This window comes from Streptomyces sp. NEAU-174 (assembly GCF_052665095.1).
This window is the reverse complement of the sequence record NZ_JBQTCE010000001.1, coordinates 113,041-220,579: the sequence shown is the minus strand read 5'-3', so window position 1 is coordinate 220,579 and position 107,539 is coordinate 113,041. Positions and strand designations below refer to the sequence as shown.

The following is a 107,539-nucleotide window of genomic DNA, read 5'->3' as shown; positions in this document are numbered from 1 at the left end:
GGTGGCCGCTTGGGGGGGGGGAGAGGGAGGGGGGGGGGGGGGGGGGGCCGCGGCGCGGCCCACACCCCCACAGCTCTCGCCCTCGGCTACCAGGCGAACGCCTCCGGCGACGGCCCCGGACCCGGGAAGATCTCGTCCAGTTCCGTCAGCACCTCCTCGCCCAGCTTCAGCTCCGACGCCCGCACCGCCGACGCCAGCTGCTCGGCCGTGCGTGGACCCACGATCGGACCGGTGACCCCGGGCCGGGTGAGCAGCCAGGCCAGGGCCGCCTCGCCGGGCTCGATGCCGTGCTTGGCCAGCAGGTCCTCGTACCGCTGGATCTGGTCGCGCACCGTCGGGTTCTTCAGCGCGTCGGCGCTGCGCCCGGACGTGCTGCGCGAACCGCCGCCCTCGCGCTCCTTGCGGAGCGCGCCGCCGAGCAGCCCGCCGTGCAGCGGCGACCAGGGGATGACGCCCACGCCGTAGCCCTGCGCGGCCGGAATGACTTCCATCTCGGCGCGGCGCTCGGCCAGGTTGTACAGGCACTGCTCGCTGACCAGCCCGTAGGAACCACGGCGGGCCGCGGCCTCATTGGCCTGGGCGATATGCCAGCCCGCGTGGTTGGAGGAGCCCGCGTAGACGATCTTGCCCTTCTGTACGAGGACGTCGATGGCCTGCCAGATCTCGTCCCACGGGGTGGAGCGGTCCACGTGGTGGAACTGGTAGAGGTCGATGTAGTCCGTGCCGAGCCGCTTGAGGCTGGCGTCCACGGCCCGGCGGATGTTCACGGCCGAGAGCTTGTCGCTGTTGGGCCAGGGCTCGCCCTCGGCGGCCATGTTTCCGTACACCTTGGTCGCGAGGACCGTCTTCTCGCGCCGCCCGCCGCCCTTGGCGAACCAGCTCCCGATGATTTCCTCGGTGCGGCCCTTGTTCTCGCCCCAGCCGTACACATTGGCGGTGTCGAAGAAGTTGATGCCCGCGTCGAGCGCGGCATCCATGATCGCGTGGCTGTCGGTCTCCTCCGTCTGCGGACCGAAGTTCATGGTGCCGAGGACGATACGGCTGACCTTGAGACCTGTGCGTCCGAGCTGCGTGTACTCCATGGGGATCAGCCAAGCCGTTGGAGTGCGCTCTAATCAAGGGGGGGCGGGCCGAGTGCTCGCCATCGGCGGCGGCAGGGCCCCGGCCGAGAATTCCCCGTGGCGGCCGAGAATTCCCCGTGGAAAACCCGAAAGCCCGCTTTTTGGCCCCCCGTGCGGTCAAAAAGCGGGCGTCTTTGGGGTTTTGCGGCTCCGGTCTGAATTCGATCGAGCAGGCTCGCCGGATATGGCCGCTGTATGGGGCCGCCGAATGCGGCCGGTCTTTGGGGATTACCGGGCGGCGCGGGACTTCATAAAGCCGAGAACGCCGAGGGCGAGGGCCATCAGTGCGCCGACCAGGACCATGTAGAGCCCCGGCCCCGCGGTCATGTCGTACAGCTTCGCGGCCTGCTCCGCCGCCTTCTCCGCGACCTGCTGGGACACCCCCTCCTCGTCCTTCAGCTTCTGGACGACGAGCCGCTCGGGGTCCGCCATGTTGATGACCGCGACAATGGCCATGGCCAGCCCCAGAACGCCGCCGACCAGGTAGAGCGCCGCCTTCTTGGTGGCCATGGCGGCGATGAACAGGATCGCCGCGACCAGGGCGATGATCAGCGTGATGATGCCGTCGCCGTCGATGCCCTTGATGCCCCCGGTGGCGCCCTCGGCGTCGGAGATCACCCAGTTCACCATGGAGCCGACCAGCGCGATGACCGAGCCGACGATCGCGAAGATCGCGATCTTCTTGGACGGCGCGGCCGGTGCCGCGCCATGGTTCGGGGCACCGGCGGAATGGGCGGGCGGTGCGGTTTGCGCATAAGAGGACTGGCTGTATTCGCTCATGAGCTCAGACCGTAAGCGGGGCCTTTCCGCATTGCAATGCCGCCGCCCGCTATGCCGTCAATGACCGATAAATTTCTCGTCCAAATAATCCCCGGATGAGATCAAATAATCTCGGGGTTATTTCGGGGTGGCCGCCCGCACAAATAATTGACAGACGTTATCTGCCCGTGATCGCGGAAGTCATGCGCGATCACGGAAGTCGGCTTCGATCATGGGAGTCGGGGTTTGATCACGGGAGTCGGGCTTTGATCAGGGAGGCGGGCTTCGATCACGGGAGTCGGGCATGGGCGGAGGCCATGCGTGGCCGGAGGGGTCCCTCGGCGTGGTCCCGGCGCCGGACGCCCCCGGCGGGATGGCAGGCTTGGGCCCATGCGTCCGCTTCCGTTCGTACTCGGTGCCGCCGCGCTGCTGACCGTGTCCGCAGCCGCCCCGGCCGCCGCCGGCGACTCGTCGTCGCCGTCCCCCTTCACGATCCAGGATTCACGGATCACCGAGTCCAGCGGCCTCGCCGCGAGCCGTCTCCACCCCGGTGTCTACTGGACGCACAACGACAGCTCGGACGGCCCGTACGTCTACGCCGTGGACGGCAGGACCGGGAAGACGGTCGCGCGCGTCACCCTGCGCGGGATAGGGGATCCCCGCGATGTGGAAGCGATCTCGATAGGGCCGGACGGCAATGTCTACGTCGGCGATATCGGCGACAACCTGGGCGGTCAGTGGTCCCATGTGTGGATCTACCGCTTCCCGGAGCCCAAGCAGCTGAAGGACACCACCGTCACCGCGACCCAGTTCACCGTCAAGTACCAGGGCGGGCCGCGCGACGCCGAGGCACTGATGGTCCATCCCAAGACGGGCCGCGTCTACATCGCCGGCAAGAGCGACGAGGACGCCGGGCTGTACGCCGGACCGACCACGCTGAGCCCCTCCGGGGTGAATGTCTTCCAGCGGGTCTCCGACCTCGACCTGGAGGTCACGGACGGGGCGTTCTCCCCGGACGGCACCCGGCTGGTGCTCCGCGGCTACTTCTCGGCCGCCGAGTACCGCTGGCGGAACGGAAAGCCGACGCGGCTGAAGGAGGAGCCGGGGCTGCCGCTCCAGCGGCAGGGCGAGTCGGTCACCTTCACCCCGGACGGCGGCACGCTGATGTACGGCACCGAGGGCGCGGGCTCCAAGGTGACGCCGGTGGACCTCGGCGGGGAGCTGCTGCCGGACGCCACCGCGAAGGAGCAGAAGAAGACCGGGGAGTACTCCGACCGCGTCGACGGCAAGCTCACCGACGAGGACAAGAACGGCAACCTGGTCAAGGCCGGGCTCACGTTCGTCGGCGCGCTGGTGGTCTTCCTCGGCCTGCGCAAGCTCTTCCGCCGGAGCTGATTCTGGAGCTGAGCGTCGACGTATGCGAAGGGGCCCGCGGCCGGTGATCGGCCGCGGGCCCCTTGCGCTCGGAGTGAGCCCTCAGAGGTGCTCGATGACGTAGTCCACGCACGCCGTCAGCGCCTCGACGTCCGCCGGGTCCACGGCCGGGAACATCGCCACCCGCAGCTGGTTGCGGCCCAGCTTGCGGTACGGCTCGGTGTCCACGATGCCGTTGGCCCGCAGCGCCTTGGCGACCGCCGCGGCGTCGATCTCCTCGTTGAAGTCGATCGTGCCCACGACCTGCGACCGCTTGGCCGGGTCGGTCACGAACGGGGTCGCGAACTTGGACTCCTCGGCCCAGCCGTACAGCGTGCGCGAGGAGGTCGCGGTGCGGCGGACCGCCCAGTCCAGACCACCCTGCCCGTTGATCCACTTCAGCTGGTCGTCGAGCAGGAAGAGCGTCGCCAGCGCCGGGGTGTTGTACGTCTGGTTCTTCAGCGAGTTGTCGATCGCGGTCGGCAGCGAGAAGAACTCGGGTACGTGCCGGCCGGAGGCGTGGATCCGGGCGGCGCGCTCCAGCGCGGCGGGCGAGAAGACGCCGATCCACAGTCCGCCGTCGGCCGCGAAGGACTTCTGCGGCGCGAAGTAGTAGACGTCCGTCTCGGCGATGTCGATCGGCAGACCGCCCGCCCCGGAGGTGGCGTCCACCAGTACCAGCGCGCCCTCATCGGCACCGGCCACCCGCTGGATGGGCATGGCGACACCGGTGGAGGTCTCGTTGTGGGTGAAGGCGTAGACGTCGGTGCCGCTCTCGGCGCGCGGCTCCGGGTGGGTGCCGGGGTCGGAGGTGATCACCGTGGGCTCCTCGAGCCACGGCGCCAGCTTCGCCGCCTTGGCGAACTTCGAGGAGAACTCGCCGAAGGACAGGTGCTGCGACTTGGAGTCGATCAGCCCGTGGGTCGCGATGTCCCAGAAGGCGGTGGAGCCGCCGTTGCCCAGGATGACCTCGTACCCCTCCGGGAGTTGGAAGAGCTCGCGCACCCCTTCGCGTACGGCGCCGACCAGGTTCTTGACCGGGGCCTGGCGGTGGGAGGTGCCCAGCAGGGAGCTTCCGGTCGCGGCCAGGGCGCTCAGCGCCTCGGTGCGCACCTTGGAGGGGCCCGAGCCGAAGCGTCCGTCGGCGGGCTTGATGTCATCGGGAATCCGGATCTCAGCCACGACCCGAAGCCTAATCCGTCGGCCGCCGCGCTCCGACCGCGCGTCCAGCGGCTGAGACGGTATGTCCACATCCGGTTGACGCGCGAGGACGTGCCGGTATAAGGGCCGAACCGGCCGAACGCGGAGCACGGCGGCCGTAAGGCGGCCATGCGGGCCATGCGGGCCACGCGGGCCACGCGGGTCATGCGGCCCATGCATGGCGGCCATGAAGGGGCCATGAATCGGAATTGGACATTCTCAAGGGCCGCCTCGCCATGGACCATGGGGGCATGGCTGATCACCAGGCAGACGAGCTGGAGCAGGCGCTGCGACGAGCCGTTCGCGGGGACGTCTCCTTCGATACGGCGAGCCGGGCCCTGATGACCATGGACGCGTCGAACTACCGGCGGGTCCCCGCCGGGGTGGTCGCGCCCCGCGACGCCGACGATGTGGCGGCGGTGCTGGCCGTGTGCCGGGAACGAGGGGTGCCGGTGGTCGCGCGCGGCGGCGGGACCTCGATCGCGGGCCAGGCCACCGGGCTCGGCGTCGTCCTGGACTTCACCCGCCATATGCGCGGCATCCGCTCGCTCGACCCCGAGCGGCGCACCGCCGTCGTCCAGCCGGGCGTGATCTGCGACGACCTCCGTACGGCGGCCGGCGCCCATGGGCTGACGTTCGGCCCCGACCCGTCCACCCACAGCCGCTGCACCCTCGGCGGCATGATCGGCAACAACTCCTGCGGCTCCCACTCCGTGGCCTGGGGCACCACCGCCGACAACGTCCACGAGCTGGACGTCCTCACCTACGGCGGGGAGCGGGTGCGCGCCGCCCAGGGCCTCCACGACCTGCCCGCCCGGCTCCGCGACGGCATACGGTCCCTGGCCGGCCAGCATCTGGCCCTGCTGCGCACCGGCTTCCCCGAGCTGCCCCGCCGGATCTCCGGCTACGCCCTGGACGAGCTGCTGCCCGAGAAGAACGCCGACCTCGCCCGCGCCCTCACCGGCAGCGAGGGCACCCTCGGCGTGGTGACCGAGGCGACCGTAAGGCTGGTGGAGGCGCCCGGCGCCCGCGCCCTGGCCGTGCTCGGCTACCCCGACGAGAGCGCGGCGGCCGAGGCCGCGCACACCCTGCTGCCGTACGGCCCGCTGACCGTCGAGGGCATGGCCGCCGACCTGGTCGCCGGGGCGACCGGGCTGCCCAAGGGCGGCGCCTGGCTGTTCGTGGAGGTCGGCGGCGCCACCCGCGAGGAGGCGCTCTCCCGCGCGCAGGAGGTGGCCCGCGCCGCCGCCGAGGCCACCACGGACCACACCGTGGTCGCCGACCCGGCCGGGCAGCGGGCCCTGTGGCGGGTGCGCGAGGACGCCTCAGGCACCGCCACCCGGACGCCCGACGGCAGCGAGGCCTGGCCCGGCTGGGAGGACTGCGCGGTGCCGCCGCCCCGGCTCGGCGCGTATCTGCGCGACTTCCGCGCCCTGATGGCCCAGCACGGGCTGCGCGGCACGCCGTACGGGCACTTCGGGGACGGCTGCATCCACGTCCGTATCGACTTCGACCTGCTGACCGAGCCCGGCATCCGGGTCTTCCGCGCCTTCTCCGCCGACCTCGCCGATCTCGTCGTCGCCCACGGCGGCTCGCTCTCCGGCGAACACGGCGACGGCCTGGCCCGCGCCGAGCTGCTGCCGCGCATGTACGGGACGGAGATGGTCGGCCTCTTCTCCCGCTTCAAGGACCTGTGGGACCCGGAGGGCGGCCTCAACCCCGGCGTCCTGGCCCGCCCGCAGCGCCTGGACCAGAACCTGCGCTTCGATCCGCTGCCGAGGCGCCCGGTGGACGTCGAGTTCGGCTATCCGCACGACAAGGGCGACTTCTCGGCGGCGGTCCGGCGCTGTGTGGGCGTCGCCAAGTGCCGTAACGAGTCGGTGTCCGGCGACGGCGTGATGTGCCCGTCGTACCGCGCCACCGGCGAGGAGAAGCACTCCACCCGCGGCCGCGCCCGGCTGCTGCACGAGATGCTCGCGGGCGAGGTCGTCCAGGACGGCTGGCGCTCGGAGGAGGTACGGGACGCGCTCGACCTGTGCCTGTCCTGCAAGGGCTGCCGCAGCGACTGCCCGGTGGAGGTCGACATGGCCACCTACAAGGCGGAGTTCCTGCACCACCACTACGAGGGCCGAATGCGCCCCGCCGCCCACTACTCGATGGGCTGGCTCCCGGTGTGGCTGCGCGCGGCGTCCCTCCTGCGGGCGGCCCCGGCGGCCAACGCGCTGGCCGGGGTGAGCCCACTCGCCGCCCTGGCCAAACGCCTGGGCGGCATCGCCCCCGAACGCGACATCCCGGAACTCGCCCACGAGCCCTTCACCAGGTGGTGGCGGAACCGGGTCCGCGAGGCGGCGCGCGGGACGGGGACCGGACCGGGCCCGGGATCGGCGCGGCCCGACCACGGACGGACCGTCGTCCTCTGGCCGGACACCTTCACCAACCACCTCTCCCCGTCCGTCGGCCGCTCGGCGGTCGCCGTGCTGGAGGCGGCCGGGCTGCGGGTGGTCGTCCCGCCGAAGCCCGTGTGCTGCGGGCTGACCTGGGTCTCCACCGGCCAGCTCGACCGCGCCCGCACGGTCATGCGGCGCACCCTGGACGTCATGGCCCCGGCCCTGGACGCCGGGCTCCCGGTGGTCGGCCTCGAACCCAGCTGCACCGCCGCCCTCCGCACCGACCTCCCCGAACTCCTCACCACCGACCCGCGCGCCACGCGCCTCGCCGAGTCCGTCTCGACGTTCGCCCAGGCGCTGGAGCGCTACGCCCCCGACTGGCGGCCCCCGAGGATCGACCGCCCCGTCGTCGGCCAGACCCACTGCCACCAGCACGCCGTCCTGGGCGACGCCGCCGAACGCCGCCTCCGCGAACGCGCCGGCCTTACGGGCACCTTGAGCGGCGGCTGCTGCGGCCTGGCGGGCAACTTCGGCTTCGAGAACGGCCACTACGAGGTCTCGACGGCCTGCGCCGAGGAGCAACTGCTGCCATCCGTAAGGGCCGCGGAACCCGGCACCGAAGTCCTGGCGGACGGCTACTCCTGCCGCACCCAACTCACCCAGCTGGCGGGCCGGAAGGGCCGCCACCTGGCAGAGGTCCTGGCGGAACGGCTGCCGTAAGACGAGCAGGTCGCGATTGCCGGGGCCGGCCGAGCCACACCTCATCGGGCCGGCCGGCCCCACTGTCGGCGTGCCCTGACGGGCCGTCCCAACCGGCTGAATCATGCAAGCGTGCTTGATTGTTTCTCGTCGCGCTGCCACCCTCGCTCGTCGAGAGCACTCGACGCACTCGACGCACTCGACGAGGGCGGGAGAAGGCCGACACACGACAGACCCGACGACGGGAGCGAGGCGTGTCCGAGACGGAGGCTCTGCTCGGCGATCTGCGGGCGGAGGGGGACGAGTTGGACGGCCTGGTGGCCGGGCTCGGGGGTGCGGAGTGGCGGTTGGCGACGCCCGCGCCCGGGTGGACCATCGCTCACCAGATCGCCCATCTCGCGTGGACCGACGAGCGGGCCGTACAAGCCGCCGAGGACGCCCAGGGGTTCGCGGACGAGGTGCGCCGGGCGTGGGCCGCGCCGGACGCGTTCGTGGACGAGGGCGCCGAGCGCGGCGCGGCCGTGCCGCCCGAGGTGCTGCTGGGCCGCTGGCGGGAGGGGCGGGAGCGGTTGCTCCGGACGCTGGCCGCGCAGCCGCCGCGTGCCCGGCTGCCGTGGTACGGGCCGCCGATGAGCGTGATGTCGATGGCGACCGCCCGGCTGATGGAGACCTGGGCGCACGGCCAGGACGTCGCCGACACCCTGGGCGTGCGCCGGGCCCCCACCGCCCGGCTGCGCCATGTGGCCCGGATCGGGGTCCGGGCGCGGGGCTACGCGTACGCGGCGCGGGGGATGGAGCCGCCGGCCGAGGAGTTCCGGGTCGAACTCACCGCTCCGGACGGTGAGCTGTGGACGTACGGGCCGGAGGACGCCGGGCAGCGGGTCACCGGGCCCGCGCTGGACTTCTGTCTGCTGGTGACCCAGCGGGCCCACCGCGACGATCTGGCCGTACGCGCCGAAGGGCCGGACGCGGACCGCTGGCTGGACATCGCCCAGGCGTTCGCGGGCCCGCCCGGCAAGGGCCGCGCTCCGGGGCAGCGGGCGGAGCACGACGGTGGTGATGCCCCTGGTGACGCCGTAAGCCCCGCCCCGCAGGGCGACGTGCCCGGGCACCGGCCCGGAGGCGCCCCGTGACCCCTCCGCCCCGCCCCCTCCGTATCGGCAACGCCTCCGGCTTCTACGGCGACCGTTTCGACGCGCTGTGCGAGATGCTCACCGGCGGGCCCCTGGACGTGCTGACCGGTGACTACCTCGCCGAGCTGACCATGCTCATCCTGGGCCGGGACCGCGCCAAGGACCCCGCGCGGGGCTATGCCACGACCTTTCTGCGCCAGCTCGAGGACACCCTGGGGCTCGCCATGGAGCGCGGCGTACGGCTCGTCACCAACGCGGGCGGGCTCAACCCGGCCGGGCTGGCGGACGCGATCCGCGAGCTGGCCGAGCGGCTCGGGATTGCGTGCCAGGTGGCCCATGTGGAGGGCGACGACCTCCTGGGGGCCCGCGAGTGGGGGCCGGGCGTCGTCACCGCCAACGCCTATCTCGGCGGGGCCGGGATCACGGCCTGTCTGCGCGGTGGCGCTGATGTGGTGGTCACCGGGCGGGTGACGGACGCCGCGCTGGTGACGGGCCCGGCCGCCGCGCACTTCGGATGGGCCGCCGACGACTGGGACGCGCTCGCCGGAGCCGTGGTCGCCGGGCACATCCTGGAGTGCGGTACCCAGGCGACCGGCGGCAACTACTCCTTCTTCGCCGAGCACGACGTCCGCCGCCCCGGCTTCCCGCTCGCCGAGATCCACCCCGACGGCTCCAGTGTGATCACCAAGCATCCGCACACCGGCGGCGCCGTCACGGTCGGCACCGTCACCGCCCAGCTTCTCTACGAGACGGCGGGCGCCCGCTATCCGGGCCCGGACGTCACCGCCCGGCTGGACTCGGTGCGGCTGGTCCAGGACGGCCCGGACCGGGTGCGCGTCCACGGCGTACGGGGCGAGGCGCCGCCCCGCACCCTCAAGACCGGGCTGACCCGGCTCGGCGGCCACCGCAACGAGGTGGTGTTCGTGCTCACCGGCCTGGACATCGAGGCCAAGGCGGCGCTCGTACGGGACCAGATGGAGGGGGCGATGAGCAAACGCCGCCCCGCCGAGGTCCGCTGGACCCTCTCCCGTACCGACCACCCCGACGCGGCCGTCCAGGAGGAGGCGAGCGCGCTGCTGCGGCTGGTGGTGCGCGACCGGGACCCGGCGGCGGTGGGGCGGGTGATCAGCGGCGCGGCCGTCGAACTGGCCCTCGCCAGCTATCCCGGCTTCCATGTCACCGCCCCGCCCGGAAAGGGCTCGCCTTACGGCGTCTTCGAGGCCGTGGAGACCCCGGCCGACACCGTGCCGCACACCGCCGTACTGCCGGACGGCTCCCGGCTGTCCGTTCCCCCGGCGCCCACCACGCCCGCCGCCGGAGGCCCGGTGGACGAGCCTCCGCCGCCGCCTCCGCTGCCGCCGGGCCCGACCCGCCGTGCCCCGCTCGGCGCCGTCGCCGGGGCCCGCAGCGGCGACAAGGGCGGCAGCGCCAACATCGGCGTCTGGGCGCGCGGTGAGGACGCCTGGCGCTGGCTGGCCCACACCCTCACCACCGACCGGCTGCGGGAGCTGCTCCCGGAGACGGCCGAACTGAACGTCACCCGCCATCCGCTGCCCCGGCTGCGGGCCCTGAACTTCGTCGTGGACGGGCTGCTCGGCGAGGGCGTCGCCGCGCAGGCCCGCTTCGACCCCCAGGCCAAGGCCGTCGGCGAATGGCTGCGCTCCCGCCACCTCGACATACCGGAGGTACTGCTTTGACCCCCCGTTCCGGCCTCTGGGCCGCGGCCGTTGGCGATCTCCGGGCCACGGACGTTGGCGATGGGTCGCTCTCTCGTCGCCTGGACATACCGGAGGTGTCGCTGTGACAGTGCTCGCGTCCGCGCTCGATCCCGCGGGCGCCGACTACACGGCCCACCGCGAGGCGATGCTCGCCAAGCTCGATGAGCTGGCGGCCGAACACGCCAAGGCGCTGGCGGGCGGCGGCGAGAAGTACGTCGAGCGGCACCGCAAGCGCGGGAAGCTGCTCGTCCGGGAGCGGATCGAACTGCTCCTGGACCCCGATACGCCCTTTCTGGAGCTGTCCCCGCTGGCCGCGTGGGGCAGCGACTACCCGGTCGGGGCGTCCGTCGTCACCGGTATCGGGGTGATCTCCGGTGTCGAGTGCCTGATCAGTGCCAACGACCCCACCGTGCGAGGTGGTGCGAGCAATCCGTGGACGCTGAAGAAGTCGCTGCGCGCGCATGAGATCGCCCGGGTGAACCGCCTCCCGGTCGTCAGCCTCGTCGAGTCCGGCGGCGCCGATCTCCCCTCCCAGAAGGAGATCTTCATCCCCGGCGGGGCGATGTTCCGGGATCTCACCCGGCTGTCCGCGGAAGGCATTCCCACGATCGCCGTGGTCTTCGGCAACTCCACCGCCGGAGGCGCGTACATCCCCGGGATGTCCGACCACGTGATCATGGTCAAGGAGCGCTCCAAGGTCTTCCTGGGCGGTCCGCCGCTGGTGAAGATGGCCACCGGCGAGGAGAGCGACGACGAGTCGCTGGGCGGAGCCGAGATGCACGCCCGCACCTCCGGGCTGGCCGACTACTTCGCCACCGACGAGCCGGACGCGCTGCGCCAGGCCCGCCGGGTGGTGGCCCGCCTCAACTGGCGCAAGGCGCACGCCGATCCGGGGCCCGCCGAGCCGCCGAAGTACGACGCCGAGGAGCTGCTCGGGATCGTGCCGAGCGATCTGAAGGTCCCCTTCGACCCGCGCGAGGTGATCGCCCGGATCGTCGACGGCTCGGACTTCGACGAGTTCAAGCCGCTGTACGGGCGCAGCCTGGCCACCGGCTGGGCCGCGCTGCACGGCTATCCGGTCGGGGTCCTGGCCAACGCCCAGGGGGTGCTGTTCAGCGAGGAGTCGCAGAAGGCCGCGCAGTTCATCCAGCTCGCCAACCAGCGCGACATCCCGCTGCTCTTCCTGCACAACACCACGGGTTACATGGTCGGCCGCGACTACGAGCAGGGCGGGATCATCAAGCACGGCGCCATGATGATCAACGCCGTCTCCAACTCCCGCGTACCGCATCTGTCGGTGCTCATCGGCGCCTCGTACGGCGCCGGTCACTACGGGATGTGCGGCCGGGCGTACGACCCCCGCTTCCTCTTCGCCTGGCCCAGCGCCAAGTCCGCCGTGATGGGGCCGCAGCAGCTCGCCGGGGTGATGTCGATCGTCGCCCGGCAGTCCGCCGCCGCCAAGGGGCAGCCGTACGACGACGAGGCCGACGCCGCGCTGCGCACCATGGTGGAGCAGCAGATCGAGTCCGAGTCGCTGCCGCTCTTCCTCTCCGGGCGGCTCTACGACGACGGCGTCATCGACCCGCGCGACACCCGCACCGTGCTCGGCCTGTGTCTGTCCGCCCTGCACACCGCGCCGGTCGAGGGCGCGCGCGGTGGCTTCGGCGTCTTCCGGATGTGAGTGAGGAACCCGTGAGCCGTGCCCGTTTGTCCGCCCGTTCGCTCGCTTCGTCCGCCTCGCACGCCGCGTTGGTGCCGGGCGCGCGTCGTGGTCTCGCTTCGGCGTCTTACGTCATGTGGGTGAGGAATCCGTGATTCGTTCCCTCCTGGTCGCCAACCGCGCCGAGATAGCGCGGCGCATCGTCCGCACCTGCCGTGATCTCGGCATCGCCACCGTCGCGGTGCACTCCGACGCGGACACCGGCGCGCCCCACGCGCGCGAGGCCGACGCCGCCGTAAGGCTGCCGGGCGACGCCCCGGCCGACACCTATCTGCGGGGCGATCTCCTGGTGGAGGCCGCCCTGGCCGCCGGGGCCGACGCCGTCCACCCCGGCTATGGCTTCCTCTCCGAGCACGCCGACTTCGCGCGCGCCGTAAGGGCGGCGGGGCTGGTGTGGGTGGGGCCGCCGCCCGAGGCGATGGAGGCCATGGCCTCCAAGACCCGGGCCAAGGAGATCATGCGCAAGGCGGGCGTGCCGCTGCTCGATCCGCTCGACCCGGCCGAGGTCACCACCGGCGATCTGCCCGTGCTGGTCAAGGCGGCGGCGGGCGGCGGCGGCCGGGGCATGCGGGTGGTGCGCGAACTCGACGCGCTCCCAGCCGCACTCGACTCCGCCCGCGCCGAGGCGGCCTCCGCCTTCGGCGACGGCGAGATCTTCGTGGAGCCCTATATGGAGGGCGCCCGCCATGTCGAGGTCCAGGTGCTCACCGACACCCACGGCACCGTATGGACCCTCGGCACCCGCGACTGCTCCCTCCAACGCCGCCACCAGAAGGTCATCGAGGAGGCCCCGGCCCCCGGTCTTGACGAGGAACTACGGCGCACCCTGGCCGAATCGGCGGCGAACGCGGCGCGCGCGATCGGCTACGAGGGCGCGGGCACGGTGGAGTTCCTGGTCTCGCCCTCGGGGCGGGCGTACTTCCTGGAGATGAACACCCGCCTCCAGGTCGAGCACCCGGTCACCGAGGAGATCCACGGCCTCGACCTGGTGGCGCTCCAGCTGCGGATCGCGGAGGGGGAGCGGCTCGACGCCGAGCCTCCGGCGCCCCGGGGGCACGCGATCGAGGCGCGGCTGTACGCCGAGGACCCGGCGCGCGACTGGCGGCCGCAGACGGGGATCCTGCACCGGCTGGACATCCCCGGGCTGCGGGTGGACTCCGGGCCGGACGGCGGGGACACGATCGGCGTCCACTACGACCCGATGCTGGCCAAGGTCATCGCCGTGGCCCCCACCCGGGCCGAGGCGGTGCGGCGGCTGGCCCACGGGCTGGAGCGGGCCCGGATCCACGGCCCGGTGACCAACCGCGAGCTGCTCGTACGGGTCCTGCGCCACCCGGAGTTCGCGGCGGGCCGTATGGACACCGGGTTCCTCGAACGCCGTCTGCCCGAGCTGACCGCCGCCTCGGACGACGACGAGTCGGGCCCGCTCGCCGCCCTCGCCGCCGCCCTCGCCGACGCGGCGCGGCGGCCGGCGACCGTGGCCGGGCGGTTGGGCGGCTGGCGCAATGTGCCGTCCCAGCCGCAGCTGAGGAGCTACCGCGCGGAACCGGACGGCACCGAGCACGAGGTGCGCTACCGCCTCACCCGCGACGGGCTGCTCGCGGAGGGCTTCTCCGACGTCCGGCTGCTGGGCGTCGAGCCGGGGCGGGGCGACGATGCCGGGCGGGACGCCGAGCGGGGGCGGGGCGCCGAGTCGGGGCGCGAGGCCGAGCCGACGCGGGTCGTCCTGGTCGTGGCCGGGGTCCGGCGGACGTTCGAGGTGACGGCCTATGGGGACCGCCGCTATGTCGACACGCCCCAGGGCGGCCATGCGTTCACCGCGCTGCCCCGCTTCCCCGACCCCACCGCCCGCACCGAGCCCGGCTCGCTGCTGGCGCCCATGCCGGGCACGGTGGTGCGGGTCGCCGAGGTGGCCGTCGGGGACCGGGTCGAGGCCGGACAGCCCCTGCTGTGGCTGGAGGCCATGAAGATGGAGCACCGCGTGACCGCGCCCGCCGCCGGGGTGCTCACCGCCCTGCACGCCGCCCCCGGCCGCCAGGTCGAGGTCGGAGCCCTGCTCGCCGTCGTGGCGGCGGGAGAGTGACCCGGCCCCGCACACGGTGTGGCCCGTACGGCCCACGCGGGCCACACCGTCCGTACGGGCCACATCGTCCGTACGGGCCACATCGTCCGTACGGGCCACATCGTCCGTGCGGGCCACATCGTCCGTACGGGCCACACAGCTCGTACGAGCCGCACAGCCGGACCGCGCAACGCACCGCAAGGGGCCCGCACCGCACAGCGCATGTGGCCCGTACAACGCACGCACGTGGGAGGAGCCGTCCATGACCAGCTCGCACACGCCCGTGGACACCCCGGAGCGCGTGGCGCTCCGCGCCGCGGTGTCGTCCTTCGCCAAGGGACACGCCCCGGGCGGCCCCCAGGAGGGCGACGGGGCCGCCGAACTGTGGGCCGAAGCAGGAAAGCTGGGCTATCTCGGGGTCAACCTCCCCGAGGAGTACGGCGGCGGGGGCGGCGGCATCACCGAGCTGTCCATCGTCCTGGAGGAGCTGGGGGCGGCGGGCTGCCCGCTGCTCATGCTCGTCGTCTCGCCCGCCATCTGCGGCACCGTCATCGCCCGGTTCGGCACCGCCGAGCAGAAGGAGCGCTGGCTGCCGGGCCTGGCCGACGGCAGGATCACCATGGCCTTCGGCATCACCGAGCCCGACGCCGGATCCAACTCGCACCGCATCACCACCACCGCCCGCCGGAACGAGGGCGGCGGCTGGGTACTCAACGGCCGTAAGGTCTTCATCACCGGTGTGGACAACGCCGACGCGGTTCTCATCGTCGGCCGCACCGAGGACGCCAGGACCGGAAAGCTCAAGCCCTGTCTGTTCATCGTCCCGCGCGAGACCCATGGCTTCTCCCACCACCACATCCCCATGGAGCTGGCCGCCGCGGAGAAGCAGTTCGAGCTGGTGCTGGACGACGTGACGCTGCCCGCCGACGCGCTGGTGGGCGACGAGGACGCCGGGCTGCTCCAGCTGTTCGCGGGGCTCAACCCGGAGCGCATCATGACGGCGGCGTTCGCGCTGGGGATGGGCCGCTACGCGCTCGACAAGGCCGTGGACTACGCCCGCACCCGCCAGGTGTGGAAGGAGCCCATAGGCGCCCACCAGGCGATCGCCCACCCCCTCGCCCAGGCCCATATCGAGCTGGAGCTGGCCCGGCTGATGATGGCGAAGGCGGCGTACCTGTACGACGAGGGCGATGACGCGGGCGCGGGCGAGGCCGCCAACATGGCCAAGTACGCGGCCGGGGAGGCCGCGGTGAAGGCGGTGGACCAGGCCGTGCACACTCTCGGCGGCAACGGCCTGACCGCCGAGTACGGGCTGGCGCGGCTGATCACGGCCGCCCGGGTGGCCCGGATCGCCCCCGTCAGCCGCGAGATGATCCTCAACTACGTCTCCCACCAGACCCTGGGCCTGCCCAAGTCGTACTGAGCGGGCTTCAAGCCGTACGCGGGTAGGGCAGAACGGACAGGTAGGTCCATCAGAGCTGAGGGGAGCGGCCATGGTGCTGCGCAGCGAGTATCCCGATGTACCGCCCGTCGATCTGCCCATCCACGACGCCGTACTGGGCCGCGCGGCCGAGGAGTTCGGCGACCTGACCGCGCTGGTGGACGGCGTGACCGGGGCGGCCCTGAGCTATGCCGCGCTGGATCGCGCGTCCCGCCGGATCGGGGCCGCGCTGGCCGAGGCGGGGGTGCGCAAGGGCGATGTGGTGGCCCTGCACAGCCCCAACTCGATCATGTACCCACCGGCGTTCTACGGCGCCACCCGCACCGGGGCCGCGGTCACCACGGTGCATCCACTGGCGACGCCGGAGGAGTTCGCCAAGCAGCTGCGGGACGCTGCCGCGTCGTGGATCATCACCGTCTCGGCGCAGCTGGGCGTGGCGCGGCAGGCCGCCGAACGGGCGGGCGGGATACGGGAGATCTTCGTCTGTGACGAGGCGAGCGGTCATCGTTCACTGCGCTCCATGCTGAGCAGCACCGCGCCCGAACCGGTGGTGGAGATCGACCCGGTCGAGGACATCGCCGTCCTGCCGTACTCCTCCGGCACCACCGGCACCCCCAAGGGCGTGATGCTCACCCACCGCAACGTCGCCACCAACCTCGCGCAGGTGGAGACGCTGGTGCCCAACCGGCCGGGGGAGCGGGTGCTGGCCGTCCTGCCGTTCTTCCACAGCTACGGCCTTACGGCGCTCATGAACGCACCGCTCCGCAACGGCGGCACGGTGATCGTGCTGCCCCGCTTCGAACTCGACACCTTCCTCGCGGCGATCGAGAAGCACCGCGCCCAGGCGCTCTATGTGGCCCCGCCGATCGTGCTCGCGCTCGCCAAGCACCCGGCCGTGGACGGCCATGACCTGTCGTCGGTGCGGTATGTGCTGAGCGCGGCGGCCCCGCTGGACGCCCGGCTCGCCGAGGCGTGCGCCCAGCGGCTCGGCGTACCGCCGCTGCTTCAGGCGTTCGGGATGACGGAGCTGTCCCCGGGCTCCCATCTGGTGCCGCGCGACGCGAAGAACGCCCCGCCCGGGACCGTCGGAAAGCTGCTCCCGAGCACCGAGATGCGCATCGTGGACCCGGACGGCGGCACGGACGTGGCCGTGGGCGAGGACGGCGAGATCGTCATCCGCGGACCGCAGGTGATGAAGGGCTATCTGGGCCGTCCCGAGGACACCGACGCGATGATCGACCCCGAGGGCTGGCTGCACACCGGTGACGTCGGGCATGTGGACGCGGACGGCTGGCTGTATGTGGTGGACCGGGTGAAGGAGCTGATCAAGTACAAGGGCTACCAGGTCGCCCCGGCCGACCTGGAGGCCGTGCTGCTCGCCCATGAGGCCGTCGTCGACGCCGCCGTGATCGGGGTGACGGACGGGGCGGGCAACGAGATCCCCAAGGCGTATGTGGTGCCCAGGCCCGGGACCCGGATCTCGGAGGACGACCTGATGGCGTACGTTGCCGGACAGGTGGCCCCGTACAAGAAGGTGCGGCGTGTGGAGTTCACGGACGCCGTGCCGCGCTCGGCCACCGGCAAGATCCTCAGGCGTGAACTGCGCGCCAGGGAAAGGAGCACGACCGCCCCATGACCGACGGCCCCACGACTGGCCCCACGACCGGCCGCCCGCTGGACGACGGCCTTACGGCCGACGGCTCCACGAGCGACGGCCTTACGGCCGATGCGCCGAAGTCCTTCGTACGGGCCGCCTTCGCGCGCGGGATCACCACCCTCACCCTGGACTCGCCGCACAACCGCAACGCCCTCTCCTCGCGTCTGGTCGCCGAGTTGCGCGAGGCGCTGGCGGCGGCCGGGCGGGATGACCGTGTGCGGGCGGTGCTGCTCACCCACACCGGCACCACCTTCTGCGCGGGCGCGGATCTGAGCGAACCGCCCTCGGCGTCCGGGGCGTCCGGTCTCGTGGACCTGCTGCGGTCGATCGTGGAGCTGCCCAAGCCGGTGGTCGCCCGCGTCACCGGGCACGTACGGGCCGGTGGGCTCGGGCTGCTCGGGGCCTGCGACATCTCGGCGGCCGGGCGCGGCGCCAGCTTCGCCTTCACCGAGGCCCGGCTCGGCCTCGCCCCGGCCGTCATCTCGATGCCGTTGCTGCCCCGGCTGGACCGGCGCGCGGCGGCCCGCTACTACCTCACGGGTGAGCGGTTCGACGCCGCCGAGGCGGCCCGGATCGGGCTGGTCACGCTCGCGGACCCGGAGGGGGACGCGGACGAGGCGCTGGCGCCGGTCCTCGACGGGCTGCGCCGGGGCTCCCCGCAGGGCCTGGCCGAGTCCAAGCGGCTGGTGACCGCCGATGTGCTGCGCGCCTTCGACCGGGACGGCGAGGCGCTGGCCGCGCTGTCGGCCCGCCTCTTCGCCTCCGAGGAGGCGCGCGAGGGCATGACGTCGTTCCTGGAGCGGCGCGATCCGGCGTGGGTGCGGCAGACGGCGTCCGACGCGGAGGCGGTACGGGACACGGAGGCGGCACCGGACACGGAGGCGATACCGGACGCGGGGGACAAGGGGGCCGCAGGGAGCACGGGCCCCGCCGGGGCGCCCCGATGACCCCCCGTACGGCATTGCGCGACCCCAAGCAGGACCGCAGCCGCGCCACCCGCAGGCGGCTGCTGGAGGCCGCCGTGGCCTGCCTCGCCGAGCGCGGCTGGGCCGGTTCCACGGTCGCGGTGGTCGCCGAGCGGGCCGGGGTGTCGAGGGGCGCGGCCCAGCACCACTTCCCGACCCGCGAGGACCTCTTCACGGCCGCCGTCGAGCATGTCGCCGAGGAGCGCTCGGCGGAGCTGCGCGCCCTCCCGGCCCCGCACGGGGAGGGCCGCGTCCCCGCGGTGGTCGAGGCGCTGATCACCCTCTACACCGGCCCGCTCTTCCGGGCCGCCCTCCAGCTGTGGGTGGCGGCCTCGTACGAGGAGCAGCTGGGCGCCCGGGTGAGCGCGCTGGAGGCGAAGATCGGCCGGGAGACGCATCGGATCGCGGTGGAGCTGCTGGGCGCCGACGAGTCGGTGCCGGGCGTCCGGGAGGCCGTCCAGGGCCTGCTCGACATGGGGCGGGGCCTGGGCCTTGCCAACCTGCTGACGGACGACCGGCACCGCCGGGAGCGGGTGGTGGCCCAGTGGTCGCGGATCCTGGAGGGGATCCTGACCTCGAAGGACCCGGACGGCCACCCGGCCCACGACCACCCCGCCCCGGCCGCCTCCTGACCTACCGCGCGCGGCCCTATCGCGCGCGGCCCTACCGCGAGGCGGTGTCCCCGTAGCCGTCGACCTCGTGCGGGCTGCGCGTGCCGGGGCCGACGTACCGCGCCGACGGCCGCACCAGACGGCCGGTCCGCTTCTGCTCCAGGATGTGCGCGCTCCAGCCCGCCGTACGGGCGCAGGTGAACATCGAGGTGAACATGGGCGCCGGGACCTCCGCGAAGTCCAGCACGATGGCCGCCCAGAACTCCACGTTCGTCGCCAGCACCCGGTCCGGCCTGCGGCTGTGCAGCTCGTCCAGGGCGGCACGCTCCAGCGCCTCGGCGACCTCGAAGCGCGGTGCGCCCAGCTCCTTGGCGGTGCGCCGCAGCACCCGCGCCCGCGGGTCCTCGGCGCGGTAGACCCGGTGGCCGAAGCCCATCAGCCGTTCGCCCCGGTCGAGCGCCTGCTTGACGTAGCGGGTGGCGTCCCCGGTGCGCTCGATCTCCTCGATCATGCCGAGCACCCGGGAGGGCGCGCCGCCGTGCAGCGGCCCCGACATGGCGCCCACCGCGCCGGAGAGCGCGGCAGCGACATCGGCGCCGGTGGAGGCGATGACGCGGGCGGTGAAGGTGGAGGCGTTCATGCCGTGCTCGGCCGCCGAGGTCCAGTACGCGTCGACGGCGGCCACGTGCTTGGGGTCCGGCTCACCGCGCCAGCGCCGCATGAAGCGCTCCACGATGGTTCCGGCCTTGTCGATCTCCCGCTGCGGCACCATCGGCTTCCCCTGGCCGCGGGCCGACTGGGCCACGTAGGACAGGGCCATCACCGCCGCGCGCGCCAGGTCCTCACGGGCCTGCTCCTCGTCGATGTCCAGCAGCGGTTTGAGGCCCCAGACGGGCGCGAGCATGGCCAGCGCGGACTGCACATCGACCCGGACGTCCCCGGAGTGGACCGGGATGGGGAACGGCTCGGCGGCCGGCAGCCCCGGGTTGAAGGCGCCGTCGACCAGCAGCCCCCAGACGTTCCCGAAGGAGACATGGCCCACCAGGTCTTCGATGTCCACGCCTCGGTAGCGGAGCGCGCCGCCTTCCTTGTCGGGTTCGGCGATCTCCGTCTCGAACGCGACGACTCCTTCGAGTCCGGGTACGAAGTCGGACATCAGGCGGCTCCTCATGATGCGGGACGACGGTCGGCGGCGGATGGCGCCGGAACGGTTACGCGGCCGCCTGACACGGCTCGCGGTCCGTACCGGTCACTCCGTGATGTGCCCCGTGCGGGTGGTGGTCACCCAACCGTGACGGGGAGTGACCTCCGGGACACGGGGGGTGGTGCCTGTCCAGGCGCCGAACGGGCGGCGCGTGGTCCGCTCAGTCTGGTGCGTGCGCTGCCCATGGGGAAGCGTGAGAAGTGGCACATCCGCTCCGGATCGCGGGAGGGTTACGGGGCCCCGGGGCGGGGGAGGGAGAGCGCTCTTCCGGGGCCGCCCGTGCGACGGACCGATGATGTTGCAAGATATGCCCGTGCCTCACGTTGACTCGGAGCCCTCGGCTTCCTCCGCGCGTACGTACGACCCGGCCGCCATGCGCGAGCACTACCGCGCGGCCGGCTTCGACGAGGCGGATCTGGCGGATGATCCGTTCGGGCAGTTCACCCGGTGGTTCGAGGATGCCGTCGGCAGCGGGCTGTTCGAGCCGAACGCCATGGTCGTCTCGACGGCCGACGCGCAGGGCCGCCCCAGCTCCCGCACGGTCCTGATGAAGAGCTTCGACGAACGCGGCTTCGTCTTCTACACCAACTACGGCTCCCGCAAGGGCCGTGAGCTGGGCGAGAACCCGCATGTCGGCCTGCTCTTCCCCTGGCACCCCATCGCCCGGCAGGTCATCGTGACGGGCACCGCGCGGCGCACCGGGCGCGATGAGACGGCCGCGTACTTCCGCACCCGGCCGCACGGCTCGCAGCTGGGGGCGTGGGCGAGCTCGCAGTCCACGGTGGTGGGCTCGCGGGAGGAGCTGGACCGCTCGTACGAGGAGCTGGCGGACCGCTATCCCCCGGGCGAGCAGGTGCCGGTGCCGCCGGAGTGGGGCGGGTTCCGGGTGGTGCCGGAGACGGTGGAGTTCTGGCAGGGCCGGGAGAACCGGCTGCACGACCGGCTGCGGTATGTCCGGCTGCCCGAGGAGGAGGGCGGCGGCTGGCGGGTCGAGCGGCTGTACCCGTGAACGCACTGGGGCTGTACCCGTAGGACGCACCGAGAACGTAGAACGCGCTGAGGGCGTAGAACGCACTGAGCACGTAGAACGCCCTGAGCACGTAGAGCGCGCTGAGCACGTAGAACGCCCTCAGAACGCGGACAACCCGCGGGTCTTTCCCCTGACGCCCTGAGGCGGAAGGGGGCCGGTCGGACGTACCGGCGACCCGCGGGTCGGGTGACTGCTTGGGATTGGCCGGCCGCGCACCTCTGGTGCGCCAGTCCGGCGAATGCGCTGAGCGCGACGACGGACTGCTAGCCCGCAGTCACCTCACGCGTCCGGATTTCATACATCTGCCGAACCACCTCCCTTCTCGTGTACCGCCACACTAAGAACCCCCTCCTGCCACACACAAGCGAATTTCCGTGAGGCAACGATTTCGACGAATGCGGTGTGGCGCGCGTCACGTTCGAGTTCAATGTCCGACGTGCCCCACCACAGACAGCCACGTCCAGCAAGGGGTGTCAGGTGAGCGCTTCACAACGTTCCGAACCCGCACGTCCAGCGCGTTCCGCCCGGTCCTCGCGGGGGGTCCCGGGACAGCCGGGCGCGGCCCCGTCGGCGTCCGGCCGCCCCGACTGCCCGGACGGCCCCGAGCGGTCCGACTCCGAACTGCTCGCCGCGCTGCTCGACGGGATGGACGCCGCCCTGTGCGCGTTCGACGCCGACGGCACGGTGACCCACTGGAACCACGAGGCCGAGCGCATCCTCGGGTGGACGGCGGCGGAGGCGGTCGGCCGCAAGGGGCTGGGCGGCTGGGCGGCCCGCCCGGGGGACGCCCGAGACGTCGAGGCGCGCCTTACGGAGGCCATGGGCGCCACGGGGCGCCGGGTGCACGAGTTCGCGCTGCTGACCAAGGACGGCGGCCGGGTCCTGGTCCGTACCCAGTCCTCGGGGGTGCCGGGCGCGGACGGCCGCCCGGCCGGGGTGTACTGCGCCTTCAGCGAGGCGCACGCCCAGGTCGACCTGGAGCGGTCGATCGCGCTGAGCGAGGCGCTGCTGGACGACGCGTCGTGGAACGTGGTCCTGGTCGACGCGGATCTGCGGGTGGCCGTCGTCAACGCCAACGCGGCGGGCGCGCTGCGCACCACCCGTAAGGCCGCGCCCGGACGGCCGCTGGGCGACTTCCTGGACCAGGGCGTGGAGGAGGCGGAGGCCGCGCTCCAGCACGTCCTGGCGGAGGGCGCGCCCCCGGCCCCCACCGAGCTGTGGGTGACGCTGCGGGACGCCGACGCCGACGCGGTGGACGGCCTCGAGGGCGCGGAGGGCGTGCGCTACGAACTGCTCGACGACGACGAGGCCGTGCGCGGCGAGGGCACCGACCGCGGCGAGACCGGGGCGGCGGCGCGCCGCCGCTGCTGGCGCAGCGGCTTCCTCCGGCTGGCCTCACCGCTCACCGAGGAGCCGGCGCCGCTCGGGGTGGCCTGGATCTTCCAGGACGTGACGGAGGTGAAGGGCCAGGAGCAGGAGAGCGCCCGGATGCGCTTCCGGGGCAACCAACTGCACCGGGCGGCGCGGGCGGCGGCCGAATGCGAGGACCCGATGGAGGCCGCCTCGGTCCACCTGGACTTCGCGCTGGCGGGCTTCGCCGACCACGCCCTGATCGACCTGGTCCTGGACCCGCCGCCGGGCGCCCCGGCCGACCGGGTCCGGCTGGTCCGGGCGGCGGCCACGCCCACCGGCGCCCCCGGCCCCTGCCCGCCCGTCGTCCCGGGCGGCATCCCGCTGGCCTACCCGGAGGGCCACCCGGCGCTCCAGTCGGTCGAGCGCTGCGGTTCGGTACGGGCGAGCGCGAGGCGCTCGGACGAGTCGGGGGCGGTCCAGTGGGCGGCGACCCGCAAATGGCCGGAGGGCGCGGTGCACGGCCTGTGCGCGGTGCTGCGCAGCCGCGGCCGCACCCTCGGCGTGGTCACCTTCCTGCGCACCTCCAGCCGCCGGGGCTTCGACCGGACGGACGCGACGTACGCGGAGGACGTCGCGGCCCGGGTCGCCGCCTCGGTGGACCTGGCCGTACGCAGGCGCTGACGCGGTGCCGGACGGCGTTGACGCGGTGCCGGGCGGTGCTGATGCCTTGCCGGGCGGCGCTGACGCGGCACCCGGAACCGGCGCGCGCCCGGCGCCCACGGCGGGCACCGGGCGGTGGAGCACCGGCGGCGGACCGTCACCGCCGGTAGAAGATCCGGTCCCCGTATTCGGCCATCACCTTACGGTTCCACTCGTGCCCGCCGTCCACGTTCCCCGACCTCAGCATGGGCGGCTCGATCCCGCGCTCGGCCAGCTCCCCGATCCCGGCCGCCACCATGGACTGCATGATCGCGCTCGTCACGACGGTGGACGCGGGCGCGAAGGGCGCGCCGACGCCGTCCGCCGTGAGCTCCGCGTCCCCGACCGCGATCTTGTTGTCGACGACCAGGTCGCAGTGGTCCTTGAGGAAGCCACCGGAAGGGTTGCGCGAGGTCGTGCCGGTCGCGTAGCCGACCGAGGTCAACCCGATCACCTTGATGCCGCGCTCCCGCGCGCTGATGGCCATCTCCACGGGCAGGGCGTTGCGCCCGGACAGCGAGATCACGATCAGCAGGTCCCCGGCCCGGAGCGGGCTGCTGTCGAGGACGGTCGTGGCGAGCCCGTCGACGCGTTCGAGCGCGCTGCCCAGGGTGGCGGGGACGACGTCCACGCCCACCGCGCCCGGCACCGGCAGCAGGTTCATCAGCGCGAGCCCGCCCGCGCGGTAGACGACGTCCTGCGCGGGCAGGGAGGAGTGGCCGGCGCCGAACGTGAAGAGGCGGCCGCCCGCGGCGACGGTATCGGCGATCAGGGTGCCCGCCGCGGCGATATGCTCGCCCTCCTCGTCCCGCACCTGCCGCAGCAGGCCGATGGCCGCGTCGAAGAATTGCCCGGCCGGTTTGGACTCGCTCATCAACGCGTCGCCTTCCCTGTGGGGGGTTTCGATCATGACGCTGTGAATAGCAGCCCGGTCCCTCGCGGCGGAAGGGGCCGACTCGGCCCCGTTGTCGGTGGGATGCGTCAGAATTGGTTGAGGGCCACCGCACGACACTTCGAGGGGCACGCATGTCCGGACTGATCGACACCACGGAGATGTATCTCCGAACCATCCTCGAGCTCGAGGAGGAGGGCGTGGTCCCCATGCGCGCCCGGATCGCGGAGCGGCTCGAGCAGAGCGGTCCGACGGTCAGCCAGACAGTGGCGCGGATGGAGCGCGATGGGCTGGTCACGGTCGCGGGCGACCGTCATCTGGAGCTGACCGAGGAGGGCCGCCGGCTGGCCACCCGCGTGATGCGCAAGCACCGGCTCGCGGAGTGCCTGCTCGTCGATGTGATCGGGCTGGAGTGGGAGCAGGTCCACGCCGAGGCGTGCCGCTGGGAGCATGTGATGAGCGAGGCGGTGGAGCGGCGGGTGCTGGAGCTGCTCCGCCATCCGACCGAGTCGCCGTACGGAAACCCGATTCCGGGCCTGGAGGAGCTGGGCGAGAAGGCCGAGGCCGATCCGTTCCTGGACGAGTCCATGGTGAGCCTGCGTGAGCTGGAGCCGGGTTCGGAGGGCAAGACGGTGGTGGTGCGCCGCATCGGCGAGCCCATCCAGGCCGACGCCCAGGTGATGTACACCCTGCGGCGGGCCGGGGTGCAGCCGGGCTCCGTGGTGAGCGTCACCGAGTCGGCGGGCGGGGTGCTGGTCGGCAGCAGCGGTGAGGCGGCGGAGCTGGAGGCGGAGATCGCCTCGCATGTCTTCGTGGCCAAGCGCTGACGCTCCCTGACCTCGCTTCCCGGCCTCGCTTCCAGCTTCCCAACACGCGCTGACCTCGCCTCCAGCACCGCGCTGAGCTCGCTTCCAGCAGCGCGCCGACCTCGCCCCCGACACTGCGCGGAGCTCGCTTCCGACACTGCGCTGACCTTCCTCCCCAACGCCGCGCGAACACACCCCCGCACAACCTCCCTCGCCTCGACACGCTGACCGATACACCCGGTTCAAGCCATTCGGCCGTCACGACCTGCGACGACGGATTTTCCCGATACCGGAGTCGACAGAAACCGAGCGGGCCGGGCCGCCGCGTGCGACGCTGTCGCTGACGCTCGGATCGTCAGGGGAGGGGGTCCGGTGGGCCCGATGGGCTGTGCCGCCGCGGGGGTGTTCTCGAGCAAGGGCCCCGGTGCCGTCAGGTGCCGGGGCCCCGCTTCCCCATGTCCCCCCGCTGGGCCCCGGTGCGCACGGACCGCGCGGACGCGGCCCGTGCGACCCGGGGCCCTGGTGACCCGGAGCCCCGAGCTCCCAGGGTCGTCCCCCGCGGACTCCCTTCCCCGAGCAGTCCGCCTCCCGCTAGCTGTCTCCCCAGGGCGCAGACGATCAATCCCCGAGCACGGTCACTCGAACGAGGGGTGTTGAACGGCAATCCCCCGTGTTCGAATATGAGTTCGATACTGTGAGGGTGTTCGAGAGAGGGTTGGAGGTGCCAGACCACATGGTGCGACGTAGCGAGGTGAGCGGGGCCGGCGGCGTGCGGCTCGCCGCCTGGGAGTTCACCGATCCGCCCAAGGGAGGCGCTGGCCGCGAGGGCGCGCGGGGCCCCGGAGTGCTGTTGCTCCATGGGCTGCTGGGCCGCGCCGCCCACTGGGCGGAGACGGCCCGCTGGCTCTCCACCCGCTATCGGGCGGTCGCCCTCGATCAGCGCGGCCACGGCCGCAGCCAGAAGCCGGCCGAGGGGCCGTTCGGCCGCTCCACCTATGTGGACGACGCCGAGGCGGCCGTGGAGCAGCTCGGCCTCGCCCCCGTCACCCTGATCGGCCATGCCATGGGCGCCCTCACCGCCTGGCAGCTCGCCGCCCGCCGCCCCGATCTGGTCCGGGCGCTGGTCATCAGCGATATGCGGGCCTCGGCCCTCGGCGCCGCCTCGCAGCGCGAGTGGGCCGAGTGGTTCCGCTCCTGGCCGGTGCCGTTCGCCACGCTCGCCGATGTGCGCAAGTGGTTCGGTGAGGACGATCCGACGCTGGAGCGCCCGAATCCGCCCCGGGGCGACTTCTTCGCGGAGGTCATGGCCGAGCGTTCGGACGGCTGGCGCCCGGCGTTCTCCTGCCGTCAGATGCTGAAGGTCCGTGACAGCTGGGTCCATGACGCCCATTGGGAGGAGCTCGCGCTGGTCGAGTGCCCCACCCTGGTCGTGCGCGGGCTGGACGGTGAGCTGGGCCGAGCGGAGGCGCAGGAGATGGTCCGGGTGCTGCCCCGGGGGCAGTATGCGGAGGTGGTGGACGCGGGCCATCTCGTCCACTACGACCAGCCGGACGGCTGGCGCCGCGCCGTGGAGCCCTTCCTGGCCTCCGTCCTGCCGGTTTGACGGCCCCAAGCCCGGTGCCGCGGCCGCGCCCGGTTCAGAACGTCCAGACGAACGGCTTGCCGCCGATCTCCGTCCACATGACCTTGACCGACCTCGCCCGCGCGGGGATCAGGAAGGTGTTGCAGAGCAGATAGCTCTGCCCGTTCCTCCAGTTCTTGATCTCATCCGAGTCCGCGCATCCCTTGGGCCGTCCGGCAGTGCCGATGACCTTCGCTCCCCGCCGCCCGTCCGCGTACACCTCCGCGTAGTCCCCGACCCGCGGATACTCCGTCACCGTGGCCCCGCGCACATGGGTGTACTTCACATAGGCCACCGCGGGTACCTTGCCCTCGGCGTCCGCGGGGTTCGACACCAGCGCCTTCGCCTCGGCCGCCGTGCCGATGTCGACCTTCTGGGCCGCGATCCGATAGGTGGGCTCGACCCCGGTGTCCTCCTTGAACGCACGCGTACCGGTCTGGCCCGGCCGGAGCGGCAGCTCACCGTCCGATCGCATACCGACCTTCTGCGCACCGCTCCGGTGACCATCGGTGACACCCGAGCGGGAAGTGTGTCGTGCGTTCTCGGATGTATCGCCCTTTTCGCCGAATGGTCCGCACGCGGTCAGGGCGAGAGCCAGTACGGCAACGGGCGCGCCGGCGCGCAGCGGCCACGTTGTCTTGGTCAACGGCAAGTGGAACTCCAATGCGGGAACGTGGCCTCATCGCGCTCCGGTGTGATCTCTTGAACGCGATCGACGGTTCGTCGATCCTACGAGTCCTCTACTCCCTTACAGCAATGGGAAATTGACCAGTAATGGACAGGCGAAGGGAAGCACATGATCGGTGGCGACAGCACCGAACCGGAACCCGGCAAGGACTGGGCGGCATTTCAGTACGAGATCTATCTGAACGGGATGACCGGCGCCGTTCCCCGGCTTCCCGCCGATCTCACCCGGCTCGAGGAGCTGGCCGAGGCGCGCCTGGGGCCGGGGCCGGTGGGCTATGTGGCGGGCAGCGCGGGCGGCGGCAGCACCGAGCGGGCCAACCGGGCGGCGCTGGACCGGCATCGGATCGTGCCCCGGATGCTCCGTGACGTACGGCGGCGGAATCTCTCGGTCGAGCTGTTCGGCACCCGGCTGCCCGCGCCGCTCGCGCTCGCGCCGATCGGGGTGCTGTCGATCACGCACCCGGACGCCGAGTGCGGGGCGGCGCGTGCCGCCGCGGCGCAGGGCGTGCCGTTCATCCTCTCCTCCGCGTCCAGTACGCCGATGGAGCGGGTGGCGGAGGCGATGGGCGACGGTGAGCGGTGGTTCCAGCTCTACTGGGGCAAGGACCGCGAGGTCACCAAGAGCTTTCTGAGCCGCGCCAAGTCCTGTGGTTTCACGGCCCTGGTGGTCACCCTCGACACTCCGCTGCTGGCCTGGCGGCCGCGCGATCTCGACCAGGCGTATCTGCCGTTCCTGCACGGTGTGGGCACCGCCAACTACTTCACCGATCCGGCGTTCCAGGCCGGGCTCGCCAAGCCGGTCCACGAGGACCGGGACGCCGCGGTGCTGCACTTTGTGCAGCTGTTCGGGGACCCCGGGAAGACCTGGGAGGACCTGGTGTTCCTGCGCGAGCACTGGGACGGCCCGATCGTGCTGAAGGGGGTGCTGCACCCCGACGACGCCCGGCGCGCGGCGGCCGCGGGGATGGACGGCGTCGTCGTGTCCAACCACGGCGGCCGCCAGGTGGGCGGCTCGATCGGGGCGGCCGACGCACTGCCGGGCGTGGTGGAGGCGGTCGGCGACCGGCTGGCGGTGCTCTTCGACAGCGGAGTGCGCACCGGTGACGATGTGTTCAAGGCGCTCGCCCTCGGCGCTCGCGCGGTGCTGCTGGGGCGGCCGTACGCCTATGGGCTCGGGCTGGACGGGCAGCCGGGGGTGGAGCATGTGATCCGAGCGCTGCTGGCCGAGTTCGAGCTGACGCTGGCGCTTTCGGGCCATGCCGATGCCGCGGGGCTGACCCCGGAGGCGCTCGGCTGACAATTCCCTTCGGCCTTCAACTTGTCAGCGGCACCCGGTCTTCAACGTGTCGGCCGCACCGGTCCTTCGGCGACTCGCCGAGCGGCCGTTGGGGTTTTACCGGGTCCTCAGCTTCCGGATTGACGGGTGCTACGCTCCTTGACGCGCAATGAATTTACTGATCATGGGGGGTGGTTGCGTGAAGATCAAACGTAAAGCCTCGATGGTCGTGCTCTCGGCGGCGCTGATGCTGGGCGGTTCCATCGCCCTGGCGCCAACGGCGTCGGCGGTGGGGTCATCGGCGTGCCAGTTCAATTCCCCGGATGTCAATTTCAAGGTCTCGACCAGTGGCGCCAGATTCCGCACCGGTCCGGGAAAGCGGTACCGCGCTATAGGGACGCTTTACCGAGGGGATTCCTTCCGGTACTTCTGCCGCACCCGGGGCTTTGAGAACAGCTGGTCCTACGGAAAGATCCTCAAGCGGACCACGACCGGAATTCATGCCGGGACCAGGGGCTGGGTCTACAGCAAGTACCTCGACTAGCCGGAACGTTACGGCAGTTGGGCACGCGGCGATCGGGCGCGCGGCAGCCGGGCCCGGAGGGTTCGTACGACGGCACGCGGCGGGGCCGGGGACTTGCCCCCGGCCCCGCCGCCCGCGCTCGCGCCCGCGTCGTCACCCCTTGCTGACGGCCGCCAGGATCTCCGGCAGCCGCGCCGCGACCCGTGGCGCCGCCACCCGCAGTCCGGCCTCCGCGATCGCCGCGCCGTACACCGCGCCCAGCGGGAACACCACCCACAGCAATCCGTGCGTCCCGGAGACATGCAGCCAGATCGTCAGGCCCAGCACCGGCGCGCACAGCACGGAACCCGCGATCATCCCGCCGAGGATGCTGAGCCAGGCGATCCCCGCCTGCGCCGGGACGACGTTCTTGTAGCCGCTGTCCTGCGGAATCGAGTACGGGGCCAGCACCGAGGTCAGGGCGCCGGTCGCCAGCATCGAGCCGAGCAGCGCCAGGGCGATCCCGAGCGCCTCGGGGGCGGCCGACCAGTCCTTCAGGACGGCGGCGCAGCCGAGCACCGCCACCGCCACATAGGGCACCGCGACCAGGAGCAGCGCCATCGCACGGCCCCGCAGCTCCAGATAGGCGTCACGGGGTGCGGAGATCGTCTGCGCGACCATCCAGAAGGCGGAGGTGTCCTGGCCGAACTGGTTGTACATCAGCATGCCGAGCATCCCCGACGCCCAGCACGCCCAGTAGATCGAGCCGTTGCCCTGGGCCGCGGTGATGAAGGGCAGCAGCAGGCCGACGCCCAGCGAGGTGACCCACGCCGACTTGGTCTTCGGGTCCCGTACGGCGTAGCGCAGCGTCCGCAGCAGCACCGTGCCGGTGCGGCCGGAGGGCAGCAGCCGGGCGAACGGGCCCGAGGCGTCCGGGGTGTCGGCCGCGCCGGAGGACCGGCGCTCGCGCGGCGCCGCCGCCTGGATCGTGGAGGAGTCCGGCGTGGTCATCAGGTGGGTGAGGGTGGAGCGCCACCACCACATCAGCAGCGCCAACGCGGCGAGGGTGAGCGCGAACTGGGCCGCGGCCACCCCGTAGGCGCCGTCGCTCACGCCCTGGACGGCGTCCACCGCCGCCGCGGGCGGCACCCAGCGCAGCACCGCGGACGCCGGTTCCAGCACGGACAGGCCGTTCTTGCCGCCGAGCTGCTGGGCCCCGAGGTTCACGAACTGCGCGCCGATAGCCACGAACAGACCGCTGAGCACCGCCATATCGCGGCCCTTACGGCTGGTGAGGAGGCGGGTGTTGGCCGTGGCGACGGCGCGGGCCAGCGCCACGCACACCAGCACCGTCAGCACCACGGCCAGGACCGCCGTCACCGCGGCCGCCGCCCCGTGCGCGACGGCGATCGCCGAACCGGCCGCCAGGGTCAGGGTGAACAGCGGGCCGATGCCGATCAGCGAGGAGACCAGCAGCGCGGTGATCAGCGAGCGCGGCCGCAGCGGCAGCATCACCAGCCGGGTCGGGTCGAGGGTCTCGTCGCCGCCGGGGAAGAACAGCGGCATCACCGCCCAGCCGAGCGCGAGCACCGCCGTCAACAGCGTGACCAGCGCGTCGACGTGGTTCGTACCGCGCAGCAGCACCAGGCCGAGCAGCTGCAACACGGCGAACACCATGGCCATCACCAGCGAGGTGAGGTACGCGGCCCGCCGGCCGCTGGACTGGCGCAGCCCGTTGCGCAGCAGCGCCAGCTTCAGGGAGACGAAGACGGGGGTGGGGGAGCCGGTGGGGACGGCGGGCGGCGCGGGCGCCGCGGTGCCGAGCGGGTCCTTGGCGTCGAGCGGGTCGGTGAGCGTCATCGGGCGCCGCCGCCCAGCCAGTCGAGGCTCTGGCCCGCCTGGCGCCGGTTGGCGCCGACCAGTTCCAGGAAGGCGTCCTGGAGGGAGGGCGCGTCGCCCCGCACCTCGGCCAGCGGGCCATGGGCCCGGATCCGCCCGCCCGCGATCACCGCCACCCAGTCGCACAGCGACTCCACCAGCTCCATGACATGGCTGGAGAAGACGACGGTCGCGCCGGAGCGGGTGTAGCGCTCCAGGACGCCGCGGATGGTCTGGGCGGAGACCGGGTCGACGCCCTCGAAGGGCTCGTCGAGGAAGAGGACTTCGGGGTTGTGGAGCAGCGCGGCGGCCAGCCCGATCTTCTTCCGCATACCGGTGGAGTAGTCGATGACCAGCTTGCTCTGGGCGCCCGCGAGATCGAGGACGTCCAGCAGCTGGGTGGCGCGCCGGTCGACCTCCGCACCGGGCAGCCCGCGCAGCCGCCCGGTGTAGGTGAGCAGCTCCCGGCCGGAGAGCCGCTCGAACATCCGCAGTCCCTCGGGCAGCACCCCGATCCGCGCCTTGACCTCGACCGGATCCCGCCAGACGTCATGGCCGCCGATCTCCACGGTCCCCTTGTCGGGGCGCAGCAGCCCGGTGATCATCGAAAGCGTGGTGGTCTTACCGGCGCCATTGGGGCCGACGAGCCCGATGAACTGCCCGGCGGGCAGCTCCAGATCGATCCCGGCGACCGCGATCTGCTCCCCGTAGCTCTTCCACAGGCCGCTCACCCGCACGGCGGCGGCCCGGGACGACTGTGGCTGTGTGCTGTCTGCTGCTTGCTCCTGCGGCACCGGCTCACCCCGTTTTCCCGTGGGACGTGTCCCACTGACGTATCACGCGGGGGCCGGTCATGACGCCCCGCCGTCGCTCCACGATAGGGGCCGTCCCGGGGAGCCCTGCGGAGTGTCAGCGGCGCTCGCGGCCGCAGGCGTAGGCCAGGGCGCTCACCAGCTCTTCCGCGTCGGGCAGCCAGCGGTTGGCGGCGGTGGGCCGCCGGGCCCACTGGATCGGGCCGCGCACGCCCACCCGGGTCGGCGGCGCGACCACGTAGTCGCCCTCGCCGCGGGCGGTCAGGTCGATCGCGTTCGGCGGCCAGCCCAGGTTCCGCACCAGGTCGGGGACCTTGGCGGCGGCGCCCGGCAGGACGAAGAAGAGCATCCGGCGCCCGGGGGTGCAGGTGACCGGGCCCAACTCGACCTGGCGGCGCTCCATACGGGCGAGCGCCAGACAGCCCGCGGACTCCGGGACGTCGAGCGCGTCGAAGGTGCGGCCGGTGGGCAGCAGGATGGCGGCGCGCGGCGTCCTGGCCCACATGCGGCGGACCACGACCGCGCTGCCGGTTGCCTGGTTCACCCAGTCCCGGCCGGTCGGATGGGCGCCGGGGGCCGGGCAGTCGGCGGTTCCGCAGGAGCAGCGCTCCACTCCGTCCACGGCCTCGAGCCAGGCGCCGGAGAGCACGTCCCAGTGCCGCTCCTCGGCGTACCGCACCGCCGCGTCGCGCAGCCGCTCCCCGCGCTGCTGAGGGATCTGCGAGGTTCCCGCGGGGAACCGCGTTGGTCCTGTCACGTCCATGGTCTCTTCCACGCACAGGACAACTTCCGCCGTCAACGAGGGTTACGGCCGGGCCCCCGCACGGGCGGTGCCGTCGGGGGCCCGGGGTGCGCGGTGACGGCACGGCGGGGCGCATGGGTGCACGGGCGGGGGCGCGTATGGGGTTGCGGCTCCGTGAGCGGGTAGCCACCATGCGTGACGGGCGTGCGAGTGTCCGGTGGCCATGCCGCGGCGCCAGGGGGAGGGCGGTCCCGGACTCGGATCGGCGCCGTACGCGAACGGTACGGAGCATGCGGTCAATACGGGCAAGTTCCGCATTCGCCGTATACCTGCGATATCTGCGGGGCATCACTCAGCAACAGGGACGGATACGCCGAGAACGCAAGCAGTCACTGGGGGTAATGTCATGGCCGCTAGGCCGCTTGTGGCGCGGCAGCCGAACGAACGGTTGCAGGCGCTCATCCAGGAAGCCGGCTGCTCCAACGCCGGGTTGGCGCGCAGGGTCAATATGTGCGGCGCCGAGCACGGTCTCGATCTGCGGTACGACAAGACGTCCGTGGCCCGTTGGCTGCGCGGTCAGCAGCCACGGGGCCGGGCGCCGGGCATCATCGCCGAGGCGCTCGGCCGCAAGCTCGGCCGTACGGTCACGATCGACGAGATCGGCATGGCCAACGGCAAGAACCTCGCCTCCGGGGTCGGCCTCCAGTTCTCGCCCACCGTCCTCGGCGCGATAGAGCAGGTCTGCGAGTTGTGGCGCAGCGATGTGGGGCGCCGCGACTTCCTCAGCGGCTCGACGGTCGCCGCCTCCGCGCTGGTCGAGCCCAGCCGCGACTGGCTGATCACCGGTGCCGACGCTCAGGTGGCGCGCACCGCGGGCGCCCGGGTGGGGCGGTCCGATGTCGCGGCGGTGCGGGCCACCACGGACGCGCTCGTCGACCTGGACCACCGCTACGGCAGCGGCCATGTGCGCCCCGTCGTCGTCCACTATCTGAACAGCGTGGTCTCCGGCCTGCTGGCCGGCTCGTACACCGAGGCGGTCGGGCGCGAACTGTTCGCGGCCGTCGCGCGGTTGACGGAGCTGGCGGGCTATATGGCGGTCGACACCGGTCAGTCCGGTCTCGCCCAGCGCTACTACATCCAGGCGCTGCGGCTCGCCCAGGCCGCCGGGGACCGGGGTTACGGCGGCTATGTGCTCGCCGCGAGCATGAGCCATCTCGCCGCCCAGCTGGGCAATCCCCGGGAGATCGCCCAACTGGCGAAGGCCGCGCAGGAGGGCGCGCGGGGCCAGGTGCCGCCGCGTGCCGAATCGATGTTCCTGGCGGCCGAGGCGCGCGGCCACGCCCTGATGGGGGACGCGCGGGCCTGCCAGTCCGCGTCCGGGCGGGCGCTGGACGCCATGGAGCGGGCGGTGGGCAGCGGTTCGGGCTCGGTCACGGGTGACGAACCCGACTGGATCCGCCACTTCGGCCATGCCTATCTCGCCGATGAGCTGGCCCACTGTCACCGCGACCTGGGCCAGGCCGAGCAGGCCAGGCGGCGCGCCGAGGAGGCCCTGGAGGGCCTTCCGGAGGGGCGGGTGCGGCGGCGGGCGATCGGGCTGCTGCTGCTGGCCACCGCGCATGTGCAGCAGCGCGAGGTGGAGCAGGCGTGCCATGTGGGCACCCAGGCGGTGGATCTGCTGGGCGCGCTGCGGTCCAACCGGGGCGCGGAGTATCTGGACGACTTCCAGCAGCGCCTGGAGCCGTACCGGGACGAGCCGGTGGTGCGGGAGTTCGGGGCGCGGCTCCAGGTGCAGGTGGCCTGATGCCCGGGTGTGGCCTGATGCCCGTGTGGTGAGACATGGGTGTTGTGGAGTGTGTTGTGTTGTGTTTACCCCGGGTACGGACGGGGTTCATATCGCCCCCGATCGTGGTGATGTGCCCCATGTCGCGGTGACCAGTCTCTCTCCGTCCCGATGGGCTCATGGGCACCGCGCCCTCTGGGGAACCGGTAGCGTGACCCGACGATTCCGTCGTTCCGTATAACCAAGGAGTCCCGGTGACGCAGAGCGGTCAGGGGAATGAGCCGCGGCTTCCCGCGGTCCCGCCCGCGCAGCCTGTGCGCGAGGGGGTTGTGCTCCCTGCCCAGGGTGACCACAGGCCCTCGGACGCCCCGCAGGGGGCCCCGGCCGGGGGGCAGGCGTGGGGGCAGCCTTGGGGGCCGCAGAGCGCTCCGGAACCGCCGCAGCAGGGCGAGCTGCCGCCGCCGGGTGAGTTCGGCGCGCCGCCGCCGCAGGGGGAGCTGCCCCCGCGGGCCGAGTTCGGCGCCCCGCCGCTGCCCGAGGCGCAGCCGTACGGCCAGCAGCAGGGCTGGACGCCTCCGGAGAGACCGGCCCAGCCGCCGCACGGCGCTCAGCCGCCGCACAACGTCCCGTCGCCGTACCAGCCCCAGCCGCTGCCGTACCAGGACGCCGACGAGACCCAGGTGATGCCGCCGCAGCCCGCCGGGGACGCGGACGCGACCCAGGTCATACCCCCGGTCCCGGGTGAGGCCCCGCCGCCGCTGGACACCCCCACCACCACGCTCGCCCCGGTCAAGAGCGCGCCGCTGCCGCCCGAGAACCGGCCCGAGTCACCGGCCGAGTCCACCACCCAGCTGCGCGCCGTCCGCCCCGGCCGCCGGGGCGCCCACCGCCAGCAGCCCCCCGCGGCAGCGGCCGCGGAGGAGACCGCGGTGCTCCCGCCCACGCCCGCCGCGCCCGCCGCACCCGCGCCGATTCCGCAGCGGCCCGGCAGCGCCCCGTACGCGATCCGTCCCGGCCTTCCCGGGGACCGGCCGCCGCCCTCGGAGTTCGACGGTCTGTTCCGCGACGCCGGCGGCGCCGGTGGTGGCGCCGATGAGACGCAGCAGCTTCCGCAGTTCGGCCCGGACGTTCCGCAACCGCCGTCCGGCGGCCGTGGTGACGGCGGTCATGGCGGTCATGGCGGCGGTGGCCGGCGCCGGATGTCGCGGGGCATGATCATCGGCGTCGTGGTGGTGGCGAGCTGCGCCGTCGCCGGGCTCGCCGCGGGAGCCGTGCTCAGTATGGGCGGTGACGACGACGGTAAGGACAACTCGACGCTGAGCAGCGCCTCACCGAGCGCCGCGGAGTCCTCCAAGGCCCCCGACCCCGTCGAGACGCAGGCGAAGGCGCTGGACGCGCTGCTCGCCGACAGCAACAACAGCCGGTCCTCGGTGATCAAGGCCGTGGACAACATCAAGTCCTGCAAGGACCTGACCACGGCGGCATCCGATCTGCGGACCGCCGCGGGCCAGCGCAATGACCTGGTGACCCGGCTGGGCAAGCTGTCGGTGGACAAGCTGCCCGACCACGCGCGGCTGACCGCGTCGCTCACCAGGGCGTGGAAGTCCTCGGCCAGGGCCGACAACGAGTACGCGGCCTGGGCCGACCAGGTCGGCGGCAAGAAGGGCTGCCCCAAGGGCAAGGCCCGCCGCTCGCCCCGGGTCGGGGCGGCCGAGCGGGCCAGTGGCGAGGCGACCCAGGCCAAGAAGACGGCCTCGGGTCTGTGGAACCCGATCGCCTCCCAGTACGGCCTCACCTCGCGCCAGGCCACCGACCTGTGACCGGGGGGCCGGGGACGGCGCTGCCGTCGTCCCCGGCCCAACCCGTGGCTCGTCCCCGGCCCGGCCCCTGGCTCAGTCCGCCGGGTGGTAGCGCTCCAGGATCTTGGACACGTTGACGAAGCCCTTGCGCACCGCCACCAGCCGGCCGTCGCGCACCATCTGGTAGGTGACGTCCGCGTTGACGATCCGCGAGTAGTTGGGCACGTGCAGCGTGTCGTCGTAGCCCCAGCGCAGCGTGGGCGTCAGCCCGCCGGTGTTGACCGCGTGGCCGTTATCCAGCGCGTTGCGCACGGTGCGGGCGCTGATGTCGTCGGCGTGCAGGGACATCAGCACCGAGCGCAGCACCGTGTAGCCGATCCAGGTGGTCTGCGTCCCGGGGTCGTCCGGGTCGATGCGGTTGTCGTCGAAGGCGTACTTGTTGATGACCTTCTTCATGGGGTTCCAGCGCGGATCGTCCCCGGCCGGGTACCAGCCGGTGGCGTAGGTGCCCTCCAGGGGGCTGGAGGTGCCGCCGGTGGAGTCGATCAGGGACTGCCGGACGCCGCCGAGGATGGAGGCTATCCGCACCTTGGGATGGTTCTCCTGGACCCGGCGGAAGGAGTCGAAGAAGGTGCCGGTGCGGTTGCCGAGCGCCGCGGTGACGCACGAGCTGTCCAGGGCCGCGCCCTGGTCGGCGCCGCCGAGGGAGCTGTCGGCGCCGACGCCCTCCAGGGCCGTGGTGGCCTGCTTGCTGTAGTCGCCCGCGCCCTCGGGGGCGCGGACGTCATGGGCGTCGGCGCGATTGCCCGCCCTGAGGCCGGTGTTGAGGAGCTGGGGGAGTTCGTCGCCCGCGATGGTGTCGGGGCGCACCAGCGCGGTGCGCTCGCAGCGGGAGGCCAGCTGGCGCCCGTTGCCCACCAGCAGGGCCGCCTGGCCGCCGTTGACCGGGTAGGAGTACGGGCTGTCGAACTCCTCCTGCGTCAGCCCGTAGCCGCCTATGTAGGGGATGCCGGCGACCTCCAGCGGGGAGATGAAGGACCGGCCGTACTGGCTGTACGAGCCGACGACCGCGACGGCCTTGTCCTCCTTGGCCCGCTGGGCGCAGCCGGCGGCCTGGACGGCGTCGTTGCGCTCGTTGCAGGTGACGACCTCGAGCTTGCGGCCGTGGATGCCGCCGGAGTCGTTGACCCAGCGGGCAAATGCCTTCGCCATCGCGGGCATTCCCGGCATATTGGTCGCTTTGGTGCCTTCTGGGGCCCAGGTCATGACGGTGATGGGGTCGCTGTCGCCGCTGTTCGACAGCACCGTGCCGCAGCCGGACAGCAGCGACGCGCCGACCGCCGTACACAGTGCCGCGACGGCGGCTCGGAAGGGGCGGGAGGAGGGGCGTCGCCGTCCGGTCATGGCAAGCGAGCTTGGTGCTTCGCGAGGAACGCAGCCGCTATGACAAGACAAGGGATGGTGACGTAGAGGTGAACAGCGGGGGCTGATCCGTCTCTATGTGTGAAGAACGTACGATCAGTGACTGTGCAAGGTTCGGAGAAGTCTTCCCGTCGCGCCCGTCGCTCGACCACCATGGGGGCCATGCCTGCCAACGACATGCCTTGGTGGCGCTGGCGCACCAATGTGCGCTCGGCGCTGCATATGCTCTCGGACCCCGTCTTCCAGCAGGAGTGCTGGCTGGCCGGCCAGCCTGGATACGGGGATGTGACGGACGCCGTCTACCGGCTGGTCGAGGACACCTGGCTGGACAACTGGTCCGCCGAGAAGTACGTCGGCACGATCTTCCGTGACTCGCAGGAGGCGGCGCTTGTCGATGTCGCCGTGCTGCGGGTGCTGAGGATCATGCACCAGGCGGGCGCGGACGCCCCCGTCTCGGCGTACCTCGAGCACCATGGCTGGCCGGAGGCCGTACGGGCGGCCCGCGAGGCCCATGTGCGGCTGGCCACCAACGACGGCGAGGATCCGGACATCCCACCGCGCACCCTCGAAGTACTGGCGATCATGACGCAGGCGGTCTGAACGACGTCGCGGGTGTGGGGCGCTGTCGCGGGTGTGGGACGCTATGGAGTCATGAGCGAGTCGCATCCCGTCCCCGACCAGTACATCCTGACGCTGTCCTGCCCGGACAAGCAGGGGATCGTGCACGCCGTGTCGAGCTATCTGTTCATGACCGGCTGCAACATCGAGGACAGTCAGCAGTTCGGGGACCGTGACACCGGACTCTTCTTCATGCGGGTGGCCTTCCGTGCCGTCTCGCCGGTGAAGGTGGCGGATCTGCGGGCCAGCTTCGCGGCGGTCGGCGAGTCCTTCCGGATGGACTGGGAGATCCATCGCGCCGACGAGAAGATGCGCATCCTGCTCATGGTCAGCAAGTTCGGGCACTGCCTGAACGACCTTCTCTTCCGGTCGCGGATCGGCGCGCTGCCGGTCGAGATCGCCGCGGTGGTCTCCAACCACACCGACTTCCAGGAGCTGGTGGGCTCCTACGGGATTCCGTTCCACCACATCCCTGTGACGAAGGACACCAAGCGGGAGGCCGAGGCCCGGCTGCTGGACCTGGTGCGCGCGGAGCATGTGGAACTGGTGGTGCTGGCCCGCTATATGCAGGTGCTCTCCGACGACCTGTGCAAGGAGCTGTCGGGCCGGATCATCAACATCCACCACAGCTTCCTGCCGAGCTTCAAGGGCGCCAAGCCGTACCACCAGGCGCATGCGCGCGGGGTCAAGCTGATCGGGGCCACCGCCCACTATGTGACCGCCGATCTGGACGAGGGCCCGATCATCGAGCAGGAGGTCGAGCGCGTCGGCCATGGGCTCACCCCGGACCAGCTGGTGGCGGTCGGCCGCGATGTGGAGTGCCAGGCGCTGGCCCGCGCCGTGAAGTGGCACAGCGAGCGCCGGGTGCTGCTCAACGGGCACCGTACGGTCGTCTTCGACTGACTCGGAGCACCTGCTTCAGAGGCGGGACAGGGACGCTGTGGCGAAGAGCACATCCCGGATCGCCTCGGTGTCCCCGGACAGGCCCGCCGCCGCCTCCTGCGGCGGCACATGCCCGGACGCCAGCAGATAGAACGCCTCCTGGTCCAGCGCGATCGTCGCCACCGCCTCCTCCGGCGCGGCCGTCGCCGCCGGGGAGTCCAACGGGATGTACCAGTCGCCGCCGCCCGTGCCCTCCACCTGGAGATGGAGCGTACGGCCCGGGGTGCCCGCCTCGACCAGCCGGCGGGGCGGGGCCGCGAGCCCGGCCCGGCGGCGCTCGGCCAGGGTCCCCGGAAGCAGCCGGGCACACAGGTCGATCATGGCCTTGAGATGGGCCGAGGCCGGTGGTTCATAGGGGTAGTCGATGGCCTCGGCGATGTCCCCGGCGTGCACCCAGCACTCCAGGGCACGGTCGAGGAACGCGTCGCGGATCGGCAGCGCGAAGTCCCCGTACTCCACATCGAGCTCGGCGACCCCGCGCCCGGCGAAGGACGCCGTACGGACCAGGGCATGGCCCTGCTCGCGCCACAACTCCCGTACCGCACCGGGCGGACCGGCCCCGTACGCGGCGCCGGGCTCGTGGTGCCAGTACGCCTCCGTACGGGCCAGGGGCGAGCCGGGGGCGGCGGCGCCCATCGGGTCCGGGAGGCCGAGGGAGGCGGCGACGATGCCGTCCACGACCATCAGATGGCCGATCACCCCGGCGACGGTGGTGTCCCGGCCGGTGAGCCGCCGCCCGTCGAACCACTTGAGGCGCACCGGCGCACGCCACTCGGCCTCGCCCATGTCGCGCAGCAGCGCGTCCAGCCGGGCGGCCTCGGCGTCGTAGGCACCGGCCCAGCCGGGCATGGGTATCCGGGCCGGGCGGCGGCCCAGACAGCCCGCGAGCACCCGGGAGCGCAGCATCGGGTCGAGGTCCAGGCTGTGCTCGGTGTGCAGCAGCCCGACGGCGTCGCGCAGCCGCAGCGCCTCCTCGGCGCAGGAGGGGCAGTGGTTGAGATGCGCCTCGACGGCGGAGGTCTCCTCCTGCGAGCACGCGGTGAGCGCCCAGGCGCCGAGCAGCGAGCGGAGCAGGTCGTGCGAGAGCGGATGGGCCGCGGAGGGCGTGGGCGCCGCCAGGGGCGGGGCCGGTGGGGCGGGCTCGGCCGGTGGCACGGGCGCGGGCAGTGGGTCGGGCGCGACCGCGGGCGCGGGCGGTGCCGCGGAGGCGGGCGGTGTCGCGGAGGCAGGTGGTTCCGGGGCCGGACGCGACTCCGGGTGCGGCTCCGGTTCTGGTTCCGGATTCGCCTCCGGGGCGGGGCCCGGGGTCGGTTCCGGTTCGGGGCCCAGAGCTGGCTCCGGCTCATGGCCCGGGCGCGGCGCTGGTTTCGGTGTCGCTTCCGGTTCGGAGCCCGCGGCGGGTTCCGGGTCGGGGGCCGGTTCGGGCTCCGGCCCCGGTCCCGGTTCGGGCTCCGGTCCGGGCTTCGGTGTCCGTTCCGCCGCTGCCTTGTTCACGCGTGTCTCGTCCGCCCGTGTCTCGTCCGCCGTCGGCGGGCGCGGGGCGGGGATGCCGCCGTCCAGGGCGCCCGGCCAGTGGCCGCTGTCCTCGGCGGCCGACCGCGGCGGCGGTATGCGTGGTGGCCCGGCGGGGTGGGACGGCAGATCCGCGTCGCCGCCCCGTCCGGGCCCGTCTCTTCCGTCCCCGGAGCCGCCGGAGCCCTCGCCGAAGGCGTCGTCGTACGGGTCCGGCCCGCCGCGCCCGGTCACAGCGCCCGCCCGTAGCCGGGAGGCGAGACCGTGCGGGACGGCTGGACATGGGCCGTGGACAGCAGTTGGAGGCCCAGCCGGAGGCGGCGCCTGGCCTCGTCCTCGGTCACCCCGAGGGCGGCCGCGGCCTGCCGGTAGTCGCGGCGGTCGAAGTAGGCGAGCTCCAGGGCGGCGCGCAGCGGGGCGGGCATCGAGGTGACGATGTAGTCGGCGCGGGCGGCCACGGACGCCTCGCGGATCCGCTCCTCCAGGGCCTCGCCCGTGAGGGTGTCCCCGCAGGCCGAGGCGGTCTGCGACGCGCGTAGCCGGTGCACCGCCTGGCGCTGGGTGAGCATGGCGATCCAGGCGCGCAGCGAGCCCTGCTGGGGGTCGTACGCGTCCGGGTTCTCCCAGACGTAGCCGAAGACTTCCCGGGTGACGCGGTCGGCACCGGTGTCGTCCTCGAGGACCCGATGCGCCAAAGTGTGGACAAGTGAGGCGAAACGGTCATAGAGCTCGGCGAGCGCGGCCGCTTCGCCGCGCGCCAGCCGCTGTTGCATCCTGCGGTCCCAGCGGGGCGGTGCGTCGTTCGCCATGCGGCCCCCAATCCCGAGTTGTCCGGCCGGCCCTCCAGGCACTATGCCCACGTTCATATCGAATGTAATGCCGGTGGCTCTCACAACACGCGCCCATCAGGCAAAGTGCGTGAGAACGTGGCTGCGCATGGTATGGGGACGGTCGCTTTGCGCAGGATCGGGGAGACGAAACGCTTCGGCCCGGCATAGGGTCGTCCCTCAAGGCGTATGCCTGGGGGAGTTTCATGCGCCGACGGGCGGGCAGCCGCCCGGGAACAGCAAATTCCGGTTAGCGGCGAGCGAAGGGCTTCGGGCGCGTGACGTTGAAGGTGATGGAGGACCGGCGGGGGGAGTGGGTCGTTCTCCAGGTCTCGGGAGAGATGGACCTGGTGACCTCGCCCGCAGTCCGGCAGCACGTCCACGACGCGGTCGCCGAGGGCCGCCACTGGCTGGTTCTGGATCTCTCGGAGGTCCGGTTCTGCGACTCCAGCGGGGTCGGCGTACTGATCGCGGCGCGTCGGCTGATGCGGTCGTGTTCGGGCCGGCTGCGGCTGATCCTGCCGCCGCAGGACGCCGCGCACGGTTCGCATGTGCACCGGGTGCTGGCGGCCCTGGGAGTGCGGCGGCTGTTCGACGTCTACCCCGATCTTGGGGCGGCCACGGAGCTGGACGAGGACGACGAGGACGCGGTCGACTCCCTGTCGGCCTAGGCGCTCCGCGGGAAGTGCCGCGAAATGCCGTCGTGCGTCTGCGGCCGCGTCGTGGCTGGTCGCGCCCGCGCGGCGGAGTCGCACATCGACACAGCCGCGGCGGAGCCGCATATCGACACAGCCCGGCCCGCGCCCCTTCGGGGCGCCATGCGGTCCGTTCACGCCGCCGGGCCCGTGACGCGCGGGGTCTTGGGGAAGTCGGCCCGTACGACGAAGCCGCCCTCCTCCGTGGGCCCGGCCTCCAGCGTGCCGCCCAGCAGCTGTGCGCGCTCCCGCAGCCCGACCAGACCGTGACCGCCGCCCGGCAGCCCAGGGGCCACGGCGGAGGCGTCGGGCGGGCCGTTGCGCACCTCGACCCGCAGGCCCCGCGTCTCCTCGGCCGCGTGAGCCGTCCCGTCCGCCGCCTCCGGCCCCTCCGCCTGCGCGTCGTTGACCCGTACCGTCACCCGTGCCCCCGGCGCATGCTTGCGGACGTTGGTGAGCGCCTCCTGGACGATGCGGAAGGCGGCGCGTTCCACCGCCTCCGAGTGGCCCGGCCGCTGGGTCGCGCTGTCCGTCTCGAAGCTGACGTCCAGCGCGCTGAGTTCGATCAGCCGGGGCAGGTCGGCCAGCCGGGGCTGCGGGGTCAGCTCCTCGTGGTCGCCGCCCGCCGCGCGCAGGATGCCGACCATATGGCGGAGTTCGTCCAGGGTCCGCACGGACAGCTCGCGGATGGTCCGCGCGCCCTCCCGCGCCTTCGCGTCCTCCGCGCTGATCTGCACCGCACCGGCCTGGAGGCTGATGAGGCTGACCTGATGGGCGACCACGTCGTGCATCTCGCGGGCGAGCCGGGCGCGTTCGGTGGACAGCACCTGCTCGGCGATCAGCTCGTCCGCGCGGCGGCGGCTGCGGGTCAGGTCCTCGATCCGGGCGGCGAGTTCCCCGCGCGTACGCACCAGGAGGCCCAGCGCGATGGGCCCCACCGAGGTCACGCACGCGTCGATCAGCGTGAGGGTGTTCTCCCGGTACGCGGTCGGCTCGAAGTCGGAGACCGGCCAGGGGATGAAGTGCGCGGCGGCCAGCAGCAGCGCGGAGACCCCCAGCAGCCGCCGGTCGGGGCGGAGCCGGGCCACCGTGTAGAGGGCGATCATCGGCGCGAACCAGACGTAGCCGATGAGGATCCCCGGCAGCGTCACCAGGAAGACCAGCGCGGGCAGTTTCCGGCGCACCAGCAGCGCGGCCGCCGCCACCAGCGAGACATTGAGCTCGAGGCCGAAGGTGACGCCGTTGACGAGCAGCGCGTCGGCGACCGCGAGCAGGACGGGGACGATCAGCGAGCCCCAGCGCATGACCCGCTGCGGCGGCCGCCGCCGGAAGACCGGGGCGGACGGCGGCGAGGAGGGGGCGGAGGCGGGCGCGGCCGCGGACGACGCGGCCGGGGACGCGCCGGGCGCGCCGGGCGTACCAGGCGCACCGGGCGCGCCCGGTGTGTCCGGCGTGCCGGGGGACGAACTCCGGGACGGGGGCAGCGGGGAGACGGTCATCGGGGGCCACCTATCGGCGGACGGCTGGTGACGAGCCCGGCGCGGTCGGCGACGATCGCCGCCTGGACGCGGTTGAGCCCGCCCAACTTGCCGAGCACCGCCCGTACATGGTCCTTGACGGTGCTGGGCGCCAGCCCCATCCGCTCGGCGATCTGCGGATTGGCGAGCCCCTCGCCCAGCAGCGTCAGCACCTCGCGCTCGCGCGGGGTGAGCGCCTCGACGGCCTCGGCGGCCGTCGCCTCCGCCTCGGCGGCGAGATAGCCGCCGATCACGGCGCGGGTGACGGCCGGATCGAGCACGCTGCCGCCCTCGGCGAGCGTGCGCACGGCCCGTACCAGCTGCTCCGGATCGGTGTCCTTGAGGAGGAAGCCCGCGGCTCCGGCGCGCAGCGCGGCCGCCAGGTACTCCTGGACGTCGAAGGTCGTCAGCATCGCCACCGCGGGGGAGCGGGGCGCGGCCCGCAACTGTCTGAGGACGCTGAGCCCGTCGGCGTCCGGCATCCGGATGTCGAGCAGCACCACATCGGCCTTGCTGCCCAGCACCGTGTCCACCGCGAAGGCTCCGGAACATTCGGCGACCACCTCGATGTCCGGGGCCGTGCCCAGGATCAGTCGCAGACCGGATCGTACGAGCGCCTCGTCGTCCACCACAGCCACACGGATCACCGGCCGCTCCCTCGCCTCAGCTGTCATGCCCATTGCCCGGACAGCCTGCCTCATCGGAGAGCGAATATGGAGTGGTTGGCTCCGTCAGTGGGCGGGAACACCCCCGCCGGTCGGAGGGGGTGACGACAGACCAATGGTGGATTTCCCCGGCGGCTCCCGGCAGGCAGAGTGGATGTCAAGCCGCATCACCCCGTGGGGTCATCCCGAACCCCAGCCCCGTGACCGCGCCGGAGTGCCTCCCGATGCGCGATCGGCGGACACGGCAGCGGGGCGTTGCCGCGGTCAGGCCGCCGCGACCCCCACACGCGGCGGCCTGTTCGTCTCTCCGACCGCCCGCCGTGCGGTGCGCCCCGACCAGGCGCTCGGCCCGGCGACCCAGGCGCCGGCCGGCCCCCGAGAAGCTACGGGGAGGGGCCGGGCGGGCGGTCGGTGGGGGCGGGAGGGGCCGATGGACGCCTCACATGGGGGGCTCGGCGGGGGCCGGGCCCAGGGTGGTGGTGCCGGGCGCGGCGCGGTGGCCGAGCCCGGTGCGGTAGGCGTCCATCGCGGCCTCCAGACGGCCCTCCCGGCGGAGCAGATCGCCCAGCAGCCGACAGAGGTCGGCCAGATCTCCGGCGGCGCCGGTGCGTTCGAGCAGGGACAGCGCCGCGCAGTAGTGCTCCTCCGCGGCCTCGGCGTCGCCCCGTTCGTCCGCGATCAGGCCAAGCAGCCGGTGGGCGCCGCCCGCGTGGACCGCGCCGCGGTCGGCGGTCAGCCCGGCCTCACCGGGCGCCGCGTCCGGCTCTCCGGCGGTGTTCGCGGCCCCCGCGGCCGGGGTGCGCGCCAGCAGCGGCAGCAGCAGGGCCTCCGCCTCCGCCGTACGGCCGCGACGGCGCAGCACATCCGCCAGCTCGACCTCGACCTGCACGGTGAACAGCGCGGCCCGCTTGGAGGCCAGCATGTCCCGGGCGGTGCGCAGTTCGCGCTCGGCGCGCTCCAGATTGCCGTCCTGGGCGTGCACATAGCCGCGCATCCAGTGGCAGTGCGCCAGGTCGGTGTGGATGCGCAGCTGCTCGTACAGCTCCTGCGCCTTGGCCAGGGAGGCGTCGGCCTCGGCCGTCCGCCCCTCGGCGATCAGGGTGCGGGCCACTCCGCGGTGCATCCGGGCGATGAGCCCCGGGTCGTCCACGCTCGGCGCCAGCGCGAGCGCCAACTCGGCGGCGCGTACGGCACGGGCGTGCGCCCCCATGTCCATATAGGGCGCGATGGCCGCCGTATAGAGCAGCAGCAGCGCGTACGGGTCGTGCAGCCCCGAGGCGTTGAGCTCGTCGATGGAGCTCTCCAGCAGATAGCAGGAGTAGCGCAGTTCGCCCGCGAGGAGATGGGCCACGGCCCGGCCGCGGATCGCCGGGATCCGGCGGGGCAGCGGTTCCCCGGCGAGCAGCCGCTCCACGGCCTCGAAGTGGTCCCGGGCGACGGTGAGGTCGCCGGTCTCCAGCGCGCAGTCGCCGAGCCCCAGCAGGGCCGCCGAGCGCTCCTCGGCGAACCCGAGCCGCTCCGCCTCGTCGCGCACCTCCGCGAAGAGCCCGGCGGCGTCCTCGGCGGCGCCGGTCGCCAGCGCCCGCCGGGCGTCGGTGAGGGCGGCCCGCAGCCGGGTGGCGTCGCGGGGTGAGCGGCCGGTGGTCAGCTCCTCGTAGCTGACCCCGAGCCGGTCCGCGAGATGGCGCAGCGCGGCCTCGGAGGGGCGCACCTTCCCGGCCTCGAGGGTGGAGACATAGGCGGCGGTGTACGCGGGCTCGGCCAGCTGCCGCTGGGTGAAGCCGCGTTCGGTGCGCAGTCTGAGCACCCGGCGCCCTATCTCGGCGGTCGACTCCGCCCCGGCCGCCCCCGTCACCGTTCCCGCCGTCCGCCCGTCACCGGCGCTTCTGTCGGCCACCGTGCCCTCTTCTCCCCGGCGGTAACTTAATCGCCGGGCTAAGTCCATTTAACGTGAGGATTGAAGGATGCAGCAGGCAAGCACAGCGGTACCGGCCGGGCCGGGCGCCGTGACGACCGTCCGTCAGCCGGAACTGCTTCTCGCCGACTATCACTTCGACGTACCGCTCGACCATAAGGCTCCCGAGGGCGAGCTGATCCGGCTTTACGCACGAGAGGTCGTCGCCGCGGGCAAATCCGCCGCCGAGCGCGAGCGGCTCCCCTGGCTGCTCTACCTCCAGGGCGGACCCGGCTGCGGCGCGGACCGTCCGGTGGGCCGCTCCGGCTGGCTGGACCGCGCGCTGGACGAATACCGCGTGCTCCTGCTCGACCAGCGCGGCACCGGCCGCTCCACTCCGGCCAACCGCCAGACGCTGCCGCTGCGCGGCGGCCCCGAGGAGCAGGCCGAGTACCTCTCCCACTTCCGCGCCGACGCGATCGTCCGCGACTGCGAGCTGATCCGGCGCCGGCTCATGGGGGACCGCCCGTGGACCGTGCTCGGCCAGAGCTTCGGCGGCTTCTGCGCGGTGGCCTACCTGTCCCACGCGCCCGAGGGGCTGGACGCGGTGCTGCTGGCCGGCGGGCTGCCCGCGATCGACCCCGGCACTGACGCGGACGCCGTCTACCGGACCGCCTATCCGCGGATGGAGCGCAAGACCCTCGCCCACTACGCCCGCTATCCGCGGGACGCGGACGCCGTCCGGGCCCTGGTGCGGCATCTGACCGACCACGAGGAGGTCCTGACGGACGGGACCCGGCTCACCGTCCCCGCCCTCCAGCAGCTCGGCTTCCTGCTCGGCGCCGGTGACGGCTCGCACCGGCTGCACTACCTCCTGGAGGACGCGTTCGTGCCCACCGCCGACGGGCCGCGGCTGAGCGACGCCTTCCGCGAGCAGGTGGCGGCCGTCCTCTCGCGCGCCGCCACCCCGCTCTTCAGCCTCCTGCTGGAGCCGAGCTACGCCCAGGACGGCCGGGCCACCGACTGGGCCGCGGAGCGGGTCCGCGCCGAATTCCCCGCGTTCGACGCCGGTAAGGCGGTCGCGGAGGACCGTCCCGTGCTCCTTACGGGCGAGACGGTGCACCCCTGGATGCTCGACACCCACGCGGCGCTGCGCCCGCTCGCCCGCACCGCCGAACTGCTCGCCGCGCGCACCGGCTGGGGCCCGCTGTACGACACCGAGCGGCTGGCCCGTAACACCGTGCCGGTGGCCGCCGTGATCTACCACGACGACCTGTACGTGGACACGGAGCACTCCCTGGCCACCGCCCGGGCGATCCGGGGCCTGCGCACCTGGGTGACGGACGAGTTCGAGCACGACGGGATCCGGGCCGGGGGCCGCCGGGTGCTGGACCGGCTGCTGCGGCTGGCGCGTGACGGGAGGGACGGCGCGGGGAGGGGCTGAGCGGCAGGTCGGGAGGGGGTGAGCCGCAGGTCGGGAGGGTCTGACCGGGAGGTGGGGAGGGGGTGAGCGAGGGGCGCGCCGCAGGGTTGTGCGGTGCCCGATTTCCTAGCCACTTCCCTAATTCCCATTGCCCCCGACACCCGGAGCCCTTAGGTTGAGCGGCGAATTAATCCTGCTTAACTGGCCGCTTATCGCGAGGACTTCGGGAGTCACCGTGCGCAGACGCATACGGAGCCGCATACGCAGCCGCATTCCCCTGCGCACCGCGGCCGTCGCCGGAGGCATCGCCCTGGCGGCGGCCGCGGCCATGACCGCCCCGGCCACGGCGTCGCCGGGAGCCTCCGGCTCGTCGGCCGCCGATGCCTCGTCCGCCGCCGACGCCGCCTCGTCGCGGCGCGCCCTGGACGTGGAGTACTTCACCGGCCCGGGCGGCCACCCCCGCCACACCGAGGTCCCGGCGGCCACTCCCGAGCGGCTGGCCCGCGCCGCCCGCTCCCTGTCCGCCAAGGAGGCCGCCGCCGACGGCCAGGTCGGCTCGGTCGTCGACAACGGCACCACGGCCGACAAGCTGGACGTCGTCTTCATCGGCGACGGCTACACCGCGGGCCAGCAGGAGGACTTCCACGCCGACGCGCGCTCCAAGTGGCAGCAGATGTCCGCCGTGCAGCCCTACGCCTCGTACAAGGACCTCTTCAACGTCTGGACCGTGGACGCCGTCTCCAACCAGTCCGGCGTCTCCGGCGACCCGTCCAGGGACGTCGTCAAGGACACCGCCCTCGACTCGTACTTCTGGTGCGACGACATCGAGCGGCTGCTGTGCGTGGACACCGCCAAGGTCGAGTCCTACGCGGCCAAGGCGCCGCAGGCCGATCTGGTGGTCGTGCTGTCCAACTCCACCAAGTACGGCGGCGCGGGCTACACCCTCACCTCGCAGGTCGGCTACGACGGCATCGCCACCGCCGCCTCCGACCACGCCGACTCCGACCAGATCGCGGTCCACGAGACCGGCCACTCGCTCGGCAAGCTGGCCGACGAGTACTTCTACCCGGAGTACGGCACCTACACGGGCGCCGAGCCCGACGAGTCCAACGCCACGAAGCTGAGCGCGGCGCAGCTGACCGCCCAGCAGAAGAAGTGGTACCGCTGGATCGGCCAGACCTCGCCCGACGGCGGCACGGTCGGCGCCTACGAAGGCGGCCGCTACTACCCCAAGGGCATCAACCGCCCCACCGACAACTCGATCATGCGCACCCTGGGGCGGGAGTTCAACCTCCCCGGCCGCGAGGCGATGATCGCGGGCTTCTACCGCCACGCCGGCGCGCTCAGCAGCCGTACGGCCACCGCGACGGCCGTAAAGCGGTCGGCGGCCATCGAGGTGGACGTGCCCAAGGGCGCGTCGCTGAAGTGGTACGTGGACGGTACGGAGGTCACCGCCGCGAACGGTAAGACGAGCGTCACCCCGGCGGGGCTGGGCGTCCCGAGCGACGGTACGACCCACAAGGTCACCGCGAAGGCGACGGACGGCACGAGCGCGGTGAAGGACCCGGCCCTGCGGAAGCTGTTGAGCGGCTCCCGGACGTGGAAGGTCACTGGCTGACCGTTCCTGTCCCTCTCTGACTGGCCGCCCCGTGGACCCCCGCTGCGGGGCGGCCCACTTTTGTACCCGATAAGGGGCGGCTTTGTACCCGATAAGGGGCGGCCGCGGTCCGCCCCTTTAACATCGGCGGGTCCCAGACTTCCGTATGGCGCGCCCGGGCTCAATCGCCCGTGAGGGCGGGTCCGTGGTCCGGTGTTCGAGGGCCTTCGTGGGGTGAGGCAAGATGAGCCCATGGGCAACGGGGGAGAAGGCCGTCTGATCGCCAACCGCTACCGGTTGGCCACGCGGCTCGGACGTGGCGGAATGGGCACGGTCTGGCGGGCCGTCGACGAGTTGCTGGGCCGTGATGTCGCGGTCAAGGAACTCCATGTGGACGAGGGGCTCACCGCCTTCGACTCGCAGTTGCGCGGCGAGCGCACCCTGCGCGAGGCCCGGACCGTCGCACAGATCAAGCATCCGAACGTGATCGTCCTCCACGATGTGATCGAGGAGGACGACTGCGCCTGGATCGTCATGGAGCTGGTCGACGGGCTCTCGCTCGCCGACCGGCTGGGCGCGGACGGCCCCGTCGGGGCGCGTGAGGCGGGGCGGATCGCGGTCGCGCTGCTGGGCGCGTTGCGCGCCGCGCACGCGCGCGGGGTGCTGCACCGGGACATCAAGCCCGCCAATGTGCTCGTGGAGGCGGGCACCGGCCGGGTCGTGCTGACGGACTTCGGGATCGCGCAGGTCACCGGGTCCACCACGATCACCGAGACCGGCTCGTTCGTGGGCTCGCCCGAATACACCGCGCCGGAGCGGATGTCGGGGCGGCGCACCGGGCCGGAGTCGGACCTGTGGTCGCTGGGTGTGCTGCTCTGCACGCTGGTGGGCGGTGAATCCCCGTTCCACCGCGAGTCGCTGGCCGGGGTGCTGCACGCCGTCGTCTTCGACGAGATCCCCGTGCCGGAGGCGGCAGGACCCCTGAAGCCGGTCATCGAGGGGCTGTTGCGGCGGGCTCCGGAGGAGCGGCTGGGCGCCGACGAGGTCGAGCGGATGCTGCTGATGGCGCAGGAGGTGGGCGACACCCCGGAGATCCCCCTGGAGTACACCCCGACCCAGCCCAGCGTGCCGTTCGGCCCGGACGGCCGCGGTTCGTCGGCGTCCGTACCCGTGCCGCCCCCGGTGTCTCCGATGTCCTCGCCCGCGCCGTTCCCCGCCTCCGCGCCCCCGGCCGCCTCCGTTCCCGCTGCCGCCGCTGCCGCTCCTGCCGCGCCCGCCGCCCGGGCCCGTTCCGGCCGTGGCGGGCGCGGCCGTGTCGTCCTTATGGCGGCCGCCGCGGTGGTCGCGCTCGCCGGCGTGGCCGCGGGCGTCGTCGCGCTGCTGGACGACGGGGGCGGTGACGGCGACGCGTCGCTGGGCGGGCGTACGAGCCAGAGTGCGGACAACCAGAGCGCCGACAAGGAGAGTTCGCGGAGCCCGAGCGCCCCCGAGAAGGCGCCGCAGCGGCCCGTGAAGGACTCCGAGCCCACGGCGAGCCCCTCGACCCGGATCCCCGACGGCTATGAGCTGGTCAAGGACCCGGTCGGCTTCTCGCTCGCCGTGCCCGAGGGGTTCGCCCGCGAGTACAAGGCGCCCCGGGTCTACTACAACTCGCCCGGTATGGAGTTCCGGATCGGGATCCACGTCCAGGAGCAGAGCCCCGAGGGCCCGCTCGGGCTCAGCCGTAAGGCGGACGCCAAGGGCCCGCAGGACTATCCGGGCTACCGCAGCGGCCAGGTCATCGAGACGGAGCACAACGGCCGCCCCGCCGCCCTATGGGCGTTCATCTGGAACGGCTCGGCCGACGACGGCGGCTCACGGCAGACATACGACCTGAGCTGGAATGAAAACGGCAAAATGTACGACCTGTGGCTATCCGCCCCCGTAGGCGAGAAATCCCTGGGCAAGCGGCATTTCGACACCGCCGCCGCCACGTTCGCGCGCACCGGCGCGGAGAACTGAGCGACGTCGCAACGGCTTTGTCACGAGCGCCCACGGCGTCTCCACAGCGGTGCCGCCGACTGGGTAATGATGGGCGCATGACGAACGACGGGGGACGGGCGAACGAGCCCACCAGCTACAGCCTGCGGCCACCGCACGCTCCGGCCGCCCCGGTGCCGGCGCCGCAGCCGCCACCCGAGGCGCCCGAGGCCGAGGCGGCGGGGCCGTCTCGGGGCGTGTACGAGCCGACGCGGTTCGCCGATCCGCGCGGCGGCGCCCAGCCGCCCGCCGGACAGCGGCCCGCCGAAGGGGCGCCCGCCGAAGGGGCGCCCGCCGGAGACCGGCCCGCCGCGCAGGACCCGAGCAGCGGGCGGCTCATCGGCGGCCGCTATCAGCTCGTCTCCCGCCTCGGCCACGGCGGTATGGGCACCGTCTGGCGGGCGCACGACCAGATCGTGGACCGCGATGTCGCGGTCAAGGAGCCGCGCGTCCCCGACCATCTCCCCGAGCGCGAGCGGCAGACCGTCTATCAACGGATGGAGCGCGAGGCGCGCGCCGCTGCCCGGATCGACCATCCCTCCGTCGTCACCGTCCACGACGTGGTGGTCGAGAACGGCCGCCCCTGGATCGTGATGGAGCTGGTGCGCGGCCAGTCGCTGGGCGACCGGCTGATGGAGGGCACGCTGGATCCGCGCGAGGCGGCCCGGATCGGCCTCGCCGTGCTCGGCGCGCTGGCGGCGGCCCATGAGGCGGGTGTGCTGCACCGCGATGTGAAGCCGGACAACGTGCTGCTCGGCCGGAGCGACCGGGTGGTGCTCACCGACTTCGGCATCGCGCAGATCGAGGGCGAGCAGCGGCTCACCGAGACGGGCGGCTTCGTCGGCTCGCCCGAGTTCATCGCGCCCGAGCGGGTGCTGGGCCAGCGGCCGGGGCCGGAGTCGGACCTGTGGTCGCTGGGCGTCGTGCTGTACGCGGCCGTCGAGGGCATGTCGCCGTTCCGCCGCTCCCACGCCCCCGCGACCCTCCAGGCCGTGCTCGGATCCGAACCGCAGGTCCCCGCGCGGGCCACCGGTCCGCTCGCCACGCTGATCATGCAACTGCTGCGCAAGGACCCGGCGATGCGCCCCGCGGCGCCGGAGGTGCGGCAGGCCCTGGAGGCGGCGGCGCGGGAGCCGCAGTCGGTGCCCACCATGCTCACCACGGCCGGATACCCGCCGGGCGGCGGGCAGTCCACGGGCAGCCGCTTCGTGCCGCCCATCCTGCACAGGAACCGTAAGGCGCAACTCGCCCTGGGCGGTCTGGTGCTGGCGGTGGCGGCCGCCCTGGTGCTCACGATCATGAAGCCGTTCTCCGGTGAGGGGCTGCCGCCGGGCTGGACGGTCCGGGAGGAGCGCGATGTCGTGGGCGCTTCCCTGGCCGTGCCCGGCGAGTACCGGCGGGTCCAGGACGACAGCGACTCGGACAACCCGGTGGTCACGTACTACGACCCCAGCGGTGTCTTCAGCGTCTCCCTGCGGCGGTCCACCCCCGACGGCGAGAACGACCCCGCGAACCTCGACGCGGCGGCGGACCAGATCGTCGCCTTCTACAAGGACGGCGGCGGGGCGACGGTCGAGGAGGCCAGGAGCGAGAAGGCCGGGTCGAAGCAGCAGGGGAAGGAGGCGCGGGACGTCATCACCTCCTATCTGCCGTACGGCACCAGCAGCAACAAGAACCCCATCCGGTATGTGAAGCGCGATCACCTCTATGTCAACAAGGCCAAGGTCGCCTGGGATCTGACGGTCTCCATGCCCGCCAATGGTGACGCCCACAGGGACGGTGAGGAGCTCTACGAGCGGATCGTGCGGAATCTGAAGATCGACAAGCTCTGAGGGAGTTGGGCGGGTCCGCCCGGGGCCGGCGGCGAAAGTTGTTACCGCCGGGTACCCAAAGCCGCCGGGCGGGCCTACTCTCGCCCCCATGACGGACTCGCACATCACGCAGGGCGGCGCCGGCAACCCGGTCGCCCCCGAAGGCACCCGCACCGCCGCCGACGTCGTCACTCCCGAGCTGATCACCCGGCTCACCCGGGGTGTCGGCGGCAGCGGCACCACCGTCAGCCACACCCCGTTCACCGGGGAAGTCCTCGCCGCCTCCCTGCCCGAGTCCACCCCCGAGGACGTCGCGACCGCCTTCGAGAACGCCCGTGCCGCCCAGCGGGCCTGGGCCGCCACCCCCGTCCGCCGGCGCGCCGCCGTCCTCCTCCGCTTCCACGATCTGCTGCTGCGCCGCCAGCCGGAGATCCTCGACCTGATCCAGCTGGAGACCGGCAAGACCCGGCTGCACGCCCAGGAGGAGGTCCAGGGCGTCGCCATCGTGGCCCGCCATTACGGCCGTAAGGCGCCCGCGTATCTGCGCCCCAAGGGGCATCTGGGCGCGGTGCCCACCCTCACCAAGGTCACCGAACTGCGCCAGCCGCGCGGGGTCGTGGGCCTCATAGCGCCCTGGAACTACCCCCTCCAGCTCTCCGTGGGCGATGCGATCCCCGCCTTCGTGGCGGGCAACGCCGTGGTGATGAAGCCCGACACCGAGACCGCGCTGTCCGCCCTGTGGGCGCGCGAGCTCATGGTGGAGGCCGGCCTTCCGGCCGGGGTGTGGCAGGTCGTGATCGGGGACGGCCCGGTGGTGGGCCCCGCCGTGGTCGAGCGCGCCGACTACGTCGCGTTCACCGGCTCCACCCGCACCGGCCGCGAGGTGGCCCAGGCCGCCGCCGCCCGCCTGGTGGGCTGCTCCCTCGAACTCGGCGGTAAGAACGCCATGCTGGTGCTGCGCGACGCCGACCTCGCCCGCGCGGTCGACGGCGCGGTGCGCGGCAGCTTCGCCTCCGCCGGGCAGCTGTGCATCTCCATGGAGCGGCTGTACGTCCACGAGTCGATCGCGGACGACTTCCTGGAGCGCTTCGCGGCCCGTACGAAGGCCATGCGGCTCGGCACCGCCCTGGCGTACGGGGCGGAGATGGGCTCGCTCGTCTCGGAGCGCCAGCTGGAGACCGTCACCCGCCATGTGGACGAGGCCGTCTCCAAGGGCGCCACGGTGCTCGCCGGCGGCCGCGCCCGCCCCGACATCGGCCCGTACTTCTACGAGCCGACGATCCTGGACGGCGTGGAGTCCCCGATGGCCGTCTGCACCGAGGAGACCTTCGGCCCGGTCGTCTCCGTCTACCGCTTCCGCGACGAGGGCGAGGCCATCGAGCGCGCCAACGCGACGTCCTACGGTCTGAACGCCAGCGTCTGGACCAAGGACGCCCGGCGCGGCCGCGCGATCGCCACCCGGCTCCGCGCGGGCACCGTCAACCTCAACGAGAGCTACGCCGCCGCCTTCGGCAGCGTCGCGTCTCCCATGGGCGGCATGGGCGACTCCGGACTCGGCCGCCGCCATGGCTCCGAGGGCATCCTCCGGTTCACCGAACCGCAGACGGTCGCCCAGCAGCGGCTGATGCCGCTCGGCCCGGCCTTCGGGATGACGGACGAGAAATACGCGGACTTCATGACCCGCAGCCTGCGTGCGCTCAAGGCACTGCGCCTGCGCTGACCAGCACATTTCAATGGAGGTACCAGTGTCAGGGGAGAAGTCTGCCCAAAAGCGGGCACAAGAGCCCGGCCACGACGAGGACTTCGCCGACGACCTCGACGTCCATGCCGGCACCCATGCCGGCACCCATGCCGACACCCATGCCGACACCCATCCCGACGACGGTGACTTCGACTACGACGTGATCGTGATCGGCTCGGGATTCGGCGGATCGGTGTCGGCCCTGCGGCTGACCGAGAAGGGCTATCGGGTCGGCGTCCTCGAGGCGGGCCGCCGGTTCACCCCCGAAACCCTGCCCAAGAACTCCTGGGACCTCCGCAACTACCTCTGGGCCCCGGCCCTCGGCTGCTTCGGCATCCAGCGCATCCATGTGCTGGGCAAGGTCATGGTGCTTGCGGGCGCCGGGGTCGGGGGCGGTTCGCTCAACTACGCCAACACGCTCTACGTACCGCCCGAGCCGTTCTTCCGGGACCGCCAGTGGGGGCACATCACCGACTGGCAGGAGGAGCTGAGCCCGTACTACGACCAGGCGCGGCGGATGCTCGGGGCGCGCCTCAACCACACCCTCACCCCGTCCGATGTCCACCTCAAGGCGGCCGCCGAGAAGATGGGCGTGGGCGACACCTTCCATATGGCGCCCGTGGGGGTCTTCTTCGGGGACGGCCACGACGCAGACGGCACCACCAAGGCCGCGCCGGGCGGGGCCGTGCCCGATCCGTACTTCGGCGGCGCGGGCCCGGCCCGTAAGGCGTGCACGGAGTGCGGTGAGTGCATGACCGGCTGCCGCCACGGCGCCAAGAACACCCTCAACGAGAACTATCTCCACCTCGCCGAGCGGGCCGGAGCCGCCGTCCACCCGATGACGACCGTCGTCGCCCTGTGCGACGACCCGCACGGCGGCTATACGGTCACCACCGTCCCGACCGACAACCGCCGTAAGGGCAAGCCGAAGGCGCTGCGCTCCCGGTACGTCGTCCTCGCCGCCGGTACGTACGGCACCCAGACGCTGCTGCACACGATGCGGGACAAGGGGCTGCTGCCGCGCGTCTCGGAGCGGCTCGGCATCCTCACCCGCACCAACTCCGAGGCCCTGGTGGGCGCGCAGACCACCGACCGCCGCTACCGCCGCGCACGGGGCGGGGAGGGGCGGGCGGACTTCACCCGGGGCGTCGCGATCACCTCGTCGATCCACCCGAACGAGAACACCCATATCGAGCCCGTCCGCTACGGCAAGGGCTCCAACGCGATGGGGATGCTCTCCATCCTCCAGATCCCGCACGGCGGGCGGGTTCCGCGCTGGCTGCGCTTCCTGGGCGCCAACCTCCGGCACCCCACCCTGGCCGTGCGCTCGCTGTCCAACCGCCGCTGGTCGGAGCGGACCATCATCGGCCTGGTCATGCAGACGCACGACAACTCGCTGACCACCTACCGCAAGCCGAAGGGGCCGGGGAAGGGGCTGCTCACCGCCCGCCAGGGCCACGGCGAGCCCAACCCGGACCACATCCCCGAAGGCGCCGAGGCCGCCCGCCACATCGCCGACTCGATCAACGGCTTCGCGGGCAGCAACGTCGGCGAGCTCATGGGCACCCCGCTGACCGCCCACTTCCTCGGCGGCTGCCCGATCGGGGCGTCCCCGGAGGAGGGCGTCATCGACCCGTACCACCGGCTCTACGGCCATCCGGGCATCCATGTGGTCGACGGCGCCGCCGTCTCGGCCAATCTGGGCGTCAATCCGTCCCTGACCATCACGGCCCAGGCCGAGCGGGCGATGTCCCTGTGGCCCAACAAGGGCGAGTCCGACCCGCGCCCGGCCCCGGAGGCGCCGTATGAGCGCCTGCGGCCCGTCCCGCCGCGCAGCCCCGCCGTACCGGCGGACGCCTTCGGGGCGCTGAGGCTCCCGCTGCTGCCGGTGCCGAAGGTCCCGCCGCGCGCCTGAGCGCCGGGCGGCTGCGCGCCGGGCAGTTGAGCGCAGGGGCGCCGTACGGGCCGGGAGACCAGCCCGTACGGCGCCCCTCAGAACCGTCGCGAGGACCGTCAGACCGTGGCGCGACGGCGGCGGACCACGAAGACCGCGCCTCCGCCCGCCGCCATCGCCACACCACCGATCACGGCGATCATCGGCAGCGCGGAGGAGGACCCGGTTTCGGCCAGGCTGCCCTTCGGGCTGATCTCCGTGTCGCCCTCGGGCTTGTGCGGCAGCGGCTTCTTGCCACCCTGCGGCTTCGGGTCGGCCGGCGGCACCTGGCCCGGCTCCGAACCCGCCTTCAACACGTCGAACTCGTAGTACTCACCGGTCGAGTAGACGCAGTTGCCCTCGTCGTCCGCGTACACGCCGACGCTGATGGCGTAACCGAAGCCCTCGGGCGCGCTCTTGGCGACGCTCAGCCGGAGGTCGACCGTAAGGGTCTCGTGCGGGCGCACATCGGTGTAGCCGATGTAGCCGGAGCCCGGGTCGCTCTCGTCGGTGGAGATCGCCTTCCAGGCGCCGGACTCGGGGTCCTTGTACTGGAGGGTCAGGTACTTGCCCGTCCCGTCGGGGGCGGACTCGTGCACCGTGCCCGCGAAGAGCCCGAAGTCGACCCGCTGGTAGCTGCGGTCCGACTCGTTCTTCACCTGGAACGTGAAGCCATGGAAACCGCTGCCCGCCACGACCTTCGACGGCAGGCCGACCAGGGTCGTGCTGAGCTCCGGGTCCTCGTTGTAGTCCCCGTCGTCCGCGCACTCGCCGTCGCCCGGCACCTCGGTCGAGGTCGAGGTCGGGGTCGGCGTCGGGGTGGCGGTCTCGGTCGGGGTACCCGAGGGGGTGCCGGAGGGGTCGCCGGGGGTCGGAGCCTCGGTGGCGGACGTGGACGGCGCCGGGGTGGTCGGCGTGGCCTCGTCGGTCGGGGTCTGCGACGGCGCCGGGTCCTCGGGGGACTGCGTCACGGTCTCGGAGGCGGACGGCGCCGGGCTCTCGCTCGGTGTCTCCGCGAAGGCAGCGGGGGCCGCGAGAAGCGCGGCGGGGGCTATGGCGGCCGTCGCTGCGGCGGCCGCCAGGGCGCGGCGAAGCTTCATGAAGACCTCTCTGGGTCCGTACGCATCGCCGTGGTGGGCGATACGCGTGTGGAAGGCCGTCGCGGTGGGGCGCGGGATGGCCGTGCGTTTGCACGTACATGACCAGGCGAATGGCCGAAAGGTTGCCCTCACGGTTGCTCACAGAATGGTCACAGAATCCGCCAGGGGTGCCTTGCCTCGCACGTCATCACCCGTACGGCGGGTGACCGGCCCGCGCGCGGGCTCGTTGTGCCCGGTGCCGCGCCAGCCAGGAGCGGCCCGGAAAATCCACGCGTGGCTCAGATCCGCCGCAGCGATGAGACGCGGCCCCTGTGGTGATTCAGGCGGCCCGTCGTGGGACCTCGCTTCGGCGAGGTGACCGGTCGGCAGGGGACAGCAGCCCGGTCACCACCTAAGGACGGTCGGCCCCGGGGACGCCTGGGGCCGACCGTATCCGGTCGAAACGGTTGCGCCCGACGCTCGGCATCCACCACGATGCTGAGAGGGAAAACGCCCCCGGTCACACCCCGACATTGGTCCGACCACGCGGGCGTACGCCGTTCAGACACCCCTGACATACGGGCCCCATAAGCCAGCGGCGCAACCCCCCGGCGCCGCCTCTCAGCACCGGCGCTGCCCTGACGCCGGTGCTGACCGCCTAGGGTCCCGGGGGCGCCCGCCCCGTTCGGGCGCTCCCGGGGCCCTTCGCCTGTCCGCTGTCCGCGTCCGCTCTACGCGTCGGCTGTCGTGGCCGCGAAGGCGGAGGGATCAGACCCGGCCCCGGCACAGCTCCAGCAGCGTCATGGCGAGCGTCGTACCGGGCTTGCCCAGCCGCTGCCGGTAGCGGTCGAGGATCTCCATCTCGCGGGAGAGGTGCACCCGCCGCCCGCCCGCCGCGATCCGTGCCTCCTGGACGGTGGCCGAGACGGCCATCCGCTCCCGGACGAGATCGAGGATCTGCCCGTCGAGGGCGTCGATCCGCTCCCGCGCGGTGCCGATCACCTGGGCGGCCTCTGTGGCCGAAACGCCGCTGCTCATATCCGTATCTCCTGGTCCGTGTGGCGGAGCCCTGGAGTCCGGCCAAGACCCGGAAGAAACGACAGAACGCCCCGGGCCTTTGCCGGCCCGGGGCGCCTGGGAAGTCGCTGTCAGTGTTTACGCAGCACGACCATGGCAGCCGGACGGGCCGGTGCCATAGGTAAAGACGAAGGTCATGCGCGTGGACATGGCGTCGATTATGGGCCCGTTAGAATCGAAAGTCCAAACCCTGCGGTCCCGCCCCGAAGCCGTGGCCCCGCCGCAGCCCGTTCCACCGCACGCCACCACCGCCGGAAGGCCGCCGAAGTGCCATCAGCGTCCCCTGCTGCCGCCCCCGACACCGTCCTGGTCGTCGACTTCGGCGCGCAGTACGCCCAGCTCATCGCCCGCAGGGTCCGTGAGGCCCGGGTCTACAGCGAGATCGTTCCGTCCACCATGCCGGTGGCCGAGATGCTCGCCAAGAACCCCAAGGCGATCATCCTCTCCGGCGGCCCCTCGTCGGTCTACGCCGAGGGCGCGCCCACGCTCGACCGCGCGATCTTCGAGGCGGGCGTCCCGGTCTTCGGCATGTGCTACGGCTTCCAGCTGATGGCCACGGCGCTCGGCGGCACGGTGGACAACACCGGGGCGCGGGAGTACGGCCGTACGGCGCTCACCGTCACCAAACAGGGCTCGACGCTCTTCGCGGGCACCCCCGAGGAGCAGCAGGTGTGGATGTCGCACGGCGACGCCTGCTCCGAGGCCCCCGAGGGCTTCACCGTCACCGCGTCCACCGATGTGGTGCCGGTCGCGGCCTTCGAATGCGATGAGCGCAGGCTGTACGGCGTGCAGCACCACCCCGAGGTGATGCACTCCACCCACGGCCAGCAGGTGCTGGAACACTTCCTCTACCGGGGCGCCGGCCTGGAGCCCACCTGGACCACCACCAATGTGGTCGAGGAGTCCGTGGCCGCGATCCGGGAGCAGGTCGGCACCAAGCGCGCGATCTGCGGGCTGTCCGGCGGTGTGGACTCCGCCGTGGCCGCCGCCCTCGTCCAGAAGGCCATCGGCGACCAGCTGACCTGCGTCTACGTGGACCACGGGCTGATGCGCAAGGGCGAGTCCGAGCAGGTCGAGAAGGACTTCGTGGCGGCCACCGGCGTGCAGCTGAAGGTCGTCGAGGCCGAGGAGCGCTTCCTCACCGCGCTCGCCGGGGTCTCCGACCCCGAGGAGAAGCGGAAGATCATCGGCCGGGAGTTCATCCGGGTCTTCGAGCAGGCGCAGGCCGAGCTGGTGGCCGAGGCGGGCGCGGCCGGTGAGGCCGTGGAGTTCCTGGTCCAGGGCACCCTCTACCCCGATGTCGTGGAGTCCGGCGGCGGCACCGGCACGGCCAACATCAAGTCCCACCACAATGTGGGCGGGCTGCCCGACGACATCGAGTTCCGGCTGGTCGAGCCGTTGCGCCGGCTGTTCAAGGACGAGGTGCGGATGGTCGGCCAGGAACTCGGCCTGCCGGACGAGATCGTGCACCGCCAGCCCTTCCCCGGCCCGGGCCTGGGTATCCGGATCGTCGGCGAGGTCAACAAGGAGCGCCTTGACCTGCTGCGCGAGGCCGACGCCATCGCCCGCGAGGAGCTGACCGCCGCCGGTCTGGACCGCGACATCTGGCAGTGCCCGGTGGTCCTGCTCGCCGACGTCCGCTCGGTCGGCGTCCAGGGCGACGGCCGCACCTACGGCCACCCGATCGTGCTGCGCCCGGTCTCCTCGGAGGACGCGATGACGGCGGACTGGTCGCGGCTGCCGTACGACGTGCTGTCGCGGATCTCGACCCGCATCACCAATGAGGTGGACCAGGTGAACCGGGTGGTGCTGGACATCACCAGCAAGCCGCCCGGCACCATCGAGTGGGAGTGACCGCCGCGCTCCCTCCGGGTCGGATGGTCATCTGATCGTCAAACGCCGACGCCGTCGCTCATTCGTTTGAGCGGCGGCGTCGGCGTTCGGGCTGGGTACGCTGGCTCTACGGCCGAGAATCCCGTCCATGGGAGAAACCATGACCGCTGAGCCGCCGCACACCACCTCGTGGCCGATGCCGCCGCTGGATGGCTACACCGTGGACGATTTGTTCAGTCTGCCTGACCTCCCGCCGCACACCGAGTTGATCGACGGGAGCCTGGTTTTCGTGAGTCCGCAGCGGAGTTTCCACGCTCTGGTGATCGAAGTGCTGGTATTCGGCCTGCGAAAGACAGTGCCCGGTGACCGGCGGGTCCGGCGGGAGATGAACGTGGTCATCAACGAGCGCCAGGCGCCCGAACCGGACCTCTTCGTGATCCGGGCCGAGGCCGTGATCGGTCCGGAGGAGTCGCGTTACGAGGTGAAGGACGTCGAGCTGGTGGTGGAGGTGGTCTCCCCGGAGTCGGCGGTGCGGGACCGCAAGCGCAAGCCGCAGCTCTATGCCGAGGCAGGTATCCGACACTTCTGGCGGGTGGAGCACGGCGAGGACGGATATCCGGTCGTCCACGTCTTCGAACTGGACGAGGCCACAAGCACCTACGGCCTTACCGGTATCCACCACAACCGGCTCAAGCTCTCGGTCCCCTTCACCATCGACATCGACCTCACCGAGATCGACCACCTGTAGCGGGCCCTGACTCTGGCCTCCTGCGATACCCAGAGGTAGCTTCCGCTCCAGCACACCTGAGGAGCGGAGCTGCCGATGACGAACCAGCCGCAGACCCCCACCCCGATACCGACCGATCAGCTGCGGTTCACCATGCCCCCGCAGCACACCTCCCACCACGACGAGCGCCGCTACCGCAAGGAGCGGCTGGCGGCGGCGCTGCGCCTGTTCGGGCGGTTCGGGTACGAGGAGGGGGTCGCGGGCCACATCACCGTGCGGGACCCGGAGTTCACCGACTGCTACTGGGTGAATCCGTTCGGCACGCCCTTCGGCCACATCACCGTGAGCGATCTGCTCCTCGTCAATGAGGCGGGCCAGGTGGTCGAGGGACGCGCCCACGTCAACCAGGCGGCCTTCGTCGTTCACTCGTCCGTGCATCAGGCGCGACCGGACGTCGTGGCCGTCGCGCACAGCCGCTCGGTGCACGGCCGGGCGCTGGCCGCGCTCGGCGAGCCGCTGGAGCCGATCACCCAGGAGGTCTGCGCCTTCTTCGAGGACCACGCGGTCTACGGGGGCACCACGGGGGTCGTCGTGGACGAGGACGAGGGGCGCGCGATCGCCGCCGCGCTCGGCGGCCACAAGGCCCTCATCCTGCGCAATCGCGGTCTGCTGACGGTCGGGGACTCGGTCGACGCGGCCGCGTGGTGGTTCATCACGATGGAGCGGGCCGCCCAGGTGCAGCTGACCGCCAAGGCGTCGGGCAAGCCGGTGCCCATCGACTACGCCGACGCGATGCGGACGCGTGAGCAGCTGGGAAACGATCTTGTGGCGTGGATCAACTATCAACCTCTGTATTTGCAGATCACCCGCGATGAGCCGGACCTGCTGAGCTGACACCCTCCGCGGTGCGGCACAATCCCCTCTCAACACATGACAGTTGGGCGGTGCCGTGTGAACCCACGGTCCCGTACGGAACGAGTGAACGACGGAGCGACCCGCGTGGCGGTGGAACAGGCGGAGAACGCCACGACGGCAGAGGGACAGCATCCCCATGGGCACCCGCACGGCCACAAGGGCTGTGAATGCCCTCAGGGGGCCCGTGAGGGCCACCGGAGGGCGGTGGCCACGTTCGTGGCCCTGCGGGAGCGTTTCGCGGCCGGAGAGGGCCTTCCCAAGGCTCTCGCCCACTCGGCCGGGGCGTCCCGGCAGTGGGTCTCGGACGAGCTGGCCCACGCGGCCCGTTCGGTCGCCGACAGCGGCCGCGCCGAGACCTCGGCCTGGCGCCACCGGGTGTGGCTGCGCACGGTGTTCGTGGTGTGGGGCGCGGCCGGGGCGCTGCTGATCGGCCAGTTGGCCACCGCGATCGGCGCGGGCTGGTCGGTCGCGCGGACCGCCGGGCTCACCGCCGCCGTGGTCACCGCCGCGCTGCTGACCCTCACCGCCCGGCTGCACCGCGCGGACGGCGGCCCGCTCGCCCCGCTCGTCGGCGAGGACAACCGCCTCTCCACTTCCCGTACCGTCGCCGCCGCCTGGCTGCTGATCGCGGTCTTCGCGGTGCTGGTGCTCGGCGTCGAACTGGCGGTGGCCCCGGGCGACCGGCAGCGGCTGACCGACGGGCTCGCCCTCGACCACACCGCCGGGCTCCTTACGGTCGCCGCGTTGACATGTGTGGCCGCGGTGCTGGCACGGCTCGTCGTGGCGGCCCGGGTGCGGGCGCAGCGGCTCCAGAAGGTGCGGGCCGTACGCCCGCGCGCCGCCGATCTGCTGACCGACGACGCGGGCCGCGGCAGCTTCGCCGATGTGCAGTACATCGTCGTCCACACCGTGGCCCTCGCGTTCACCGCCGTCCGCCTCGCCCGCGAGCCGTGGCAGCCGCCCGATGTGCCGTGGGGCCTGGCGCTGCTGGCGGCCGTGTCGGTGGTGATGTACCTGACCGGGAAGTACGCGGAGGGCGGCCGCCCGACCGTGCTGTCCGTCGTACGGGCCCTCCCCGAGGAGGGCGCCATCGACCGCGACGCCCCGATCCGCACCGGCGACGACATCGAGATCCGCGGCAGCGGCTTCGTCCCGCCCGGCGCCCAGGACCCGGACCGGCTGGCCAAGCTGGTCGTCCGCATCGGCGCGGTGCATGTCCATGTCCCGCTGGTCCCGGTGGCCGGGGGCTTCAGCAGCCCCACGGACACCGCGCTCACCGTGCCGGTCCCGGTGGACGTGGAGCCGGGCCGGGTGGATGTGCAGGTCGTGACGGCCTCGGGGGCGGAGACCAACCGCTATCCCATCGATGTTATGGACTGAGTCGTTCCGGCAGACCGCTCCGTATGGTTTCGTCGAACACGCAACCAAATGGCGGGGTGAGGGAGAGGCGGGCGGCATGAGACACGCGGATCGTATGGCCGGTTCGGGTACGGCGGGCAGTGGCGGGAGCGTGCACGGTATGGGCGGGATGGGCGGAGTGAGCGGCATAGGCGGGCAGCAGCAGTCCGTGGGGATCAGAGCCACCGCCGGCCGTTACGCGCTGCTGCCGCTGCGGATCTTCCTCGGTGTCACCTTCGTCTACGCCGGTATCGACAAGCTCACCGACTCGGCCTTCCTGTCCGACTCGGGCTCGGGCTCGATCGGCGAGCTGATGCGTCAGGTGCGGGGCAGCTCGGCCGTGCCGTGGCTGGTCGACCAGGCCCTCAAGGACCCCACCGCCTTCGGTTACGCCATGGCCTACGGCGAACTGGCCGTCGGCCTCGGCATCCTGGTGGGCCTCCTCTCCCGCCTGGCCGCCTTCGGCGGCGCGCTGATCTCGCTGAGCCTGTGGCTCACCGTCAGCTGGCAGTCGGACCCGTACTACTACGGCAACGACCTGGCCTATCTGATGGCGTGGCTGCCGCTGGTGCTGGCCGGGGCGCCGTATCTCTCCCTGGACGTCGTCATCTCCCGGCGCCGGCGCCGGCAGGGCTCGCAGCTCTTCGCCTAGCCCGCGGCTCTCACGGGAGGCGCGTCTCCTCGCGGGGGCGCGCCTCTTCGCGCGGGGCTCGCCTCTCACGCGGGGCTTGCCTCTTCGCGCGGGCGCGTGCCCCTGCGCTCTGCCCCGTCACTCACTCCGTCATTTGATGATGCGGAAGCCGTCCCGTACCTCGTCGAAGATCGGCCGGTAGGTGCTCCAGTCCGCGTCCGGGGCGCTCAGGTAGATCGCGTACTCCTTGTCGCCCTCATTGCCGAAGCCGAGGTCGATCGCGCGGAACATCCGGACCTCGCCGCGGAATTTGAACTCCCAGATCGCGGCGGGCATGCCCTGGTACTTCGTCTCCTGGAGCCGCAACCGCTCGTAGATCGGGTACTCCTTCTTGTCCTTGAACGCGACCTCGAGGTCCTCGAAGTGCTGGACCTGGTTGCCGGAGGCGAAGTCCAGGACGTTGATCCGGAAACCGGCCAGCCCGTTGGGGTCGAGGTAGCGGACCTCCTGGGTGCGGTCGACCGTGTTGCCGTCGGGGTCGTTCTGCTCCTGGCGGGACCAGCCGTCGGGGATGGGGAGGGAGAAGCCGAACTTCTTCTCCTTGACGATGTGGTAGCCGGACGGCGGGGTGTACGGCTTGGCCGGGGAGGCCGACGGGTTGCCCGTGGCGGAGGATCCCCCGCCGTTCCCTCCGCCGTTGTCGTGGTCGAGGCCGAAGACATAGACGCCGCCCGCCACGGCCACGACCGCCAGGGAGGTCGCCGCGGCGGTCCACACTGCCTTACGGCTCTTGCGCGCCGGAGCGGGGCCGGGCGGGGGCACCGGCGTCTGGGGGGCGGTCATGGACGGCGTCGACGCGGTGAACGGCGTTGCCGTGGGCGGGGTGTGCGGTGCGCCGGGCGTGTTCCCGGTGCCCGGGGGGTGCGAGGGGATCCGTGGGTCCGACGCGTGCGGTGTGCTCGGAGTGTGCGAAGCGTTCAGCGGGTTGTGCTGAGCGCTCGTCGCGTTGTGCGGAGTGCTCGGTGTGTGGGTCGTGTGTTGATACGGGGTCGATGTCGTGGCCCCGTTCGGCGCGGAGTGCGCGTCCGGGCCCGTGGCCCGGTCCGTGCCCGTACCGGGCTCCCGCCGCGTCGACAGATTCATGGTCGCGTCGATCGGCGGATTCTTGGTGGTCGTGTCGAGCGGCGACGTCTGGAGCGATGTCGTCTCGGGCTCCGAGGCCGGGAGCCGCAGCCCCCGTTCGGTCTCCTCGGCCGTGGGCCGCAGCTCCGGCTCCTTGGCCAGCAGGCGCTCGATCAACGAGGTCAGCGCGCCCGCCCGTTTGGGCGGATCCAGCGGATCGACGGCGATCGCGTAACCCGTCTCGATCGCCGTGGCCTTGCGGAACGGCGGCCGCCCCTCGACCGCCTGATAGAGCGTCGCCCCCAGCGCCCAGAGGTCCGACGCGGGGCCGGGTTTGCGGCCCCTGACCCGCTCGGGCGCGATGTAGTCGATGGAGCCGACGACCTCGCCGGTCTTGGTCAGCGTCGAGGTGCCGGTGGCCATGGCGATGCCGAAGTCCGTGAGCACGACCCGGCCTTCGGGGCCGAGCAGCACATTGCCGGGCTTGACGTCCCGGTGCAGCACCCCGGCCGCGTGCGCGGCGCGCAGCGCGGCGATCATGCCGCGGCCGATGCGGGCGGCCTCGTCGGGCGAGACCCGTCCGCCGTCCTTCAGCAGGTCGGCGAGGGTCGTGGAGGGCACGTACTCCATGACGATGCACGGCAGTCCGTGGTGGTCCACCACGTCATGGACCACGACCACGTTGGGGTGGGTGATGCGCGCCGCGCTGCGCGCCTCGCGGCGGGTGCGTTCGTGCAGGGTCGTCAGCTCGTCCTCGGCCAGGTGGGGAGAGACATAGAGCTGCTTGACCGCGACCTGGCGGCCCAGCAGTTCGTCCTCGGCGCGCCACACCGTGCCCATGCCACCACGGCCGATCTTCTCGACCAGGCGGTAACGTCCGGCTATCAGGTGGCCTTCGTCCGACACCGCTTTCCCCTCCCCGCACACGTTCGATGCGACACGATAGCCGCCGTGACCCCCGGGGAGATCTCAGGGAAGACCTAGGGGCATGCCGGATGTCGCGAGTACGGCCCTGTTGTCACCATGGACGCATGACCGAAGCACCCACCGTGGCGGACGAGGCCGAGGCCGCGTCCGGTTCCCGCCTGTCACAGACGCCCCTTCGGCGCAGTCGTGACCATAAGGTGATCTCGGGGGTCTGCGGAGGGCTCGGCCGCTACTGCGATCTGGACCCGGTGATCTTCCGGGTGGTGCTGTCGGTGCTGGCCGTCGCGGGCGGCCTCGGTCTGATCGTGTACGGGTTCTGCTGGCTGCTGATCCCGTTCCACGGCGAGGACGAGAACGAGGGGCGCAGGCTGCTCTCGGGCCGGGTCGAGGGCCCCGGCCTGACGGCGGTGTTGGTGGCGCTGGTGGGCTGCGGGCTCTTCCTGTCGATGCTCAACAACGGCGGCGTCATGTACTTCTCGTTCATGCTCGCCCTCGCGGCTGCCGGTGCGGGCTATTGGTCGCACCACCGGCGGCAGGCGGAGAGCGTGGGCGCGGTGGACGCGGCCACGGCCCAGGCCGTCGCCGACGCGCCGCCCGAGACCAAGGCGCCGCCCACGCGCGGCGGCCCCGGCCCGTCCTGGTGGCGCGACCCGATCGTCAAGGACGGTACGACCGGGCCGCTCGGCGCCGGGGCCGGGTCGCGGACCGGCTATCTGTGGGGGCCGGACGACGGCCCGTACGACAAGCGGGAGGCGAAGGCGGAGCGGGCCCGCCGGGTGCCGGACCGGGCCTCGATCGGCGGCTGGGCCTTCCTGGTGGCGGTCGCCGCCGCCGTGGTGGGGGCGCGGGCGGGGTGGTCCTCGCAGCCGCTGGGCACCAGCCTCGAGATCGGGTTCGCCTGCGCGCTGGGGGTCTTCGGGCTCGCCCTCGTCATCGGCTCCCGCTGGGGGCGGGCCGGTGGCGGCACGGTCTTCCTCGCGCTGCTGACGAGCGCGCTGCTGGCGGGCGCGGCCGCGCTACCGGACGCCGTCACCCCCGACTGGGCCCGGCGCACCTGGGCCCCGACCTCGGTGGCGTCGCTGCGCGACGGCTATGAGCTGGGCGGCGGTGTCGCCGAGTTGAAGCTGGACCGGCTGCCCCTGGAAGCGGGCAGCTCCGTCTCCAGCCGGGTGGAGATGGGCGCGGGCAAGCTGGCCGTGACGGTCCCGCGCGACGCCCGGGTGAGGCTGGACATCGAGGTCGGGATCGGCGACATCTGGCTGCCGGGCCGGCAGCGGGACAAGCACAACGTCGACATCGGCCCGGACCGGGAGCGCAGGCTCACCCTGGAGCCGGTGGGCGGCGGCAAGGCCGTGGGGACGGTCTCGCTGAAGCTGGAGCTGGGGCTGGGTGCGGTGGAGGTGAAGCGCTCATGAGGCGCCGTTCGTTCGGCCATCGGTTCGATCACTCGCGTGGTCACTTGCGCGGTCACTTGCGCGGTCACTTGCGTGGTCACTCGTTGGGGCAGGTGTCCCCCGACCGGTCCCGCCATCCGTTCGAGCCGGGCAAGCTGGTGGCCGGGCTGGTGATCCTGGGCGTGGCCGCCGCGTACGGGATGGACGCGGCCGGGGAGTGGGACGTCCGGCCGGAAATCGCCCTCCCGGCCCTCCTGTGCGGCCTCTGCGTCGCGGCCCTGATCTCGGCCCTCACGTACGGCCTCCGCCGCCGGTCGGGCAGGGCGACGCCGGACGACTGACGGGGGCGGGGGCTCGGAGCCCCGGGGGTGCGGCGGTCCCGGGGCGCGGCGGTCCCGGGGGTGCGGAGGGCCCCAGCCCCGGGGCCCAGGTCGGGGAACGATCAGGGGCGACCCTGATACCCGTTGTCGGCCGGACGTGTGACGATCGAGCCATGACCGCCGCAGTGCCCCCCACGGCTCCCGAGCCACCCCCGCGCAAGCTCTACCGCAGTGCCGAAGGCCGCCTCCTCGGCGGTGTGGCGCGCGGGCTCGCGGGCCATCTCGGGCTGCCGGTCCTGTGGGTGCGGATCGTCTTCATCGCGCTGTTCATGGCGGAGGGATTCGGCGCGCTCGTCTACGCGCTCTTCTGGTTCATCGTCCCGCTCGGCGTCGGCGGCGTGGAGACGACCGCCGCGCGCCCGCTCACCACCGTGGGCCCCGACGGCCGCCGCCGGATCCTGGCCCGCAGGCCGGAGCGGGGCCAGATCATCGCGCTGGTCGCCCTCTTCGTCGGCATGGGGATCTTCGTCCAGGGGTTCCACCTGGGCCGCGCCAACACCTACATCTGGCCGCTCCTCCTCATCGGCGCGGGCGTCGCCCTCTTCTGGCGTCAGGCGGACAACGCCCGCCGCGCCCAGTGGGTCGAGCTCAGCCGCAGCAAGCGGGTCCTGCCGCTGGCCCGTGGCGCCACGGGGGTCGTACTGGTGGCCGCCGGGGTGTCCGGGATCGTCGTCCTCCAGGGCTCGGCCAAGCACCTGGGGGCCGTGCTCCAGGCCGCCCTGGCCGTCCTTGTCGGCATCGCGCTGCTGGCGGGCCCGTATGTGGTGCGGATGACGCAGGACCTCTCCGAGGAACGGCTGATGCGCATCCGCGCGCAGGAGCGGGCGGAGGTGGCGGCCCACGTCCATGACTCCGTGCTGCACACCCTCACCCTGATCCAGCGCAACGCGGAGGACCCCCGTGAGGTGGCCCGGCTCGCCCGCGCCCAGGAGCGGGAGCTGCGCGCGTGGCTCTACCGGCCGGAGGGCACGGGCAAGGACGAGGCCGAGGAGCCGGACACCCTGGCGGAGGCGGTGAAGAAGACGGCGGCGGAGGTCGAGGACCACCACGGCGTCCCGATCGAGGTGGTGGTGGTCGGCGACTGCCCCCTGGACGAGAAACTGGGCGCACAGATACAGGCGGCGCGCGAGGCGATGGTCAACGCGGCCAAGTACGGTGGCGACGGCGGGGCCGTCCAGGTCTTCGCCGAGGTCGAGGGGGCCACGGTGTTCATCTCTGTGCGCGACCGCGGCCCCGGCTTCGACGTGGACGCGGTGCCGGAGGACCGGATGGGCGTACGCGAATCGATCATCGGCCGGATGCAGCGGAACGGCGGCACGGCGCGGCTGAGATCCGCGCCGGACGGGGGCACGGAAGTGGAGCTGGAGATGGAGAGGGCGGCGACGACATGACCGACGCGACGGGCGGTACGAACGCGGCGAGCGGCCCCGGGGCGCAGGGTGTGCCGGGCGCCGGGGGCGCCGGGGGCTCCGGGGCGGGCGACGCCGAGGCGGCGCGGCGGGTGCGCGTGGTGCTCGTGGACGACCACCGCATGTTCCGCACCGGGGTGCAGGCCGAGATCGGGGAGACGGCCCGGACCGGTGTCGAGGTGGTCGGCGAGGCGGCCGACGTCGACCAGGCCGTGACCGTGATCACCGCGACCCGCCCCGAGGTCGTGCTGCTCGACGTCCACCTCCCCGGCGGGGGCGGCGTCGAGGTGCTGCGCCGCAGCGCCTCGATGATGGCCGACCAGGACCGCCCGGTGCGCTTCCTCGCGCTGTCCGTCTCGGACGCCGCCGAGGACGTCATCGGCGTCATCCGCGGCGGCGCCCGCGGCTATGTGACCAAGACCATCACCGGCACCGACCTCGTGGACGCGATCTTCCGGGTCTCCGAGGGCGACGCGGTCTTCTCCCCGCGCCTCGCCGGTTTCGTGCTCGACGCCTTCGCCTCCACCGACGCCCCGCCCGTGGACGAGGACCTGGACCGGCTCACCCAGCGTGAGCGCGAGGTGCTGCGCCTGATCGCGCGCGGCTACGCCTACAAGGAGATCGCCAAGCAGCTGTTCATCTCGGTGAAGACGGTCGAGAGCCATGTCTCGGCGGTGCTCCGCAAGCTCCAGCTCTCCAACCGGCATGAGCTGACCCGCTGGGCGACGGCCCGCCGCCTGGTCTGAGCCTCGGGCTCGGCCCGCCGCCTGGTCCGAGCCTCGGGCCCGCTCAGCCCGGCACCTCCATCCGCTGCGTGCCGACGACCGACAGCAGCCGCAGCGCCTCCTCGGCCGGTGAGCCGGGCTCGGCGGTGTAGATGATCACCCGCTGGTCCCGGTCGGTGATGTCCAGCACATCGCAGTTGACGGTGATGGGCCCGACGAGCGGATGGTGCAGCGTCTTGCACAGGGTGGGCCGGGCGGACACATCGTGGGAGTCCCACAGCCGGGCGAACTCCTCGCTGCCCGAGCGCAGCTCGGCCACCAGCTCGGTCACCTCGGGGTCGTCGGGGTAGCGGGCGGCCGCGGCGCGCAACCCCTGGGCCGAGGTCCGGGCGAACTCGTCCACGTCCGACACCCCGTACAGCCGCCGCCCGTCCCGGCGCGGCCCGAGGAAGGCGCGGCGGACGAAGTTGCGGTCGCGGCGGGAGAGGGCGGAGAAGTCCTCCATGAGGGCCGCGGCCAGATCGTTCCAGGCGATCACCTCGTACGTCGCGGAGAGCACGATCGCCGCCGCGTTCGGCAGCCGCCGCAGCAGGTTCGCGATGCTCGGCCGCACCTCGCGGGAGGGCCCGGCCGGCGGGCCCGGCGGGGCGCCCGCGAGATGGTGCAGATGTTCGCGCTCGGTGTCGCCCAGCCGCAGGGCGCGGGCCAGCCCGGTCAGCACCTCGCGGGACGGGCGCGGGGCGCGGGCCTGCTCCAGCCGCGTGTAGTACTCGGTCGAGATGAACGCCAGCTGCGCTACCTCCTCGCGCCGCAGCCCCGGCGTCCGGCGCCGCGTCCCGGCGGGCAGCCCCACGTCGGCGGGTGTGATCCGCTCACGTCGGCTGCGCAGGAAGGCCGCCAGCTCTCGTCTGTCCACGCCCTCAGTGTGCGCGGACGGCCGGGGGCTCAGCCAGGTACAGCCGGTGCCTGGCTGGGCCCCGGCACCCGCGCCAGCCTCGGGAGCATGAACACACCGAACACCACCCCCGAAGCCGCGCCCCGCACCCCGGCCACCGGCCTTCTGGCCGGCAAGGTCGCCTTCATCACCGGCGCCGGGCGCGGCATCGGCGCCGCCGCGGCCCGCCTCTTCGCCCGGGAGGGCGCCCGGGTGCTGCTGGCGGCCCGTACGGAGGCCCAGCTCAAGTCGGTCACCGAGGAGGTCAGGGCGGCCGGCGGCACCGCGGATCACGTGGTGTGCGACCTGGCCGACCCGACGAGCGTCCGCGCCGCCGTCGACCGGGCCGTGGAGCTGTACGGCCGTCTCGACGTGGCCTTCAACAACGGCGCGACGATCCAGCAGCCCGGCCCGATGGACCAGCTGCCGCAGGCCGACTTCGACCACGTCTACGCCGTCAACCTGCGCGGCCCCTGGCTGGCCATGAACGCCGAGGTCGCCGCCATCCGCGCCACCGCCGGAACCGGCGCCATCGTCAACAACTCCAGCGTCGGCAGCCTCATGGGCAACCCCGAACTCCCCGCCTACGGCGCCATGAAGCGCGCGGTCAACAGCCTCACCGAGTCCGCCGCCGTCACGTACGGCCCGGAGGGCATCCGCGTCAACGCCATCGCGCCCGGTGCCACCCTTACCGAGATGATCCGCGCATGGGAGGAGGAGTCCCCCGGCGTCGTCGAGCGGATCACCAGCCACACCCCACTCCGCCGCGCCGCCGACCCGGACGAGATCGCCCAGGCCGCGGCCTGGCTCCTCAGCGACCGCGCCTCGTATGTGACCGGCGTGGTCCTCCGGGTGGACGGCGGCACCCGGGCCTGAGGCCGCCCTCGACGCTCTCGACACCCTCGACACCGGGGAACTCGAGGACTACGCGTCCTGATCGCCCGGCCCCGCCCCGGCCTCACGCCGGGGCGAACTCCGGCTCGAGCCCCGTCAGGTCGCGGCTCGCCGACCACAGGTGGGCCGCGACTTCCGCGTCGGCCAGGTGACCTCGGACGGGGCGGCGGCGCGGGGTGCCGCGGAGGGCGAAGTGGCGGGGGACCCACAGTTCGCCGCCGGTGATGGACGGGTCGAGGACCGCTCGTACGGCGGGCCAGGCGGCCGCGTCCTTGCCCTGGACGAGGAGCCCGGCGGGCAGGCCGCGCAGCCGTTCGGCGGGTGTGCGGACGTGCAGGGGCGGGCGGGACGGGGTGAGGGAGTCGAGCGCGCCGCCGGGGTGGGTGACCACGCTCCGCACCGTGCTGCCGGCCGCCCTCAGCCGCCGGTCGAGTTCGAAACCGAAGAGCATCTGGGCCAGTTTCGAGCGCCCATAGGTGCGCTCGGGGTCGTAGTCGCGGGTGCTCTCGAGATCGTCCAGGTCCAGCCGCTCGGATGTGGCCGCGAAGCTGCCCGTGATGACGACGCGGCCCTCGGGGGCGGCCGCGAGCAGTGGGGCCAGCCAGTGGGTCAGCGCGAAGTGCCCGAGGTGGTTGATGCCGAACATCGCCTCATGGCCGTCCCCGGTCTCGCGGCGCGGCGGCTGGTCGAACTTCACCCCGGCGTTGTGGACGACTGCGTCCAGACGGTCCGCCCCCAGCGCTGCCGCGGAGGCTTCGAGCGACGAGAGATCGGCCAGGTCCAGCCGGATATGACGCACCAGGGCGCCGGGGACCCGGGAGCGGATCGACGCCACGGCGGCGTCCGCCCTGCCCGGGTCGCGGCTGCCGAGGACGACGGTGGCTCCCGTACCGGCGAGCTGTTCGGCGACGAAGTACCCGATCCCCGCGTTGCCTCCGGTCACCAGAAGGGTCTTTCCACGGGCCTGTGGAAGGCGGTGGACATCCCACCGCTCGGCGGGGGATCGGGTCGGGGCCGCTGAAGGCATACGGGGCTCCTCGCGTTCGTAAGGGCGGGGCGGGACCCCAATGGGGCGGAGACCCCAATGGGGCGCGCGCTGAACGCGTATCAGCCTTACGGCCGTCACCGACGCCCCGCCGACAGAGGGTCGTCATCCCTCGCGCCCCGCCGACAGAGCCGCCGTCATCCCTCCGCCCCCACCGACAGAGCGCCGTCATCCCGCGCGCCCCGCCGACAGATCGCCGCTCAGGCGAACCCGTGACCCACCGGCCCCGCCACATCCAGCGTGTCCTTCACCATGGCGAGCGCCGCGCCCAGGGGGCTGGAGCGGCCGCCGCTCACCGTGATGTCGCCCGCGTCGGGGCAGCCGTAGACGGCGGCCTTCTCGGGGCCCCGGAGGGCGTACAGCGGGTCGACCGGTTCCGTCTGCTCCAACGCGACGCGGACGACGAGCGGTTCATCGGCGCTCGCGGTCGCGACCGACCGCAGCCGACGGCCCCGCGCGGCAGCCGTACGGGCCGCCTCCGCCGTCCCGGCGTCGATCCCCGGGCCCGCCTCCGTCCTTACGGCCGTCGCGTCCCACCCCCACAGCAGCGCCGCCAACAGCCGCACCTTCACGGCCGCGTCGGCGCCGGAGAGGTCGGCCGTCGGGTCGGCCTCGGCGATACCGCGCCGCTGGGCCTCCGCGACCGCGTCGGGCAGCGCGTCGCCGTCCGCCAGCCGGTCCAGGACGAAGGTGGCGGTCCCGTTCGGGCAGGCGCGCAGCGTGCGGCAGCCGAGGCCGCGTACGCCGATCCGCGCGAGGTCGGCGGTGGGGAGGGCGGCTCCGGTGGCGCCCGAGATCCGGATGCGGCTGCCGCCCTCGGCCGCCGCCCGGCCCAGCTCGCCCCAGTGGCCGAGCAGATGGCTCTTGGTGGCGGTCACCACATGGACCCCGCGCCGCAGGGCCGACAGCGCGTCCGCGGCGGCCTGTTCGCGCACCGCCGGGGACGACGGCACGGCCTGGGCGAGCACCGCCGCCCCCGTACGCTCCAGGGTCTCGGCGAGCGGCGGCAGCGGGCCCCAGCCGGTGCGCGGCTCCGGCGGCAGCCCCTCGGCCGCGCTGGTGCGCACGGCGGCGAGCCGCAGCGGCAGCGCGCCGCCGGTCAGCCGCTCGGCGTAGGCCCGGCCCACCGGGCCGTACCCCGACAGCACGACGGAGGGGCGGGCGCGGACGTCGGCATCGTGTGGCATGCGGCCAGTCTTCCGTGCGGACCCGGCACCGCTACGCCGGGCGGGCCGCCCCCGCGAAGGGCATGTCCGCCACGGAGGCCAACCGGACCGGGGCCCCGGGGTGCGGCGCGTGGATCATGCGGCCGTCGCCGACGTAGAGGCCGACATGGCTGATGCCGGAGTAGAAGAAGACCAGATCGCCGGGGGCCAGTTGATCGCGGGTGACCCGCTGTCCGGCGTTGATCTGGGTGTATGTGGTGCGGGGCAGGGCGACCCCGGCGGCGCGCCAGGCGGCCTGGGTGAGCCCCGAGCAGTCGTAGCCGTGGGGGCCGGTGGCGCCCCACACATACGGCTTGCCGAGGGCCGCGTACGCGTAGGAGACGGCGCGGGCGGCGCGGCCCTCGGCGGGGGCGGGGGCGTCGGCGGCCTTGTCGCCGTCCCGCGCCGCCAGCAGGCGCTGCCGCTGCTCGAGGGTCAGCCGGTCGAGGAGGCGGTCGGCGGCGGCGAGCTTCTCCTGGACGGTCCGCTTGTGGTGGGCGGCGGCCGCCCGGGAGGCGCGCAGAGCGGCGAGGCGGTCGGCCGCCTCGCCGCGGACCTGGCGTAATTTCCGCTCCTGACGGCCGATCGTGGCGATCAGGGCGGCCTGGCGGCTCCCCGCGCGCTCGACGAGCGAGGCGCGCTGAAGGTACTGCTCCGGGGAGGAGGACAGGGCGAGCTGGAGGGCCGGGGCGATCGTCCCCGAGCGGTACTGGGCGGTGGCGAAGGCCCCGAGGGCGTTGCGCGCGGTGTTGAGCCGGGTGGTGCGGCGGGCGGCCTGGTCGCGCAGCGCGTCCAGCGTCCGGCGGGCCTTGTCGGCCTTCTCCCTCGCGCCGTTGTACCGCTCGGTGGCCTCCTCGGCCTCCCGCTGGTACTCGTCGACCTTCGCCTTCACCTGGGCGGGCGTGAGGCGGTTCTCGGCGTGCCCGGTGCCGTCGAGGAGGGTGGCGGACGCGGCGCCGGTGAGGGCGAGGAGCGCGGCCGCGCGGGCGGTGCCGCTGGTGAGCGAGCGCTGCTTGGGCTTCCTGTGCGACGCCACTGCGGCGGTTCACCTGGTCTTTCTTGGGCAATCCAGTTCGGGCAATCCAGGACATTCGGCAGATCCTGGACCCTTGTGGGGCACGGACGGGCAGGTGGCAGTCCGCCATGAGGCGGGGACCCTCGGTTGACGGGAAGCGGACTGCCACCTGGAGGAGGAAGCTAGGCCGGAAAGCGGGTGCCGTGCGGGGGATTGAACGGGAGTGCACGGATTTCGTCGCTCCCGTGACGGCTGCTGATCGCCCGGCGAGTGGGGTGGTCGGAACTGTGAGTCGGCCATGATCGAAGCGGCGATAGGGCCCCACCCGAGTGCCGGGTGATGATATGCGCGCGGCTAGTCTCCGGAGCCATGGACGTACTCATTCACGTGTTCGTCGGCCTCCATATCGTCGGCATCGGCGCGCTGCTCGGCGGCTTCTTCTCGCAGCTCAAGGCCGCGCGGGCGGGCGAGGCCCGGATGATCCCGGCGATGCTGCACGGCGCGCTGACCATGCTGGTGACCGGCGTGGCGCTGGTCGGGCTCAACCAGGCGGACGACAACAGCGTCAACACTGTCAAAATCGGCGTAAAGCTGGCGCTATTGGTCGTTATTCTCGGCCTGGTCTATGTGAAGCGCGACGAGGAGAAGGTAGAGTCGGCCGCCTTCGGCGCGGTGGGTGCCTTGACAACGGCAAACATCTTCATCGCCGTGCTGTGGACCTGACGAACGAATGTTCTGGGGGTAATCCCACGACAACGCGACACGATCCCGAGGCAACCGTTTGCACTCGCGAGCTGTCTTAGTAAAGAGCGAGGCAGTCGAGAGGAGTGGCCAATGGGGGTATTGGGGGCAGTCAGAAGTCATGGGCGGCGCGTGGGCGTCGCGCTGGGGCTGGCGGGGATGGTGGTGCCGCTCGCGGTGGCCGTCGCCGGTCCGGCGCAGGCTCAGGCGCGGCCGCTGGGCCGGTCGGCCGGCACGGTGACACCGGTGAGCATGGCCGCGTCGTCGTGCACGACCACCGCGGGGCCGTATCAGCGGCAGGCCGAGCGCTTCCTGGGCCGTCCGGTGGACGGGCGGCAGTCGCGAGCGGACTGTCTCGCGATCCAGAAGTTCCAGATCGACCACGGCATCAGTCCGACGATCGGCTACGCGGGCCCGATCACCTCGGGTGTGATGAACCTCATCAGCGCCCAGAAGGCCGCCGGGCACAACCCGAACGCGGCGCGGAAGTGCCCGACCAACAAGGGCCGGATCGCCTGCGTCGACCTCACCCGCCAGCTGAGCTGGGTCCAGGACGGCTCCCGGCTGGTCTACGGACCGGTGCCGGTGCGGTCCGGGCGGGACGGCTTCGAGACCCGCACCGGGCTGAAGAGGGTCTACTGGCGGAACATCAACCACTGGTCGACGCTCTACAAGGTCGCCATGCCCTACAGCCAGTTCTTCGACGGCGGCCAGGCGTTTCATTCGATCGACGGCAGCGTATGGTCGCCGCCCGGCTCCCACGGCTGCGTCAACATGCGTAAGGGCGACGCCAAGAAGTACTGGAGCCTGCTGAAGAACGGCGACGACGTGTACGTCTACGGGCGCAAGCCCGGCACCTGAGGCGCTGGCGGCGCCGCTGAAGCGCTGACGGCGCCGCCGAGCCGATGACGATGCCGCTGCCCGGGGTCCCGGCCCCGGGCAGCGGCATCGTCGGGATCAGGGGGCCTACGAGGGCCGTACGCTCCCGTAGATCGGCATCTCCGTGATCGGCGCCTTCTTCACCACATCGCCCGGCTTCGGCGCGTGGATCATCATCCCGTCGCCGATGTAGAGGCCGACATGGCTGATGTCGTCGTAGAAGAAGACGAGATCGCCCGGCTGGAGCTGCGACGTCGAGACCCGCGTACCGGCCTTCACCTGGTCCCAGGTGGTGCGCGGCAGCGAGATCCCGGCCGACTTCCAGGCCGCCTGCGTCAGCCCCGAGCAGTCGAAGGAGCTGGGCCCGGTGGCGCCCCAGACGTACGGCTTGCCGAGCTGCGCCTTGGCGAAGGCAATGGCCTGGGCCGCCTTGGAGCTGCCTGCCGGGGCCGAGGGGGTGGAGGGCGCCGTCGAACCGGAGCCACCCGCGTTCTGCTGCTCCTGCTCCTGCTGCTTCTTGCGCGCGGCCGCCTCCTGCCGCTGCTTCTCGGCCAGCTCGGCGGCCTTACGGCGGGCCTCCTCCGCCTTCTTCTTCTCGATCGCCGCCAGCCGCGCCTTCTCCTTGGCGGTCAGATTCGCCAGCAGCCGCCGCGCCTCGGTCAGCTTGTCCTGGACGGTCTTCTTCTGGACCTTCAGCTGCTTCTGGGACGCGGTCAGCGAGGCGAGGCTCTCGCTGGCCTTGCCGCGCTCCTTGGCGGCCTTCACCCGCTGCTTCTGGAAGTCGTCGACGGCCTGCTTCTGCCGGCCGGTCATCCGGTCCATCAGATGCGACTGGTCGAAGACGTCCTGCGGATCGTTGGAGAACAGCAGGGTCGCGGCGGAGCGGGCCATTCCGCCGTCGCGGTACTGGGCGGCGGCGTAGTTGCCGAGCATGCGCCGCGCCTCGTTGAGCTTCTCGGTGCGCTGGGCGACGGAGTCCAGCAGCTTGTCGACCTTGGCCCGCTGCTGGTCGGTGCGCTCCTTGGCGGCGTTGTAGCGCTGGGTGGCGGTCTCCGCCTGGTGGTACAGGGTGTCGACCTTCTCCTTCACCTGCTCGATCGACTGGGCGGCCGGCTTGGGGTCGGTGGGCGCGGCGTTGGCCGACTGGGAGAGGAGGGTGACGGATGCGAGGGCGGCCGTGGTGAACCCGACGGCCGTACGGCGGCTGTGACCGGTGAGCGGGGCGGGTATTCGGCTCCGCGGCTTGCGGTGCGACGCCAAGGGAGGCGACTCCTTCCGTGGACCGCCTACCGGGTTAGCTGTCGGGTTCGGGCGGTACGGAAGGCTGCCCTACGGCCGTGTCCGGGCGGCACTGTCCGTGCCGCACCGTTTCGGGCCGATTCACCCCGGTGTTGCGTTGTTGGGTCCCCGGCTCCGGGCGCCTCACGGCGTACCGGACTCGGCGGAGGCAGCCCGTGCCGACGTGGTTCGCCGACGGATCTTCCGGGCCGCCTGACGCAGGACGGTAGCCAACACGTGGGGCTCCTGTGAAGACTGGTGACCGTTTTGCCCGAAACCGTTTCGTGATGTTCGGACGTCGGCTGTCAGTGGGGCGGCCTAGACTCGGGGAGCGATGAGCAGCCTCTTTGACGACAGCTTCCTGGCGGACCTCGGGCCTCCTTCGGACGAGGAGCGGCCACCGCCGCCCGAGGAATCGGCACACCCTGGTCACGGCGGTGCCGAGGACGTGCCGCATCACCTCTTCAGCGGCGATTTCGACGCGCCCGTGCCCCGGGAGGCCCACTACCGGGACGGCGCGGCCCGGCCCGTCGTGGACCCGTCCGCCCTGCTCGAGGGGTTGAACGAGCAGCAGCGGGCCGCCGTGGAGCACACCGGCTCGCCGCTGCTGATCGTCGCGGGCGCCGGCTCCGGCAAGACCCGGGTGCTCACCCACCGCATCGCCTATCTGCTCGGCGCCCGCTCCACCCACCCCGGCCAGATCCTCGCCATCACCTTCACCAACAAGGCGGCGGGCGAGATGAAGGAGCGCGTCGAGGAGCTCGTCGGCCCCCGGGCCAACGCCATGTGGGTGTCCACCTTCCACAGCGCCTGTGTCCGCATCCTGCGCCGGGAGTCGAAGAAGCTGGGCTTCACCTCGTCGTTCTCGATCTACGACGCGGCCGACTCCAAGCGACTGATGGCGCTGGTCTGCCGGGATCTGGATCTCGACCCCAAGCGGTTCCCGCCGAAGTCCTTCAGCGCCAAGATCTCCAACCTCAAGAACGAGCTGATCGACGAGGAGACCTTCGCCGGGCAGGCGGCAGACGGTTTTGAGAAGACGCTGGCCGAGGCGTATGTGATGTACCAGGCGCGGCTGCGCGAGGCCAACGCGCTGGACTTCGACGACATCATCATGACCACGGTCAATCTGCTCCAGGCGTTCCCGGACGTCGCCGAGCACTACCGCCGCCGCTTCCGGCACGTCCTGGTGGACGAGTACCAGGACACCAACCACGCGCAGTACACACTCGTGCGCGAGCTGGTGGGCACCGACACCGAGGAGACCACGGCCGCCGAGCTGTGCGTGGTGGGCGACGCCGACCAGTCGATCTACGCCTTCCGGGGCGCCACGATCCGTAACATCCTCCAGTTCGAGGAGGACTACCCCACCGCGCGGACGATCCTCCTCGAGCAGAACTACCGCTCCACCCAGACCATCCTGAGCGCGGCCAACGCGGTCATCGAGCGCAATGAGAACCGCCGCCCGAAGAACCTGTGGACGGACGCCGGCGCCGGGACCGAGATCACCGGCTATGTGGCCGACACCGAGCACGACGAGGCCCAGTTCGTCGCCGACGAGATCGACCGGCTGACCGACGCGGGCGACGCCAAGGCCGGGGACGTGGCGGTCTTCTACCGCACCAACGCCCAGTCCCGTGTCTTCGAAGAGGTCTTCATCCGCGTCGGGCTGCCGTACAAGGTCGTCGGCGGCGTGCGCTTCTACGAGCGCAAGGAGGTCCGGGACGTCCTCGCCTATCTGCGGGTGCTGGCCAACCCCGAGGACTCCGTCCCGCTGCGCCGGATCCTGAACGTGCCCAAGCGCGGCATCGGCGAGCGCGCGGAAGCCATGATCGACGCGCTGTCGCTGCGCGAGAAGATCACCTTCCCGCAGGCGCTGCGCCGGGTCGACGAGGCGTACGGCATGGCGGCCCGCTCGGCCAACGCCGTCAAGCGGTTCAACACGCTCATGGAGGAGCTGCACACCATCGTGGAGTCCGGGGCGGGCCCGGCCACCGTCCTGGAGGCGGTGCTGGAGCGCACCGGCTATCTGGCCGAGCTCCAGGCGTCCACCGATCCGCAGGACGAGACCCGGATCGAGAACCTCCAGGAGCTCGCCGCCGTGGCCCTGGAGTTCGAGCAGGACCGCGGCGAGGAGAACCCCGGCACCCTCGCGGACTTCCTGGAGCAGGTCGCGCTCGTCGCCGACTCCGACCAGATCCCCGACGAGGACACCGAGGGCTCCGGCGTGATCACGCTGATGACCCTGCACACGGCGAAGGGCCTGGAGTTCCCGGTCGTCTTCCTCAGCGGCATGGAGGACGGCGTCTTCCCGCATATGCGGGCGCTCGGCCAGACCAAGGAGCTGGAGGAGGAGCGGCGGCTGGCCTATGTCGGGATCACCCGGGCCCGCGAGCGGCTCTATCTGACCCGCTCGACGATGCGCAGCGCCTGGGGACAGCCCGCGTACAACCCGCCGTCCCGCTTCCTGGAGGAGATCCCGGACCAGTATGTGCGCTGGCGGCGCACCGGCCCCGCCACCCCGTCGGCGTCCATGGGCGGTATCGCCTCGACCCCGCCGTCGGGGCTGTCGTCCGGTCTGTCGACGTCGCGTTCGCGCACCGGGGGCAGCGGGTTCGCCACCCGGCGGGCCCAGGAGCGCCCGGTGGTCGCCCTGGCCATCGGCGACCGGGTCACCCATGACTCGTTCGGGCTCGGCACGGTGGTGGCCGTCAAGGGCAGCGGGGACAACGCGGAGGCGACGATCGACTTCGGCGACGAGAAGCCGAAGCGGCTGCTGCTGCGGTACGCACCGGTGGAAAAGCTGTAGCGACTGGTGGAGAAGCTGTAGCGGGGGCGCAGGCCCGTGCGGGCGTCGCGCGGCGGTTGCGGGCGTCGCGCGGCGGTTGCGGGCGTCGCGCGGCGGTGACGCGGCGCGGCGGTGGTCCCGGATCAGGTCGGGTCGAGGCCCTTGCCGCGCAGCCAGGGCAGCGGGTCGATGGCCGCGCCCCCGCCCGGGTGGACCTCGAAGTGCAGATGCGGACCGGTGGAGTTACCGGAGTTCCCGGAGTACGCGATGGTGTCCCCGGCCTTGACGGTCCCGGAGCGGATCTTGGCGCTGCTGAGGTGGCAGTACCAGGTCTCCGTGCCGTCCGGGCTGGTCAGCACGACCATATTGCCGTAGGCGTCGTTCCACTGCGTCTTTACGGTGCCGTCGGTGGCGGCCATCACGGGCGTCCCGTAGCTCACCGGGAAGTCGATACCGGTGTGCACCGACATCCAGTTGATACCGGCCTGGCCGAACATGGCGCTCAGGCCGTGCTGGGCGACGGGCAGCGCGAACTTCGGGCGCAGCGCCTCCTTGCGCGCCGCCTCGGCCGCCTTGCGCTTCTTCTCGGCGGCCTGGCGCGCCTGGAGGTCGATCCGCTCCTGGGTGCGGCTGGCGCGGTCGCGGAAGTCGTCGGCGCCCTCGCGGACCCCGGCGAGCTGGGAGTCCAGCTTGCTGTTGGCGACGGAGGGCTTCACGGGGGCCGCCGCGGTGTCGGGGGCGGCCTGAGTCGTGGACTCGTCCTTCTTGTCGCTCCCCACGCCGCTGACCGAGGCGGCGGCCACGGCGGTGACGCCCAGGGCGCAGACGGAGGGGACGGCGACGGTGAGCAGCGCGGAGCGCTTGGGGCGGGGCGAGGGGGTACGGCGGCGGCCGCGGCCCACCTCCCGGCGAGGGGAGGGGGCGGATTCCCGCATGACCGCCGCCTCGGGTTCAGGTTCCGCTTCGGGGCCGGGGTCGTCGTACGGCCGGTCGGCCTCGTCGACCGGCTCGAAGACGGCGGTGTGCTCGTACGCGCCGGGCTGCTCGGGGATGACGGCGTGCTCGGGGATGACGGCCTGCTCGGGGATGACGGCCTGCTCGAAAGCGGCCGTCTGCTCGAACGCGGCGTTCTGGTCGTAGGCGTTGGACTCGAAGACGGCCGTCTGGTCGAAGGCGTTGGCCTCGTGCTCGGGCTGATCGAAGCCGGAGTGGTGGTCGAGCCCCTGCTGGTCGAGTCCCGGATGGTTCAGCCCGGAGTGGTCGTACCGCGCCTCGTCCACGGTCCCGTAGCCGGAGGTGTCCCAGACCTGGGTCTGACCGGTGTCCACGCCCGAGGTGTACGCCTCGGCCTCGTACCCCGTCCCGTGGTCCCACTGCTCCGGCAGCTCGGTGTGGCCGGTGGCGCCGGTGTCCCAGGCGCCGATGTCCCACTGGGCGCCGGTCTCGGCGTCCTGCTGGGCGGGGATGCCGGTCGGCAGGTGATAGCCGGCGGCGGCCCACATCGCGGTGGTGTCGTAGGCGCCGGAGTCGTAATGGGCCGTGTCGTAGTGACCGGTGTCGTGGTGACCCGTGTCATGGCCCAGGTCGTAGTGGCCGGTGGCGTACGAACCGGTCTGGTGGTGCTGGTCGGGCGTGGCCCACTGCGAGGCGTCGTACTGACCGCTGTGGGCGCCCTGCCCGCCGTCGTAGGCGCCCGGAAGCGCGCCGAAGAGGGGGTCGCTGTCGCCGTAGAGCGGGTCACCGTCCCCGTAGGCGGTGGCCAGGTGGGCGAAGTTGCCGGTGGAGTACCCGTCGTACCCGGCGTAGCCGTGCGCTGTGTCCTGCCGCTGACCGTAAGCCTCGCCGTACGGATACGAGGCGTCGGGAGCGGGGACGGTCGGAGAGGCCCCCGACGGGTGACGGTCGTTCACCACCAACTTCTCTTTCGCCTCGGCTGCAGGAGAATTAGCGGCGACTGTACCCGGCAGTACGCGGCAGCGACAATCTTCCGTGAGTTTTGAGCATCTCGGCAAAGGGCATTTGGCCGTCTTTCGGCTGACTGTACGTGCTTCCTTGGCCGGATGTTCGATTGACGTTCGGCAATTCCGAGGCCTCTGAACCATCGGGAACCGCGCTAGGAGCGTCCGCCGGGGCCCCGTCGGCGGCGTCCAGAGCCTCGTGGATACGGGCGGCGACGGAGAAATGCACCGCCAGGGTGAGATGTCCGATTCCGTTGACGCGGATGTTCTGGGAGATCACATCCGGATGATCTATCCGGGCCGTCTCCTTCGGGGTCATCAACTGATCCACATCGCTCCGGAAAGCGATGAATCGCGTACGGCAATCGGGGGCAGGCTGCCGCAACTCCGTTATCACCGAGGAGTCCGGGCACATCTGACGCACGAGCGGATGTGCGGACAACAGGGGCGCGATACGTGTGCCGCCGTACGGGGAGGCCCGGCACCGCACGGTGAATGGCGCTGTGACCGCGGGACGCGGGACCGCCCGTCGCACCGCGGCGCCATGCGGCTCGTGACGGCGCTGCGCGGTGCGACGGTCCCCGCTGCGGCTCCCCTGAGGTGGCCGACCCGAGCGTGCGCGGCGTCCGCGCGGCGGATGCGCGAGGCGCGGTGTGCGATGCGCGGCGCGCGCGGATGCGGATGCGGATGCGGCCTTCAGTGAACGTGTCCCACGTGTGATTTCCCCCTCGCCGCGCGCCGCGAAACTGCCGGGTAGGGGATGCTGGGGATAACGTTCGTTCACGTCGATGTGGGCGAGGCCGCGACGGTTTGGAGGCTGCGATGGGTGTGACCGGTCCGATCCGCGTGGTGGTGGCCAAGCCGGGGCTGGACGGCCATGACCGTGGTGCGAAGGTGATCGCGCGGGCACTGCGCGACGCGGGCATGGAGGTCATCTACACCGGGCTCCACCAGACCCCCGAGCAGATCGTCGACACCGCGATCCAGGAGGACGCCGACGCGATCGGGCTGTCCATTCTGTCCGGTGCCCATATGACCCTGTTCACCAAGGTGCTGGAGCTGCTGCGGGAGCGCGACGCGGAGGACATCAAGGTCTTCGGCGGCGGGATCATCCCCGAGGCGGACATCCCCCCGCTCAAGGAACTGGGCGTCGCGGAGATCTTCACCCCGGGCGCGACCACGACAGCCATCGTCGACTGGGTGCGCGAAAACGTCCGCCCGGTAACCGCCTGAGCCGCCGCACCGCTCTCGCCCCGGGGCGTCCGGGTCACGCCGGGTCGAGCTCTGCTCGCATCGCTTCTCTGAGCCGGAGCGTGCCCACCAGGCGTTGGAACGCCTCCGCCCAGTAGCCCCCGGCTCCCGGCGCCGCTCCCTCTCTCTCGTCCGGTATCGCCGTCAGCACTTCGAGGCGGTCCGCCTGGGTCGGGTCAAGGCAGCGCTCGGCCAGGCCCATGATGCCGCTGAAGCTCCAGGGGTAGCTGCCCGCGTCCCGGGCGATGTCCAGGGCGTCGACGACGGCCCGGCCCAGCGGCTCGGCCCAGGGCACCGCGCACACCCCGAGCAGCCGGAAGGCGTCGGACAGGCCATGGGACGCGATGAACTCGGCCACCCACTCCGCCCGTTCCCGGGAGGGCAGCGCGGAGAGCAGCTTCGCCGGGTCGCGCCAGGCGGCGGGGGCCGCCTCCCCGGCGGTGACCGGCGCGACCGCCGGGGTGCCGAGCAGCGCACGGCACCACTCGGCGCTGCGCTGCCGCACGGCGGCCCGGCACCAGGCCGCGTGGAGATCCGCCTGCCAGCCGTCCGCGACGGGCAGCGCCACGATTTCGGCGGGACCGCGTCCGCCGAACCACTCAGTCCAGCGGTCCAGCGGGGTCGCCTCCACCAACTGACCCAGCCACCAGGACCGTTCCCCCCGGCCGGAGGGCGGCTTGGGCACGATGCCGTCGCGCTGCATCCCGCTGTCGCACTCGTCCGGCGGGCGGACGGCTATCCGGGGGGTCTGTTCGGCGGCGGTCTGTTCGGCCGCGGTCGGCCCGGCGGCGGTTGGCCCGTTGTGGGTCGACCCCTCGTCGGTCGATCCCTCGATGGTGGGCGCATCAGCGGTCGGCTCATCCGCGGTCAGTGACACGCAGCTCCGCGACCGCTCGGCCATGCGCGCGGCGAGCGCCGAGCCGGGGAGGGCGGAGAGCAGCTCGGCGGCGGTCGCCCGGACGTTCCGGCTGCGGTCGGACAGCGCCTGTTCGAGGAACGGCTCATCGGACGGGGAGAGATCGTCGCGCAGCGAGTCCAGGAACATCAGCCGGTCCTCGGCCCGCTCGGTCGACCAGGTGCCGCTGAGCAGCGCCAGCCCCGCCGCCGGGTCGCGATGGCGGGCCACCGCCAGCAGCGACACCCGCTCGGCGAACAACCCCTCTTCCCACAGCCGCTGTTCCTCGTCCGGTGCGGCGGCGGCCTCGGACGGCTCCGGGTGCGCCGCGGCCGCCCGGCCCGCCGCGCCTCGCAGCGCGAACTTCCAGTCCGGGTTGAGCCGGGCCAGCCACAGCGCGCGCGGCCCGCCGAGCGTTAGCGCCTCGGCCCGCAGATCGGTGCGGGCCCGGGCCGCATCGAGCAGCGCCGGGAGCAGCGCGTCGGGCACGCGATAGCCGTGGTGATTGGCCAGCGCCAGCCACTGCGGCAGCAGCTCGGCGAGGTCGGGCGCGGAGCGCGAACCGCCGCGCCCCGGCGCCGAACGGTCGGCGAGCAGCAGCGCCAGCCTGCTGCGGGCGGCCGTGGGCAGCGCCGGCCGCGGATCCTCGGGCGCCCGGCCCGGCCCCGGCCGGGCGGGCGCGGGCCGCAGCCCGGCCCGCCGCCGCACCGTGCTGAGCGCGGCCGCGTCCAGCAGGGCGGACGGCGCGTCCTGCCCGGGGCGCGGGGCGACGGGCGGGGTGCGCCGCTCGGTCCCGAGCAGCGCGGCCGCGACAAGATCGTCCCAGGACGCGGTGGGGGCGGTGGGCGCGGCGGACGTGCTGGACGTGACGGGCGTGCTGGACGCAGTGGACGTGCTGGACGTGACGGAACTGCTGGATGCGGTGGACGTGCTGGACGCGATGGGCGTCGTACTGGTCAACGGGTGCCTCCCTGCGCTGCCGTGCCGATGAGCGAGACGGGGGTCGGATCCCAGGTGGTGATGGGGGAGAAGCCACGATGGCCGCACTCACCGAAGACGGTGACCGGGCCACCGCCGGATATCGCCATCAGCTGCCACAGATCGGTGCGCCCCGCGCAGCGCGGATCGACGGGCAGCGCCGAACCGCTCCGCTCATCCGCCAGCTGCCATCCCTCGTCCCCCGGGACCGGCACCACATCGGCGAGCACCACCGGCCAGCCGTCCAGCCACGGATCCTCCCCGAGCGCCGCCCCATAGGCCGCGAGCGCGGTCTCGACATCGCACCCCTCGGGGGCGCGCGGCATATCGCACCCCGCAGCGGCCGGGGGCGCCGTAGGAGGCGGGCCTTCCGCCACCTCCTCCTCATACAGAGTGCCGATCGCCGCCCGCAGCGGCCGGGCCGCCGGGTAATACGCGAGGTCCGCGTCGAGCACCAGGCCGGTGGGCAGCGCGAGCTCGGGGGACTGGCCGGGGGCGCTGAACGAGAGCAGCAGCGCCATACGGTGCGTACGCTCGCCCTGCAGCCAGATCCGGCGCGTGGTCAGCCTGCCGTCCGTGCCGTCCTGGCGGCCCAGGACCAGCCAGCGGTCCCGGATCGCCTCCTCCGTGGCCAGCAGCTCGGCCACCGGTGTCGTGAGCCCCACGCGGGTGCGCGTGGTGGCGGCCAGCTTCTCCGGGAGGCGGTCCAGGTGGAGAAAGCCCTGGTTGAGCAGGTGGGCCAGCGCGCACTCCGCCAGCAGCCGGGCGGGCCACCCCGGACCGGACGACGGAATCGCCGCCAGCTCCCGCACCCGCGCCTCCAGACCCGGAGCCTGGGCGTCGATCATCCGCGCGGCCGTCTCGTCCCACGCCCCGTACCCGGCGCGGTCGGCGGAGGCCAGACCGTCGCGGAGCAGATCGGCGAGCCGCCGCTCCAGCTCCGTGGCACCCGCGGCGATCCGCTGGGCCCGCCGCTCGGCGCGGCGGCGCGCCGCCTCCGGATCGGCCGCGCCTCCGCTCCCCCCTTTCCCCGCGCCGTCCCCCGCCCCGCCGCCGGGGCCCGGGCCCCCATCCCGGGCCCCGGCGGCGAGCTTCTCGGCCCGCTCCCGCCGGTCGCCGAGCCACTGCTCGGCCCACTCCGGCGGCTCCCCGCCCGCGGGCACGCCCCCCTCGCCGGACGCCCACAACAGCAGCAGACCCAGCGCGTGCTTGCACGGGAACTTCCGGCTCGGGCAACTGCACCGATAACCGGGCCCGTTCAGATCGACCACCGTCTGGTACGGCTTGCTGCCGCTGCCCGAGCACAGCCCCCACACCGCTAGCCCGTGCGCGCCCGCGCCCGACCACGTGCCGGCCGCGGCGAGCCTGCCGCCCGCCGTGCGCGACGCGGCGTCAGGAGCCAGGGCCAGCACCTGCTCCGCCGTCCAGCGTTCCCCCTGCGGATTCATGTCTGCGACGGTACGGGCACCCACTGACAATCGCCCTGACCTGGGCGTTCGCTGACGGAGGGCCGGTTGTCAGTGGGGTGGTGCAGTGTGGTTCACGCGTCCGGAAACGGAACGAGGAAACGAGTCGTGGGGGAGCTGTGACCGTCACTGTGCCCGGAACCGAATCCACCGATACGAGCGGGGCGGCCGAGGCCGCCGGAGCCGCGGAAGCGCTGCGTCCACACGCGGAGGTCGCCTTCGCCGCCGAGCTGAGCGCGCTGGCCGCCGCCGACGACCGCCCGCGCCCTGCGCGCTGGCGGCTGTCGCCGTGGGCGGTCGCCACCTACCTGCTCGGTGGCACGCTGCCCGACGGCACCGTGATCACACCCAAGTACGTGGGCCCGCGCCGCATCGTCGAGGTCGCCGTCACCACCCTCGCCACCGACCGCGCCCTGCTGTTGCTGGGCGTGCCCGGCACCGCCAAGACATGGGTCTCGGAGCATCTGGCGGCGGCGGTCAGCGGTGACTCGACCCTGCTGGTCCAGGGCACCGCAGGGACGCCCGAGGAGGCCATCCGGTACGGGTGGAACTACGCCCAGCTCCTCGCCCACGGCCCGAGCCGGGACGCGCTCGTGCCCAGCCCGGTGATGCGCGCGATGGCGGACGGCATGACCGCGCGCGTGGAGGAGCTGACGCGCGTCCCGGCCGATGTGCAGGACACGCTGATCACCATCCTCTCCGAGAAGACGCTGCCGATCCCGGAGCTGGGGGAGGAGGTCCAGGCGGTCCGCGGCTTCAATCTGATCGCGACCGCCAACGACCGCGACCGCGGGGTCAACGAGCTCTCCAGCGCCCTGCGCCGCCGCTTCAACACGGTCGTGCTGCCGCTGCCCGCGACCCCGGAGGACGAGGTCGACATCGTCTCCCGCCGCGTCGCCCAGATCGGCCGCTCGCTGGAGCTCCCGGAGCTCCCGGAGGGCGTCGAGGAGATCCGCCGGGTGGTCACGGTCTTCCGCGAGCTGCGCGACGGAGTGACCGGTGACGGCCGTACGAAGCTGAAGTCGCCCTCGGGCACCCTGTCCACGGCCGAGGCCATCTCCGTGGTCACCGGCGGCCTCGCCCTCGCCGCCCACTTCGGCGACGGCGTGCTCAGGTCGGGCGATGTGGCCGCGGGCATCCTGGGCGCGGTCGTCCGTGACCCGGCGGCCGACCGCGTCATCTGGCAGGAGTACCTGGAGACGGTGGTCCGCGAGCGCGACGGCTGGAAGGACTTCTACCGCGCGTGCCGAGAGGTGACCGCATGACGGGCGCCCCACGGGCGCGGGCCGCGGGCCCGCTGCTGCTGGGCGTCCGGCACCACGGGCCCGGGTCGGCGCGGGCGGTGCGGGCCGCGCTGGACGCGTGCCCACCGCGCGTGGTGCTGATCGAGGGGCCGCCGGAGGCGGACGCGATCGTGGGGCTCGCCGCCGAGAAGGACATGCGTCCGCCGGTGGCGCTGCTCGCCCATGCCGCGGACGACCCGGGGCGCGCCGGGTTCTGGCCGCTGGCCGGGTTCTCCCCGGAGTGGGCGGCCATCCAGTGGGCGCTGGCCCATGAGGTTCCGGTGCGGTTCATCGACCTCCCGGCGGCCAACTCGCTGGCCATGGCGGCGAAGAAGCCCCCGCCGGCCGAGCCCGCCCCGGCCGCTGAGCCCGCCCCGGCCGGTCCGTCCGATCCGGCCGGTACGCCTGCCACCGAGACCGGGACCGAGGCCGAGACCGAGGTCGAGGCCGACCAGGCCGCGCCGGCCGGCGCCTCCGCCGAGCGGATGCGCGTCGATCCGCTGGCCGTCCTCTCCGAGGCGGCCGGATACGACGACCCGGAGCGCTGGTGGGAGGACGTCATCGAGCACCGCGGCACCGGCGGCGCCGAGGCGTTCGCGGCCGTGGCGGAGGCCATGGAGGCGCTGCGCGCCGAGTACGGGCACGGCGGGCACGAGGACGACGCCGTGCGCGAGGCCCATATGCGGCTGCGGCTGCGCGAGGCGCGGCGGGAGTTCGGGGACGAGGTCGCGGTCGTCTGCGGGGCGTGGCACGTACCGGCGCTGGGGGAGCGGACCACCGCGACCGCCGACCGGAAGCTCCTCAAGGGGCTGCCCAAGGTCAAGACCGAGATCAGCTGGGTGCCGTGGACGCATCGCCGGCTGGCCCGGCACAGCGGATACGGGGCGGGCATCACCTCGCCCGGCTGGTACGACCACCTCTTCCACGCCCCGGACCGGCCGGTCGAGCGCTGGCTCACCAAGGTCGCCGGGCTGCTGCGGGACGAGGACTTCGGGGTGTCCTCGGCCCATGTCATCGAGGCCGTAAGGCTGGCCGAAACCCTGGCCGCCATGCGCGGACGTCCGCTCGCCGGGCTCGCCGAAACCCTCGACGCCGTAAGGGCCGTGATGTGCGACGGCTCCGATGTGCCGATCGCGCTCGTACGGGACCGGCTCGTGGTCGGCGACATCCTGGGCGAAGTCCCCGAGTCGGCTCCGGCGGTGCCGCTCCAGCGCGATCTGACCCGCACCCAGCGCTCGCTGCGGCTCAAGCCCGAGGCGCTGGAGCGCGAGCTGGAGCTGGACCTGCGCAAGGAGACCGACGCGGGACGCAGCCGTCTGCTGCACCGGCTGCGGCTGCTCGGGGTCGACTGGGGCACCCCGGCCGTCTCACGGGGCAGCACCGGCACCTTCAGGGAGACCTGGCGGCTGCGGTGGGAGCCGGAGCTGGCGGTGCGGGTCGCCGAGGCGGGGGTGTGGGGCACCACGGTGCTGTCGGCGGCCACCGCCAAGGCGGAGACCGAGGCCCGGAGCGCCAAGGGGCTCGCCGAGGTGACCGAGCTGGCCGAGCGCTGTCTGCTCGCCGGGCTCTCCGCGGCCCTCCCCGTCGTGATGCGCTCGCTCGCCGACCGGGCCGCGCTCGACGCGGACGTCGGCCATCTCGCCCAGGCCCTGCCCGCTCTGGTGCGCTCGGTGCGCTACGGGGACGTACGGGGCACCGACACGGCCGCGCTCGGCGAGGTCGCGGTGGGGCTGGCCGAGCGGATCCTGGTCGGGCTGCCGCCCGCCTGCGTCGGTCTCGACGCCGACGGCGCCGCCGAGATGCGCCGCCATATGGAGGCCGTGCACCGGGCGATCGCCCTGCTGTCGGAGACGGAGACGACCGGAACGGAAGCCGGGACGTGGCCACATACGCGGCCACACACGCGGCCACACCCGCAGCCGCACACGTGGCCACACCCGCAGACCGACATGTCGACAGCCGACATGTCGACAGCGGAGACGCGGTCGGCCGAGCCCCGCGCCGCCGATGGCCTGCGGGCCCGCTGGGCGACCATATTGCGCAACCTCGCCGGGCGGGACGGCGTCCCCGCCACCCCCGGCCTCATCCGGGGCCGCGCCGCGCGGCTGCTGCTGGACGACGGCCGGCTCGCCGAGGACGAGGCGGCCCGGCTGATGGGGCTCGCGCTCTCGCCCGGCACCCAGCCGCCCGAAGCGGCCTCCTGGATCGAGGGGTTCATCGGCGGCGGCGCGGGCGGCGGCATGCTGCTCGTCCACGACGAGCGGCTGCTCGGCCTGGTCGACCGCTGGCTGATCTCCGTTCCCGCCGAGGCGTTCACCGACGTCCTGCCGCTGCTGCGGCGCACCTTCTCCGCGTATGACACCGGCGTGCGCCGCACCCTGGGCGAGCTGGTCCGCCGGGGCCCCGTGGCCGACGGGTCCACCGGCGCCGACGGCCAAGGCGCCCCCGCCGCACCCGGCTTCGGCCCCGGGCTGGACCCGGACCGCGCGGCCGCCGTCGTACCGACGGTCCGGCTGCTGCTGGGTCTCGACCCCGTCCCGCACACCAACGACACCATGGAGGCAGCCCGATGACGCACGACGCCCCTCACGCTGCTGCCGCCCCTCACATCGATGCCGCCCCTCATGGCGGCGCGGACCCCCATGGCGGCGCCGACCCCGGTCACGACAGTCCCCCGAGCGCCCACCCCCGGACCGACCAGGAACGGCTGCGGCGCTGGCGGCTGGTGCTCGGCGGCCAGGGCGCCGACGGCACCGGCTGCTCGCTCAGCGGGGCCGATGCCGCCATGGACCGCACGCTGGAGGCCCTCTACGGCTCCGGAGGCGGCGACGGCGCGGGCGGCAGTGGCACGGCGGTCGGGCGCAGCGGCGGCTCCCAGGGCGCCGGGAGCGGCGCGCGCTCCGGCGGGCTCGGCGGCTCCGCGCCCCAAGTGGCCCGCTGGCTCGGTGACATCCGTACGTACTTCCCCACCTCCGTCGTCCAGGTCATGCAGCGCGACGCCATCGACCGGCTGGGGCTGTCCGCCCTGCTGCTGGAGCCGGAGATGCTGGAGGCCGTGGAGGCGGACGTCCATCTCGTGGGCACGCTGCTGTCCCTCAACAAGGCGATGCCGGAGACCACCAAGAACACCGCGCGGGCCGTCGTCCGTAAGGTCGTCGAGGACTTGGAGAAGCGGCTGGCCACCCGCACCCGCGCCACCCTCACCGGAGCGCTCGACCGCTCGGCCCGGATCAGCCGCCCGCGCCACCGGGACATCGACTGGGACCGCACCATCCGGGCCAACCTCAAGAACTACCTGCCCGACCACGGGACGGTCGTCCCCGAGCGGCTCATCGGATACGGCCGGGCGGCGCGCGGGGTGAAGAAGGACGTGGTGCTGTGCGTCGACCAGTCGGGGTCGATGGCCGCGTCCGTGGTCTACGCCTCGGTCTTCGGCGCCGTGCTCGCCTCGATGCGCTCCCTCGCCACCCGGCTGGTCGTCTTCGACACCTCCGTGGTCGACCTGACCGAGGAGCTCGACGATCCGGTGGACGTCCTCTTCGGCACCCAACTCGGCGGCGGCACCGACATCAACCGCGCGCTGGCCTACTGCCAGTCGCAGATCACCCGGCCCGCCGACACCGTCGTCGTCCTCATCAGCGACCTCTACGAGGGCGGCATCCGCGAGGAGATGCTGAGCCGGGTCGCCGCGATGAAGGCGTCCGGGACGCAGTTCGTGACGCTGCTCGCGCTGTCCGACGAGGGGGCGCCGAGCTACGACCGCGAGCACGCGGCGGCGCTCGCCGCGCTGGGCGCGCCCGCCTTCGCCTGCACCCCAGATCTCTTCCCCGATGTGATGGCCGCGGCCATCGAACGACGCCAACTGCCTATACCGGACATGGCGATGCATCAGTGATCCTGGGCTTGCGCCGACCCCTCTGGGTCGTGCAAGGATCATCCTCGTCGCCCAGGACATGAATCCAGCCATCGGGTTGGCGATGTCGTCCTGTTCCGGCGGCCCACAAGCCATATCGCCACGCTTACGTGCCCGTTGTACGCCTCGTACTCAGGGAAGGCCCCGCTCGTGTCTGTCACGTCCGCCATGCCTGTCGCCGTGCGCCTGCCGCGCACGGTGGCCGCGCGGCGGGCGCTGCTGGCGGCGCTCTTCCTCGGTGGCTTCCTCGCCCTGGCGTTCCTCTTCGGCGGCAGCGCTCACGCCGCCGAGCGGAGCGACCAGGGCGCTGCCGTCGGCGCGTCGGCCGACCGCTCCCACGTGTCCCGAATGCTCGACCCCTCGGGTGTCGAGTCGGGTGTCGAGCGGGCGCGGCAGCATGCGGAGCGGCACGCACCGCCCGTGGTGGCGCGTACCACTGATACGGCGGAGGAGGTCGTACGGGAGACCGTGCGGCCCATCCAGGAGCCGGTCGAGCGGCAGGCGCAGAAGATCACCGAGCCGATAGACGACCTGGTCGGCGGCGCCACCAGCGGTGAGCTGCCGGTGCGCCTTCCCGAGGTCGGCATCGGTGACGCGATCGGCGTGGGCCCCCAGGGCTCCGCGGGGCACCACGGCCCGGCCACCGAGCACCACGCGGCCGAGGCCGAGCCGGCGACCGTGCACAAGGCGGCGCCCGCGGCGCAGGAGCCGATGGGGCCCGGGGCACACGCCCAGGCCGTCTTCGCGCACCACGACGCGGCCGTCTCCCACGACGGGCACGGGCCCGTCGTCCGGGCGGCGTTCTCCGGCACCGGTCCGGACGGTGGCGCCCCGGCGCCGCTGCCCCTTCCGCGGTCCCCGCTCGGGGCCACCTCCCAGTACACCGGCGACAGCGGCGCCTCCCGGGGTGGGAACACCCAGGCCGCTCTTCCGCCGTCCGGCGTGCCGTCCTTCGGACTGAAGCCCGGTACGGTCCGCGCGGAGAGCTCGGCGCCGACGCGCGAGCGGTTCAACGAAGTCCTCGAATTCCCCGGCTAGGGCAGACCTCACTCCCGTCTGTTTGAGACCTGCCGCGCGGGGGCGGGTCAGGTCTGCCCGTCCGAAACCTCTCTTGACTTTCGAAGGACTTCCTCCAGCATGCGCAACAACCTTCGCCGCTCCATCCTCGTAGCCGCTGCCGCCACCGGTATCTGGGCCCTCGGCTCGGCCGCCGCCTCTGCCGCCGAGAACCCGGCCGTGCCCTCCACCGACGGTGTCACCAGCACCGTGGACGGCGTGACCAAGACGGTCGACGGTGTGACCGGCGGCGTGGCCGACACCTCCAAGGTGACCGACACCGCGAAGAAGACCGTGGACGGCGCCGCCTCCACCGTCGACGGCGTCACGGCCCCGGTGCGCGACCGCGTCCCCGGCGCCGAGAACCTGCCGCGGGTCTCGGATGTCACCAAGACCGTCGAGCACACAACCGACGGCCTGACCGGCGACGTCGCCGGCAAGCCGGACAAGGTCGTCAAGAAGGCCCACAAGGCCGTCAAGGGCGTCGAGAAGACCGTCAAGAAGACCACCGACCTCGACCTGCCCACCGGTGAGGTCCCCGGCGTCGTGCCCGGGCTGCCCGGCCTCGGCTCGCTGCCGACCCTGCCCGACACCTCCACGCTGCCCACCGGCGCGCTGCCGAACGTCGACGGCGTCACCGGTCAGCTGCCCACAGAGCTCCCCGCCACCCCGAAGCTGCCCACCGCCCCGGGTTCGGCCAATGACCTGCTCGCCTCCCTCTCCGGCGCCGGTATCCGCCCGGAGGAGCTGACCGGCAAGGTGCAGGGCGCCGTCGGCACCACCAAGCCGGTCGTCGACGGTGTGGCCTCGGACGTGCTGCCGCCCGCCGTGTACCGCCTCGTGGTCAAGGTCGTCCCGGTCGCCGAGCGGACCGTGGGTGACACCGGTGCGCTGGCCGACGACGCCGTGGCCCGCACCACCCCGTACGCGGACGTCGTTACCGGCAGCGCCGAGGGCTTCGCGCTGGGCACCGCCTCCAACGTGGTTCCGGCCGCCCAGGACACCGTCGACCGCCTGGTGCCGGTCGTGGTGAGCGTGCCGTCCACCGCCGTTCCGTTCGCGCAGGACGTGGCGGGCACCACCGTGCCGTTCGCCCACGGCCTGGCCACCGGCGTGGTCGGGAACGCCCAGACCACCGTGGGGAACGCCAAGGACGGTGCGCTGAGCCTGCTCCCGGCGGTGCCCACCGACCTGACCGACGTCGCCAACATCCCGGCCCTCCCGGTGCTGCCGGCCGACCTGCCGCAGCTCCCCGCGGACCTGCCGACCGTCCCGGCCGACCTGCCGCAGCTGCCCACCGACCTGCCGACCGTCCCGGCCGACCTCCCGCAGGTCCCCGCCGACCTGCCGCAGCTCCCGGCCGACCTGCCCTCCGTCCCGGTCCAGCTGCCGACCGTTCCGGGCACGCTTCCGACCGTCTGATCGCTCCGGCGGGCGTCAGACAGTCAGGCCGTGAAGGCCGAGCAGGCCGCGAAACCGTAAAACCGTAAGGCAAGCGTCATCGACCGGGCAGCCCTCGTTGGGGAGGGGGCTGCCCGGTTGTCGTACGGAGATAGATGGAAACGGTCGCGATCTGTGACCGTAATCACCGCTCCAGTGTGATCTGCGATTTAGGGCCGCACGGCCCACGGAGATAACCTGCGAGGCGGACATGCCGCGTACCCGGCGAACGTGTGCCGCCCTCGTTACAGATCGCGTCGTCACGCTGGCCCCGCGGCACGCCCGCGCTGATAACGACCGCGATATCCATGGAAAAGGGACGGACGCGCGTGGACCTGTTCGAATACCAGGCGAGGGACCTCTTCGCCAAGCACGGTGTACCGGTGCTGGCCGGTGAAGTCATCGACACGCCTGAGGCGGCGCGCGAGGTGGCCGAGCGCCTGGGCGGCCGCGCGGTCGTCAAGGCGCAGGTCAAGGTTGGCGGCCGCGGTAAGGCGGGCGGCGTCAAGCTGGCCTCCGACCCGGCCGACGCCGTGGAGAAGGCGACCCAGATCCTGGGCATGGACATCAAGGGCCACACGGTCCACAAGGTGATGCTCGCCCAGACCGCGGACATCAAGGAGGAGTACTACGTCTCCTTCCTGCTGGACCGCACCAATCGCACCTTCCTCGCCATGGCCTCGGTCGAGGGCGGCGTGGAGATCGAGGTCGTCGCGGAGCAGAACCCCGAGGCGCTCGCCAAGATCCCGGTGGACGCCATCGAGGGCGTGACCGAGGAGAAGGCCGCCGAGATCGTCGCCGCCGCGAAGTTCCCGGCCGAGATCGCGGACCAGGTCGTCGCGGTCCTCCAGAAGCTGTGGACCGTCTTCATCAAGGAAGACGCCCTGCTCGTCGAGGTCAACCCGCTGGTCAAGACCGAAGACGGCAAGATCATCGCGCTGGACGGCAAGGTCTCCCTGGACGAGAACGCCGCCTTCCGGCAGCCGGAGCACGAGGCGCTCGAGGACAAGGCCGCGGCCAACCCGCTCGAGGCGGCCGCCAAGGCCAAGGGCCTCAACTACGTCAAGCTCGACGGCGAGGTCGGCATCATCGGCAACGGCGCGGGTCTGGTCATGTCCACCCTCGACGTCGTCGCCTACGCGGGCGAGAACCACGGCAACGTCAAGCCCGCCAACTTCCTCGACATCGGCGGTGGCGCCTCCGCCGAGGTGATGGCCAACGGTCTCGAGATCATCCTCGGCGACCCGGACGTCAAGTCGGTCTTCGTCAACGTCTTCGGTGGCATCACTGCCTGTGACGCGGTCGCCAACGGCATCGTCCAGGCCCTGGAGCTGCTGAAGTCCAAGGGCGAGGACGTCACCAAGCCGCTGGTCGTGCGCCTCGACGGCAACAACGCGGAGCTGGGTCGCAAGATCCTCACCGACGCCAACCACCCGCTGGTCCAGCAGGTGGACACCATGGACGGCGCGGCCGAGCGTGCCGCCGAGCTGGCTGCGAAGTAAGGGACGAGGTCACCAGAAACCATGGCTATCTTCCTCACCAAGGAAAGCAAGGTCATCGTCCAGGGGATGACCGGGTCCGAAGGGCAGAAGCACACCCGGCGGATGCTTGCCTCGGGCACCAACATCGTCGGCGGTGTGAACCCGCGCAAGGCCGGCACCACCGTGGACTTCGACGGCACCGAGATCCCGGTCTTCGGCTCCGTCAAGGAGGCCATCGACGCCACCGGCGCCGATGTCACGGTCATCTTCGTCCCGGAGAAGTTCACCAAGAGCGCGGTCATCGAGGCGATCGACGCCGAGATTCCGCTCGCCGTCGTGATCACTGAGGGCATCGCGGTCCACGACTCTGCCAACTTCTGGGCCTACGCGGGCAAGAAGGGCAACAAGACGCGCATCATCGGCCCGAACTGCCCGGGTCTGATCACGCCGGGTCAGTCGAACGCGGGCATCATCCCGGCCGACATCACCAAGCCCGGCCGGATCGGCCTGGTGTCGAAGTCCGGCACGCTGACCTACCAGATGATGTACGAGCTGCGGGACATCGGCTTCTCGTCCTGTGTGGGCATCGGCGGTGACCCGATCATCGGCACCACCCACATCGACGCCCTCGCCGCCTTCCAGGCCGACCCCGACACCGATCTGATCGTGATGATCGGCGAGATCGGCGGCGACGCCGAGGAGCGGGCCGCGGACTTCATCAAGGCCAACGTCACCAAGCCGGTCGTCGGCTATGTGGCGGGCTTCACCGCCCCCGAGGGCAAGACGATGGGCCACGCGGGTGCCATCGTCTCCGGCTCCTCCGGCACCGCCCAGGCGAAGAAGGAGGCCCTCGAGGCCGCGGGCGTGCAGGTCGGCAAGACCCCGTCCGAGACCGCGCGCCTGGCGCGCGCCGCGCTGGCCGGCTGACGCCGCCACGGCTCGATGCCGCGGGCCCGTACCACCTCGTTGTGGTGCGGGCCCGCGGCGTTCCCGGGCGACGGATACCCGGTCGGAACGCGGCAAGCCACCCATCCATCCCATGACTCTATAAAAGACGCATAAGCGGACTAGCCGCGACACGGCGACCAAACCCTTGATGTAGGGATGAAACGGCTGTTATTGGCAGCATGGTCATGTGACGCAAACGACCGATCGCAGCCCGTCGGTGTCCGCACGCGACCGCTCAGCGCCCCGGCGCTCCTCCGCCATCAGGGAGGCGTTCCTCGGCGGTGTGGTTGCCGCGGGGCTCGGCCTCGGCACGCTCGCCGTGGTCGTACTGCTGCTGTGGATCACTTCCTCGTCCCCCGAGAGCAGCCCCGACGGAGCCCTGCATGTCGCCGCCGACCTGTGGCTGCTCGGCCATGGCGCCGACCTCGTGCGCACCGAGACGCTCTCCGGTCACACGGCGCCGGTCGGGCTGACCCCGCTGCTGCTCAGCGTGGTGCCGTGCTGGCTGCTGTACCGGGCCGCCCAGCACGCCGTCTACCAGGCGGAGCCCGACGAGGGCGACGGTCAGTGGGTGCCCGAGGAGTCCGTCGTCGATCCGCGCACCGCCTTCGCCTGGGTGACCGGCGGCTATCTGCTGGTGGGCACCGCCGCCGCGGTGTACGCCGCGACCGGGCCGCTGCGTGTCGATCCGCTCAGCGCGCTGCTGCATCTGCCGGTCGTCGCCGGGGCCATCGCCGCCGTGGGCGTGTGGACGGCCGACGGACGGTTCCCGCTCCGCCTGCCCGGGCGGGTGAGCGAGAGACTGCGACGGCTCCCCGGCGCCGAATGGACCGTAAGGACGGCCGCGTTCCTGGCCGCGCGGAGCTGGTGTCGGCGCCGTCGGCTGACCGCCGCGCTACGGGCCGGGACCAGCGGTCTCGTCGTCCTGCTCGGCAGCGGTGCGCTCCTTACGGCGACGTCGATGCTGAGCCACGCGGGCGCCGTGCAGGTGACCTTCCTCAACCTCAGCGATGTGTGGTCGGGGCGGTTCGCGGTGCTCCTGGTGAGCCTGGCGCTGCTGCCGAACGCGATCGTCTGGGGCGCCGCGTACGGGGTCGGGGCGGGGTTCACGGTCGGCGGCGGCAGTGTGGTCGCGCCGCTGGGCATCACCTCCTACCCCCAGCTGCCGCACTTCCCCCTGGTCGCCGCGCTGCCCACGGACGGCTCCGGCGGGCCGCTGGTCTGGCTCACGGGGATCGCGGCCGGGGCGTCGGTGGCCTGGTTCATCGGGATCGCGGCGGTGCGGCGGCCCGGCAAGGGCGAGCCCAGGCCGCCCTGGGGCTGGGCCGAGACGCTGGTGCTCGCCGCGCTGGCGGCGGTCGGCTGCGCGGCCGCGATGGCGCTGCTGGCCGGGGTCTCGGGCGGACCGCTGGGCATCGGCATCCTCGCCGACCTCGGCCCGAGCTGGTGGCGCACAGGCATGATCACGCTGGCCTGGACGGGAGTGATCGGGGTGCCCGGCGCGATGGTGCTGCGCTGGTACCGGCTGTGCGTCCCCACCAGGGCCTCCTGGCCGGAGTGGAAGGCGGCGCGGGCGGAGCGCCGGACGTCCCGCGCACAGGCCCGTACGGCGGCCAGGGAGGCCCGTGCGGAGGCCAAGGCCGCCCGTGCGGCGCGGGCCGCGGCCGAGGCGGAGGCGCGGGCGGCGGTGCTGCCCACGGTGTCGCCCATGGAGTCCGCCGAGGTGCGGGAGGCGATGGCCGAGCCGTGGTGGCAGTGGCTGCGCCCGGGCGCGTCGGGCGCCGACCGCAAGCGGAACAACCGTAAGGCGGCCACCGGCGTCGGTGCGGAGACGGGACGGGAGACAGGGCGGGAGACCGGACGCGAAACCGGTGTGGGCACGATGGCCGGGCTCGCGACGCCCGCGGGCACCCCGGACGCCACCGGGGCGGTCCGCCCGCGCCGCTGGGCGCTGAGCCGGAAGCGCGCTCCCGAGCCGCAGCCGCTCGTCGAGTCACAGCCCGCCCCGACCCCCTCGCGCACGGAGCTCACGCCGCCGCCGGACGACGCCCGCCGCGAACCGTAAGGCGGTCGGGAGCCGTCGGCCGCGCGGACGCGAACCGTAAGGCGGTTGCGAAGCTTCCGCCGCGCGGGCCCGGTGCCGTCAGTCCTGCGTGCTCAGCAGGGGGCGGAGCTGCTCGGGGAGCAAGGTTTCGCAGTCGTGGCGCGAGGTCTGCGTAAGGGCGTCGTCCACGCAGGTGTAGTAGTCGCTGTAGACGACCTGGAAGCTGAACGTCGCCGCGACGATGGCGAGCGCGAGCCCGCCCGTCACCAGACCGCTGATCGCCGCCGTCGACTGCGGCTTCGCCGGGCCGCTGCCGGGCGCGGGCAGCGGTGCCCGGGCGGCGCCCGGAGGCGGGGGCGGGGCGTTCAGGGGCGCGGCCGTGGCCGGGGACGGCGCCGTACGGCGCGGTTTGGCCCGCAGCGAGCTGATGCCCCAGTACAGGGCCAGCACCCCGAGCAGCAGCGCGATCTGCGGCAGGCTGAAGAGGGCGAAGAAGAACGCCCACATGCCCGAGAGCAGCGCGTACCGGGCGCGCCGCTGGGCCGGGTCGTTGGGGTCCCAGCGCGGGCCGCCGGGCCCGCCGGGGCCGGAGGGGCGGTTGGAGCCCGGGGCGCCGCCGAAGCCGCCGCTCTGGCGGCCGGGCTGGCGGCTGCTCCACTGGCTGCCCCAGGCCGGGGGCTGCTGCGGCTGCTCACCGCTCTGGTCGCCGTCCGGCCCGTCCTGGCCGCCCTGGGCCCCGGGGCGGCCCTCGCCGCTCTCCCCGCCGGAGCCGTCCGGCCGGTGCCGGGGCCGCCAGGGCTGGTCCGGCCTGCCCTCGGGCGGCGGGGCGAACGGATTGTCCTCGTGCTGGTCCCCGTTCGGCCCGCCGGGGGCGGACGAGGACGAGGAGGACGACGACTGCTGCTCCCGGAGCAGCGGCGTCGTGCGCGACATGCGGGCGCGCCTCATCGCCGCCCCCGGGCCTGGGCGGGGGGCGGAGTGAGGCGATGAGCCGCGCGGCGGCGTCGGTCCGGCATGTGGAGTGTGTCTTCCCCTTGTGTCGTCGTCCTGCACGCCGGGGCGGGTACGGCCTGGTGCCGTACGGCGCGGGTACGGCCGGTGCCGTCCGGCTCGGGGCGCGGGTGCGGCGGTCGTTCCCACGGCGTCAGTGGCGTCAGTTGCATTCGCAGTCCAGACGCTACCTCCCGTGCCCGCCCCCGTCCCCTGGGGGCCGCTTCGTGTGCCGGTATCGTTGCTGACGGTCGGCGGCTTCGTAGAGTTCCCCGGAATTGATGAGTCCGCGACCTTGTACGACCACACAAACGGCAGCACCGCCCGCGAGAAAGAGCCCCGCCGTGGCCTCCCCGCCTTCCCCCGCCAGTCCTGCGCGCCCCGGGCGCCCGGTCCGCCTCGTCGTCCTCGTCTCCGGCTCCGGTACGAATCTCCAGGCGCTGCTCGACGCCATCGCCGCCGAGGGTGTGGCCCGGTACGGCGCCGAGGTGGTGGCCGTGGGCGCCGACCGCGACGGCATCGAGGGCCTGACGCGCGCCGAGCGCGCCGGGATCCCCACGTTCGTGTGCCGGGTCAAGGACCACGCCGGCCGCGCCGAGTGGGACGCGGCCCTGGCCGAGGCCACCGCCGCCCACGAGCCGGACCTGGTGGTCTCGGCCGGGTTTATGAAGATCCTGGGCCAGGAGTTCCTCGCCCGGTTCGGCGGCCGCTGCGTCAACACCCATCCCGCGCTGCTCCCCAGCTTTCCCGGCGCCCATGGCGTGCGCGACGCGCTCGCGCACGGTGTGAAGGTGACCGGATGCACCGTCCACTTCGTCGACGACGGCGTCGACACCGGTCCGATCATCGCCCAGGGCGTGGTCGAGGTCCGGGACGAGGACGACGAGTCCGCTCTCCATGAGCGGATCAAGGAAGTCGAGCGCTCGCTGCTCGTCGAGGTCGTGGGGCGTCTGGCCCGTCACGGCTACCGCATAGAGGGACGAAAGGTAAGGATCCCGTGACCGCCGAAGGTACCAAGCGGCCCATCCGCCGCGCGCTGGTCAGCGTCTACGACAAGACGGGTCTCGAGGAGCTGGCCCGAGGGCTGCACGCGGCGGGTGTCCAGCTCGTCTCGACCGGCTCGACGGCCGCGAAGATCGCCGCCGCCGGGGTCCCGGTCACCAAGGTCGAGGAGCTGACCGGCTTCCCCGAGTGTCTCGACGGCCGCGTCAAGACGCTGCACCCGCGCGTCCACGCGGGCATCCTGGCCGACCAGCGGCTCGACTCGCACCGCGAGCAGCTCCGGGAGCTGGGCGTGGAGCCCTTCGAGCTGGTCGTGGTCAACCTCTATCCGTTCCGCGAGACGGTCGCCTCGGGCGCCGCGCCGGACGAGTGCGTCGAGCAGATCGACATCGGCGGCCCCTCCATGGTCCGGGCCGCCGCCAAGAATCACCCGTCCGTGGCCGTGGTCGTCAACCCCGAGCGGTACGGCGACGTCCTCGAGGCCGCCGCTGAGGGCGGTTTCGACCTGGAGCGGCGCAAGCGGCTGGCGGCCGAGGCGTTCCAGCACACCGCCGCCTACGACGTGGCGGTGGCCAACTGGTTCGCGGCTGACTACGCGGCGGCGGACGACTCCTCCTTCCCGGACTTCCTGGGCGCCACCGTCACCCGTAAGAACGTGCTGCGCTACGGCGAGAACCCGCATCAGCCCGCCGCCCTCTACACCGATGGCAGCGGTAAGGGGCTCGCGGAGGCCGAGCAGCTGCACGGCAAGGAGATGTCGTTCAACAACTACACGGACACCGAAGCCGCCCGCCGGGCCGCGTACGACCACACCGAGCCCTGTGTCGCGATCATCAAGCACGCCAACCCGTGCGGGATCGCGGTCGGGGCGGATGTCGCCGAGGCGCACCGTAAGGCGCACGCCTGCGACCCGCTGTCGGCCTTCGGAGGGGTGATCGCCGTCAACCGCCCGGTGTCGGTCGCCATGGCCGAGCAGGTCGCCGAGATCTTCACCGAGGTGATCGTCGCCCCGGCGTACGAGGACGGCGCGGTCGAGGCGCTCGCCCGTAAGAAGAACATCCGGGTGCTGCGCTGCGCGGAGTCGCCGGCGGAGGCCGCCGAGCAGCGCCCCATCGAGGGCGGCACGCTCGTCCAGGTCAAGGACCGCCTCCAGGCCGAGGGCGACGACCCGGCCAACTGGACCCTCGCCACGGGCGAGGCACTGGACGCCGACGGCCTCGCCGAGCTGGCCTTCGCCTGGCGCTCCTGCCGCGCGGTGAAGTCCAACGCGATCCTGCTCGCCAAGGGCGGCGCCACGGTCGGCGTCGGCATGGGTCAGGTCAACCGCGTGGACTCGGCGAAGCTGGCCGTCGAGCGGGCCGGTGCCGAGCGGGCCGCCGGTTCGTACGCCGCCTCCGACGCCTTCTTCCCGTTCCCGGACGGCTTCGAGGTGCTGGCCGAGGCGGGCGTGCGGGCCGTGGTGCAGCCGGGCGGCTCGGTCCGTGACGAGGCCGTGGTGGAGGCCGCCCAGAAGGCGGGTGTGACCATGTACTTCACGGGCACGCGCCACTTCTTCCACTGAGCGATCACCGAGTGCCGGCGAGCGAGCACCGGGCGATCGCCGAGTGAGCACCGGGCGATCGCCGAACGAGCACAGGAGGCCGCACCCCGACCGGATCACGGGGCGCGGCCTTCGCCGGTCCGGTCCCGACCGGCCCCTGATTGGATCCGACGTCCCCGCATCCGGGAGGATGAAGCCATGACCGCCCAGATTCTCGATGGCAAGGCAACCGCAGCCGCGATCAAGTCCGATCTCGTCAGCCGCGTGGAGGCGCTGAAGGCCAAGGGCATCCATCCCGGCCTCGGGACCGTGCTGGTGGGCGAGGACCCCGGCAGCAAGTGGTACGTGGCGGGCAAGCACCGCGACTGCGCCGAGGTCGGCATCGCCTCCATCCGGCGTGACCTGCCCGAGACCGCCACCCAGGAGGAGATCGAGGCGGCGGTCCGGGAGCTCAACGAGGACCCGTCCTGCACGGGCTACATCGTCCAGCTGCCGCTCCCCAAGGGCATCGACGCCAACCGGGTGCTGGAGCTGATCGACCCGGTCAAGGATGCCGACGGGCTGCACCCGATGAACCTCGGCCGCCTCGTGCTCAACGAGAGCGGCCCGCTGCCGTGCACGCCCCAGGGCGTCATCCAGCTGCTGCGCCACCACGGTGTGGAGATCAACGGCGCGCATGTGGTGGTCGTCGGCCGCGGCATCACCGTCGGCCGGTCGATCGGGCTGCTGCTGACCCGCCGTTCGGAGAACGCGACGGTCACCCTCTGCCACACCGGCACCCGCGACCTGCCCGGGATCCTGCGTCAGGCCGACATCATCGTGGCGGCCGCCGGGGTGCGGCACCTGGTCAAGCCGGAGGACGTCAAGCCGGGCGCGGCGGTGCTCGACGTGGGCGTCAGCCGGGACGAGCACGGCAAGATCGCGGGCGATGTGCACCCCGGCGTGACCGAGGTCGCGGGCTGGGTCTCGCCGAACCCGGGCGGGGTCGGCCCGATGACCCGCGCCCAGCTGCTGGTCAACGTGGTGGAGGCCGCGGAGCGGGACGCGAAGGCGGCCGCCGACGCCGGTGCCGGCCATGACGGCTGAGGCGAGCGAGCCGACGGCCGGGGAGCAGCCGCAGGAGCCGCCCGCGCCGCTGGCCGGGCCCGGCCGGTTCATCCGCAGGTCGCGCCGGTTCCCGCTGATCACCCGGGACACCGCGCGTCCGGAGGGCGGTGGCCGGGCCGCGCCCGGTGCCGCTCCGGCGCCCGCCCGGCAGTGGCCGCTGCTCGCGGTGATGGGCGGGGTGGGCCTGGGGCTGCTGATCGTCGCCCTGGACGCCTTCCGCGCGGGCACGGTGCTGATCGGACTGTCCCTGCTGGCGGGCGCCTTCTTCCGGTGGGCGCTGCCCGAGGTGGGGATGCTCGCGGTGCGGTCGCGCTTCACCGACATGCTGACCTACGGACTGCTGGGCGCGGCGATCGTGCTGCTGTCCCTGATGGCCCAGCCGAATCCCTGGGTGTCGATCCCGTTCCTTGACGACGTGGTGCATTTCACGGTGCGCTGAGCAGGTCGGAGGGAGTCCACTACGGTTCGGGCAGCGCCCTGAAGGGGCGCGGGGCTGTGTCGATATGCGGCTCCGCCGCGGCTGTGTCGATATGCGGCTCCGCCGCGTGGGCGCGACCAGCCACGATGCGGCCGCAGACGCACGACGGCATCTCGTGGCACTTCCCGCGGAGCGCTTAGCCGACGACGTGAAACGGCGGCCCGTCCTCTCCCCCGTGGAAGGACGGGCCGCCGTCGTTGTGGCCGGATCCCAATGGTCCGGCGGCGGTCCGCCCTCTCCCCCGAAGAAGGACGGACCGCCTGGTAATCAGGGTTGTGCGTGAGCTGTGCCGGATCAATGAGCGTGGGACCCCTGTGGCGCGGAAGTGACCGTTCCAGCACGAGGTCTCCGCTGTGCAACGACGAGCCGGGTGTGAGGGAGTGCGTACCGGTGCACGAAATGCTCCGATGCGCCCCCGCCTGAAGAGCTGACATCCTGGGGCAAGGCATCCCTTTGGGTAGTCAGTTCGGGGCCCGAGGACGCCAACAGCGGACGCGGCGCGGGAGATTGACAGGTACGTGCGGGGGGACAGGGGAAGGCAATGCCTCGTTGGAGGGACTTACCGGAGGAACTCGATCCGCAGGTCCGGGAGTTCATCGGCCGACTGCGCACGCTGGTCGAGCGCAGCGGGCTGAGCGTCGCCGCCGTCGCCGACCGCACCGGCCACAGCGAGAGTTCCTGGGAGCGCTACCTCGACGGACGGCTGCTGCCCCCGCGGGGCGCGGTGGAGGCCCTGGCCGAGGCCACCGGCGCCGACGTCCACCACCTCGGCATGCTGTGGGAGCTGGCGGAGCGGGCCTGGAGCCGCTCCGAGACGCGGCACGACGTGACGATGGAGGCCATCGGCGTCGCGCGGGCGCGGGCCGCCATCGAGCAGTTCGACCCGGCGGCGCGGGGGGCGGACGCCCGGAAGAACGGCCACTCCCCGGGGAACGAGTGGCCGAGGGTCGAACCGCCCGATCCGGAGCAGCCCTTGGTCGCGACGGCTCCGGTGCTCCCGGCTCGCGCGGCCTCTGCCGGGCGGGCACCGGACTCCGCCGAGCCGCCGTCGCCCGCGCCGTTCTCTCCGTCGTCGCCTTCCCCGAGGGGGCGGAAGCGTGTCGCCGCGCTGTTCGCCGGGGGGCTCGTGGGCGCGCTCCTGCTCGTCGCCGGGGCCGTCCTGCTGCTCGACGCGGGCGGCGACGGCGAGAAGCGCGGGGAGCGGCCGACCACCGCACCGGCCACCAGCGCGCGTCAGCAGCTTCCGGAGGGCGTGAAGTGCGCCGGGCAGGACTGCACCGGCCAGGATCCGCAGGCCATGGGGTGCGGTGCTGCCGCGACGACGACAGCGGACGTCACCGTCGGCACCGCGTATGTCGAGGTCCGCTACAGCGAGACCTGCAAGGCGGCTTGGGCCCGGGTCGCCCGGGCCGCCCCGGGCGATGTCATCCAGGTCAAGGCGCCGGGCGCGAACGGCGGCGCGGCCCGCTCGCAGCGCGGCAGGGTCGGCGCAGACGGCGATGCCTACACCAAGATGATCCCGGTGGACTCCGCCGCGCGGGCCACCGCGTGCGCCACCCTCGGCGGCGGTACGCGCGCCTGCACGTCCCCCGGCGCCCAGGGCTGAGCGCGCGGGGGAGTGAGGCCCGTCCGAGCGGCCGCCCGGAGCTGGTCCGGAGCCCGTCCGGAGGAATTCATGAAACCGGGGGGAATGAGCCGGGGGAATCGGGGCAGGCGCTGCCCGAGCCCCCCCACGGGTGCGGCACTGGGCGGCCGCCTGCACTCCCCCTCCTGGCAGGCGGCCGCCAAAGTGCCCGGTGATCCCGCCCCCTGCGCGGTGATCCCAGCTGCGCGGCGGTCCGGAACGCACGGTGAGCGGCTACACAATGGCCCGAGAGAACGTGGGTCAGGTGCCGTCGGATAGCCTGACGCAAGTATCTCGACACCAAGAGATCTTGGACTGACAACACAGCGCAGGAGACCGCCATGACCCGCACTCCCGTCACCGTCACCGTCACCGGCGCGGCCGGCCAGATCGGCTACGCGCTGCTCTTCCGCATCGCCTCCGGTCAGCTTCTCGGCGCGGACGTGCCGGTCAAACTGCGCCTCCTGGAGATCCCGCAGGGGCTGAAGGCCGCCGAGGGCACCGCGATGGAGCTCGACGACTGCGCCTTCCCGCTGCTCCAGGGCATCGACATCTCCGACGACCCGAACGTGGGCTTCGACGGTGCGAACGTCGCGCTGCTGGTCGGCGCCCGCCCGCGCACCAAGGGCATGGAGCGCGGCGATCTGCTGGAGGCCAACGGCGGCATCTTCAAGCCGCAGGGCAAGGCCATCAACGACCACGCCGCGGACGACATCAAGGTCCTGGTCGTGGGCAACCCGGCCAACACCAACGCCCTCATCGCCCAGGCCGCCGCTCCGGACGTACCGGCCGAGCGCTTCACCGCGATGACCCGGCTGGACCACAACCGCGCGCTGTCGCAGCTGGCGAAGAAGACCGGCGCCCCGGTCAGCGAGATCAAGAAGCTGACGATCTGGGGCAACCACTCCGCCACCCAGTACCCGGACGTCTTCCACGCCGAGGTCGCGGGCAAGAACGCCGCCGAGGTCGTCAGCGACGAGCAGTGGCTGGCCGACACCTTCATCCCGACCGTCGCCAAGCGCGGTGCCGCGATCATCGAGGCGCGGGGCGCCTCCTCGGCCGCCTCCGCCGCCAACGCCGCCATCGACCACGTCCACACCTGG

Annotated in this window: 83 protein-coding genes and 1 riboswitch (1 of these 84 cut by a window edge); of the genes, 55 read left to right on the top strand and 28 right to left on the bottom strand. The window is 72.6% G+C overall.

The window, feature by feature from the left end; genetic code table 11:
- Window positions 1-86 precede the first annotated feature (86 nt).
- Window positions 87-1,082, bottom strand: coding sequence for an aldo/keto reductase (locus tag ACT2CW_RS00915; RefSeq protein ID WP_445515171.1), 996 nt, complete (start codon window positions 1,080-1,082; stop codon window positions 87-89).
- 267 nt (window positions 1,083-1,349) lie between these two features.
- A complete protein-coding gene (locus ACT2CW_RS00910) occupies window positions 1,350-1,901 on the bottom strand; it encodes a hypothetical protein (RefSeq protein ID WP_445515170.1) in 552 nt (183 codons plus the stop codon).
- A gap of 369 nt (window positions 1,902-2,270) precedes the next feature.
- Here ACT2CW_RS00910 and ACT2CW_RS00905 point away from each other — a divergent pair, with 369 nt between their 5' ends.
- Complete coding sequence (locus ACT2CW_RS00905) at window positions 2,271-3,275, top strand: hypothetical protein (protein WP_445515169.1); 1,005 nt, start codon at window positions 2,271-2,273, stop codon at window positions 3,273-3,275.
- A gap of 81 nt (window positions 3,276-3,356) precedes the next feature.
- Here ACT2CW_RS00905 and serC read toward each other — a convergent pair whose 3' ends face one another.
- Window positions 3,357-4,475 (bottom strand): phosphoserine transaminase, encoded by a 1,119-nt coding sequence (serC, locus tag ACT2CW_RS00900; RefSeq protein ID WP_182472395.1) that lies wholly within the window; start codon window positions 4,473-4,475, stop codon window positions 3,357-3,359.
- 269 nt (window positions 4,476-4,744) lie between these two features.
- Here serC and ACT2CW_RS00895 point away from each other — a divergent pair, with 269 nt between their 5' ends.
- The 9 genes from ACT2CW_RS00895 to ACT2CW_RS00855 all read left to right on the top strand — a co-directional run bounded on the left by ACT2CW_RS00895 (window position 4,745) and on the right by ACT2CW_RS00855 (window position 18,907).
- Window positions 4,745-7,600: an FAD-binding and (Fe-S)-binding domain-containing protein gene (locus ACT2CW_RS00895; protein WP_445515168.1), complete on the top strand. Its 2,856-nt coding sequence runs from the start codon at window positions 4,745-4,747 to the stop codon at window positions 7,598-7,600.
- A gap of 233 nt (window positions 7,601-7,833) precedes the next feature.
- Entirely contained in the window at window positions 7,834-8,712 is an 879-nt protein-coding gene (locus tag ACT2CW_RS00890) for a TIGR03084 family metal-binding protein (protein ID WP_325119319.1), read from the top strand.
- On the top strand, window positions 8,709-10,409 hold the full coding sequence (locus tag ACT2CW_RS00885) for an acyclic terpene utilization AtuA family protein (RefSeq protein WP_445515167.1): 1,701 nt from the start codon (window positions 8,709-8,711) through the stop codon (window positions 10,407-10,409). Before ACT2CW_RS00890 ends, ACT2CW_RS00885 begins: the two co-directional genes overlap by 4 nt.
- Before the next feature lie 103 nt (window positions 10,410-10,512).
- Window positions 10,513-12,111, top strand: coding sequence for an acyl-CoA carboxylase subunit beta (locus ACT2CW_RS00880; protein WP_445515166.1), 1,599 nt, complete (start codon window positions 10,513-10,515; stop codon window positions 12,109-12,111).
- Between the two features lie 130 nt (window positions 12,112-12,241).
- The gene (locus ACT2CW_RS00875; protein ID WP_445515165.1) at window positions 12,242-14,233 is read left to right on the top strand and encodes an acetyl/propionyl/methylcrotonyl-CoA carboxylase subunit alpha; all 1,992 of its coding nucleotides are present in this window, start codon (window positions 12,242-12,244) and stop codon (window positions 14,231-14,233) included.
- Between the two features lie 241 nt (window positions 14,234-14,474).
- A complete protein-coding gene (locus ACT2CW_RS00870; RefSeq protein ID WP_445515164.1) occupies window positions 14,475-15,635 on the top strand; it encodes an acyl-CoA dehydrogenase family protein in 1,161 nt (386 codons plus the stop codon).
- A 70-nt stretch (window positions 15,636-15,705) separates the two neighbouring features.
- Window positions 15,706-17,289 carry a 4-coumarate--CoA ligase family protein gene (locus ACT2CW_RS00865; RefSeq protein WP_445515163.1) on the top strand — a complete coding sequence of 528 codons (1,584 nt, stop codon included), beginning with the start codon at window positions 15,706-15,708 and terminating at the stop codon, window positions 17,287-17,289.
- A gap of 131 nt (window positions 17,290-17,420) precedes the next feature.
- Complete coding sequence (locus ACT2CW_RS00860; RefSeq protein ID WP_445515657.1) at window positions 17,421-18,257, top strand: enoyl-CoA hydratase family protein; 837 nt, start codon at window positions 17,421-17,423, stop codon at window positions 18,255-18,257.
- Entirely contained in the window at window positions 18,254-18,907 is a 654-nt protein-coding gene (locus tag ACT2CW_RS00855) for a TetR/AcrR family transcriptional regulator (protein WP_445515162.1), read from the top strand. Before ACT2CW_RS00860 ends, ACT2CW_RS00855 begins: the two co-directional genes overlap by 4 nt.
- Window positions 18,908-18,938: 31 nt before the next feature.
- Here ACT2CW_RS00855 and ACT2CW_RS00850 read toward each other — a convergent pair whose 3' ends face one another.
- Window positions 18,939-20,042: a citrate synthase 2 gene (locus ACT2CW_RS00850; protein ID WP_445515161.1), complete on the bottom strand. Its 1,104-nt coding sequence runs from the start codon at window positions 20,040-20,042 to the stop codon at window positions 18,939-18,941.
- 355 nt (window positions 20,043-20,397) lie between these two features.
- Between ACT2CW_RS00850 and pdxH the strand changes: the two genes are divergently transcribed.
- Entirely contained in the window at window positions 20,398-21,099 is a 702-nt protein-coding gene (gene pdxH, locus ACT2CW_RS00845; protein ID WP_233362012.1) for a pyridoxamine 5'-phosphate oxidase, read from the top strand.
- 498 nt (window positions 21,100-21,597) lie between these two features.
- Window positions 21,598-23,154, top strand: coding sequence for a PAS domain-containing protein (locus ACT2CW_RS00840; protein ID WP_445515160.1), 1,557 nt, complete (start codon window positions 21,598-21,600; stop codon window positions 23,152-23,154).
- Between the two features lie 136 nt (window positions 23,155-23,290).
- Here ACT2CW_RS00840 and ACT2CW_RS00835 read toward each other — a convergent pair whose 3' ends face one another.
- Window positions 23,291-24,046, bottom strand: coding sequence for an SIS domain-containing protein (locus tag ACT2CW_RS00835; RefSeq protein ID WP_138915139.1), 756 nt, complete (start codon window positions 24,044-24,046; stop codon window positions 23,291-23,293).
- Window positions 24,047-24,198: 152 nt separating this feature from the next.
- On the opposite strand from ACT2CW_RS00835, the gene ACT2CW_RS00830 reads away from it, so the two are divergent.
- Together ACT2CW_RS00830 and ACT2CW_RS00825 are read left to right on the top strand one after the other, a co-directional pair.
- On the top strand, window positions 24,199-24,891 hold the full coding sequence (locus ACT2CW_RS00830; RefSeq protein WP_037958355.1) for a metal-dependent transcriptional regulator: 693 nt from the start codon (window positions 24,199-24,201) through the stop codon (window positions 24,889-24,891).
- A gap of 712 nt (window positions 24,892-25,603) precedes the next feature.
- Complete coding sequence (locus tag ACT2CW_RS00825) at window positions 25,604-26,473, top strand: alpha/beta fold hydrolase (RefSeq protein WP_445515159.1); 870 nt, start codon at window positions 25,604-25,606, stop codon at window positions 26,471-26,473.
- 34 nt (window positions 26,474-26,507) lie between these two features.
- On the opposite strand, the gene ACT2CW_RS00820 is transcribed toward ACT2CW_RS00825, so the two are convergent.
- Entirely contained in the window at window positions 26,508-26,966 is a 459-nt protein-coding gene (locus ACT2CW_RS00820) for a hypothetical protein (protein WP_445515158.1), read from the bottom strand.
- Window positions 26,967-27,287: 321 nt separating this feature from the next.
- Here ACT2CW_RS00820 and ACT2CW_RS00815 point away from each other — a divergent pair, with 321 nt between their 5' ends.
- Window positions 27,288-28,475 carry a lactate 2-monooxygenase gene (locus tag ACT2CW_RS00815; protein ID WP_445515157.1) on the top strand — a complete coding sequence of 396 codons (1,188 nt, stop codon included), beginning with the start codon at window positions 27,288-27,290 and terminating at the stop codon, window positions 28,473-28,475.
- A gap of 148 nt (window positions 28,476-28,623) precedes the next feature.
- Window positions 28,624-28,998, top strand: a complete 375-nt coding sequence (locus tag ACT2CW_RS00810) for an SH3 domain-containing protein (RefSeq protein WP_250852804.1) — start codon at window positions 28,624-28,626, stop codon at window positions 28,996-28,998.
- Window positions 28,999-29,130: 132 nt separating this feature from the next.
- Here the strand turns inward: ACT2CW_RS00810 and ACT2CW_RS00805 are convergent, their stop codons facing one another.
- The 3 genes from ACT2CW_RS00805 to ACT2CW_RS00795 all read right to left on the bottom strand — a co-directional run bounded on the left by ACT2CW_RS00805 (window position 29,131) and on the right by ACT2CW_RS00795 (window position 32,409).
- Complete coding sequence (locus tag ACT2CW_RS00805; protein WP_445515156.1) at window positions 29,131-30,816, bottom strand: transporter; 1,686 nt, start codon at window positions 30,814-30,816, stop codon at window positions 29,131-29,133.
- A complete protein-coding gene (locus ACT2CW_RS00800) occupies window positions 30,813-31,628 on the bottom strand; it encodes an ABC transporter ATP-binding protein (protein ID WP_445515155.1) in 816 nt (271 codons plus the stop codon). The genes ACT2CW_RS00805 and ACT2CW_RS00800 overlap by 4 nt, the downstream gene beginning before the upstream one ends.
- A gap of 115 nt (window positions 31,629-31,743) precedes the next feature.
- Window positions 31,744-32,409, bottom strand: coding sequence for a bifunctional DNA primase/polymerase (locus tag ACT2CW_RS00795; protein WP_106969166.1), 666 nt, complete (start codon window positions 32,407-32,409; stop codon window positions 31,744-31,746).
- A 385-nt stretch (window positions 32,410-32,794) separates the two neighbouring features.
- On the opposite strand from ACT2CW_RS00795, the gene ACT2CW_RS00790 reads away from it, so the two are divergent.
- Both ACT2CW_RS00790 and ACT2CW_RS00785 read left to right on the top strand, forming a co-directional pair.
- On the top strand, window positions 32,795-34,192 hold the full coding sequence (locus ACT2CW_RS00790) for a transcriptional regulator (protein ID WP_164425454.1): 1,398 nt from the start codon (window positions 32,795-32,797) through the stop codon (window positions 34,190-34,192).
- A gap of 233 nt (window positions 34,193-34,425) precedes the next feature.
- The gene (locus ACT2CW_RS00785) at window positions 34,426-35,991 is read left to right on the top strand and encodes a hypothetical protein (protein ID WP_445515154.1); all 1,566 of its coding nucleotides are present in this window, start codon (window positions 34,426-34,428) and stop codon (window positions 35,989-35,991) included.
- A 72-nt stretch (window positions 35,992-36,063) separates the two neighbouring features.
- On the opposite strand, the gene ACT2CW_RS00780 is transcribed toward ACT2CW_RS00785, so the two are convergent.
- Window positions 36,064-37,374 carry an ABC transporter substrate-binding protein gene (locus tag ACT2CW_RS00780; protein WP_445515153.1) on the bottom strand — a complete coding sequence of 437 codons (1,311 nt, stop codon included), beginning with the start codon at window positions 37,372-37,374 and terminating at the stop codon, window positions 36,064-36,066.
- 171 nt (window positions 37,375-37,545) lie between these two features.
- Here ACT2CW_RS00780 and ACT2CW_RS00775 point away from each other — a divergent pair, with 171 nt between their 5' ends.
- On the top strand, window positions 37,546-37,992 hold the full coding sequence (locus ACT2CW_RS00775) for an SCO4402 family protein (protein WP_166483137.1): 447 nt from the start codon (window positions 37,546-37,548) through the stop codon (window positions 37,990-37,992).
- 51 nt (window positions 37,993-38,043) lie between these two features.
- Window positions 38,044-38,913, top strand: coding sequence for a formyltetrahydrofolate deformylase (gene purU, locus ACT2CW_RS00770; RefSeq protein WP_164425458.1), 870 nt, complete (start codon window positions 38,044-38,046; stop codon window positions 38,911-38,913).
- 15 nt (window positions 38,914-38,928) lie between these two features.
- Here the strand turns inward: purU and ACT2CW_RS00765 are convergent, their stop codons facing one another.
- Both ACT2CW_RS00765 and ACT2CW_RS00760 read right to left on the bottom strand, forming a co-directional pair.
- The gene (locus ACT2CW_RS00765; RefSeq protein WP_445515656.1) at window positions 38,929-40,281 is read right to left on the bottom strand and encodes a zf-HC2 domain-containing protein; all 1,353 of its coding nucleotides are present in this window, start codon (window positions 40,279-40,281) and stop codon (window positions 38,929-38,931) included.
- A gap of 413 nt (window positions 40,282-40,694) precedes the next feature.
- Entirely contained in the window at window positions 40,695-41,273 is a 579-nt protein-coding gene (locus tag ACT2CW_RS00760) for a sigma-70 family RNA polymerase sigma factor (RefSeq protein ID WP_164425460.1), read from the bottom strand.
- 311 nt (window positions 41,274-41,584) lie between these two features.
- Here ACT2CW_RS00760 and ACT2CW_RS00755 point away from each other — a divergent pair, with 311 nt between their 5' ends.
- The gene (locus ACT2CW_RS00755) at window positions 41,585-41,962 is read left to right on the top strand and encodes an STAS domain-containing protein (protein ID WP_138916076.1); all 378 of its coding nucleotides are present in this window, start codon (window positions 41,585-41,587) and stop codon (window positions 41,960-41,962) included.
- Window positions 41,963-42,120: 158 nt separating this feature from the next.
- On the opposite strand, the gene ACT2CW_RS00750 is transcribed toward ACT2CW_RS00755, so the two are convergent.
- The 3 genes from ACT2CW_RS00750 to ACT2CW_RS00740 form a co-directional block, all read right to left on the bottom strand.
- Complete coding sequence (locus ACT2CW_RS00750; RefSeq protein WP_445515152.1) at window positions 42,121-43,485, bottom strand: sensor histidine kinase; 1,365 nt, start codon at window positions 43,483-43,485, stop codon at window positions 42,121-42,123.
- Window positions 43,482-44,150 (bottom strand): response regulator, encoded by a 669-nt coding sequence (locus ACT2CW_RS00745; RefSeq protein ID WP_137978400.1) that lies wholly within the window; start codon window positions 44,148-44,150, stop codon window positions 43,482-43,484. The genes ACT2CW_RS00750 and ACT2CW_RS00745 overlap by 4 nt, the downstream gene beginning before the upstream one ends.
- A gap of 457 nt (window positions 44,151-44,607) precedes the next feature.
- The gene (locus ACT2CW_RS00740; protein ID WP_445515151.1) at window positions 44,608-46,065 is read right to left on the bottom strand and encodes a helix-turn-helix domain-containing protein; all 1,458 of its coding nucleotides are present in this window, start codon (window positions 46,063-46,065) and stop codon (window positions 44,608-44,610) included.
- 67 nt (window positions 46,066-46,132) lie between these two features.
- Here ACT2CW_RS00740 and ACT2CW_RS00735 point away from each other — a divergent pair, with 67 nt between their 5' ends.
- From ACT2CW_RS00735 to ACT2CW_RS00710, 6 genes are all read left to right on the top strand, one after another.
- Window positions 46,133-47,506 carry an alpha/beta fold hydrolase gene (locus ACT2CW_RS00735; protein ID WP_445515150.1) on the top strand — a complete coding sequence of 458 codons (1,374 nt, stop codon included), beginning with the start codon at window positions 46,133-46,135 and terminating at the stop codon, window positions 47,504-47,506.
- A gap of 214 nt (window positions 47,507-47,720) precedes the next feature.
- Window positions 47,721-49,103 carry a M64 family metallopeptidase gene (locus ACT2CW_RS00730; RefSeq protein ID WP_432045108.1) on the top strand — a complete coding sequence of 461 codons (1,383 nt, stop codon included), beginning with the start codon at window positions 47,721-47,723 and terminating at the stop codon, window positions 49,101-49,103.
- A gap of 231 nt (window positions 49,104-49,334) precedes the next feature.
- Window positions 49,335-51,083: a serine/threonine-protein kinase gene (locus tag ACT2CW_RS00725; RefSeq protein WP_445515149.1), complete on the top strand. Its 1,749-nt coding sequence runs from the start codon at window positions 49,335-49,337 to the stop codon at window positions 51,081-51,083.
- A gap of 77 nt (window positions 51,084-51,160) precedes the next feature.
- Window positions 51,161-52,933: a serine/threonine-protein kinase gene (locus ACT2CW_RS00720; protein WP_445515148.1), complete on the top strand. Its 1,773-nt coding sequence runs from the start codon at window positions 51,161-51,163 to the stop codon at window positions 52,931-52,933.
- 88 nt (window positions 52,934-53,021) lie between these two features.
- Window positions 53,022-54,632 (top strand): succinic semialdehyde dehydrogenase, encoded by a 1,611-nt coding sequence (locus ACT2CW_RS00715; protein WP_445515147.1) that lies wholly within the window; start codon window positions 53,022-53,024, stop codon window positions 54,630-54,632.
- Window positions 54,633-54,813: 181 nt separating this feature from the next.
- Window positions 54,814-56,568, top strand: coding sequence for a GMC oxidoreductase (locus tag ACT2CW_RS00710; protein ID WP_445515655.1), 1,755 nt, complete (start codon window positions 54,814-54,816; stop codon window positions 56,566-56,568).
- Window positions 56,569-56,666: 98 nt separating this feature from the next.
- Here ACT2CW_RS00710 and ACT2CW_RS00705 read toward each other — a convergent pair whose 3' ends face one another.
- The gene (locus tag ACT2CW_RS00705) at window positions 56,667-57,686 is read right to left on the bottom strand and encodes an LAETG motif-containing sortase-dependent surface protein (RefSeq protein WP_445515146.1); all 1,020 of its coding nucleotides are present in this window, start codon (window positions 57,684-57,686) and stop codon (window positions 56,667-56,669) included.
- Window positions 57,687-58,433: 747 nt separating this feature from the next.
- On the bottom strand, window positions 58,434-58,703 hold the full coding sequence (locus ACT2CW_RS00700; RefSeq protein WP_037958308.1) for a chorismate mutase: 270 nt from the start codon (window positions 58,701-58,703) through the stop codon (window positions 58,434-58,436).
- Window positions 58,704-59,009: 306 nt separating this feature from the next.
- Between ACT2CW_RS00700 and guaA the strand changes: the two genes are divergently transcribed.
- From guaA to ACT2CW_RS00675, 5 genes are all read left to right on the top strand, one after another.
- Window positions 59,010-60,596 (top strand): glutamine-hydrolyzing GMP synthase, encoded by a 1,587-nt coding sequence (gene guaA / locus ACT2CW_RS00695; protein ID WP_445515145.1) that lies wholly within the window; start codon window positions 59,010-59,012, stop codon window positions 60,594-60,596.
- 139 nt (window positions 60,597-60,735) lie between these two features.
- Complete coding sequence (locus ACT2CW_RS00690; RefSeq protein WP_164425474.1) at window positions 60,736-61,323, top strand: Uma2 family endonuclease; 588 nt, start codon at window positions 60,736-60,738, stop codon at window positions 61,321-61,323.
- Window positions 61,324-61,398: 75 nt separating this feature from the next.
- The gene (locus tag ACT2CW_RS00685) at window positions 61,399-62,196 is read left to right on the top strand and encodes a class II aldolase/adducin family protein (RefSeq protein ID WP_445515144.1); all 798 of its coding nucleotides are present in this window, start codon (window positions 61,399-61,401) and stop codon (window positions 62,194-62,196) included.
- Window positions 62,197-62,301: 105 nt separating this feature from the next.
- Window positions 62,302-63,597, top strand: a complete 1,296-nt coding sequence (locus ACT2CW_RS00680) for a hypothetical protein (RefSeq protein ID WP_445515143.1) — start codon at window positions 62,302-62,304, stop codon at window positions 63,595-63,597.
- A gap of 139 nt (window positions 63,598-63,736) precedes the next feature.
- Window positions 63,737-64,267 (top strand): DoxX family protein, encoded by a 531-nt coding sequence (locus tag ACT2CW_RS00675; RefSeq protein ID WP_445515654.1) that lies wholly within the window; start codon window positions 63,737-63,739, stop codon window positions 64,265-64,267.
- Window positions 64,268-64,396: 129 nt separating this feature from the next.
- Here ACT2CW_RS00675 and ACT2CW_RS00670 read toward each other — a convergent pair whose 3' ends face one another.
- Window positions 64,397-66,274, bottom strand: a complete 1,878-nt coding sequence (locus tag ACT2CW_RS00670; protein WP_445515142.1) for a protein kinase domain-containing protein — start codon at window positions 66,272-66,274, stop codon at window positions 64,397-64,399.
- A gap of 125 nt (window positions 66,275-66,399) precedes the next feature.
- Here ACT2CW_RS00670 and ACT2CW_RS00665 point away from each other — a divergent pair, with 125 nt between their 5' ends.
- The 4 genes from ACT2CW_RS00665 (at window position 66,400) to ACT2CW_RS00650 (ending at window position 70,224) form a co-directional block, all read left to right on the top strand.
- Window positions 66,400-67,710 carry a PspC domain-containing protein gene (locus ACT2CW_RS00665; protein ID WP_445515141.1) on the top strand — a complete coding sequence of 437 codons (1,311 nt, stop codon included), beginning with the start codon at window positions 66,400-66,402 and terminating at the stop codon, window positions 67,708-67,710.
- A gap of 92 nt (window positions 67,711-67,802) precedes the next feature.
- A complete protein-coding gene (locus ACT2CW_RS00660; RefSeq protein WP_206282244.1) occupies window positions 67,803-68,030 on the top strand; it encodes a hypothetical protein in 228 nt (75 codons plus the stop codon).
- A 152-nt stretch (window positions 68,031-68,182) separates the two neighbouring features.
- Window positions 68,183-69,460 (top strand): PspC domain-containing protein, encoded by a 1,278-nt coding sequence (locus ACT2CW_RS00655; RefSeq protein ID WP_138915160.1) that lies wholly within the window; start codon window positions 68,183-68,185, stop codon window positions 69,458-69,460.
- Entirely contained in the window at window positions 69,457-70,224 is a 768-nt protein-coding gene (locus ACT2CW_RS00650) for a LuxR C-terminal-related transcriptional regulator (protein ID WP_445515140.1), read from the top strand. Before ACT2CW_RS00655 ends, ACT2CW_RS00650 begins: the two co-directional genes overlap by 4 nt.
- 43 nt (window positions 70,225-70,267) lie before the next feature.
- Here the strand turns inward: ACT2CW_RS00650 and ACT2CW_RS00645 are convergent, their stop codons facing one another.
- Window positions 70,268-71,119, bottom strand: a complete 852-nt coding sequence (locus ACT2CW_RS00645; RefSeq protein WP_445515139.1) for a helix-turn-helix transcriptional regulator — start codon at window positions 71,117-71,119, stop codon at window positions 70,268-70,270.
- A gap of 87 nt (window positions 71,120-71,206) precedes the next feature.
- On the opposite strand from ACT2CW_RS00645, the gene ACT2CW_RS00640 reads away from it, so the two are divergent.
- Complete coding sequence (locus ACT2CW_RS00640) at window positions 71,207-72,013, top strand: SDR family NAD(P)-dependent oxidoreductase (RefSeq protein ID WP_445515138.1); 807 nt, start codon at window positions 71,207-71,209, stop codon at window positions 72,011-72,013.
- 82 nt (window positions 72,014-72,095) lie between these two features.
- Here the strand turns inward: ACT2CW_RS00640 and ACT2CW_RS00635 are convergent, their stop codons facing one another.
- The 3 genes from ACT2CW_RS00635 to ACT2CW_RS00625 form a co-directional block, all read right to left on the bottom strand.
- Window positions 72,096-73,058 (bottom strand): SDR family NAD(P)-dependent oxidoreductase, encoded by a 963-nt coding sequence (locus tag ACT2CW_RS00635; RefSeq protein WP_445515137.1) that lies wholly within the window; start codon window positions 73,056-73,058, stop codon window positions 72,096-72,098.
- Window positions 73,059-73,276: 218 nt separating this feature from the next.
- Window positions 73,277-74,263, bottom strand: coding sequence for a homoserine dehydrogenase (locus ACT2CW_RS00630; RefSeq protein WP_445515136.1), 987 nt, complete (start codon window positions 74,261-74,263; stop codon window positions 73,277-73,279).
- A 31-nt stretch (window positions 74,264-74,294) separates the two neighbouring features.
- Window positions 74,295-75,317 (bottom strand): NlpC/P60 family protein, encoded by a 1,023-nt coding sequence (locus ACT2CW_RS00625; RefSeq protein WP_445515135.1) that lies wholly within the window; start codon window positions 75,315-75,317, stop codon window positions 74,295-74,297.
- Between the two features lie 348 nt (window positions 75,318-75,665).
- On the opposite strand from ACT2CW_RS00625, the gene ACT2CW_RS00620 reads away from it, so the two are divergent.
- Together ACT2CW_RS00620 and ACT2CW_RS00615 are read left to right on the top strand one after the other, a co-directional pair.
- Entirely contained in the window at window positions 75,666-76,019 is a 354-nt protein-coding gene (locus tag ACT2CW_RS00620; RefSeq protein ID WP_182467469.1) for a hypothetical protein, read from the top strand.
- Between the two features lie 120 nt (window positions 76,020-76,139).
- On the top strand, window positions 76,140-76,898 hold the full coding sequence (locus ACT2CW_RS00615; RefSeq protein ID WP_445515653.1) for a L,D-transpeptidase: 759 nt from the start codon (window positions 76,140-76,142) through the stop codon (window positions 76,896-76,898).
- A 105-nt stretch (window positions 76,899-77,003) separates the two neighbouring features.
- On the opposite strand, the gene ACT2CW_RS00610 is transcribed toward ACT2CW_RS00615, so the two are convergent.
- A complete protein-coding gene (locus ACT2CW_RS00610; RefSeq protein WP_414082487.1) occupies window positions 77,004-78,176 on the bottom strand; it encodes a C40 family peptidase in 1,173 nt (390 codons plus the stop codon).
- 8 nt (window positions 78,177-78,184) lie between these two features.
- Window positions 78,185-78,370: riboswitch (cyclic di-AMP (ydaO/yuaA leader) on the bottom strand.
- Window positions 78,371-78,528: 158 nt separating this feature from the next.
- Here ACT2CW_RS00610 and pcrA point away from each other — a divergent pair.
- Window positions 78,529-81,003 carry a DNA helicase PcrA gene (gene pcrA / locus ACT2CW_RS00605; RefSeq protein WP_445515134.1) on the top strand — a complete coding sequence of 825 codons (2,475 nt, stop codon included), beginning with the start codon at window positions 78,529-78,531 and terminating at the stop codon, window positions 81,001-81,003.
- A 122-nt stretch (window positions 81,004-81,125) separates the two neighbouring features.
- On the opposite strand, the gene ACT2CW_RS00600 is transcribed toward pcrA, so the two are convergent.
- Together ACT2CW_RS00600 and ACT2CW_RS00595 are read right to left on the bottom strand one after the other, a co-directional pair.
- Window positions 81,126-82,895, bottom strand: a complete 1,770-nt coding sequence (locus tag ACT2CW_RS00600; RefSeq protein WP_445515133.1) for a M23 family metallopeptidase — start codon at window positions 82,893-82,895, stop codon at window positions 81,126-81,128.
- Window positions 82,896-82,926: 31 nt separating this feature from the next.
- Complete coding sequence (locus tag ACT2CW_RS00595; RefSeq protein WP_445515132.1) at window positions 82,927-83,259, bottom strand: hypothetical protein; 333 nt, start codon at window positions 83,257-83,259, stop codon at window positions 82,927-82,929.
- Window positions 83,260-83,762: 503 nt separating this feature from the next.
- On the opposite strand from ACT2CW_RS00595, the gene ACT2CW_RS00590 reads away from it, so the two are divergent.
- Window positions 83,763-84,173 carry a cobalamin B12-binding domain-containing protein gene (locus tag ACT2CW_RS00590; RefSeq protein WP_138915170.1) on the top strand — a complete coding sequence of 137 codons (411 nt, stop codon included), beginning with the start codon at window positions 83,763-83,765 and terminating at the stop codon, window positions 84,171-84,173.
- 34 nt (window positions 84,174-84,207) lie between these two features.
- On the opposite strand, the gene ACT2CW_RS00585 is transcribed toward ACT2CW_RS00590, so the two are convergent.
- Together ACT2CW_RS00585 and ACT2CW_RS00580 are read right to left on the bottom strand one after the other, a co-directional pair.
- On the bottom strand, window positions 84,208-86,046 hold the full coding sequence (locus ACT2CW_RS00585) for a DUF5691 domain-containing protein (protein WP_445515131.1): 1,839 nt from the start codon (window positions 86,044-86,046) through the stop codon (window positions 84,208-84,210).
- Window positions 86,043-87,512 carry an SWIM zinc finger family protein gene (locus tag ACT2CW_RS00580; RefSeq protein ID WP_445515130.1) on the bottom strand — a complete coding sequence of 490 codons (1,470 nt, stop codon included), beginning with the start codon at window positions 87,510-87,512 and terminating at the stop codon, window positions 86,043-86,045. The genes ACT2CW_RS00585 and ACT2CW_RS00580 overlap by 4 nt, the downstream gene beginning before the upstream one ends.
- A gap of 137 nt (window positions 87,513-87,649) precedes the next feature.
- Here ACT2CW_RS00580 and ACT2CW_RS00575 point away from each other — a divergent pair, with 137 nt between their 5' ends.
- From ACT2CW_RS00575 to ACT2CW_RS00540, 8 genes are all read left to right on the top strand, one after another.
- Complete coding sequence (locus ACT2CW_RS00575) at window positions 87,650-88,795, top strand: ATP-binding protein (RefSeq protein ID WP_037953373.1); 1,146 nt, start codon at window positions 87,650-87,652, stop codon at window positions 88,793-88,795.
- The gene (locus ACT2CW_RS00570; protein ID WP_445515129.1) at window positions 88,792-91,386 is read left to right on the top strand and encodes a DUF5682 family protein; all 2,595 of its coding nucleotides are present in this window, start codon (window positions 88,792-88,794) and stop codon (window positions 91,384-91,386) included. Before ACT2CW_RS00575 ends, ACT2CW_RS00570 begins: the two co-directional genes overlap by 4 nt.
- Entirely contained in the window at window positions 91,383-92,708 is a 1,326-nt protein-coding gene (locus ACT2CW_RS00565) for a VWA domain-containing protein (RefSeq protein WP_445515128.1), read from the top strand. Before ACT2CW_RS00570 ends, ACT2CW_RS00565 begins: the two co-directional genes overlap by 4 nt.
- A 168-nt stretch (window positions 92,709-92,876) precedes the next feature.
- Window positions 92,877-93,764: a hypothetical protein gene (locus ACT2CW_RS00560; protein WP_445515127.1), complete on the top strand. Its 888-nt coding sequence runs from the start codon at window positions 92,877-92,879 to the stop codon at window positions 93,762-93,764.
- 99 nt (window positions 93,765-93,863) lie between these two features.
- On the top strand, window positions 93,864-95,204 hold the full coding sequence (locus ACT2CW_RS00555; RefSeq protein WP_445515126.1) for a hypothetical protein: 1,341 nt from the start codon (window positions 93,864-93,866) through the stop codon (window positions 95,202-95,204).
- 347 nt (window positions 95,205-95,551) lie between these two features.
- Window positions 95,552-96,724: an ADP-forming succinate--CoA ligase subunit beta gene (gene sucC, locus ACT2CW_RS00550; RefSeq protein WP_414081615.1), complete on the top strand. Its 1,173-nt coding sequence runs from the start codon at window positions 95,552-95,554 to the stop codon at window positions 96,722-96,724.
- 21 nt (window positions 96,725-96,745) lie between these two features.
- Window positions 96,746-97,630, top strand: coding sequence for a succinate--CoA ligase subunit alpha (sucD, locus tag ACT2CW_RS00545; RefSeq protein WP_182472470.1), 885 nt, complete (start codon window positions 96,746-96,748; stop codon window positions 97,628-97,630).
- A 208-nt stretch (window positions 97,631-97,838) separates the two neighbouring features.
- A complete protein-coding gene (locus ACT2CW_RS00540) occupies window positions 97,839-99,716 on the top strand; it encodes a cell division protein PerM (protein WP_445515125.1) in 1,878 nt (625 codons plus the stop codon).
- Window positions 99,717-99,794: 78 nt separating this feature from the next.
- On the opposite strand, the gene ACT2CW_RS00535 is transcribed toward ACT2CW_RS00540, so the two are convergent.
- A complete protein-coding gene (locus tag ACT2CW_RS00535; protein ID WP_445515124.1) occupies window positions 99,795-100,628 on the bottom strand; it encodes a hypothetical protein in 834 nt (277 codons plus the stop codon).
- A gap of 401 nt (window positions 100,629-101,029) precedes the next feature.
- Between ACT2CW_RS00535 and purN the strand changes: the two genes are divergently transcribed.
- The 6 genes from purN to ACT2CW_RS00505 all read left to right on the top strand — a co-directional run.
- Entirely contained in the window at window positions 101,030-101,686 is a 657-nt protein-coding gene (gene purN / locus ACT2CW_RS00530; protein WP_037953387.1) for a phosphoribosylglycinamide formyltransferase, read from the top strand.
- On the top strand, window positions 101,683-103,248 hold the full coding sequence (purH, locus tag ACT2CW_RS00525) for a bifunctional phosphoribosylaminoimidazolecarboxamide formyltransferase/IMP cyclohydrolase (protein ID WP_138915179.1): 1,566 nt from the start codon (window positions 101,683-101,685) through the stop codon (window positions 103,246-103,248). The genes purN and purH overlap by 4 nt, the downstream gene beginning before the upstream one ends.
- A gap of 177 nt (window positions 103,249-103,425) precedes the next feature.
- On the top strand, window positions 103,426-104,313 hold the full coding sequence (locus ACT2CW_RS00520; RefSeq protein ID WP_037953392.1) for a bifunctional methylenetetrahydrofolate dehydrogenase/methenyltetrahydrofolate cyclohydrolase: 888 nt from the start codon (window positions 103,426-103,428) through the stop codon (window positions 104,311-104,313).
- A complete protein-coding gene (locus tag ACT2CW_RS00515) occupies window positions 104,303-104,773 on the top strand; it encodes a DUF3017 domain-containing protein (protein WP_445515123.1) in 471 nt (156 codons plus the stop codon). The genes ACT2CW_RS00520 and ACT2CW_RS00515 overlap by 11 nt, the downstream gene beginning before the upstream one ends.
- A 580-nt stretch (window positions 104,774-105,353) precedes the next feature.
- Complete coding sequence (locus ACT2CW_RS00510) at window positions 105,354-106,418, top strand: DUF2690 domain-containing protein (protein ID WP_445515122.1); 1,065 nt, start codon at window positions 105,354-105,356, stop codon at window positions 106,416-106,418.
- Between the two features lie 359 nt (window positions 106,419-106,777).
- Window positions 106,778-107,539 carry the 5' portion of a malate dehydrogenase gene (locus tag ACT2CW_RS00505; RefSeq protein ID WP_445515121.1) on the top strand. Its footprint extends 228 nt past the window's final position, so only the first 762 of its 990 coding nucleotides appear in the window; the start codon lies at window positions 106,778-106,780; its stop codon lies off the right edge, out of view.

Bases quoted from the DNA above. Each gene is read 5' to 3' on its own strand.
- ACT2CW_RS00915 (WP_445515171.1), bottom strand. From the start codon at position 1,082: ATGGAGTACACGCAGCTCGGACGCACAGGTCTCAAGGTCAGCCGTATC.
- ACT2CW_RS00910 (WP_445515170.1), bottom strand. From the start codon at position 1,901: ATGAGCGAATACAGCCAGTCCTCTTATGCGCAAACCGCACCGCCCGCC.
- ACT2CW_RS00905 (WP_445515169.1), top strand. From the start codon at position 2,271: ATGCGTCCGCTTCCGTTCGTACTCGGTGCCGCCGCGCTGCTGACCGTG.
- ACT2CW_RS00895 (WP_445515168.1), top strand. From the start codon at position 4,745: ATGGCTGATCACCAGGCAGACGAGCTGGAGCAGGCGCTGCGACGAGCC.
- ACT2CW_RS00870 (WP_445515164.1), top strand. From the start codon at position 14,475: ATGACCAGCTCGCACACGCCCGTGGACACCCCGGAGCGCGTGGCGCTC.
- ACT2CW_RS00865 (WP_445515163.1), top strand. From the start codon at position 15,706: ATGGTGCTGCGCAGCGAGTATCCCGATGTACCGCCCGTCGATCTGCCC.
- ACT2CW_RS00855 (WP_445515162.1), top strand. From the start codon at position 18,254: ATGACCCCCCGTACGGCATTGCGCGACCCCAAGCAGGACCGCAGCCGC.
- ACT2CW_RS00850 (WP_445515161.1), bottom strand. From the start codon at position 20,042: ATGTCCGACTTCGTACCCGGACTCGAAGGAGTCGTCGCGTTCGAGACG.
- pdxH (WP_233362012.1), top strand. From the start codon at position 20,398: ATGCCCGTGCCTCACGTTGACTCGGAGCCCTCGGCTTCCTCCGCGCGT.
- ACT2CW_RS00835 (WP_138915139.1), bottom strand. From the start codon at position 24,046: ATGAGCGAGTCCAAACCGGCCGGGCAATTCTTCGACGCGGCCATCGGC.
- ACT2CW_RS00830 (WP_037958355.1), top strand. From the start codon at position 24,199: ATGTCCGGACTGATCGACACCACGGAGATGTATCTCCGAACCATCCTC.
- ACT2CW_RS00825 (WP_445515159.1), top strand. From the start codon at position 25,604: ATGGTGCGACGTAGCGAGGTGAGCGGGGCCGGCGGCGTGCGGCTCGCC.
- ACT2CW_RS00820 (WP_445515158.1), bottom strand. From the start codon at position 26,966: ATGCGATCGGACGGTGAGCTGCCGCTCCGGCCGGGCCAGACCGGTACG.
- ACT2CW_RS00815 (WP_445515157.1), top strand. From the start codon at position 27,288: ATGATCGGTGGCGACAGCACCGAACCGGAACCCGGCAAGGACTGGGCG.
- ACT2CW_RS00810 (WP_250852804.1), top strand. From the start codon at position 28,624: ATGAATTTACTGATCATGGGGGGTGGTTGCGTGAAGATCAAACGTAAA.
- ACT2CW_RS00805 (WP_445515156.1), bottom strand. From the start codon at position 30,816: ATGACGCTCACCGACCCGCTCGACGCCAAGGACCCGCTCGGCACCGCG.
- ACT2CW_RS00795 (WP_106969166.1), bottom strand. From the start codon at position 32,409: ATGGACGTGACAGGACCAACGCGGTTCCCCGCGGGAACCTCGCAGATC.
- ACT2CW_RS00790 (WP_164425454.1), top strand. From the start codon at position 32,795: ATGGCCGCTAGGCCGCTTGTGGCGCGGCAGCCGAACGAACGGTTGCAG.
- ACT2CW_RS00780 (WP_445515153.1), bottom strand. From the start codon at position 37,374: ATGACCGGACGGCGACGCCCCTCCTCCCGCCCCTTCCGAGCCGCCGTC.
- ACT2CW_RS00775 (WP_166483137.1), top strand. From the start codon at position 37,546: ATGGGGGCCATGCCTGCCAACGACATGCCTTGGTGGCGCTGGCGCACC.
- purU (WP_164425458.1), top strand. From the start codon at position 38,044: ATGAGCGAGTCGCATCCCGTCCCCGACCAGTACATCCTGACGCTGTCC.
- ACT2CW_RS00760 (WP_164425460.1), bottom strand. From the start codon at position 41,273: ATGGCGAACGACGCACCGCCCCGCTGGGACCGCAGGATGCAACAGCGG.
- ACT2CW_RS00755 (WP_138916076.1), top strand. From the start codon at position 41,585: ATGGAGGACCGGCGGGGGGAGTGGGTCGTTCTCCAGGTCTCGGGAGAG.
- ACT2CW_RS00750 (WP_445515152.1), bottom strand. From the start codon at position 43,485: ATGACCGTCTCCCCGCTGCCCCCGTCCCGGAGTTCGTCCCCCGGCACG.
- ACT2CW_RS00735 (WP_445515150.1), top strand. From the start codon at position 46,133: ATGCAGCAGGCAAGCACAGCGGTACCGGCCGGGCCGGGCGCCGTGACG.
- ACT2CW_RS00725 (WP_445515149.1), top strand. From the start codon at position 49,335: ATGGGCAACGGGGGAGAAGGCCGTCTGATCGCCAACCGCTACCGGTTG.
- ACT2CW_RS00720 (WP_445515148.1), top strand. From the start codon at position 51,161: ATGACGAACGACGGGGGACGGGCGAACGAGCCCACCAGCTACAGCCTG.
- ACT2CW_RS00715 (WP_445515147.1), top strand. From the start codon at position 53,022: ATGACGGACTCGCACATCACGCAGGGCGGCGCCGGCAACCCGGTCGCC.
- ACT2CW_RS00705 (WP_445515146.1), bottom strand. From the start codon at position 57,686: ATGAAGCTTCGCCGCGCCCTGGCGGCCGCCGCAGCGACGGCCGCCATA.
- ACT2CW_RS00700 (WP_037958308.1), bottom strand. From the start codon at position 58,703: ATGAGCAGCGGCGTTTCGGCCACAGAGGCCGCCCAGGTGATCGGCACC.
- ACT2CW_RS00690 (WP_164425474.1), top strand. From the start codon at position 60,736: ATGACCGCTGAGCCGCCGCACACCACCTCGTGGCCGATGCCGCCGCTG.
- ACT2CW_RS00685 (WP_445515144.1), top strand. From the start codon at position 61,399: ATGACGAACCAGCCGCAGACCCCCACCCCGATACCGACCGATCAGCTG.
- ACT2CW_RS00675 (WP_445515654.1), top strand. From the start codon at position 63,737: ATGGGCGGGATGGGCGGAGTGAGCGGCATAGGCGGGCAGCAGCAGTCC.
- ACT2CW_RS00665 (WP_445515141.1), top strand. From the start codon at position 66,400: ATGACCGAAGCACCCACCGTGGCGGACGAGGCCGAGGCCGCGTCCGGT.
- ACT2CW_RS00655 (WP_138915160.1), top strand. From the start codon at position 68,183: ATGACCGCCGCAGTGCCCCCCACGGCTCCCGAGCCACCCCCGCGCAAG.
- ACT2CW_RS00650 (WP_445515140.1), top strand. From the start codon at position 69,457: ATGACCGACGCGACGGGCGGTACGAACGCGGCGAGCGGCCCCGGGGCG.
- ACT2CW_RS00640 (WP_445515138.1), top strand. From the start codon at position 71,207: ATGAACACACCGAACACCACCCCCGAAGCCGCGCCCCGCACCCCGGCC.
- ACT2CW_RS00635 (WP_445515137.1), bottom strand. From the start codon at position 73,058: ATGCCTTCAGCGGCCCCGACCCGATCCCCCGCCGAGCGGTGGGATGTC.
- ACT2CW_RS00630 (WP_445515136.1), bottom strand. From the start codon at position 74,263: ATGCCACACGATGCCGACGTCCGCGCCCGCCCCTCCGTCGTGCTGTCG.
- ACT2CW_RS00620 (WP_182467469.1), top strand. From the start codon at position 75,666: ATGGACGTACTCATTCACGTGTTCGTCGGCCTCCATATCGTCGGCATC.
- pcrA (WP_445515134.1), top strand. From the start codon at position 78,529: ATGAGCAGCCTCTTTGACGACAGCTTCCTGGCGGACCTCGGGCCTCCT.
- ACT2CW_RS00595 (WP_445515132.1), bottom strand. From the start codon at position 83,259: ATGACCCCGAAGGAGACGGCCCGGATAGATCATCCGGATGTGATCTCC.
- ACT2CW_RS00590 (WP_138915170.1), top strand. From the start codon at position 83,763: ATGGGTGTGACCGGTCCGATCCGCGTGGTGGTGGCCAAGCCGGGGCTG.
- ACT2CW_RS00580 (WP_445515130.1), bottom strand. From the start codon at position 87,512: ATGAATCCGCAGGGGGAACGCTGGACGGCGGAGCAGGTGCTGGCCCTG.
- ACT2CW_RS00570 (WP_445515129.1), top strand. From the start codon at position 88,792: ATGACGGGCGCCCCACGGGCGCGGGCCGCGGGCCCGCTGCTGCTGGGC.
- ACT2CW_RS00565 (WP_445515128.1), top strand. From the start codon at position 91,383: ATGACGCACGACGCCCCTCACGCTGCTGCCGCCCCTCACATCGATGCC.
- ACT2CW_RS00555 (WP_445515126.1), top strand. From the start codon at position 93,864: ATGCGCAACAACCTTCGCCGCTCCATCCTCGTAGCCGCTGCCGCCACC.
- sucD (WP_182472470.1), top strand. From the start codon at position 96,746: ATGGCTATCTTCCTCACCAAGGAAAGCAAGGTCATCGTCCAGGGGATG.
- ACT2CW_RS00535 (WP_445515124.1), bottom strand. From the start codon at position 100,628: ATGTCGCGCACGACGCCGCTGCTCCGGGAGCAGCAGTCGTCGTCCTCC.
- ACT2CW_RS00520 (WP_037953392.1), top strand. From the start codon at position 103,426: ATGACCGCCCAGATTCTCGATGGCAAGGCAACCGCAGCCGCGATCAAG.
- ACT2CW_RS00515 (WP_445515123.1), top strand. From the start codon at position 104,303: ATGACGGCTGAGGCGAGCGAGCCGACGGCCGGGGAGCAGCCGCAGGAG.
- ACT2CW_RS00510 (WP_445515122.1), top strand. From the start codon at position 105,354: ATGCCTCGTTGGAGGGACTTACCGGAGGAACTCGATCCGCAGGTCCGG.